This is a genomic window from Variovorax sp. DXTD-1 (assembly GCF_003984625.1).
Lineage (GTDB): Bacteria > Pseudomonadota > Gammaproteobacteria > Burkholderiales > Burkholderiaceae_C > Variovorax.
On record NZ_RWKH01000008.1, the window covers coordinates 1 to 114498 of the forward strand.

A 114498-nucleotide genomic window follows, 5' to 3' on the forward strand; every position below is an offset into this window, starting at 1 on the left:
TTGGTATTTGCGGTCGACCACCACCGTCGTTCCTCCGGGCGACGGGGGCGGCACCCCGCCGACCGAAGGCGGCGGCGCTGCCGCACCGAGCGGAGAGGGCCTTGCCGCCCCCGGACCTGTGTTCGGCATCATCGTGCCCACCTACCGCGCGGAAGCCTCGCTGTATGCAGCACTGCAGAGCCAACTGCGCCAGGGAAACCTCGCGATGATCGGCGACCTGCACAAGCGCATAGGCGACGACGATGCGAAAGGCGCCGCTGCAACTTCGACGAACCCGGCAGGCCCGGAGCGCCGCGCCTGGGCCCGCGTGCTCTCCACCGACATCGACATTCGCCAGGGCGGCACCGTCTCGCCTTCCAGCAAGGGCCGCCTCACGGGCTTCCAGGCCGGCACAGACCTGATGGCCGCAACCAACTGGCGTGCCGGCCTCTACGTGGGCCAGCTCGACGGCGACGGGCGAGTCAGCGGCTTTGCGAGCGGCCTGCAGAACCAGCATGTGGGCCGCAACGACTTGCGCAGCCAGTACTTCGGCATCTACGGCACCTACACCGGCAACGGCGGCTTCTATGCCGACGCGGTGGTGCAGTCGGGCCGCCACCGCTACACGGTCGAGCCGGTGCTGGGCGCGGGCGTCGAAGGCAAGGGCCGCAGCCTGCTGGGTTCCATCGAAGTGGGCAAGGCCTTTGCGCTGGGCGCCAGCGGCTGGAGCGTCGAGCCGCAGCTGCAACTGGTTCACCAGCACATGGACCTCGACAACTCGGTCATCTCCGGCGCGGTCGTGCAGCCCGAGGCCGACAGCGGCTGGATCGTGCGTGCGGGTGTGCGCGTCAAGGGCACGATTGCGACCGGCCTGGGCACGCTGCAGCCCTACGGGCGCTTCAACGTCTACCGGAGCTCGAGCGGCGCGGACGTCGCGCGCTTCGTCAACGGCGCGACCCGCACCGACATCGCATCGTCCACCGGCGGCACGAGCACCGAGCTGACCGGCGGCTTTACCCTGGCGCTCGGCAACAGGACGAGCGTCTACGGCGAAGTGGGCAAGCTCTGGGCCTCGGGCGGAGACACCAGGGTGAAGAGTTCCATCAATGCATCGGTGGGCGTGCGCGTGAAGTGGTAGGAGGGCACCGCCGCGTGCGCTGGCGCAGTGGCCGGAATCCGACTGCGCCAGCACACCGACGCGGTGTCTACCTACAACAAGGCCTGCATGAAAGAGCCACGTTCGGCGTGCAGGCGGGCGAGGGCGCGCCTGGCATCCAACATCGACATTGATTGGGCCCGGCCAATGTCCACCATGAACAAGCTCAAGCATCTACCCCGCCTTTTCAAGGAGGCGGCCATGGCCTGGATCGACGATTTCGCGCCCAGCATGGGCGCGGCGATCTCGTACTACACGATGTTCTCGCTGGCGCCGTTGCTCGTGATCGTGATCGCGTTGGCGGGTGCACTCTTCGGCACCGAGGCCGTGCAGGGCCAGATTGCCGCGCAGCTGTCGGGGTTGATCGGGCAGGAGGGCGCGCAGGCGGTGCAGGCCCTGGTCAAGAGTGCCAACGAGCCGTCTCGCGGATTGATTGCCGGCGCCATCAGCGTGGTGGTGCTGATCGTCGGCGCCACCACGGTGTTTGCCGAACTGCAGAGCGCGCTCGACCGCATCTGGCATGTGCCCCAACGCGCGAAGCCGAGCGGCGTGTGGGGCATTCTGCGTGCGCGGGTGCTGTCGTTCGGCCTGATTCTCGGGCTGGCCTTTCTGCTGATGGTGTCGCTGGTGGTCAGTGCCGTGCTGGCGGCGGTGGGCAACTGGAGCAGCGGGCTTTTTCCGGGTTGGGAGCTTTTGCTGCAGGTTGCCAATGCGCTGGTCACGCTGGGCATTCTTACGCTGCTGTTCGCAATGATCTTCAAGCTGATGCCGAGCACGCCCATCGCATGGCCCGACGTGTGGATTGGCGCGGTGGTAACGGCGGTTCTCTTCGAGGTCGGCAAGGTACTGATTGGCCTGTACCTCGGAAAAAGCAGCGTCAGCGAATCGTTTGCGGCCGCCGGCTCGCTGGTGGTGCTGTTGGCCTGGGTGTATTACGCCGCGCAGATATTTCTGCTGGGTGCGGAGTTCACCAAGGTCTATGCCAATGCCCATGGCTCGGTGGCCGCCTCCAGGGCGCAGGCTGCGACGGAGGCCGCGGCGGAGCAGGCCCGAATGGGCACGGACAGCGCTGCTGCACGGCAGCCCGGAACGGAGAAGCTCGAGGCGATCGAGAAGATGGAAAACGCGCAGCGGGCGCTCGAGGTGCGCACGAGGAAGGCCACTGCCAAGCTGCTGCAGCAGGCCATCGGCCTGTTTGCAATCAGCGTGACGACCACGCTGCTGGCGCGGCGGCGCAAGCAGCGCCGCCGCCATGCCGCACGCATGCAACGAGAAATTCGCCGCACGGGGTGAGGCGGGATCCGGCGCTCACCGAGCCAGCGTCAGCCCGAAGAAGGAATCGAGTATGTGGAAGTGATCGTCATGGAACTGGTCTTCCATGCCGGCCAGCCTTGCAATGGGCACCCACTCGGCGGATGACGCATCGTCGCCGGCCGTCAGCTCCGGTGGGCGGCGCGTGCCCAGGTCGAACCAGTGCGCGTGGGTGATGACGCGGCCCTTCTGGCTGCGGTCCGGGTTGTCGAACACCTGCACCGCCTTGAACGCGCCCTGAATGTCGCTGTCGAGCAGGCGCAGCCCGGTTTCCTCATCGAGCTCGCGCAGGGCCGACTGCCATACCGTTTCTCGCGGCTCGAGATAGCCGCCCGGCACCGCCAGCATGCCCTTGCCCGGCGACCGGCCACGCCGGATCAGCAGCACCTGGTCGCCGCACTGAACCACCGTGTCGACCGTGACGAAGATGACGGGGTAGGGCGTGCCCGCCCACATGGCCTTGTCCTGGCGCAGGCTCTCCCATTCTTGTGTCAGCGCGGCATAGTGCGGCAGGCTTGCCCAGGCGCGCAGAAACTGCAGCGTGCTCGCGGGTGCCTGGTTCACCAATGCAGCCAGAGCCGCTTCCAGCGAACCATCGGCGGCCGCTCCGAAGTACGCATCGCGCAATGCGCTGGCGTGAATTTCGCCCTGCAACCCGGTGTCGTCCAGCGTCCATTGCGGAAAGTCGCGCAGGTACACGCTGGTCGCGTCCTTCAGGTGGCCGACCAGCAGCACCGATGGTTGGCCGGGGTACATCTCGGCCACGCCCTGCTTCACCGCGGCCACCCAGCGCGCCTGGTCGTAGTAGTCGCGCACGGGCAAGAACTTCAGCCGCTCGCGGTCTGCTTGCGGGAGGGCGAGGCGAATCATTTCCGCCCGCTCTTCCCATGTGAAGGGATTGCGCGGCGTGCGGGCCTGGAAAGAGGAGCCCAACACCACCACGCATTCGGGCGCCGCGGCCAGCGCGCGCCTCAGCAGCGCGAGCTGCGCGTTGTGGAAGATCTGGAATCGCCCGATGTACACGGCGACGTCGTGGGCCTGGGGTGTGGCTGGTGGTTGGTTTGTCATCTGGGTTCTCAAGACAGTTTGGCTGCAATCGGCATCTGGCGCCCGGAGCCGAAGGCTCGCGCCCTGACCCGGACGATCGGCGGCGACTGCCGCCGCTTGTATTCATGGCGCGCGACCATGCCGCGGATGCGCTCCACAAGCGCTTCGCCGGAAGGCTGCACCCGCAGCGTGTCGACGAATTCGCGCGCCTCCTGGTACTCGCGCTGCGCGAGCCGAGGGCCTTCGATCAGCAGCTTGAGGATCTGGTCGAGCACGGGATAGGGCGGCAGGCTATCGACATCCTTCTGGCCCGGCGCCAGTTCGGCCGAGGGCTCCTTGTCGATGATGGCCTGGGGAATGATCTCGCGGCCCGCCGTTTCGTTCAAGTGCCGCGAGAGGGCGAAGACCTCGGTCTTGTAGAGATCGCCGATCAGGCCCAGGCCGCCGTTGGTGTCGCCGTAGAGCGTGCAATAGCCGACCGAGATCTCGGACTTGTTGCCCGTGGTCAGCAGCAGATGGCCGAAGCTGTTGGAGTACTCCATGAGAATGGTGCCCCGCACGCGCGCCTGAAGATTCTCCAGAGCCACGCCGCGCAGTTCGCCGCCCAATGCCGATTGGAAACCTTGCGTGAACTGCGACACGATGCCAGCAATGGCATGGTGCTTGAGCGGCACGCCCAGGTTGCGGCACAGGGCTTCGGAGTCGCTGACCGAACCTTCCGATGAAAAGCTCGACGGCATCGTGATGCCGACCACGTTCTCGGCCCCCAGCGCTTCGACCGCCAGCGCCAGTGTCAGCGCCGAATCGATGCCGCCCGACGAGCCGACAACGGCCTGGCGAAAACCGCAGCGCCGCGCATAGTCGCGCAGGCCCAGTACGATCTGCTGGCGGTAGAACTCCAGCGCAGGCAAGCCCTCCGGTGCCACCGGCTGCGGAGCCTTGCCGGCAGCCGTCAAGAAGCGGCCCTTGTCGAAACACAGCGTGCTCACATCCTCCGCAAAGCGGCGAGCCTCGTACACCACACCGGCCTGCGGCTCGACCGCGAAAGACGCCCCGTCGTACACGAGCTGGTCATGGCCTCCCACCTGGTTGACATAGAGGATCGGCAGGCCATTGCGGCGGCTCGCCGCGCCGAAGATCTGGTGCCGCTGCTCGCGCTTGCCGATGTTCGACGGGCTTGCGTTGATCGACACCACCAGGTCGGGCGCCGCATCGCGCATGCGTTCGAACGGATTCACGAGGTAGTCCTGCCCCTCGTCGTTCCAGCCGTCTTCGCAGATCAGCAGGCCCACCTGAAAGTCGCGGATGCGAAGCACGCGCGCCACGTCGGGCCCCGGTTCGAAGTGCCGGCGCTCGTCGAAGATGTTGTAGGTGGGCAGCAGCTGCTTGGCGTATTCGAGCAGCACTTCGCCCCCGCGGATGACGCGCAGCACGTTGCGGAGCTTCTTGCCTGCGCCTTCGCGCCGTGCCGGCAACCCGACGGCCCAGTGCAGCGCCGGCATCTGGCGGGATGCCGACAGCAGCTCCTGAAAAGCGGCTTCCACGCGGTCCATGAAGCCTTCTTCTTCCAGCAGGTCGGCCGGGTAGTAGGCGGTGAGCGACATCTCGGAAAACACGACCAGGTCGGCCTCTTCAGCCGACGCCTTGCGCGCAGCTTCGATCATTCGCGTGGCATTGCCGCGCAGGTCGCCGATGGTGTAGTTGAGTTGGGCGGCGGTGATTCGGAGCATGGCTCTCAACTTTCGATGTGGAACACCTGGCGCAGATAGGCCAGGAAGGTCTGGTCTTCGCACAGCGTCTTGCCCGGGCTGTCGGACAGCTTGGCAACGGGTTGGCCATTGCACCCGGTGAGCTTCATCACGATGTTCAGCGGCGTGAGGCCGACGTCGTTGGTCAAGTTGGTGCCTATGCCAAAGCCGGTCTGCGTGCGATCGGCGAAGGTGCGGTACAGGCGGATGGCCGTTTGCAGATCGAGGCCGTCGGAGAACACCAGCCGCTTGGTGTGCGCATCGATGCGCAGCCTGGTGTAGTGCGCCAGCGCCTTTTCGCCCCAAACGACCGGGTCGCCCGAGTCGTGGCGAAGGCCGTCGAACAGCTTGGCGAAGTAGAGATCGAAGTCGGCCAGAAAGGCATCCATGCCGACCACGTCGGTCAGCGCCACGCCCAGGTCGCCGCGGTACTCCTGCACCCAGCCTTCCAGCGCCGCATTTTGAAAGTCGCGCAGCCGCACGCCCAGTGCCTGGTAAGTCTGCAGGTATTCATGCGCCATGGTGCCGATGGGCACCAGCTCCAGCTCCTTGGCCAGTAGCACGTTGGAGGTGCCCTTGAAGTACATGGGCACCTCGCGCTTGAGCGTGCCGACCACCTCGCGCTGCCAGTCGCGCGAAAAGCGGCGGCGTACGCCGAAGTCGAAGAACTCGAAAGGATGCCGGGCCGCCGGCTCCTTCGCGAAGTTGCGCAGCAGTTCGATCTTGGCCTGCAGGCGCTCGCGGCCCTGCACCAACGCCGCCTCCGCATCGAAGCGGCGGAAGTACAGCTCGTTGACCATGGCGAGAACGAAGATCTCGAAACCCATGGTGTGAACTTGCGGCCCGACCGCCCGGATGCGCAGCGCATCGCCCTCGGCCGTGGCGGAAATGAATTCGCGCTGGAAGCTGAAGATGCGCAGGAAGTCGACGAAGTCGCTCTTGATGTAACGCAGGCTGCCCAGGTAGGCGAGTTCGCCGGGCGCAAAGCGCAGCGTGCAGAGGTGGTCGAGCTGCTGGTTGACGTCCGAGAGCAGTTCGGCGAGCGGATAGGCCGGCTGGTTGCGGCAGACGAAGGTGTACTCGGCCTGCGTTTGCGGGTGGCTGTGCAGCATGGCCTGCCACATGGTGAACTTGTACAGGTCGGTGTCCAGCAGGCTGTGGATGATGGGTTGCATGGTGCGGTCCTTCGCCGTTCTTTTCGGTCAGGTGTTTGCGGTCAGGTGTTGGCAGTCAGTATGGAAAGCATTTCGGCGCTGGTGCGAAGCTGCGCGCCGCGGTTGCTCATGTCTTGCAAGAACGCCTGGTGCTGCGCCTCGAAGCCGGCCACGGGGCTCATGCAGTCGGTGACCAGCACCAGCTTGGCAGGCCTGCCCGAAGGCAGGTTGGCGGCGATGTGCTCGGTGGTGGCCTTCACGCAATGGCTGCTGGCTTCGCCGGCAATCACGATCAGGTCGGCGCGGTCGAGTGATTCGACCAGCGGCATGTTGAGCAGGGTGGCGGGGTCGTCCGCATCCGGCACCTCGGCCTGGATGGCGCTGTAGTGCTCGGTCCAGGGGTTGCTGCCCTTGCCGACCTTTTCCACCACGCGCAACTGCCCATCCTCCCAGGCGTTGTAGGCGCCCTTGACGGCCGCGTGCACGTTGTGGCCCCAGCTGCCGATTTCGCAATGCACCGGCCAGACCATCAGCGTGTAGCGTCCCCGGCGCTCGAGCTCGTGGATGTAGGCCAGCGCCCGGGGCAGGGCAGCGGGGTCGCGCGGGCGGTAGTCGCCGGCATTGACCTGTGCCGCCGTGATCGACGTGAAAGGCGGCACACCGGCGCCATCGCGTGTCTGCCAGAACGTGGGATGCGCAATGTCGAACCTGTGGTGCGAATCCAGCGTGATGGTGATGCCGCCGATGCCGCCCGAACCTTCGCGGATGAGCTGAGCCACCCTCAGCATGTCGGAGTGGGCACCTGCGACCGGCAGCGCCGGTTGCAATTGCGCGCCGGTGGACGGATCAGCCGGAAGCCAGCTGGCCGGAAGGTCGCAGAAGTCGTTTTGCGGATCGATCAGGAGAAGTTGGATGTTCTGCTTCATAGTGTGTTCTTTGGTTGAGTTGTACTGTACAACTATATGGGTTGGATAGTACAACTTAGTGGGAAGAAGTCAAGCGCCGGGCTCCGAGGCGTCGCGCGGGCTGAACGTGCGCGGGAACAGCGCCGCCTGGGACCGGTCGCGCAGGCGGTAGCCCATGGCCGGCCGGCCGAAGGTGCCTTCCACGGTGCCGGCTTCTTCCATGAAGCCGGCGTCGAGCATCCGTTTGCGAAAGGCGCTCTTGTCGACGGGGCGGCCCAGTACGACTTCATAGGTGTGCTGCAGCTGCGGCAGCGTGAAGGGTTCGCTCAGGAGAAAGGCGGGCAGCGAGGTGTATTCGACCTTGCTGCGCAGGCGGGCGATGGCGGCCCCGAGGATTTCGGCGTGATCGAAGGCCAGGCGCTTGCGGGCGGCCTCGGTGGCCTCGATCCATTCCACCTGCGCGGCGTTTGCTCCTTTTTCGAGCACCAGGTCCTGGCTCGGCACGAGGGCGAAAAATGCATGCGTGGTCGACCAGCCTCGCGGGTCGCGGCTTGCGCCACCCCAACTGCCCAGTTGCTCCAGGTAAGGCGCGGAAACACCGGTCTTTTCCTGCAGCTTGCGCAGCGCGCACCCGAGCAGGCTGGCGTCCTTGTCGACGTCGATGAACCCTCCCGGCAGGGCCCAGCGACCCGGAAACGGCTCGTGGGCATCGCTGGGGCGGCGCATCAGCACGACTTTGAGTTCATCGTCCAGCACGGTGAAGATGACGACGTCGACGGTGACCAGCGGCCTCGCGAATTTCAACTCGGCCGGTGTGTTGGAAGGTTTCACGAGCGGGCCTCCTTTCTAGAGAGGTTGTACTGTACAACTCCAGTGGACCGACCGACAGGCCGGGTTAACCTCCGCGACCTATGGATTCCCTGATCGCCGCCTCCGCGCGGGCGCTTGCCGCGGGCGACGCGCTCGGTGCCCTCAAGCGGGTCGCCTTGCGCGACGACCCGCCTGCGTTGGCCCTGCGTGGCATTGCCATGGCGCAGCTTGGCGAGCATCCACGCGCGCGCGAGCTCCTGCGGCGGGCCGCCCGAGGCTTTGGCGCCCACGAGGAACTCGCGCGCGCCCGCTGCCTGGTTGCCGAGGCCGAGGTGGCGCTGGCGATGCGCGACCTCGGTGGATCGCCGCGCGCTCTTGCCGCTGCAGCCGCCACGCTCGACGCGCATGCCGACCATGGCAATGCGCTGCAGGCGCGGCTGATTGCGGCGCGCAAGTTCCTGCTGCTCGGCCGGCTCGACGAGGCGGCGGCCACGTTGGCGCCGCTCGATGCGCGCGGCCTGTCGCCGTCGCTGGCGGCGGTGGCCGAGCTCACCGCCGCCGAGCTGGCGCTGCGATCGCTGCGCACCGGCATGGCGCAGGCGGCGCTCGACCGCGCGCATGAGGCGGCCGAACGCGCGCGCGTGCCGGCGCTGCTCGCCGAGGTGGCGGAAGCGCGGGCCGCGCTCGATCGTCCCGCCGCGCGGCGCCGCTCCGCCGACGGCGAAGAGACGCTGCGCCTGCACGAGGTGGAAGCGCTCCTGGCCTCGGACGCGCTGGTGGTCGACGCATGCCGCCGCGGGGTCGGTGCGGGCGATGCATGGCGACCATTGGCGCGGCGCCCGGTGCTGTTCGCGTTGGCGCGCGCGCTGGCCGAGGCGTGGCCCGGCGATGTCGATCGCGAAGCGCTGATTGCCTACGCGTTCAACACCCGCCACCCCGACGAGACGCTGCGAGCGCGCCTGCGGGTCGAAGTCGGCAGGCTGCGCGCGCTCATTGCGCCGCTGGCGGGCATCGAGGCGACGGCGCGGGGTTTTGTTCTCAAGCCGCACGGCGGGCGCGAGGTTGCCGTGCTGGCGCCGCCCATCGATGGCGACCAGGCCTCGCTGCTGGCGCTGCTTTCCGACGGGGCGGCGTGGTCGACCTCGGCGCTGGCGCTGGCATTGGGAGCCAGCCAGCGCACCGTGCAGCGCGCACTCGCCGAGCTGGAGGCTGCCGGGCGCGTGCGAGCCATCGGGCGGGCGCGGGCGCAGCGCTGGCTTTCGCCGCCGCTGACCGGATTCACGACGATCTTGTTACTCCCCGCTGCGCTGCCGATTGAATAGAGTTGCCTCCAAGCCCCAGTCCGGGGCGCAAACAAGGAGCAGCAATGAGCACTGGCAGCAAGGCAGGCAAGGACCAGACCCCCGTCACGGCACGCGCAGCCGAAATCGTTCGCGAGTACGGCCCATTGGCCGGCGAGGCGAGCGTCGGCGGCGTGACCCACGACGGCCAACGCGTCTGGGCTGCCACACGCGACGGGTTGATCGCTTTCGATCCCGTGAGTGGCAAGACCACGCGCACGCTGGCTTGCGCCGGTGACGCCGGCACCGCCTTCGACGGCACTCACCTGTATCAGATTACCGAGGCGCGCATCGACAAGATCGACCCGGCAACGGGCACGGTGGTGGCGTCGATCCCCGCTCCGGGCAACGGCAGCGACTCGGGGCTCACCTGGGCCGAGGGCAGCCTGTGGGTGGGGCAGTACCGCGACCGCAAGATCCGCCAGATCGACCCGGCCACCGGCGCCGTGTTGCGCACCATCGAGTCCAACCGCTTCGTTACCGGCGTGACATGGGTCGACGGCGAGCTATGGCACGGCACCTGGGAGGGCGACGAGAGCGAGCTCCGCCGCATCAACCCCGAAAGCGGCGCCGTGCTCGAGCGGCTCGAAATGCCGCGCGGCACGGGCGTGAGCGGCCTTGAATCCGATGGGGGAGACCTCTTCTACTGCGGCGGCGGGGGCAGCGGAAAAGTCCGCGCCGTGCGGCGCCCGAAGGCAGCCGCCAGGGCGTGAGCGCATCCGCCCGCCAAACGATTCATCGAGCCAAGGAGCACATCGCCATGAACACCACTGTTGCCGGAACCGGCATTGCCGATCACCCCGTCGTTGCCAAGGACCGCTGGCTCGTCCAGCGCAAGGCGCTGCTGGCCCGCGAAAAGGAACTGACGCGCCTGCGCGACCAGATCGCCCGCGAGCGCCGCGCCCTGCCGTGGACCCGCGTCGAGAAGAACTACATCTTCGATACGCCCGACGGCTCGCGCGCGCTTGCCGACCTGTTCGAGGGCCGCCGCCAGTTGCTGGTGCAGCACTTCATGCTCGGCCCCGATTGGGAGCAGGGCTGCCCGAGCTGTTCCTACATGGCGGACCATGTCGACGGCATGAAGGTGCATCTCGAGCACCGCGACGTCACGATGCTGGCCGTGTCCCGCGCGCCGCTGGACCAGATCGAGCGCTTTCGCCGGCGCATGGGCTGGCAGTTCAAGTGGGTGTCGGCCTTCGGCAGCGATTTCAACTACGACTTCAGCGTGAGCTTCAAGTCGGAGGAATGGGCCGAGGGCCAGGGCGAGGTCTACTACAACTACAGCGTGCGGCTCTTCCCGGCGGAGGAGGCGCCCGGCATCAGCGTGTTCTACAAGAACGACGCGGGCGAGGTCTTCCACACCTATTCGACCTACGAGCGCGGTGTCGAAGTGATGATGGGCACGTACAACCTGCTCGACCTCACCCCCAAGGGCCGCGACGAGCACAACGCGGTCTACACCATGGACTGGGTGCGCCACCACGACCGCTACGAGCCCGCGCCGGCCACCAAACCGGCGGCCCATGCCTGTTGCCATCCGTCGAACTGACCGGCAACCGGGCTGAACGCGAAGGCACGCCGTGGAAAGCCTCTGGCCCTGGTTGGTGGTGGCGGGTCTCGGCGCTATTCACGGGCTGAACCCGGCCACCGGCTGGATGTGGGCCGCGGCCTGGGGCGTCCGGTCGAAAGATCGGGGCCAGGCGCTGCGGGCCCTGGTGCCCATTGCGGTCGGGCACGCCGCCTCCGTCGCGCTGGTGGCGGCCGCAGTGGCGTTCGGCGTGTCGATGGACCGGACGGTGATGCAAGTGGTGGCGGGCGGGCTGGTCGTCGTCTTCGTGGTGCTGCACCTCTCGGGCCGCACACCCAAGGCGGTGCGTGCGCCGGCGGGGCATGCCGGGCTGGCGCTCTGGTCTTTCATGATGGCCACCGCGCACGGCGCCGGGTTGATGCTGGTGCCGGCGCTGGTTCCGCTGTGCATGGGCGACACGCCGGCCCTGGACGTTGCCGCATCGGGCGCGCCGATGCTGGCGCTTGCGGCCGTCGGCGTTCACACGGCGGCCATGCTTGCCGTGACTGCGCTGGTCGCCAGCGGAGTGTGCCGGGGGCTGAAACTCATACTTTCGAACTCGTGAGGTGCTGCGAAACCAGCAACAAGGTACAGACTTGCGTATCTGGTTGCACATTGGCGGTGCCATGACAGCTGGTTGCAAGCTTGGCTCAGTGTTTTCCTCAGCGAACGATGGCCTGAAACTCGCTAGAGTGAAGGCGGCCGTTCAGGCTTTTGCGTCGCACACATCAAGGAAAATTTCATGAGCAAGAAAGTTGCATATGTCACCGGAGGCATGGGTGGCATCGGAACTGCCATCTGCCAACGCCTCTTCAAGGACGGCTTCACCGTCGTCGCAGGCTGCGGCCCCACGCGCGACCATGCCAAATGGCTGGCCGAGCAGAAAGCCCAGGGCTTCGAGTTCCACGCATCGGTCGGCAATGTCGGCGACTGGCAATCCACGGTCGAGGCGTTTTCCGCCGCCAAGGCCGCGCACGGCCCCATCGACGTGCTCGTCAATAACGCCGGCATTACCCGGGACCGCATGTTCCTGAAGATGACGCCGGAAGACTGGAGTGCGGTGATCGAGACCAACCTCAACAGCATGTTCAACGTCACCAAGCAGGTGGTGGGCGACATGGTCGAAAAGGGCTGGGGCCGCATCATCAACATCAGCTCGGTCAATGGTGCCAAGGGTCAGGCGGGGCAAACCAACTACTCGGCGGCCAAGGCCGGCATGCACGGCTTCACGATGGCGCTGGCGCAAGAGCTGGCGAGCAAGGGCGTCACGGTCAATACCGTGAGCCCGGGCTACATCGGCACCGACATGGTGAAAGCCATCCGCCAGGAAGTACTCGACAAGATCGTGGCCACCATTCCGGTCAAGCGCCTGGGCGAGCCGAGCGAAATTGCCTCCATCATCTCGTGGCTGGCCACGGACGAAGGCGGCTACTCCACCGGGGCCGATTTCTCGGTCAACGGCGGGCTTCACATGCACTGAGCATGCTGACCGGAACCTGATCGAGAAACCCGCTTCGGCGGGTTTTTTTGTTTCCAGCGATGTGGCTTCTACGAATGGAAAGCCGCGAGAACGGCCATAAAGTTTCGCACCCCTTGGAGGCACGACATGGCAGACACAACAATCACACCGACCCGGAAACTTCCTCTCTATCGCTCGCTTTACGTTCAGGTGATCACCGCGGTGGTCATCGGCGTGCTGCTCGGGCACTTCTATCCCGCCATCGGCGAAGCCATGAAGCCGCTCGGCGACGGCTTCATCAAGCTCATCAAGATGATCATCGCGCCGATCATCTTCTGCACGGTGGTGGTCGGCATTGCCGGCATGGAAGACATGAAGAAGGTGGGCAAGACCGGCGGCTTGGCGCTGCTCTACTTCGAGATCGTGAGCACCATCGCGCTCGTGGTCGGGCTGCTGTTGGTCAACGTGCTGAAGCCCGGCGCGGGCATGAACATCGACCCGGCCACGCTCGACACCAAGGCGATCGCCGCCTACACCGGCCCCGGCAAGATGACCGGCACGGTCGACTTTCTGCTCAACGTCATTCCCAGCACGGTGGTCGACGCCTTTGCCAAGGGCGAAATCCTGCAGGTGCTGCTCATCGCGGTGCTGTTCGGCTTTGCGCTGCACCGCTTCGGCGGGCGCGGCACGCTGGTGTTCGACGTGATCGAGAAGGGCTCGCACGTGCTCTTCGTGATCGTGGGCTACATCATGAAGCTCGCGCCCGTCGGCGCCTTTGGCGCCATGGCGTTCACCATCGGCAAGTACGGCCTGGGCAGCCTGTTCTCGCTCGGCAAGCTGATGGGCACGTTCTACCTGACCTGCCTGCTGTTCATCTTCGTGGTGCTGGGGCTCATTGCGCGCTTCCACGGCTTCAGCATCTGGAAGTTCATCAAGTACATCAAGGAAGAACTGCTGATCGTGCTGGGCACGTCGTCATCCGAATCGGTGCTGCCGCGCATGATGGAGAAGATGGAAAACCTGGGCGCGAAGAAGGCCTGCGTGGGCCTGGTGATTCCGACCGGCTATTCGTTCAACCTGGACGGTACTTCCATCTACCTGACGATGGCCGCGGTGTTCATTGCGCAAGCCACCAACACGCCGATGACGCTGACCCAGGAGATCACGCTGCTGGCCGTGCTGCTGTTGACGTCGAAGGGCGCGGCGGGCGTGACCGGGAGCGGCTTCATCGTGCTGGCCGCCACGCTGTCGGCCGTGGGCCACGTGCCGGTGGCGGGTCTTGCGCTCATCCTGGGCATCGACCGCTTCATGTCCGAGGCGCGAGCATTGACCAACCTGATCGGCAACGGCGTGGCCACCATCGTGGTGGCCAAGTGGACCAACGAACTCGACACCGAGCGGCTGAAGGCCGGGCTCAACAACGAGAGCTGGGTCGAGTCGCAGGAGCCTGAAGTGCTCGAAGGCGCGCGCGTGAGCAAGATGGCCGACTGAATGGCCTTGAAGGCCCGATGAAGGGCCGGGTGAAGTAAGAGGCCGCGCATCGTTCCTGCAAAATGCAACGATGCCCCACAGCGTTTCCCTCATCAACACCATTGCCGCCGGCCTGGGGCTGGCGCTCGTGTTCGGCTTTCTCGCAGTGCGCCTGCGGCTGCCCGCGCTGGTGGGCTACCTGCTGGCGGGCGTGATCATCGGGCCCTTCACGCCGGGCTTCGTGGCCGATGCGGGCATTGCGGCGCAGCTGGCCGAAATCGGCGTGATGCTGCTGATGTTCGGCGTGGGCCTGCATTTTTCACTCGACGATCTGCTGGCGGTGCGCAAGATCGCCTTGCCCGGAGCGCTGGCGCAGATTGCGGTGGCCACGCTGCTCGGCGGTGCGCTGGCGCTCTGGTGGGACTGGTCCTGGGGCGAGGCACTGGTCTTCGGGCTGGCGCTGTCGGTGGCAAGCACGGTCGTGCTGCTGCGGGCGCTCGAAAGCCTGGGCATTCTCGATTCGTTCACCGGCCGCATCGCCGTGGGCTGGCTGGTGGTCGAAGACCTGGCCATGGTGCTGGTTCTGGTGCTGATGCCGCCGCTTGCGGGAGCCTTGGGCGGCCATGCCGCCGATGCGGCAGGTTCCGCGGACCCGCTGTGGCAGACGCTCGGGCTCACGCTGCTGCAGGTGGGCGGCTTCGTGGCGCTCATGCTCGTGGTCGGAAGGCGAGCCTTTCCGTGGATTCTGTGGCAGGTCACGCGGACCGGATCGCGCGAGCTGTTCACGCTGTGCGTGATTGCGGCGGCCGTCAGCATCGCATTCGCATCGGCGGCGCTGTTCGGCGTGTCGTTTGCGCTGGGTGCATTCTTCGCGGGCATGGTCATGCGCGAATCGGAATTCAGCCACCGTGCGGCGCAGGAGTCGCTGCCGCTGCGCGATGCCTTCGCGGTGCTGTTCTTCGTGTCCGTGGGCATGCTGTTCGACCCCTCGGTGCTCATCGAGCGTCCGCTGCAGGTGCTGGCCGTGGTGGGCGTGATCGTGCTGGGCAAGTCGCTTGCCGCCTGCGCGCTGGTGCTGGCTTTCCGCTATCCGCTGGGTACGGCGCTTACGGTGAGCGCGAGCCTCGCGCAGATCGGGGAGTTCTCGTTCATCCTGGCGGGCCTTGGTGTATCGCTCGGCGTGCTGCCGGTCGAGGGCCAGAGCCTCATCCTTGCCGGTGCGCTGATTTCAATTGCCACCAATCCGCTGTGGTTCAGCCTGATCACGCCATTGCAGAAGTGGCTGCATGCCCGTTTGCCCGTGGCTCGCGGACTCGAATCGCGCGACCATCCGCTGGCCGAACTGCCGACCACCACCGAGGCCAGGTACCTCTCTAGGCAGGTGGTGCTGGTGGGCTACGGCCGCGTCGGGCGGCGCATTGCGGCCGAGCTGGAGGCGAACGACATCCCCTATGTGGTGGCCGAGCAGAACCGCGAGCTGGTCGAAAAGCTGCGCGAAGCCGGTGTTGCGGCGGTGTGGGGCGATGCAGCGGACCCCGCGGTGCTGATCCAGGCGCACATTGCGCGAGCCCGCGTGCTGGTGGTCGCAACGCCCGACGCCCTGAACGTGCGCCAGATGATGGAAACCGCGCACACGCTCAACCCCGGCATCGAAACCGTCATCCGCAGCCACAACGAAGACGAAGCACAACTGCTGACCCAGCAGACCGCCGCGACGGTCTTTCTTGGCGAACAGGAACTGGCTCAGGCAATGGCCCGCGACGTGGTCCGGCGGGCAGTGGCAGCGGCGTGAACCGCCGGCCACCGCAACGGTTCAGAGGTCTTCGATGACCAGCGTGCGGTAGCGCTGCGCGATCGAGTACGGCACGGCGCGCACCACCTCCATCAGGCGGTTCGCTTCCTCTTCGTTCTTCGTCTTGACGAGCAAGGCCGTGTGGCCTTCGCGCGCGAGCTTGGTGTAGGCGCGCACGGTGGCGGCGTCGGTACCCGCCGAAGGCAGCGGGTCGTCGGATTCCTTCACCGTCGGCGTGATCTCGTCGAGCACCGTTTGTGGCGGAATCAGGTATATCTCGTCGCCGCTCACGCCCTTTTGGAGCAGCTGATGGCCGACGCGGTTGGCGTCTTCCGCACTCGGAAACATCACCAGCGAGTAGCCGCTTGGGTAAAAGGCGCCGCCGATGGTTGCTCGCATGCGGGGTTCTAGGACGAAGTTCTTCATGGTGCTGCCTCCAGTGATGCAGTTCTTTGCTTTGCCCACCACGCTAGGCCTTCAGCAGACCGTGCGCTGTAGGCCTGCTCCCTATATTTCCGCAGGCTGGCACGGCAAAGCTTGGGCAATGCCCCGGCAGGCTCCTGTACACTGCGCCTCTCATGTCTTGCCGTCTTTTCCCCACTGCCGACTGCGTCGCCTCCATGGCCCGCATGATGCCGCCTGCCTTTGCGCGGGCGAATGGGGCATTGGTTGCACGAATGATTACCACCATTACCACCGCGGCCACCTGAGCACGCGCAGGTGGCCGTTTCGGCAGCCACCTGGTGTATCGCTCTTCTCTCCGAATGATTGAAACCCAGCTCTGGCAGCTGGGTTTTTGTTTTTTCATCCGGAGATTTCCATGTACCGCGATCCAGTCCAGTCACTCGAACCCTTGCCCAGCCGCAACGCGGCACCCCACGCACTGCGCGTGGGAATGATCGGCATCGGCACTGTCGGCTCGGGCACGTTTCGCGTGCTGGCCCGCAACCAGGCCGAGATTGCCGGCCGCGCCGGGCGGCCGATCGAGGTGGTGATGGTCGCGGCGCGCAACCTGGCGCGGGCCGCCGCCGTGGTGGGCGGGAACGTTCCGCTGACGCACGACCCGATGCGCGTTGCCACCCACCCCAACGTCGACGTGGTGGTCGAAGTGGCCGGCGGCACCGGCCCCGCACGCGACTGGGTGCTGGCCGCCATTGCCCACGGCAAGCATGTGGTCACCGCCAACAAGGCCTTGCTGGCGGTGCACGGCGCCGAAATCTTCGCGGCGGCCCGGCAGCATGGCGTGGCCGTCGCCTACGAAGGCGCGGTGGCGGTGAGCATTCCCATCGTCAAGGCGCTGCGCGAAGGGCTCACGGCCAACCGCATCGAATGGGTGGCGGGCATCATCAACGGCACCACCAACTTCATCCTCAGCAAGATGCGCGATGAAGGGCTGGACTTCGGCGCCGCGCTCGCACAGGCGCAGGCACTGGGCTATGCCGAGGCCGATCCGGCTTTCGACGTGGAGGGCATCGACGCCGGGCACAAGCTCACGCTGCTGGCCGCCAATGCGTTCGGCACGCCGGTGCGCTTCGACGATGTGCAGGTGGAAGGCATCACGGCGCTGCAGCGGCTGGATGTGGCCTGCGCCGAGCAGTTGGGCTACCGCATCAAGTTGCTGGGCGTGGCGCGGCGCCGGGAAGAGGGCGTGGAGCTGCGCGTCCAGCCCGCGCTGGTGCCCGCCGCGCACCTCATGGCGCATGTGAACGGGTCGATGAACGGCGTCATGATCAAGGGCGACGCGGCCGGCGTGACGATGTACTACGGCGCGGGCGCCGGCTCCGAGCAGACCGCGTCGGCGGTGATTGCCGACCTGGTCGATGTCGCACGCCTGGCGGGCACCAGCGCCGCGCAGCGCGTGCCGCACCTGGGTTTTCATGCGCACGCAATGAACACTCTGCCGGTGGTCTCTCGCGCCGACGTGTGTTCGTGCCACTACCTGCGAGTGCCCGTGCATGCCGCAAGCGGCATCGAGGCCGTAGCGGGCTGGGCTGCCGGCCGACAGCTGCCGGTGCGGCAAGTCACGCTTGCGGTTGGGCAGGCCGGCAGCGGCCCGCAGGTGCTCGTGCTGACGCAACCGGTGCGGCAAGCCGAGATGGAGCTGGCCCTGAACGCACTCCAGGCGCACCCGGCAGTGGCGGGAGCAATCACGGCGCTGCGGGTGGAGGAACTGGCGTGAGCCGCTTCGTTCTAACTGGGACAGAATGCGCCCGAACGCGGGCGCTTGCACCGCACACGCAATGGGAGCCGCAATGGATGTCTATGGGTTGGATGAGCTTCAAGCGCGCGAGGGAAACCGCGCGTGAAGCGCTGGTTCATGGCCATCGTTCTGGCTTGGGCAGCCCCCGTGTTTGCCCAACCGGCGGAGCAGCCCAAGCAAGTGGAGGGCGCGTCCTGCGAAGCGGAAGAAGCCGCGCTCGAGCGTGAGATGGACCTTGCGCGCTCCCGGGGCCAGATGCTGCGCCGGCGGCAGCTGGCCGAAACCCTGGCCGCGCTGCGAACGCGTTGCCACGGGTCGGAGCCTCAGCAGAGCCGCGCGGCCCGCATCGACAAGCTCGAGCAGGAGATCCGCGCGCTTCGCTCGGAACTCGAACGCGCCGAAGACCAATTGCGCGACCTGAGAAACCAGCGGCCATGACGGACTGTCCTGCCAGGCACCCAGCTGCTGCCTAGAGCCGCGGCAGCTGCATGCGCACTCGGCGCGCCGCTTCTTCCTCGCGCGCATCGTCCACTTCGCGCAGCACATTGCCCAGGTCGACAGGGCCGGTGTCGCGCACGTGCGTGCCGGTCAGCACCGATTCGACGCGCAGCAGGCCGCGCTCATACAGGTGCCAGATCTCGTCGCCATAGTGCGTGCCCAGCAGCTCCGGCGCAAACTGGCCGAAGAAGTTGCGCAGGTTCTCCACGTCGCGCAGCAGCATGCGCCTGGCGTGGTTGTTGCCCGCCGCGTCCACCGCCTGCGGCAGGTCGATGATCACCGGGCCGTCGGCCGACAGCAGCACGTTGAACTCCGACAAGTCGCCGTGCACCACGCCCGCGCACAGCATGCGCACCACCTCCTTCAGCAGGCTGCCGTGGTGCCGCACTGCTTCCTCAGGCGTAAAGGCCACGTCGTTGAGCCGCGGCGCCGCGTCGCCGTTGGCGTCGGTCACCAGTTCCATCAGCAGCACGCCTTCAAGAAAGTTGTAGGGCACTGGCACGCGCACGCCGGCTGCCGCCAGGCGGTAGAGCGCATCGACCTCGGCGCTTTGCCAGATGGCCTCGGTCACCTGCCGGCCGAAGCGCGTGCCCTTGGCCATGGCGCGCGTTTCGCGCGAATTGCGCACGCGGCGGTTCTCGGTGTAGTCGACGGCTTGGCGAAAGCTGCGCTTGTCGGCTTCCTTGTAGACCTTGGCGCACCGTGTTTCGTCGCCGCAGCGCACCACGTACACCATGGCTTCCTTGCCGCTCATCAGCTGGCGTACCACCGTGTCGATCAGTCCTTCGTCGACCAGCGACTGCAGTCGTGGCGGTGCTTTCATGGATGTTGCTCCCTCAGGGCCAGCGGGCGGGTCGAGAGGAAGGCCCTCAGGCTTTCCGGGCCGATCTGGTAGGCCGCATCATGCCTGTGCGCGGCAAAGCCGAGCCGGCGGTTGATGGCGAGCATGGGGGCGTTGACCTCGGCGTTGTGCGTCACGGCCATCAGGACGGCGGGATGGCGCTCGCGCACCAGCTGCAGCATGACAGCCTTCACGCCCTTGGCCAGGCCCTTCCCGCGCCAGAGGGGAGCCACGGCTGTGAGCCGCTGGAACATGCGGTCGGGGTACAGCTGGTTCCAGCTGGCGTCGCACACCGCGGCCACTTCGTCGCCGTCGAGCAGCAGCACGAGAAAATGCTCGCCGCCGCGCCGGTCGATCTCGGCATACCAGGCGCGAAAGTCCTCGAGCTCGTAGCGCATGGGCGGGCGCTCGAGCCGGGTGGTGGGGGCGTCGTTCAGCAGCGCGGACAACGGCGCGATCAGTGTCGCAAGGCGCTCGAAGGGCACGCGGCCGGCGTGAATTTCCAAGCGCAACCCGCGGCCCGCTGCGAGCGCATGGGCCCGCCAGCGAGCGAGTTCGGCGTCATCGAGATGGGCGAAGACCATGCGGTTCTCGATGCTGCGGTGCTTCTCGGCCGCACCGATGGCCGTGAGAAATGCGTGCCCCTCGGGAAGCGAGGCCTTGATGGTCGCCATTGTCTTGCCGCGCTCTTCCATGGTGGCAAGCAGCGCGCGCATCAGCATGGTGGCAATGCCTTGCCGCCGATGTGACGAAGCACGCCGCCCCACACGTCCACGAAGGGCGCATAAGCCTGGTAATCGGGCGTGCCTTCGCGGCGAAAGCTCATGTTGAGGCTGCCGACGATGCCGCCGCGGCCATCCAGCGCAAAAATGCGATGCACGACTTGCAGGGGCGTGTGCTGACGCACGTTCTGCATGTTGTCGGCGTCGCTCGGCCAGGGTTCGCCCGGAAAGTCCTGCTCGTTGCGAAGGCGCCAGTAGGCAAGAGCCTTCCTCCACTCTTCGGCGGATGCCTGCTGGGGATCGAAAACAGAAGTTGCGAAATGCCGCACGTCTGCGGCACGGGGTTCAAGCATGGTGAGCCTTGATGATTCTGGAAACGGGCAATCGCGGCCGGCACCTGCATGCCGACGGCGGCGTTTGAATCTCGGGCGGTTTGTCGCTGCGGCAGCAGTGCCGCAATGGTCGAACCGGCTGTGCCCGTTCAGGGCTCGCGCTACGGGAGAAAGCGCGTCAGCAGGCCATTGAAGATTCGACAAACCGGCCGGGAGTGGGGCGTTGAACAGCTGTGTCTTCCATCGCGCACCTCCGGTCTGGTTGTTTGTCGAAGCGTCGAATGTAGCGGCCTTGCTGCGCAATGTGAAGTGACTTGTGGCGCATCCGCACTGCTGAGCCATGCCAGCTTTCGGGCAGCCGCACTCGTCTGCAAGGACGATGCACCCGAAGGCTGGTCCGTCGAAAGCAGGCCCGGCTTTTTCTTTGGGCGCGCCAGCGGCGCAATGCTGAGCTAAGGTAGCCGGTCGGCTCAAGCCAGGATCTTTGAAAATGAACAACAGGGGCAAGCTCGCGGTATTCCTTCTCGCATGCGCAATGAGCCTGGCCGCACAGGCACAGGAGTGGCCGGCAAGGCCCGTGCGCGTGATCGTTCCCGCGCCGCCGGGCAGTTCGCTCGACCTGATCGCGCGCGCGCTGGCCGACCGGCTGCGAACCATGTGGAAGCAGCCCGTCGTGATCGAGACCAAACCCGGCGCGGGCGGCCTGATCGGCATGGACGCGGTGGCCAAGGCACCGCATGACGGGTACACGCTGGGCATCGGCTTCAACGGGCCGATTGCCTTCGGCCCCTACATGTACAGCCGCATGCCGTATGCACCCGCGCGCGACCTGGTGCCCATCGTGCTCACGACTTCGCAGCCCAACGTGCTGGCGGTGCAGGCCGGCAATCCCGCGAACACGTTGCCGGAGTTCGTGGCGTGGGCGAAGAAGCAGGGCAACGGGTTCAGCTATGCGTCGGTGGGGGCGGGGAGTTCGTCGCATCTCACGATGGAGCTGTTCCGCAGCACCGCGGGCATCGAAGCGGTGCATGTGCCTTATGCAGGCTCGCCGCCTGCCGGGCTTTCGGTGGCGGCGGGCGATACGCAGGCGCTGTTCACCGTGGCGCCGGCACTGCTGCCGCTCATCCAGGGCAAGCGCATCAAGCTGCTGGCGATCACCAGCGCAAAGCGCTCCGAGCTCATGAAAGACGTGCCCACGGTCGCCGAGTCCGGCTATCCCGGTTTCGAGGCGCTGGCCTGGAACGGGCTATTCACCGCAAGCGGCACGCCGCCGGAGGTGATTCGCCGCATCAACGCCGACGTGAACACTGTGCTGCAAGAGCCGGCCGTGCGCGAGTTGCTGGCCAACCAGGGGCTTGTGACGGGAGGCGGCTCGCCTGAAGAATTCAGGTCCTTCATCGACAGTGAGGGGCGCAAGTGGGGCGCCATCATCGGCAAGGTCGGCATCCGGCTCGAGCAATGATCCGAAATTTGGATCAATTGATCTGAATTTTCGATTTTACGGATGACGGCGGGCTGCCTAAAGTCCGCCTCGATGAACGCCACTGCCTCGCCCCCACTGCTGATCGGCTGCGCTGCAGGCTTTTCCGGCGACCGCACCGACGCGGCCGGGCCGGTGGTCGATACGCTGATCGCCCGGCTGCAAGGCGGCCCGGCGGAGCAACGCGCTTTCCTGATCTTCGAAACGCTGGCAGAGCGCACGCTCGCACTCGCCCAGCTGCGCCGACGCGACAACCCCGACGCCGGCTACGAGCCCTTGCTCGATGCCATGCTGCGGCCCGTGCTGGCCCGCTGCCTTGCGCACGGCATTCGCATCGTGAGCAACTTTGGCGCGGCCAACCCGCGCGCCGCGGCCCGTCACATCGCCCGGATGGCGCGAGAACTCGGCGCCGCTGCGCCGCGCATCGCGGTGGTGGAGGGTGACGATCTCTCCGGCCCCTCGAATCTTGCGCTGTTGCACGAAGCGCTTGGCGCGCAAATGGACGGCCTGCGCATCGTCAGTGCCAACGCCTATATCGGCGCCGAGCCGATTGCCGAAGCGCTCGACGCGGGTGCACAGATCGTGGTGTGCGGCCGCGTGGCCGATCCGTCGCTCACGGTAGGTCCGGCCATGTCGCACTTCGGCTGGCGCGCCGACGACTGGGACCGGCTGGGCCGAGCCACCATGGCCGGCCACTTGCTCGAATGCGGTGCGCAGGTCTGCGGCGGCTACTTTGCCGACCCTGGCTACAAGAACGTACCGGGCCTCGAAGACGTGGGCTTTCCGATTGCGGAGATCGATGCCCACGGCCACTGCACCATCGGCAAGGCCGACCGCACCGGCGGCCTCGTGAGCGAAGCCACGGTGAAGGAGCAGCTGCTGTACGAGGTGCACGACCCGAGCGCCTACCTCACGCCCGACGTGGTGGCCGACATTGCCGAAGCCGAGGTCGATCAGCTGCCGGGCAAGGCGAATCGCGTGGCGTTGTCGGGCGTGCGCGGCCATGCGCGGCCCAGCCACTACAAGGTCAATGTCTGCCATGAAGGCGGCTGGCTGGCCGAGGGCGAAATTTCCTATGCGGGACCGCGCGCCGAGGCGCGCGCGCGGCTCGCGGCGGACGTGCTGCGCAAGCGGCTCGACGGCCTTGCGCTGCGCGTGGACCTGATCGGTGCGCTGAGCATTCTTGGCGACGACGCCGGCCGCATGCTGGCCGATACGCCGGATGCCGGCCTGCGCGACGTGCGCCTGCGCGTTGCGGCCTCGCATACAGACCGTGCGCAGGCCGAGCGTCTCACGCGCGAAGTCATGGCGCTCTATACCTGCGGGCCGGCGGGCGGCGGCGGTGTGCGCACCGCGCTCACGCCGCGGCTCAATACCTTGTCGTGCCTGCTGCCGCGCGAAGCGGTGCCGGTGAGCTTCGAACTGCTCGGCGCGGAGGCCCTGGCATGAACACGGCGACAGACCTCATGGAAGTGCCGCTCTACCGCGCCGCCCACGGCCGTACCGGCGACAAGGGCGACCGCTCCAACATCAGCGTGATTGCCTGGCACCCGGACTTGTATCCGCTGCTGGCCGAACAGCTCACGCCTGAACGCGTGGCCGCGCAGTTTCGCCACCGCGCGCCAGCACGGGTGCAGCGCTTCCTGCTGCCCAGGCTGCACGCGATGAACTTCGTGCTCGATGCGGTACTCGACGGCGGCGTCAACGATGCGCTGAACCTCGACGCGCACGGCAAGGCGCTCTCGTTCCTGTTGCTGGACATGCCCATCCGCGTACCGCGCCCGCTTGTGCCGCTGCTGGCGGGGCCATAGCGGCAATCCGATTTCTTTTTCTCACCCATCCATCCGGAGACAAAACAATGAAACGACGTTCCCTCACCCTTTCGGCCGCCGCTCTGGCCCTGGTGCCGCTGCTGGGCCACGCGCAGCAGGCCTTTCCAGACAAGCCCATCACCTTCGTGGTGCCCTTTGCGGCCGGCACCGCCACCGACCAGATCGCACGCGCGCTGGGCAACAGCATCACGGCGGAAACAAAGCAGCCCGTGGTCATCGACAACAGGGCCGGTGCCAGCGGATTCATCGCCTCGCAGCAGGTGGCCAAGGCCGCGGCGGACGGCTACACGGTGCTGATCACCACCAACACCACGCACGCGGCCAACGAACACCTGTTCAAGAAGCTGCCGTACGACCCGGTGAAAGATTTTTCGCCCATCACCGCGCTGGGCAAGGGTGGGCAGATCATGGTGGTGAACCCCTCGTTCCCGGCCAAGAGCGTGGCCGAGTTCGTGGCGCTCGCGAAGAAGGAGCCCGGCAAGTACAGCTTTGGCAGCGGCAGTTCATCAAGCCGCATGGCGGGCGAGTTGCTGCAGCAGATGGCCGACATCAAGCTGCTTCACGTGCCCTACAAGAGCAACACGCTGGCCGTGACCGACCTGCTGGGCGGGCAGATTCACATGATGATCACCGACGCGGCCACCGGGCTGCCGCAGGTCAAGGGAGGCAAGCTGCGCGCGCTGGGTGTGTCGAGCGCCGCGCGCTCACCGCTGGCACCCGATGTACCCACCATTTCCGAAGCCGGCGTGAAGGGCTACGAGATGGGCTACTGGTTCGCGGCCTATGCGCCCGCCAAGACGCCACCGGCGGTGGTCAAGCGCCTCAACGAGCTACTGGTGAAGGCGGCGAAGAGCGAGTCTGCCAACACTGCGTTCTACGAACCCACGGGCACCGAGGTGTTCACCACCTCGGCTGAAGAGCTTGCCAAGTTCCAGACTGCGGAGTCGCAGAAGTGGGGCCGCATCGTGAAGGCGGCCGGCATCGAAGCCGAGTAGCCGGGGAAGGCGGCGTCCGCTGCTAACGCACGTTTGCGCTCTTCTTCGGATCAGTGTGCACCGCAAAGCCTGATTCACCCGGCGCGATCTCGTCGCGCAGCGTGAGCGCCGGAATGTCGTAGTCGCCGAAGTTCTGCGGACGGAACGGAATCGGGTCCGTCGTCCACAGCGTGTCGAGGCGGCGGCCGAGCTCTTCGGTAATTCGTTCGTAGGCGGCTGCATCGACCTTGCCGGTGCGATAGACCACATAGGGCGGCAGCACGTCGAACCCGGGGTAGTACAGCACCCCGTGATGGATGGGAAACAGCAGATCGTCCATTGGCCCGTTGATGCCTCTGGCGCTGTAGTGCGAAGCCCACCCGCCAGTGGTAACCACCAGCATCGCGCGCTTGCCGCTCATCACGCCCTGGCCGAAGCGGTCGCCCCAGTGCGAGTCGGAGTGCTCGCCCACGCCATAGGCAAACCCATAGGCGTAGACCCGGTCGATCCAGCCCTTGAGGATGGCCGGCATCGTGTACCACCACAGCGGAAACTGGAAGATCACGGCATCGGCCCACAGCAGCTTGGCCTGTTCCGCCGCGATCTCGTCGCGCTGGGTGCCGGCCTCGAAGGCGCGCAACGAGTCGGTCACGGGGTCGAAATGAGCGCCGGGCTCGATGTGCGAGAAGTCGTCCGCGTCGAGCGTTGCCTTCCATCGCATGGCGGAAAGATCGGACACGCGCACTTCGTGCCCGGATTGCACGAGGCGTTCCACCATGAATTGCTTGAGCGATCCGTTGAGCGAACGGGCTTCGGGGTGGGCATGAACAAGAAGAATTTTCACGGCTGCATGTTGCGTTGAATGACGATGCATGCAGGTTAGGTACAGCCGAGCTATATTGGAAATGAATATTCAAAATTCCAGGAATAGTATTGAACAATTTCAACCGGCTCGACCTCAACCTTCTGCTCACGCTCGATGTGCTGCTGGCAGAGCGCAGCGTCACCCGTGCAGCCGAGCGCCTTAACCTCTCACAGCCCTCGGTAAGCGTGCAGCTCGCCAAGCTGCGCGAGGTGTTCAACGACCCGCTGCTGGTGCCCGCGCAACGCGGCATGCGGCCCACCGCGCGTGCCGATGAATTGCGCGAGCCGCTGCGTGCAGCGCTGGAGTCGCTGGGCCGCGCCGTCGCGCCCACCGGGCCTTTCGACCCTGCCGAAGCCACCACCACCTGGCGCGTGGCCGCGGCCGACTATGCCGAGTCGGCCATTCTTCTGCCGGCGCTTGCCGGCCTGCGCGCCGCCGCGCCGAACACCCGCCTTGCCGTGGTGGAGGCGGTGCCCTCGCGCATGCCCCGGCAGCTGGAGCAGGGAGAGATCGACCTGTTCTTTCATACCAGCGTGGGTGCGCCCCCCGGGCTGCACCGGCGGGTGCTGTTCCACGAGCGCTATGTGCTTGCCGGGCGCACAGGCCATCCGCGCCTGAAGCGCCGGCCCACACTGGCGCAGTTCTGCGCGCTGGAGCACGTGGTGGTGTCGCAGGGCGGCGGCGGCTTCATCGGGCCCACGGACGAGGCGCTCGCGAAGAAAGGGCTCGAGCGCCGCGTGGCGTTGTCGGTGCCGCATTTCCTTTTCATGATGTCGGTGCTGGCCGCCACCGACATGGTTGCGATGCTGCCCGAGCGTCTGGCGCGCGGCGCGCCCGGGCTGCGGGTGGTGGAGGCGCCGCTGGAGGTGCCGGGCTACGAAATGGCGATGCTCTGGCATGAGCGACGGCACCGCGACCCGGCGCACCGATGGCTGCGGGAGCGGATTGCCGAAAGCCTGTGAACGGCAACCGCTTGCAGAAAAACTACTTTCGCAGAATTTCTCCATCGCCTTGCCTTTGGCGAGCTCATCGATCAGCTTGTCCAGATGCCGTACCTTCTGCATGAGCGGATCGTCGATGTCTTCCACGCGAACACCGCAGACCACGCCCTTGATGAGCGAGCTGTTCGGATGAATGGCCGGGGCTTGGGCAAAGAAGGTCTCGAAGTTGTTCGCCTGTTCGATTTGCCGCTGCAGCCCGTGCATGTCATAGCCCGTCAGCCAGCAAATGATCTGATCGACTTCTTCCTTCGTCCGTCCCTTGCGTTCCGCCTTTTGAACGTACAAGGGATAGACCTTCGCAAAGGCCATCGTGGAGAACGACTGCCGGGGTGCCATCGGTTTTCTCAACCCGGAATCTCGGGCTCGACCAGCTGGGCCAGTGCAACCAGGGACTCCTGCCAGCCTAGGTAGCACATTTCGGCAGGAATCACGTCGGGGATGCCTTCCTGCACGACGGAGATTTCCGTGCCGCAAGACACCCGTGTCAGCGTGACGGTGGTCTTCATGGTGCCCGGCAGGTTGGGGTCGTCGAAGACCGCATCGTAGGCAATGCGCTCGCCGGGCACGAGTTCGAGGTATTTGCCGCCGAACGAGTGGCTGTGGCCGGTGCCAAAGTTGGTGAACGACATGCGCCAGGCGCCGCCGACCACCGGCTCCATGCTGTGGACCTTGCCGGTAAAACCGAAGGGCGGCAGCCAGCGCTCGAAGGCGGCGGGCTCGGTAAAGGCGCGGTAGAGCCGGTCCGGCGGGGTGCGCAGTACGCGATGCAGACGAATGGTGTTGGTAGCCATGGATGTGTTCTCCTGAAATGCAGAGGATGTGCCGGTCAGATCACAGGCACGCTCGTTTCCTTCAGCACCCGCAGCACGAAGTGCGACTTGCTGTGGCGTATGCCCGGAATCTTGTAGAGCTTTTCGCGAAGCAGCCGCTCGTAGTCGCGGGTGTCGCGCACCGCGATGCGAATGTAGTAGTCGTAGTCGCCCGAGACAAGGTAGGCCTCCTGGATCTCGGGGATGGTGGCGAGCGTGCGGCCGAAGTCGTACAGGGTCTCGTCGGTGTGGCTCTCGAGCGTGACCTGCACGATGACCGAGTCGTGATAGCCGAGCTTGGCCGGGTCGACGTCGATGGTGTAGCGCTTGATCACGCCCGTGGCTTCGAGCTTCTTGATGCGCGTCCAGCAGCTGGTGGGCGACAGGCTGACCTCGTTGCCGATTTCCTGCAGTGTCTTGCGGGAGTCGAGCAGCAGCACGCGCAGGATCGCCAGATCGGTCTTGTCGAAAGATCCTTCTTCGGTATTGCCGGTTTGACGATTGTTTTTCATGAATTGAGCGGAATGAGCCAAAAGAAAGATGCAAATTCTGCATCAATGCCGGAAGAATCGACGGCATGCGACTGCTCGACCTTCCTTCCGCTTCTTCTCCACCCCTGCCGCCTGGCCCGGCGCCTCGCGTTCGCAACGGCGCCGAGGCCCTGCTCGACACGCTGGTCGAATGTGGCGTCGACACACTCTTTGGCTACCCCGGCGGCGCTGCGCTGCCGCTCTACGACGCGCTTCATGGCGAGCCGCGCCTGCGCCATGTGCTGGTGCGGCACGAGCAGGCGGCCGTGCATGCGGCTGAAGGCTATGCGCGCACCACGGGGCGCGTGGGCGTGGTGCTCGTCACTTCGGGGCCGGGCGTGGGCAACACCATCAGCGGCCTGCTCGACGCCATCAGCGATTCGGTTCCGCTGCTGTGCATCAGCGGACAGGTGGCAACCGGCGTGATCGGCACGCAGGCCTTCCAGGAGAGCGATGCGCTCGGCATGTCGCGGCCCGTGACCAAGTGGAACCAGCAGGTGCGCAAGGCCGACGACGCGCCGGCGCTGGTGCGGCGCGCACTCGAAATCGCGGCCTCGGGGCGGCCCGGGCCGGTGCTGCTCGACGTGCCCAAGGACGTTCAGCTTGCGCGATTGGGCCATGGCGCCGCGTCCACGCCGATGCGTGCTTTGCGCGCGGGGAGGGCGGCGCTGCCTCCACGCGCCATGCTGCAACGCGCGGCCGACCTGATCTCAACGGCGCGCCGGCCGGTGCTCTATGGCGGCGGCGGGTTGATCAACTCGGGTCCTGCCGCATGCGAGGCCTTCGCACAATTGGTGCACCGCCTGCACGCACCCTGCACGCTCACGCTGATGGGGCTCGGCGCCTATCCTGCGTCCGATCCCAAGTTCATCGGCATGCTGGGCATGCACGGCATGCTCGAGGCCAATCTTGCAATGCACGAGGCCGACCTGGTGGTGTGCGTGGGTGCGCGCTTCGACGACCGCGTGACCGGCAAGCTCGACGAGTTCTGCCCGCATGCGCGCAAGATCCATATCGACATCGACCCGGGCAGCATCAACAAGGTGGTGAAGGTCGACGTGCCGATGGTGGGCGATTGCGGATCAATCGTGGATGCCTTGCTTGCGCTGCTGCCGGCAGAAAGCTTTGCGCCCGAGCGGCTCGCGCCCTGGTGGCAACGCATCGAGCGCTGGCGTGCGGAAGATTGCCTCGGCTTCGAGCTGCGAAGCGATGCAATCTTGCCGCAGCAACTGATGGCGTCGCTGCAGCAGGCCATTGGCGGGCGCGATGCCATCGTGTCGACCGATGTGGGCCAGCACCAGATGTGGGCCGCGCAGTATCTGCGCTTCGAACAGCCGCGCCGCTGGCTTACCTCTGGCGGTGCCGGCACCATGGGCTACGGACTGCCGGCGGCCATTGGCGCGCAGGTGGCGCACCCGGAGGCACTGGTTGTTTGCGTGAGCGGCGATGCCTCGGTGCTCATGAACATCCAGGAGCTTTCAACGGCCGTGCAGCACCGCACGCCGGTGAAGCTGGTGCTGTGCAACAACGGCTACATGGGCATGGTGCGCCAGTGGCAGGAGCTCAACCACGGCAACCGGCTGAGCCACAGCTGGAACGAGGCGCTGCCCGATTTCGTGGCGCTCGCCAAGGCCTTCGGCTGGGGCGCGCGGCGGGTGTCGGACCCTGCCGAGCTCCAGTCCGCGCTGAATGAATGCCTTGAGAGCGACGGTCCATTCTTTCTCGACGTGCAGGTCGCGCCGCAGGAGAACTGCTTTCCGATGATGCCGGCGGGGCACGGGCATCACCGCGTCATGCTGGGTAAAGACCGCTGGTTCGAGGAGCGTTGAGCGGCGCCCAGGTCGGACCGAACCGCGGAGGGCCAACGCACGCTCTGCAGGTTGGTGGTGATCTGCGCAATTCGCGCGGGCGCCAGGCGTCCTGGCGCCAGCGGAACGTCGCGCGACACCAGCCAGTGGCCGAGCGCTTCGTCCGTCGTCGAAGTCTTCGGCGGCTGCCGACGCCGCCCGGTGTCCGCACAACTGCCGCCCGCATTGGGCGCATCGCCACGCATCGGCGCTCGCGAGCCAGCGTGCGTCGAACAGCCGGTGCGGATAGCGCGAGATGCCGACACCGGCATGCGAAGCTGATAATTCCAATCGTCATGAACAAGAGACCCAGGGAGATCGAATGCGCCTGATCAAAAAACTCAGCACTGGATGGTTGCTGGTTGCGTGTGCCACCTCCTTCAACAGCGATGCCATGCCGAGTGCCCCCAAGGCGGACATGGACGCCGTTGTAAAGAACGCAGCCGAAGACGCCATGCGGCAGCACGGCGTTCCCGGTTTGGCCATTGCGATTGCCGCCGGGGGCGAGCAGTGGTTCTACAGCTACGGTGTGGCTTCCAAGAAGACGGGGCAAAAAATCGCAGAAGACACGATCTTCGAAATCGGATCGGTCAGCAAGACATTCACCGCCACGTTGGCGACCTATGCCCAAGCCAAGGGCCAGCTTTCGCTCACTGACAGCCCGGGCAAGTACCTGCCTCAGCTTCGGGGCACCAACCTCGACAGGGTCACGCTGGTCAACCTGGGAACTCATACCGCAGGAGGCTTTCCCCTGCAGGTTCCGGACGCCATCGGGAACACGGGGCAGCTGATGGACTATTTCAAGGCCTGGCAGCCCGCGCATGTTGCAGGTACCGAGAGAAGCTATGCCAACCCCAGCATCGGAATGCTCGGCATGGCCGTTGCAAGAAGCATGCAGATGCCCTTTGAAGAAGCGATGGAGCAGCAGCTTTTTCGCAGGCTTGGCATGTTCGACAGCTTCATCAATGTGCCTGCGGGCAAGATGCCGCTTTATGCCCAGGGCTATAACAAGAACGACGAGCCGGTCAGGCTGAACCCCGGGGTGCTTGCATCCGAGGCTTACGGAGTGAAAACCAGCGCCAAAGACCTGATTCGTTTTGTCGAGGCAAACATGGGCTTGATATCAATAGAAGAAAAGCTACAGCGCGCGATCGCCGACACGCACACCGGTTACTACAAGCTGGGTGCGATGACGCAGGACCTCATCTGGGAGCAATACAGCTATCCGACCACATTGAACGCGCTGCTGGAGGGTAATTCCGCCAAGATGGCGTTGGAGAGCCATGGGGTTGTTGCGCTGAACCCGCCTCAGCCTCCGCAGAAGGAGGTGTGGATCAACAAGACCGGATCGACCAACGGGTTTGGTGCCTATGTGGCGTTTGTGCCCGCAAAGAAGATCGGTATCGTCGTGCTGGCCAACAAGATCTATCCCAACGAGTCGCGTGTTCGCTTGGCGCACCAAATTCTCGGGCAGCTGGATTGCCGCGCTCGAGCCAGGCAGTAAGGCGTCACCGACATGGACCAGATCGCGGCAATCAAGGCGTTTCAGACCGTTGTGACAGCAGGCGGCTTCTCGGCCGCCGCAAAGGTATTGCAGGTGTCGCACACCGTCGTATCGCGGCAGGTCACTCAGCTGGAGGCGCTGCTGGGCACTCAGCTGCTCAATCGCACGACGCGGCGCTTTGCCCTGACGGAGGCGGGGCAGACGTATCACGAATACAGCACGCGGATTCTCGAGCAGCTCGAGGAGGCCGCGCTGGCGGTGACGCGGCACCAGGTGCAACCGGTTGGCGTGCTGCGCATCAACGCTCCCATGTCGTTCGGCCTGCAGGAGCTCGCGCAGTGGTTGCCGGCCTTCATTGCCGCTTACCCCAAGGTGTCGGTCGATCTGGTGTGCAACGACCGTTTCGTCGATCTGATCGAAGAAGGCTTCGACGTCGGCTTGCGCCTGGCCTATGCGCTGCCGGACTCTACCTTGGTTACCAAGAGCTTGGCCAGTTGCGAAGAATGGTGGGTGGCGTCACCCGCCTATTTGAAGGCGCACGGAACACCCTTGGTGCCGGCCGATCTCGCACGGCACAACTGCCTGGTTTATTCGCTTGCGCAGAAATCCAGCCAACCCAGCTTCACCGGGCCGGACGGTCGCCCCCACACCGTCGCCATTGCCGGGAGCCTGCAGGCCAACAGCGGCATTGCGCTGCGCGCTGCGGCCCTCTCAGGGACGGGCATTGCCGCCTCGCCCGTGTTCTTGGTGCATGAAGACGTAAAACGGGGAGATCTGGTTCGCGTGCTGGCCGACTTCGAACAGCAGCCTTTGACGCTGCACGTGCAGTATCCGCAGAACCGCCACTTGTCACCCAAGGTGCGCGCCTTCGTCGACTTTGCGGCGAACCAGTATCGGGAGCCGCGCTGGTAGGCGGGCTCGCCGAGCCGGAAACTTGCCGGACCGATTTGGCTATTGCGCCTTGGTCGGGACCAGGTCGAAGTGATCGGCCTGGTACTGGAACAGCACGCAGTTGGCACCGGGCTCACAGCCGCTGCGGTGCGCAAGCTTGCCCGGAATGTAGTAGTACGAGCCGGCCGGGTACAGCACCTTCTTGCCGTCTTCGAAGATCGCATAGAAGACGCCGCTCAGTACCACGGTGGGCAGGCTTTGCGTATGGACGTGCGGCGGGTTGTTCTTGCCGGCAGGGAACTCCACAAAAGCCTCGTAAGGTCCGTTGCCGGTAATGCTGCCGCGCATGTCGGCAGCACGGATGCCGCCGGTGCCGGCGATCTCGCGCCACTTGATGTCCTTGGCCGGCATGGAGACGAGCGTCTCGGGTGCAGCGGTCGAGGCGGATGGAGTGGCCGGAGCGACCGGAGCGACCGGAGAGGTGGCCCATGCCGGTGCCGCTGTGGCCGCGATGGCGACGAGGCTCAGCTTGCCGAGCAGGCGCTTGATGGTGTTCTTCATGAGTGGCTCTTCTTTCGAGTGTTTGCCGGTGTTGCGGGCAGATTGATGGATAGGGTGCCGTGAGGAATCACGCTTGAATGGGCAAGCCCAGGACTTCCGAGGTGGTGCGCACTTCAGCCACCACGTCCGATACGCCGCGCAACGCAGCACGATGCAGGTCGCGGTGGCTCATCACGCTGCCGTCCTCCTGGTCCAGGTCGCGGGTGGCACATGCGTCGCTCACGATGATGCTGTGATAGCCGCGCGGTGCGGCGTCGAAAGCCGTGGCCGAAACGCACATGTGCGTCATCAAGCCTGTGATGATCAGCGTCTTGATGCCGCGTGCCTGCAACTGCGCCTGGAGCTCGGTGCCTGCGAAGGCGCTGGGCGTAGGTTTCTTCAGCACCACGTGGCGCGCCGAGGGCTGAATCTCCGGATGAATCTCGAAGAGCTTTCCACCCTCGGCGAATATGGGGCTGTCCGCCGGTGCCGCGTGCTGTGCGTGAAACACGGGCATGCCGTGCTTGTCGGCCAGTTCGATCAGGCGCTTGGCCTGGCGCAGCGCGGCCATGCCATCGGGGATCGGCATCTTGCCGTCGAAATATTCGTTCTGAAAGTCGATGGCAATCAGGGCCGTGGACGCTGCATCGATCTGCGTCGTGGCGCTTGCACCTGTGATGGTGCGAATGCTGGGGTGATTCATGAAGGCTTCCCTGTTGAATGTGAGGGTCCGTAGCGTAGGGACCATTCATCCAGGGCGATAGCCATCTGGCGGGACAAGACTTGTGCGCAAAGCGCACATCGAAAAATGTATTGGAGCGGCGTTCGTTCCCGTGCGCCGCTCCACCCGGCTGGGTCTTACCTCTGCACAGACCGCAGATAGATTTCGACGCGGCGGTTCTGTGTGCGGCCGTCTTCGGTCGCATTGCTCGCCACCGGCTGGGTCTGGCCACGGCCGTCTGCCGTGAGCCGCGCTCTTGCAATGCCGCGGTCGGCCAGATAAGCCTCCACGCTCTGCGCCCGACGCTGCGACAGCGCCATGTTGTGGTCCGCATTGCCGGTGCTGTCGGTATGTCCGACCACTTGCGCATTGACGCTCGGCTCCTGCGAAATGGTTTGCGCAACGCCGTCCAGCACGCTGCGGAACGAAGGCTTGATGCTGGCGCTGTCGGTATCGAAGGTCACCTGGCTTGGAATGTTGACCTTCAGCGATCCATCGGCCTGCTCGGTAATTTGCGTGCCCGTGCCGGCGGTCTGGCCCGAGAGCTTGTTCCGGATAGCCGTCCAGTTGTAGCCGACGCCTGCGCCCACCGCCGCGCCAACCGCAGCGCCGATGGCGGTGCTCTTCTTGTCGCGTCCGATGAGGTTGCCAACGCCCGCGCCAACGACTGCGCCCGTGCCCGTGCCTACGGCCGTATGGGTGCCTTGCTCGGTTGCGCAGCCTGCGGCGAGAGTGGCGATAAGGGCGAGCGAGAGGAGTTTGATTTTCATAGACCTTCCAGAATGTGTTTCAGTTGAGATTGCGCGTCGCCGAGTTGGATGCCGCCGATCGCAATCTGTTGATAAAACTCAAGGGAAGGCTCTGAGGACTACAGCTTTGAAAGGACCGCCGCTCACTTGCCGCCGTTTGCGGACTTAATTTGCATTTTTGGGCGGTTCATCGAGGCGTGCGCGATTTTGCATGTAGATCGTGCGCGATTTTTGCGGACTGAAAGTCCCGCCATCTTTAGATTCTCCAGTCAGGTCGGAATTCGTTAACGCATGCGAGCAATCGTCGGTTTGGCATGCGCGCCGACTCAACTGCTTCCTTTTGCGGGAAGCGTTTTGACTTGAGAGAGCCCATTTTGCAAATTGCTGTACTAGACCCGACACTTCGAACCAGAGAGTTGGCCCGCCGCGCCATCTGCAGGCTCGGCCATGTGCCGGCCACCTTTGCCAGCGTGGACGAATTGCAGGGGCACGCTGAAGAAGTCGAGAACTTCGGCCTGCTGCTGCTCGCCTGCCCGAGAGACCCCGCGGTATTCCAGCCGCTCATCAGCCAGGTACGCGAGATCCTGGGGCAGAAGGTGCCCTTGATACTCAGCGCGTGCAAGAGCCAGTTCCGGGTCATCTCGATCCTCCATGTGGACGCTATTTCCACCGTGGCGCATGCGCCATCTTCTTTCGAAGACACCTACCGCCTGCTGGAGGCTGAGCTGCTGCATCGCAGGGTTCCCATCGCGGAGCGCGTGCTCGAGTGGCAAGGCTTCCGCTTCATCCTCGACCAGGACAAGGCGGAGTTCGAAGGCACTCCCATCAAGCTGCGGCCCCGCGAGTTCGACCTTGCGGTGGCCTTCTTCCGCAACATCAACCGGCTTCTGACCCGGGAATGGCTATTTGCGAATGTGTGGGGAAAAAAAGAAGAAGAATGCAGCCCCGTTTCCCGGTCGCTGGACGTCAGCGTATCCGGCCTGCGCCGCAAGCTCGGCCTGCGCTTCAAGCTGCAGGCGATCTGGGGGCAGGGCTATCAACTGAGCGGAGCATCCGAATCTCTTGACGATCAGAGCCGGCGCGGTTTTCTGAGCCGAACGGCCGTTGCGGAGAGGGGCAGCGGCGGTAATGTTGCGGCGGTTCACCGCGAGACAGGTTTGTCGCTTCCTCCGGGCGAACGCACGGGCGCCTGAGGCCGGTCTGCGGCATCAGGCCGCATGATTCGTCGGCGCAGGAGGCGCGAATGCATGTTTTCCTGGCGTGCATCCGTACTGCTTGCGAAACACAAATCCGAAGTATGCGGGGTCGGAAAAGCCGCATCGGTACGCAACCTGCGCCACGGTCAGCGGCGGTGCCGAAGGTGCGCGCAGCATCTGCGCGGCCATTTCCAGCCGAACCTTCTGCACCGTGTCCCGAAACGTCATGCCTGTACCGGATTCGGCGAAGACCTTGTGAACATGCCGTACGGACGCATGCAGCTGGTCGGCAAGCCTGGTTGCGCTGATGTGCGGGTCTGCGTAGTTCTCGCGGATCCAGCGGCACATGTTTTCGTGGAGAGCGCGATTGCGCGTGGACGACCGGTCGCCGTGGATCGCCGGTCCGCCTTGAAGCAGCGCGAAAGAGAGCATCGACAAAACGTGCTCTCCCACCAGCTCCTGCTCGAACGAGCTTGCAATGCCTTGCAGATGGTTGAAGTCCAGCCCGCGCAGGTAAGCGGAGAGCACGCCCGACCAGCCTTCATGTCCCTTGAGGATCTTTGCCACCGGGCCCTCCATGCCGGGAACCCAGCGCGCGACCAATAAGTGCGGCAACCCGACGAACCACATGTCCGTGCAGGCGGGCGAGCGTAGTTTCAGGAAGCGAGCGGCATCGACCAGAACGATGTCGTTGGTCTCATTCGTCGTGAAAGTGTTGAGCTTCAGAACGAGATACAGCGGATGAGAGGTGGCGTCTTTCATGCGGCTGTGCATGGCGGTGCTCACATCCACCGCATTGCCGCGGAGCCACATGAAGGCAAGGTCGCCGACATCGACAGCCTTGAGTTCTTGCCAGAAACGCTCTTGCTTCAAACCCTTTCGCTTCGCGCTGGCCTCGTCGATCCAGAACGAGAACCTCTTGCCCGCGGCGACAGGACTGCCGGTGCGGCGCTGGACGGAATAGGGCAGAAGTGCCATGAATGAACGCATTTTGTGACATTTAACTTGCCGTTGCAATCAATTACGAGTCTGCTGCTCGGCCCTCTGGCAACCCGCAACTAGTTAACGATTCAGTTCGCAGTGTTCGCGAACGCATGCGAAACGTTAACAAACCCATGGCGGTATTCCTCTCAACCGCAAACAATCCGCCCGCTTTAACGCATAGCCAATTCACCACTTGAACGGCAACCAGTTATCTGGGTCGCCGTTTTTTTTGTTTCTTCCATTCAGGGATAAGAAAAAAATGAACATCGTCTACAGAAGCGTCTGGTGTGCCGCCACGAGCACGTGGGTTGCCGCCTCGGAGCTCACCAAGGGAAAGACCAAAAGCAGCCGAAGCCGCATCGTCACTGGGCTCGGGGCCGCTGCACTGCTTGCAGCCAGCAGCATGGCGAATGCCCAGAATGTCCCACAGTGGGACACGGCAACGAACGATGGTCGGGTCGGCACGGTCATTCAAAACAGCGGCGGCACCTCGACGCTCACCGTCAACACCACCGACATCGGCACCAACAACGGAGCGGGCTATACCTACAGTCCCACGATGCAGGACTACGCGAGCCACAACGCGCTTTCCGGCAACGCCGCCACCGATGCCGCTCTGCTTGCCCGGTCCACGCTTGCGCTCGGTTCGACCAGTGTGACCATCGCGGTACCGGACCCCATCACCGGGGCCGCGAGCACCGTCTCCGTTTACAACAGTTCCGGCTTCTCTCAGGGCACCTGGGCCACGGCCCGGTCGTGGAACAACAGCGTCGGCTACAGCGCAGCGGGCGATTCGCACTATGTCGATACCCGTATGGGCGCTGTCGGCCCAGCGGGCGGAACGCTCAAGATCAACATGGCGTCCGATGGAAGCAACCGCTATTTGCCGACGCATGCCAGCGACTGGTTCCACGCCGACGGCACCGGCTTGAACAGCGCGCGCCTCGAGTGGGTCGGCACGGACCCGATCAGCGTCGATCTCGGCAGCACCAATATCGGCCGCTATCCGGGCACGGAGCTGCCGGGCACGGCCGTTACTTTCGACCTTGCTTCCAGCACCAATGGCCTGACCATCGACGGGTACAGCGGTTCTTTCACGGCCTTTGACGGCAGCACGCGCAACGTGAGCGACCTGTCCGAGTTCAGAGCCTACAACGACTGGCTGGTGTCCGAGCTCCAGGCCGGCCGCCTCAAGATCGCCGACTACAACGCGCAACTGGCCAAGGGCTACAAGCAGGGCACCCAGACGACCGTGAGCGCGACTGTCTTCGGACCGGCACCAGACAGCGGCGACGAAGTTCTGACGCCCAAGGGCCGGGTCACCTGGATGCACGCCGACGGCAAGAATGGTTCCGTCTATGTCGCCAAGGAAGGGGTGATGTTCGTGCGCGGCGCCACCGCTGGCGTGCTCGCGGGCACCAACGGCGCTACCGTCACCAACGACGGCCGGGTCTCCACTGCGGGAGCCTATGGCGGTATCTCCGACAGCAAGGCCATGAGCCTGGAAACAGGCTCGCATGGCTTCAACAATGGCGTGATCAATGCCGGCTTCAACGGCAATGCGGGCAACCAATCCGTGACGAATCAGGGCGGTGGATGGGGTGTTTCTGCCGACGGTGCAGGCACCACCTTCGTCAACAGCAAGGATGGCATCATCAATGTGGCCCCGGGTGGCGGTCTCACCGACAGCTACGCTGTGGTTCTGGGAAATACTGCGACCGGACTCAATCAAGGCACCATCAACCTCGGCGTGTCATCGGAAGGCTACCGGGGATTGACCGACTGGGGCGTCAAGGTGCTGGGTGGCAGCGAGTTCGTCAATGACACCGGTGGCGCGATTTATTGGGGCCGTACACCGCAATACGCGCCGGGCGAAGCCACCACATCGGTGGCCACCAGCACGCGCGGCATCGTGACCTATGCCAGCGCGAACACCAATGTCGAGAACAAGGGAACGATCACCGTCGGCCCGCAAGCCGAGCGCGTCACGGCCATGCTCACCAACAGCGATGGCTACGGCGGCAGCATCCCGGTTCGCATGGTCAACAGCGGCACCATCACCCTCGAAGGCGGTGGCACGGCCGCCGCGCCGGCGCAGAACATCGCCATGGCGATCGAAAACGCGGGCGCCCCCGCCGGTGCGCTGGTCACCAACACCGGCACCATCAATTTGCAAGGACGCAATTCGGTCGGCCAGAAGATCACCGCCAACTACTACGATGCCAAGGCCAGCAACACCGGAACCATCAACGTGGCGGGCGGCATCGATGGCGTCGGCCTGCGCAACTACGGTGTCTGGGCCGAGGGCATGTCCGCGGTCGCGGCCGCCGATGTCGGCGGCAACATCAACCTGACGGGCGAGGGCGCCATTGCCGTGCATGCGCGCGGCAAGTCGGTGGTGAACGTTGCGAGTACGGCGGTGCCCACCTTTGCGAGCGGCACCAACCAGATCGGCTTCTACGTTCACGGCGCTGAAGCAAAAATCAACATCGCCGCGGTCGACATGGCCGTGACGACCGAGGATTCGACGCTGTTCCGCATGGCCGAGGGCGCCGATTTCAATGGCGCGGGGCTTACCTTGGCCGCCAACGGCAAGAGCAGCACCATTGCCGTCGTGTCCGGCGCGGGCAGCAGCGCCGCAACCGATGGTGCCGTTCTCAACGTGAACGGCACGGGTGCAAAGGCGGTGCTGGTCGAAGGCGGCGCCACGGGCGACATCAGCGCGGCCACCACCATCAACCTGAATGCGAACAACGCCATCGCCGGCATCGTCGACGGGCAGAAGCACGACATCAACGGCGTGGCCGACAGCGGCCCCAACGCCGCCACCCGGCTCGATGCCGCCACCAACCTGATTGCCACGGCTGCAACCACCGGTGTGACGGGCTACATCACCCGCAACCTGGGCCAGTTGGTCAACCAGGGCACCATCACGCTCAACGGCGCGGACAGCATCGGCATCGACGTGCAGCAGGGCGGCCGCCTGGCCAACAGCGGCCTGCTCACGGTCAATGCCGGCGTCGGCGTGCGCGCCACCGGTGCGGACACCCAGATCAGCCAGCTCGGCACGGTCGTGGTCAACGGCGGCCTTGCCGGCGTGCAACTGCGCGACGGTGCGGCGCTCACACTCGCCGGCACGGGCAACACCATCACCACCCAGGGTACCGCCAACGGCGTGCTGCTGGACACGGGCGCGGTGTCGCTGGACGCAAGCAATCTCGTCATTACGGCCAACGGCACCGGCGCGGGCATCGAGAACAAGGCGGAAATCGGCGCCGTCAAGCTGAACAACGTGACTGTCAACGCCGGCGATGGCGCAGCAATTCGAACCGCCACCAGCTTCGACCCGGCCTCGACCGCCACGCTGAACGTGTCGGGCAGCGGCACCGGCTTTGCGTTCCGCCAGTTCGACGGCAGCAATGCCAGCGGCGACCTGAACATCGGCCCGAACTACCAGATCAACGTGCTCGCGGGCTCCAACGGCGGCACCGGCGTAACGGCGCAAACCACCGGCAACGTGACGACCGGCGGCACCATCGACGTGCAGAGCGTTGCGGGCGGCGCCGCCGTGGTGGCGCATGAAGCCGCCACCATCAGCAACACCGGCACGCTGAGGTCGGTGAGCACCGTGGCGCCTGTCATCGACGGAACCGGCACGGGCAAGACCATTGCCAACACGGGCACCGTGCAAGCGGCCAGCAACACGGCCGTGGCCATTCAGGCCAGTGCCAATGCCGACACCGTGAACCTCACGGCAGGCGCCGTGACCGGCGCCGTCAACACCGGCGAAGGCAGCGACAAGTTCAACTGGACCGCGGGCACGCTCGACGGTGAAGTGAACATGGGCAACGGCGCGGGCAACGCGGCGCTGGTGGGCGCGGTGGATCTTTCCACCACCCGCCACATCGTCACGGGCAGCGGTGCGGGCAATACGCTCGAGTTCCGCGGCACCAACGGCGCCGCCGCCAAGGTGGGCAGCTTCGCGGCCGACGACCTTGCACGCGGCACCAACATCGGCACCGGCTGGAACACGCTGGCCGCCACGCAAGCCGCCGACGTGCGCATCGTCGACACGCTGCAACTGGCCGGTGCCGACAGCGAAATCAAGGTTGCGAGCGGTGCCACGCTGCGCGTGGGCGGTTCGGGCGCCACGGCCGGCAGCATCAACAACCACGACGTGGTCACCTCCGACGCCGGCGGTGCTGGTACGCTGGTGTTCGACAACCTCGACACGCAAGGCTACAGCGGCGTGATCAGCGGCGCGGGCAACTTCACGCGCGCCGCGGGCGGCACCACCGTTTTCACGGGCGACAACACCTACACCGGCACCACCACCATCGACGCGACCGGCACCCTGCAATTGGGTGAGGGCGCGGGCGGTGGTGCTACCGGCAGCCTCTCGCCCTCGACCGCCATCGTCGACAACGGCGCACTGGTCGTGAACCGCAACAACGCGGTCGCACTCGACAACGTGATCAGCGGCAGCGGCAGCTTCACCCAGCAGGGCACGGGCGTGACCACCCTCGGCGGCAACAACAGCTACGCGGGCGCCACCGAAGTCACGGCCGGCACGCTGCGCGTGAACGGCAACCAGTCGGCCGCCACCGGCCAGACCACGGTGCACAGCGGTGCCACGCTCGGCGGAACCGGCGTCATCGGCGGCAATGTCGCGATCAACGACGGCGCCACGCTGTCGCCGGGCAGCAGCCCCGGCACGCTCACCATCAACGGCAACCTGGGCCTCGCGCCCACGGCCAACCTGGCCTGGGAGTACGGGCAGGCCAATGTGCCGGGCGGCGCCTACAACGACCTGGTCCAGGTCGGCGGCGACCTTACGCTCGACGGCACCATCAACGTGGCCCAGTCCACGGGCGGTACCTTCGGGCCCGGCGTGTATCGCGTGTTCGACTACGGCGGTAGCCTGACCGACAACACGTTGGAAATCGGCACGCTCCCCGCGGGCAATACGGCCGGCAAGGTACTGGTGCAAACCTCGGTGGCCAACCAGGTCAACCTCGTCAACAGCAACGGCGTGAACCTGAGCGTGTGGGATGGTCCCGGTAACCCGAACAACAGCAAGATCGAAGGCGGCACGGGCGTCTGGCAGGCCGGCACCGGCAACAGCAACTGGACGCAGTTTGCCGATGGCGCCACCACGGTGGACGGCCAGGTCAACGCACCGTTCGCGAACAACTCTTTTGCTGTCTTCACCGGCACGGGCGGCACGGTCACGGTCGACAACGGCGCCGCCACCGGCGGCCAGGTACAGATCGCTGGCATGCAGTTCCTGGTCGACGGCTACACGGTTCAGGGCGATGCGCTGCGCATCGGCAACGCGGCCACCACGCCCACGCTGATCCGCGTGGGTGCGAGCGGCGCAGGCGACGCAGCGTTGACCGCCACGGTCAACTCGGTCATCGAAGGCACGGGCGGCATCGAGAAGACCGACGGCGGGAAGCTGATTCTGGGCGGTGCCAACACCTACACGGGCGGCACCACCGTGAGCGGCGGCACGCTGCAAATTTCGAAGGACGCCAACCTGGGCGCCGCGGGCACGGGCCTCACGCTCAACAGCGGCACGCTGCAGCTCGGCGCCGATGTGGCAACCGCGCGCAACGTGGCGCTGACCAGCGCCGGCGGCACCGTCGACGTGAACGGCTTCCGCGGTACGCTGAACGGCGCGGTGAGCGGCAGCGGCATGCTGAAGGTGGTCGACAGCGACACTGCCAAGGCAGGGACGCTCAACCTGACGCAGGCGAACAGCTATACCGGCGGCACGGTCATCAACGGTTCCGCCCACGCGGATGGAAAGCTGACGACCGTCATGGCCTCGACCACCGGCGCGCTGGGCACCGGCCCGGTCCTGGTGCAGCAAGGCACGCTGCTCTTCGACGGTCCGGGTGTCAGCGCAGGCAACCTGGCGATCACGGCCGACGCCGGCGACGGCGCTGGGGCGATCATCGGCTTCATGGACCAAACCAGCGCCGGCAACGCGACCATCAGCAGTTCGAAGAACTCGACTGTGCTGTTCTATCCCGGCTCGACGGCGGCCGATGCAACGCTGGCCAACAGCGGCGGAACCGTGCTGTTTTCCGACAGCAGTGCCGGCAATGCCAGGATCGACAACAGCAATGCGGGCATGGTGGAGTTTGGCGGCAGCAGCACTGCCGACAAGTCGGTCATCACCAACGCGAGCGGCAGCACGGTCACGTTCGGCCAGACCGCCAGCGGCGGTACCGCCCACATCACCAACAACGGCACCGTTTCTTTTGCCGACACGGCCAGCGCGGAGAACGCCACCATCGTTCACAACGCCGGGGGCCTGGTGGACATTTCCGGCACCACGACGGGGACCGCCATCGGTTCCCTGTCGGGAGCGGGCAATGTCAGCCTGGGTGCGCGGCAGCTGACGCTCGGCAACCTGAACCGGAACGACAGCCTGAGCGGCGTCATTTCGGACGGCGGTGGCCTCAAGGGCGGCACCGGCGGCTCGCTGGTCAAGGTGGGCAGCGGCACTCTCACGCTCAGCGGCCAGAACAACTACACCGGCACCACCACGGTGGCCGCGGGCACCTTGCTCGCAGGCGCTGCCAACACCCTGAGCGCCGCATCGGCGCACACGGTGAACGCGGGCGCCACGCTCGACACTGCCGGCCACAACCAGACCGTGGCTGCACTCACCAACGCGGGCACCGTGTCGCTGCGCGGCGCCACCGCCGGCAACACGCTGACGGTGAAGGGCGAATACGTCGGCAACGGCGGTACGCTGGCGCTGAACACCGTGCTGAACGCCACCGGACCGTCCGACCGCCTGGTGCTCGATGGCGCCGCGGCCAAGGCCTCCGGCAACACCCATGTCGCCATCACGAACCTGGGCGGCCTGGGCGCGCAAACCACCGGCAACGGCATCGAGGTGGTCACGGCGCAAAACGGCGCGACCAGCACCAGAACGGCGTTTGCGTTGAATGGCGAGCATGTGGACGCGGGCGCCTTCCAGTACCGCCTTTATGCTGGCGACACCGCCGGCAGCGGGGACAGCTGGTATCTGCGCACCGATGCGCCGGCTGCGCCTAAGCAACCGGCCTACCGCGAAGAAGTGCCGCTGCACGCCGCGCTGCCAAACGTCGTTCGCCAGGCCGACCTGGCCATGCTCTCCACGCTGCACCGCCGCGTGGGCGACGAGAACCGGCCAATCACGGTTGGCGCCGACGGCAAGCCGGCCCAGCAAGGTTGGGGCGGTGACAACCGGCGCGCCTGGGGCCGTGTCATCGGCGGCGACATCGACGTGCGGCAGAAGGGCGAAGCCGGTGTCGACAGCCACGCCAGCATGGGCGGCTTCCAGACCGGTGTCGACCTGTACGGCGACAGCAGCTGGAGCGCCGGTATCTACACGGGCATGCTGCGCACGGATGGCACTGTTCGCGGGAACGTGGGCGGTGAATACGGTTTGGCCGGACGCATGAGGCTCAGCAGCCAGTATCTCGGCGCTTACGGCACATACCTGAAGGACGGCTTCTACACCGACCTGGTGCTGCAGTACGGCATGCACGACGTGGTGAGCATGGCGTCGCGCAGCTCTACCCTGGGCGATGCGAGCAGCCTCACGGCATCCATCGAAGCGGGCAAGAGCTTTGCGTTGGGCGAGGGCTGGGCTGTCGAGCCGCAGGCGCAGTTGATCTACAACCGCATGAAGTTCGACACCGTCGACGTTTCGGGCGCCAGCATCCGCCAGGACGCTGCCAACCAGGTGATCGGCCGCCTCGGCGTCCGCATTGCCGGCGACGTGCAGACCTCACTGGGCCGCTTGCAGCCTTACGGCCGAATCAACCTGTGGCATGGCTTCTCGGGCAAGGACACCACGACCTTCGTCGGACCGGCGGGCTCCACGGCCATCGGCACGAAGATCGGCTACACCTCGACCGAACTGGCGGCCGGCTTTACGCTGCGGCTCACACCCACCACGAGCGTCTACGGCGAAGTGGGCAAGCTGTTCAAGGTTGGCGGCGGCAACAGCGTGAAGTCGTCGGTGCAAGGTTCCGTGGGCGTCAAGCTGAACTTCTAACGACCTTCAGGCTGAGCTACAGTCGTCATCGCCCGGCCGATTTATCGGCCGGGCGATTGCATTGCTGCGACGCAATCCATGCGGCATGGCACAAACGAAACGACCAACCACGGGAGTAAAAATGAAACTGGCAAAAAAGCTGCTGCTCGGCGCAGCGATAGTCGCGGGATGCATGGGACCTGCGTCGGCCCAGGAAGCGGACCCGACCAACATGGTTCGCGGCGGCTTGCAGGTGATTCAAATGGTGGACCAGGGCAAGGTCGGCGAGCTTTGGGATGGCGCGACACCCGCCGCCAAGAAGCGCGTCACGCGTTCCGATTTCATCAAGCAGGTGAGCCAGTCGCGCTCGCCCCTCGGCGCGGCCCAGCAGCGCGCCTGGGTTGCCGTCAACCGGCAGACCGTCGCCAACGAGGACGCCGAACTGGCCGGCCAGTATGTCAACGTTGAGTACGAAACCCGGTTCGCGAATGCCGCCAATCGCGTTGTGCGCGAGATGACGACTTTTCGCCTCGACCCCGACGGCAGCTGGCGCTTGAGCGGCTACGTGCTGCGCTGACTCCATAACTTCTTGAGGGCGCGCTTTGCGGCGCGTTCTCTTCACCGAATCGTGGCACGCGGCGGCCGCCTCGTCTTGCCAGAACACTCCCGCATGCGCTGAAAGGCAGGCGGGAGTTCGTACCCCTGCAAGCGTCAATCCTGCAGCAGACGAATACTAAGGTTTTCGTCGATCCCTCGGTCTAATTCGCGACCCGTGCCCCATGAGCCGAACGTCTGCGCAAAGCAGTCGGTGCATTCGTGAAGTTCTCTTCGCGTGTGCGCAATCTTCATATTTTTGGTTCGCTTTTTTGGCTTCTTGAATCGGAGTCGCTTCCTTAACGTCCTGCATCTGCCCGCGTCGATTCCGACGTGCGCGCAGCGCGCCAGGCACGAGCTGCTCTACCTGGTTTTCTCGTTCGCAGAGGGCCGCTTTTTCCGCGCGTCGCGTTGCGCAGCAAGGCGCTGCCACGGGCGAAGACATCACTCGGCTCAGCATCCAACTTAAAAAACCTTTACTTAATGCCGGATCGCCTCCCGCTCGTGCAACGTTTCGATACCGAGCATTTGCCCATCAAAGATCGCTTCGCTTACTGGGCCGACGAGTTCGGCGGGAGCGTCGGCTACATTGCACTCGACAGCCCCGAACGAGCCGATTTCCATCAGTGGCTCAGCATCGTCGACATTGCCTCGCTGAGGCTTGCGCGCTTGCACGGAAGCCCTGTTTCATCAACGGCCGAGCCTGGCCAGGTCAAGGACGTGGACCTGCATCCGTTCCAGCTCATGCTGAAGGTCGACCAGGGGCCTTCCAGCATCAGGCAAGACACCGAAGCCATCGTTGAAACGGGCGATCTCGTCCTGATCGATTCGCTGCAAAAGATGCAGATGCAGGCACATGGTGCCGCCAACTCGCTATTGATCGGCTTGCCAAAATTGCTGGTGGCCCGGTGGCTGCCCGATGCGGAAGACGCCGTGGCGCAGCGGCTGGACGGCGCCAAAGGCTGGTCGAGCCTATTGGCTGCTTACCTGAACGCCATGAGCATCGACCATGCACAGGCAATCGGCAGCCCTTTCGAGCAGGAACTCGTCGGTGAACATATCTTGTCCATGCTTTCGTTCGCGCTTTCGCAGAACGGCTTGACCCGCGACAGGGAAACAGTGTCCTCGCGCGATCGGGCGCTTCATCTGCGCATGTACAACTGGATTCGCGACAACTACGCAGACCCGGAGGTCAGTGCCTCGAAGCTGGCCGCACGTTTTCATGTGTCCGTACGCTACGTGCACAAGGTGTTTGCCAGTGCAGGCCGCGGTATCACTTTTCTGGACGTGCTGCAGCACGAGCGGCTGGAGGCCGCGGTGCGCATGCTGCGAACCGCCTCTGTTTCCCACACGTTCGTGGCGCAGATCGCATACCGGTGCGGGTTTTCCGACCCCGCCTATTTCGGACTGGTTTTTCGAAAGAAATACGGCTGCTCGCCGCGCGCCTTTGCGTCGAGCAAGGGACGCTCAGGTGTCCAACCGACCGGTCAGGCTCCAAAACTCGAAGAAAATCAATTGCCGCCAGGGGGCGAAGCTGGAAAAGCGTGAGACGCTTTTCTAGGGACCTCTGAAAATGTGAATTAATTCACATTTTTGGAAAAAATAAAGTAAGAGAATTGGCCGCGACACCCTGCGGCCCCCGGCTGTCTCGGCCGTGATCGGTGGCTCGCATTCGCCGGCAGCGAATTGGCCCCCACTCCCCGTACTCCCTTGGACAACCCCAGCGCGCAACGCGTTGGTACTTTGGTTGTATCAATAGCTATTTATAAATCAAAAGCTTTCGGTTTATGTGCTGCCGAGGGCGTCTTTTCCTGCGGGCGCCTACCGGCGCGTTCACCGATACGGCGCTGCTGGGCACGACTTTCATGCATCAATTGTTAATTAATTTTGTGCATTGGTTCCCGTCCGTGCGCGATCTTCATAGTTGTTGTGCCCATATTTGATACCAACAGCGAACGGTAGTAACTAAAGTGCGATCTCGGCTTTGGAGTTTTTTGGACAAATGTCAACTTCATTGTCAACTGCGTGATTGCAGTGACAAGGCATTTGGGAATTTCCAAAACCTATTTGTGAAGTTCAACGGGGCATGGGTCGTTAATTAACGAGGAGAGATGTAATGAATAAGTCATATCGAAGTATCTGGAATGAAGCGCTAGGCGCTTGGGTGGCGGCGTCTGAACTCACGAGCGGGCGTGGCAAGAAGAGTTCGTCGCGCGTGCTGGCGGTGGCTGCCATGGCGTTCGTGGCTGCCGGGCAGGTAGCCGCTGGGGCTTTGGACGGCGGCACAGCCGGCGTCGATCAGCTTGCCTATGGCCCCGGCGCCGATACGACGGCAGTTGCATCAGGTAGCAACGCGATCGCCATCGGCAACGGCGTCGTCGTGGGCGACTCGACCGCTACCGATGCCATCGCCATCGGTACCCAGATCCGCAACAACGGCCAGTCAGCGATCCTGATGGGCAACAATTTCGTCGCGCTCGACAGCAATTCCGACCGGTCTGTCGTCTTTGCGCCCGACGGCCTGAGCTACGGCGGTACGGCCGGCGCCTATGCCCAACCTGTCACCAACTCGGCCGACACGTTCTTCTACGGCAGCGCCCGTGCGTTGAACAAGGTCACCAACAGCCCAGGCGCCGTTGCCATCAGCGGCTCGGTAATCAACGGAATAGATGGCGTTGCCATCGGCACCAAATCCGTGTCGGGGTCCGAGTCAGTCGCTCTCGGCAGTGGCGCAAGTGCAGCAAATTCTGCTGGTGTCGCCATCGGTAGACAAGCGTTCGCCTTGGGTCAAGCCATTTCGATTGGCAATGGCGCTGGCGCCGGCACGACGGTGTTCAACAATCTGGCCGTGGGCGTCGGCGCCGGCGCGAATTCAGCTTCAACTACAAGCACTGCTGTCGGCACTGCCGCGGGTGTGGGCGGCACCGGCTTCGGCGCCCTGGCGGTGGGTTACCAGGCGGGACAGAACGTATCGGGCGGCCTTAATTCTGCCTTCGGCACCACTGCCGGGTCGAAGGTCACCGGCAATAACAACCTGGCGCTGGGTTACAACGCCGGCAGAGATATCACTGCCAACAATACGGTCAGCATCGGCAATACCGCCGCGGCAAAGGCCAACGATGCCATCGCCATCGGCTTGAACGCGCAGGCCAATGGCATGCAATCCATCAGTATCGGCACCGGCAATATCGTCAACGGCAACAACTCGGGTGCCTTCGGCGATCCGAGCATCATCAACGGTGCCAACTCGTACTCGGTCGGTAACAACAACACGCTCGCGACCAACGACACCTTCGTGCTGGGCAACAACGTGACGGCCACCACCGCCAACGGGTTGGTGCTGGGCAGCAACTCGGCGTCGACGCGTGGCGCCATTGCCGCTGTTGCGAATCCGCTGCTGATGGCGGGCCAACCGAGCACGGGCAACAACAACCCGGCCACCATCACCAGTGTGGGTGAGGTGTCTGTTGGTGCTGCGGGCGCCGAGCGCCAGATCACCAACGTGGCTGGCGGCACGCTGGACACCGATGCGGTCAATGTCGGGCAGATCAAGCCGCTGGTGGCGGCGGTCACCGGGGCCGGCATCAAGTACTTCCATGCCAACTCGACGGCGCCGGATTCGCTGGCAACAGGCGTCAACAGTGTGGCGATTGGGCCGAACTCCGTGGCCAGCAATACCGATAGCTTTGCCGCAGGCAATGGTGCCCAGGCAACAGGGACGCGCTCGATTGCCATCGGTCTTGACGCACAGGCAACTGCTTCGCCCACACCGGGCCCGCAGGAAAACAATATCGCCATTGGCGTATCTTCCCGCGCAATGCTGCAGGGCGCGACAGCCGTCGGTAATAGCGCGCAGGCCCTCGGGGTCAACTCTTCGGCTTACGGCAATGGTGCCCGGGCTGTCGGGACTTCCGACAGCGCGTTCGGCACCGGCGCGCTGGCGTCGGGCGGCTCGGCCGCCGCATACGGTTCGGGCGCTCAGGCCAACGCACGCATCAGCACTTCAGTTGGCTTCAGCTCCCGGGCCAATGGGGATGCTTCCACTGCCGTGGGCGCGGATGCTATCGCAACCGGCAATTCTTCCCTGGCGCTGGGCCTTGCAAGCAGGGCCAACAATGCGAACGACGTGGCTTTGGGATCGAGCTCGGCCACTGCAGCCGCGGTAGGCACCACCGGCGCCACCATTGCCGGCACCGCGTACACCTTCGCCGGTACCGCGCCAACCAGCACGGTCAGCGTGGGCGCGTTCGGTAACGAACGCACCATCACCAACGTCGCCGCGGGCCGCATCAGCGGCACCAGCACCGATGCGATCAATGGGTCGCAGCTGTTCGCTACCAACACGGCAATCAACAGCCTCTCTACCACCGTTACGGCAAACAAGACCAAGTACTTCAGCGTCAACTCGACCGGCGGCACCAACGAGGACAACCTCGGCGCCACCGGGCCGGACTCCATTGCGATCGGCAAGGACGCGGGGACGACCGGCGCACAGGGCCACAACATCGCCATTGGCGACGGCAGCAAGGTGGTGGCGGGTGCCGGCTACGCCATGGCACTGGGCAGCGGGGCGCAGGCCATCGGCGCACAGGGTATTGCACTTGGCAAGGGCGCGACCACGGGCAACTCGGCGGTGTTCCCGTCGGGTTTCCAGGCCGTCGCCATCGGCAGCGGCGCCCATAGCGAGAAAGGTCAGAGCGTCGCGATCGGTGCTGAAGCGAATTCGATGGGCACTGGCGATATCGCCATCGGTCAGAAGGCAACGGTGACCGGCGACTATGGGTTGGCTCTGGGTAACGGCGCAACCAGCAGCGCTGACGACGCCATTGCCATGGGACGCGGGAGCATCGCCAGTGCCGCACGGGGCACGGCGTTTGGCTATCAGTCGCTCGTCACGGCGGTCGATGGCGTGGCGTTGGGCAGTGAATCGGTGGCGAGTACGGCAGCAGGCATTGCCGGCTACGTTCCTCCGCCGGCCGACCCGACACAAGCCGCAGCCATCAACGCCACCACCAGCACGCGCGGTGCAGTGTCGGTAGGCGATGCCGCCAACGGCATCTTCCGCCAGATCAATGGCGTAGCCGCCGGCACTGCAGATAGCGATGCGGTGAACGTGGCGCAGCTGCGCGCGGTCAACGGCAACGCGGTTGCGGCAGCCAGCAAGTGGATCATCGGCTCGCCGACGACCTACGTGGCGCCGACCTCTTCAGGCACGGACAGCACGGCGGTGGGCTCGGGTGCCTCGGTCAGCGCGAATAACAGTGTGGCGGTGGGCACGGGGGCATCGGCCACCACCGCCAACAGCGTGGCGCTGGGCAACAACTCGACCACCGGCACGGCCGTGGCGACGCCCAGTGTGACCATCCGCGGCGAAACCTACAACTTTGCCGGCGCAGCGCCGGCGGGCGTGGTGAGCGTGGGCAGCGCGGGGCAGGAGCGGCAGATCACCAACGTGGCAGCGGGCCAGATCAGCGCCACGAGCACGGACGCCATCAACGGCAGCCAGCTCTACGCGACCAACCAGGCCATCAACAACATCGTGATCGGCGGTACCGGCATCAAGTACTTCCACGCCAACTCGGTGGCGGCGGACTCGCAAGCCGCAGGCGCGGAAAGCGTGGCCATCGGGCCGCAGGCCGTGTCGCAAGGCGCGGGGTCGATCGCGGTGGGCAACAGTTCGGTGGCCACGGCCGCCAACGGCGTGGCGCTGGGTGCGGGTTCCACGGCCGACCGCGCGGGCATGGCAGGCGGCACGGAGCTGTTCTCCAACACGGCGGTGGGCTCCACGCAGGGCGCGGTGTCGGTGGGCAGCGCGGGCAACGAGCGCCAGATCACCAATGTGGCGGGCGGCACGCAAGCGACCGACGCGGTGAACGTGCGCCAGCTGCAGGCGGTGAAGGCGGGCAGCGTGCAATACAACACCAACGCCGACGGCTCGGTGGACTACAACAACGTGACGCTGGGCAACAACACGGGCCCGACGACGATCCACAACGTGGCGCCGGGCGTGGCCGGCAACGATGCGGTCAACGTCAATCAACTGAACAGCGGCATCGCTGGCGCCAATGCCTACACCGATTCGCGCGTCAACCAGCTGCGCGGCGACATCCGGGGCGCAGCGAAGGACGCGAGCGCCGGCACGGCGGGCGCAATGGCCATGGCGGGCATGCCGCAGGCCTACATCCCGGGCAAGAGTATGTTGGCCGCGGGCGTGGCGGGCTACGACGGCCAGGCCGCGCTGGCCATCGGTGTCTCCAAGCTGTCGGACAACGGCCGCTGGATCGTCAAGTTCAGCGGCTCGGCCAACTCGCGCGGCAAGGTCGGCGTGTCGGCCGGTGCCGGCTTCCATTGGTAAGCCGAGTGCACAAGAAAAGAGGAACAACATCATGACGAAAACGCAATTCCATCGCTTCTCGGCCATCGCAGCGGGGGCTGCGGCCCTGCTGGTGCTCCAGGCCTGCGGCACATCTTCCGTGAGCAAGGGCATCGACGACGAAGGCAAGGCCACGGAAGTGGTCTTCCCCAACATCGACAACGACGCCTGGCTGAAGGAGGGCACGTTCCCCAACCTGGCCAACCTGCGCGCGGTGGCGCCTGGCGTTACCAAGGACCAGCTGTACGACCTGCTCGGCCGCCCGCATTTCCGCGAAGGCATGGCGGGCCCGCGCGAGTGGGACTACATCTTTCACTTCCGCAAGGCCGGCGGCGGGGTCTCCACCTGCCAGTACAAGGCGATCTTCGACAAGGACTACAAGGCGCAGACATTCCATTGGCTGCCCGCCGGTTGCGGCGACGTGCTGGCGCAGCCGGTGGCTGCGGTGGCACCTGTGCCGGTGCCGCCTCCGGTGCTGCGCAAGGTGACCCTCGGCGCCGACGGTCTTTTTCGCTTCGACGGTGGCGGCGCGGCCGACCTGATGCCGGAGGGCCGGCGCAAGATCGAGGCGCTGGCGCGCGACATCAAGGGCAACGTCAAGTCCTTGAACGCGATCAGCGTCACGGGCCATACGGACCGCCTGGGCAGCGATTCGTACAACGATGCGCTGTCGCTGGCGCGGGCCAACACGGTTCGCGAGCTGCTGGTGCAGCAGGGCATCGACGGCCGGGCGATTCGCACGCAGGGCATGGGCAAGCGCCAACCGGTGGCCGAATGCCCGGGCACGCGCAAGACCCCGGAGCTGGTGAGCTGCCTGCAGCCCAACCGGCGCGTGGACATCGAGGTGGCCGGGGAACAGTAAGCCGTGTTGCGCGAAGGTGATGGTGGATCCCGAATTGCCATCGTGGATGCCACCGCTAAAACCCGCGAGCGCGTGCGTCGCGCCGTTCGCAGGCTCGGGCACACGCCCGTCACCTTTGGCGACGTGCGCGAGTTGCTGCATGAATGCGGCAACTCGGCGGCGCCTTTCGGCGCCGTGCTGCTGATGTGCCCGGAAGACCCGCGCAAGGCGAGACTGCTCGTTGCGCAGTTGCGAAAGAGCCTGGGGACCTACGTTCCCTTGGTTCTGAGCACATCCAAGCGCCAGGTTCGGCTTCTGTCCGATGTGTATTCAGGTGCTTTCCATCGCGTGGTGGTAGCCCCCAGCACGTTCGAAGGTGCATACGCAATGCTGGAGTCGTTCTTTGGCCAGCACCAGATGCCGGTGCCGGAACGCGTGATCGGGTGGGGCGCCTACCGCTTCGTCTTGCCCTTGGGCCAGGCGGCCGTGGCGGGCGACGAGGTCAAGCTGCGGCCCATCGAGTTCGACCTGGCGATGGAACTCTTCCGAAACATCGACAGGCCGCTGACCCGGGAGTGGCTCTGGTCCACGGTGTGGGAAAAGGGGTTCGACCTCCAGTCGAGATCGCTCGATACCAACATGTCGTGCCTTCGCCGAAAGCTCGGCTTGCACACGGGCAAGCATGGTTTGAGTTTGCAGTCGATCTGGGGCACGGGCTACCAGTTGAGCCAGGCCGCCAGGGCGCTATAGCAACCGGGGCGGGCCGGTTGCGGGCAAATATGAAAAGAAGGGAGCAAATATGCTGAAAGCCGGAGAAGAGAAATTCAGCCGCCCGATGGATCTGCCGATCCTGATCGGCGAGGAGTGCAAATATGTTCCGGTGATTGCCGCGTTCCGGACCATGCCGAGCGAGCACATCGACAACTGGCTCGTTTGCAACGGAAAGCCGCGCAGCGACCGCGACCTGGCGGCCGAAGTCCTGCTTGAAGTCCGGGGCCTGCCCAGTGCCGACGGCCGCCTGCAAGGGCGCCACTACAGCGTGCTCCAGGTGCTTGAATTCGAGCGTGCCGCAGCGCTGGTCGTTTCGCTGTTCCTGGCCGAACTGCCACGTTCCGAAGGATTGCCAAGGGCCGAATCCGAACGGTTTCGCAGCCGTTCGAGCCGGCGCTACCGCGCGAGTTTTCGCTGAGCGTTCTTGAAGCGCGTCTGTAGCGGCCAGTGTGCGAAATGACCGGTTCGGGCGTCTTTCAATTCGCATGCGGTACGCGTTTTTCTTCGGGAAGCGTTGCTTTCCAGATCGAACGCCCATCCAAACGACGCACCATGAAAAGTCTGGTCCACACCTCAAGAACCGCTCGCCGGCAAAAGCCTGCTGAAACCCGCTCTCTATGGGCCAGGATCTCGCGCAGCCTTGCACGGCTCGACGGAACCCGACGCGCGAATGAAGAGCGCGTGCTCGAGCAAATGCGGCAGCTGGAGCGGTTGGACCGGATGGACTTCGACCAGCGCGTGCGCGAAACGGGGGAATGGTGAACCGATTTTCATCGCTCTGGCGCGGGGGAATTGACGCGCATTCCTTCTTTCGCGCGTGGCGAACAACCCTTGCGGGGGTGATCGTCGGTTTTCTGATTGGTCAGGCCATGGCGTTGACCTGGCTTGCCACGTCGCCGGCATCGCGAAATGCCGCGGCACAGCAATGCGACAACTCGGCTTCGCGAGAGTCGAAAAGCAGCTGCTGAAGCCTCCAGCGGCTGACAAGGCCTGCACGGCCGGGATTGCAAACTGTTAACAGTTGCCAAATAATCCTGCACACCCAGGCCATCATGGACAAAAAATCCTCCACCACCCTGCGCATCGACACCGATGCGCTGTCGGCGCGCGACAAGTTTGCGTTCTGGGCTGAGGAAATGGGCACCAAGCGCGGCTTCACACGCTATGACAGCCCGGAACGCGACACCTTCCGCCAGGAACTCTCTGTCGTCGATGCGAGCGGCCTGACTTTCATGCGAGCCCTTGGAAGCCCGCTCGACGTCTATCGCGGCGAGCCCAGCCGCATACAGGAAGCCGCCGACTATCCCTTTCACCTTCTGGTGAAGCTGAACAACGGGTTTACCACCTGCGAGCAGCAAGGCCGCAGCGCCACTATCGGTGTCAACGACATGTTGATCATCGACTCCAACGAACCCATGCGGCTGTGTTCGCATCACGGCACCGACGCCTGGATCATCGGATTGTCGCAATCGCTCGTGGCGCGCTGGCTGCCCGACGCAAGCAATGCCGCGGCCGTGGCGCTCAAGGGCGACAAAGGGTGGACGAGCGTCCTGGCAAGTTACCTGCGCGCCATGAGCCTGGAGCATCTGAATGCCGCGGCCAGCCCGTTCGAGCGCGAACTGGTCGGCGAGCACGTGTTGTCGATGCTCTCGATGGCGCTTTCGCAGAACAAGATTGTGCACGACGCAGAAGCGGTGTCTGCGCGCGATCGTGCATTGCACGCCCGAATGCGCATGTGGATTCGCGATCACTATGCCGACCCGGAGGTCAGCGCGGCCAAGCTCGCCGCCGACTTCAACGTCTCGGTGCGCTACGTGCACAAGGCCTTCGCAAGCGCCGGGCGCGGCATGACCTTTCTGGATGCGGTACTGCACGAACGCATGGAGGCCGCCATGCGGATGCTGCGCACCTCCAGCATCTCGAACACCCAGATCTCGCAGGTCGCCTACAGTTGCGGTTTCACCGATCCTGCCTACTTCGGGCTGGTGTTTCGCAAGCACAGGGGATGCTCGCCCGGTGCGTTCGCGAAGATGCATGGCCTGACCCTCGAGCCGCTTTCGCCGGCCGACGCCACCACGCCGGCGGGCCTTGTGCTTCTTCGGTAGCCGTGCCGCCGTAATGCGGCAGTGGCCGACGGCAAGTCGCGAAACGCGGAGGCGAAGTTCAACCGGACAGCACGCCGTCTCGAACGAACATGCAACCAGTCTGGTGGTCGACTGTCTGATCGATGGCATCATTCCCAGGAACATGGACGACTGGAGCTGAACTTGCCCGCCTTCGCGCTTCTCGACGATTGCGGCTCCACACCCGAGCGGCCCACCAGCCGGCTGCACACCGGGTTCGTCCGCGAACACCGGTGCACAGACGCGGCCCCGCTCGACGAGGTGTGGGTGCAGGTCGATCGCGATTTGCGCCAAGGCCTGTACGCGGTGCTGCTGGCCGACTACGAATGGGGCGCCAAGCTGCTGCATGCGGGGCAGGCACGGCTTGCACCGAGCGACGCTTCGGCATTGCGCGTACTGATGTTCCGCGAATGCGCCCGGCTCTCGGCCGACGAGGCGGGCGCCTGGCTGGCAAGGCTCGAACAGCGCGAGGCCGGCGAGTCGCAAGCACCCGGCCAGCCGCAGCCCGCCGGCGTGATGGACCTGCAACCCGGCATCGACGAAGCAGCCTTCACCGGGGCCATCGCGCGCATTCACGAGGCCATTGCCGCGGGCGAGACCTACCAGGTCAACTTCACCTACCGGCTGCATGGCCGAAGCTACGGCTCGCCCGTGGCCTTGTACAGGCGGCTGCGCGAGCGGCAGCCCGTGGCCTACGGTGCGCTGATCGCCTTGCCTGAGGGCACCGACAAGGCCGGCGAGAGCGATGCGACCCACGTGCTCTCCTGCTCGCCCGAACTCTTCCTGCGCCATGACTCGGGCGTGCTCACCGCGCGCCCCATGAAAGGCACCGCCGCGCGTGCCGATGCGCCCGAAGGCGACAGCGAAATGGCGCGCCTGCTCTCGGTCGACACCAAGAACCGCGCCGAGAACGTGATGATCGTCGACTTGCTGCGCAACGACATCGGCCGCGTCGCGGAGGTCGGTTCGGTCAAGGTGCCCACGCTCTTTGCCGTCGAACACTACGCCACGGTGTTCCAGATGACATCGACCGTGCAGGCCAGGCTGCGCGCGAACGTCGGCATGCCCGAGCTGTTGCGTGCGGTGTTTCCCTGCGGCTCCATCACCGGCGCGCCCAAGCACCGCACCATGGAGTGGATTGCGGAGCTCGAGAGCACGCCCCGCGGTCTTTACTGCGGCGCCATCGGCTGGATCGATGCGCCGGCGCAGGGCGCGTCGATCGGCAACTTCTGCCTGTCGGTGGCCATTCGCACGCTCACGCTCGGCGAGGAAGCCGAAGGCCTGCGGCCGCTGCGCCTGGGCGTCGGGGCGGGCATCGTGCAAGACAGCATCGCGGCCGACGAGTTCGAAGAGTGCTTGCTCAAGGCGCGCTTTCTTACCGCACTCGACCCCGGCTTCGAGCTCTTCGAAACCATGCTGGTCACGCCGGGCGAAGGCATCCGCTACCTGGACCGTCATCTGGGGCGGCTGGCGGGCAGTGCACGCGCGCTGGGCTTCAAGTTCAGCCGCGATGCCGCCATGGAGGCGCTGCGCGATGCGCTTCCCATGCTTTCGCCGAGCCAGCCTTCACGCCTGCGCCTGGCGCTCGCGCACGACGGGCGCATCGGCATCACGCACTCGCCATTGCCGCCTTTGCCTCCCGGTGCGGTAAAGCTCGTTATCGCCGACCAACGCCTGCCGAATGCCAACCCGCTGGGCGCCTTCAAGACCACCGTGCGCCAGCACTACGACGCCGGCGTGCGCGCCGCCGAACGCGCCGGTGCCTTCGACAGCCTGTTCTTCACCGAAGACGGCCGGCTCGTCGAAGGTGGGCGCAGCACGCTCTTCGCTCGCATCGACGGACGCTGGTGGACGCCGCCCGTTTCGGATGGTGCGCTACCCGGCGTGATGCGTGGCGTGCTCATCGAAGACTCCATATGGGCGGCCGCGGAACGCAGCCTGTACCTGCAAGACCTGCAGGCGGCGCAGAAGCTCGTGGTGTGCAACGCCCTGCGCGGCGTGCTGCCGGCGCAGCTGCTCATGCAAGCCGAGCGCCAGCCGCGCGAGGCTTCGACCGCCTGACCCAGCAGGGCTGGGCGGATTTGCACGCGAAAGTAGGCCTCGGAATTCGAAGCCGAGATCGGGCCTCGGGTTCCCGGCCCCGATGCATCTGAATGAGTGGCTTGCGCTGCGCGGCACGCGGCTCTTGCAATCCGGCTGCCGGTTCTCGAGCGCAGTTGAGCCGACGCTAGACCTGAATCAACCCCCACCGCAGCGCCACCCACGTCAGCTCCGCCTGGTTGGTCGCCCCCAGCTTCTGCTTCACGCGGTACAGGTGCGAGCCCACTGTGCTGAGCGAAAGGTTCAGCGTGCTTGCAATCTGCGCCACCGTCATGCCGCGCGCGAGCTGGATGAAGACCGAGAACTCGCGTTCACTGAGCAGGTCGGCGGGGTTGGCCTCACCCTCTATCTGCGCCGTGGCCAATGCTTGCGCGGTGTTGGCGTCGATGTAGCGCTCGCCGCGCGCCACGGCCTTCACGGCGGCAATCAGCGCTTCGGGCGCGCTGCGCTTGGCGAGATAGCCCAGGGCGCCCGCGCGCAGCACGCGGCGCGGATGAATCGTGTCCTCGTGCGCCGAGAGCGCGAGCACACGCGCCTTCGGGTCGTGGGCCAGCAGGCGCCGCAAGGCTTCGAGGCCGCCCATGCCGGGCATCGAAAGGTCCATCACCACCAGGTCGGGCCGCACCTGCGGGTAGTCCTGGCAGGCCTGCTCGCCGGTGTCGGCTTCGGCCGCCACTTCGATCTGCGCGTCCGCCAGCAGCATGCGAAAGCCCATGCGCACCAGTGCATGGTCGTCCACCAGCATCACTCGAATCGGCTTGGTCGCCTGAACTGCCTGGGTCATGTGTTCGTGTTCTCCGCTTCGCCTGCCCGCAGGGGCAGCCGCACCGTCAATCGGGCGCCGCTCGACACGGCGGGTTCGAGGCGCAGTTCGCCGCCCAGGCTGTCGATGCGCTCGGCGAGCCATCGCAGGCCATAGTGCCCGGTGCTGGTTTCCCTTGCAGCCTCAGGGCCGGGCAGGCCACGCCCGTCGTCGGTGAGCGTGAGCTTGACCGATTGCTCTTCGCCCTGCAACGCAAGCATGATGCGATGCGCTTCGCCGTGGCGCAGGGCGTTGGTAATGCCTTCCTGCGCGGCGCGGTACAGCACCAGCGCGGTGTCGGTGTCGAGCCGCAGGCGGTTGAGCTCCAGCTCCTGATGCCATTCGACCTGCACGTCGCCGTGGCTGTTGCGCGTGCGCTCCACCAGGTCTTCGAGCGCGGCCACCAGGCCGAACTTGTCGAGCACCAAGGGTGTGAGGCGCGGGATCATGCCGTGCATGGCGGTGTAGAGCCGGCCCGATTCCTCGGCGATCAGCCGTGCGGCCTGCTCGGCCTGTGGGTCGAGCGCCTGAACGCGCTGTGCAATCGAAAGCGCCATGCTGCGCATTGCGGTGACCGATTGCCCCAGTTCGTCGTGCAGCTCACGCGCGATGAGGCGGCGCTCCTGCTCGATCTTCTGGTCGACCCAGCGGCCGAGCTCCCGGCTTTCGGAAAGGCGGCTTTCGGCCCGCACGGCCCGCCGCTCGGTTTCGATGTGCTGCTGCAGCATGCCGACCATGCGGTTGAACGCAGCGCCAATGGCCGCGGCTTCGGTGCCGGGCAGGGCGCGCAGCGCGACGTCGAAGCGCCCGCTCTCGAGCTGGTTGAGGGCATGGACGATGTCCGCGAACGGCCGGGTCGCGCGGCCCACGAGCCAGAACACGCCTGCGTTGACGACCGCCAGCAGGCCCAGCGCGCTGAGCATCAGCAGCACGAAATCATCCCAGGCATCGAGCACCGCACGCGAGGCGTTCGAAATCACCATCAGCCGCCCGCCCGGAAAGGCGATGGAGAGTTGCGAGGGCGGCGGCGAGACAAGGCCGGCAAACCAGTCCGGCGCGTCGCGGCCGGCCTTGTAGACCGAGGTCGGCGAGCTGTACAGCACGCGGTCGTCGTTGTCGAGCAGCGTGATGTCGTTGGACCGAACGCGCCCCACACCCTGCAGAAACGACAGCATGGCCGGCGTGCCCTGCGCCGCGTAGAGCCAGGCAGTGCGGTTGAGCAGCTGCGCTGCCACGCGATTGGCGGCCACCACTTCTTCATGCACCGACTCGCGCATGGCGCGCACCTGCAGTGCGAGCATGGCCGCAACGAACAGCAGCGTGAGCAGGCTGACGATCAGGTTGATTTTCAGGCGCAGCGTCATGGCACGGGGCTGTCGCCGAAGTGGCCATGCAGCGCATAGCTGTCGAGCGCGGCGACCATGGTCGAAGCCATCGCCGGATGTGAAGGATCGTGGCCCGCGCCGTCGACCCAACGCAGCTGGCCGTGCGTAATGCGCTCGTGCACCGCCAGCGCGCCTTCGGGGCGGCAGATGCGGTCGTCGCGCGAATGGAGCAACAGGGTAGGCACCTGGGGGAGCGCGTCAAGCCGTTCGAGAAGGGGAGGCGAATCGAGCCAGCAGCGATGCAGCAGGTAGTGGCTCTGCACGCGGTAGCGGTCTACCAGCGCGTCGAGCGTCTGGCGGTCGGGTTGCACGTCGGTATTCGAAACGGGTTCGCCGCCAGCCAACGTTCTTTCCCATTGCCACCAGGCAAGGGCGAGCCGCCGCGGCAGGACCGCATCGCTGTCAGCGGGCGGCTCTTGAAGGCCGGCAGCCAGATACCCCAGCATGTCGTGGCGTTGGTCAGTCGGCACCACAGATGCAAACCGTGCCCATGCGGCAGGCGCGCAGCCCGCGGTGTCCTGGAAGAAATCCTCGATGTATTCGGCGCTCGGCAGAAACACCGCGCGCAGCAGCAAAGCCGCGACTGCCTGTGGCTCGAACGCCGCATGCGCGAGCGCCAGCGTGGCGCCCCACGAACCACCGACAACCAGCCACCGTGGCACTTCGAGCCGTTCGCGCACAAGGCGCAAATCCGCAAGCAGATCCTCCGTGCGGTTGTGGGCCGTCGCACCACGCGGGCGGCTCAAGCCCGCACCGCGCTGGTCGATGCTTATCACCCGATACCGCGCGGGGTCGAAGAAGCGGCGCAGCAGCGGCGAGCTGCCCGAGCCCGGTCCGCCATGCAGCACCACGGCGCAGAGGCCGGCCGGATCACCACTTTCTTCTACATGCAGCACGTGGCCGTGCGGCGCCTCCATTGCGTGGGTGCGCCAAGGCTGGGTTTCTGGGTACAGGCCGGTAGAAAGCACGAGGGCCATGGTACGCGGTGGCCCGTGGCCGCTATTCATGAAAATCATGAAGTCCCATTCATGATTTCACGGCTAGGTTGCGGCGGTGCATCGGTTCAATATGCGTTCTGGAGCGCTCGAAGTTCCCGCAGTCGCCAAGTGGCGCTGTGCAACCTTTTCAGGAGACTCTATGAAATGGGAAACCCCGACGGCAACTGATCTTCGCTTCGGCTTCGAGATCACGATGTACGTCAGCGCACGCTGATTGCGCGCTTCTTCACAACCTGCCTCGGCACGCCAGGGCGGGTTGTTTCGAACCCCTTCTTTCTTATTCGATGCGCATTACCGTTCTGGGCTCCGCGGGCGGCGGCGGCTTTCCGCAATGGAACTGCAACTGCCCCAACTGTGCGGGTGTGCGTGCCGGCACCGTGCGCGCCAAGCCGCGCACGCAGTCGTCGATCTTCGTGCGACCCGACCATGGCGAAGACGGCGTGCTGTTCAACGCATCGCCCGACATCCTCGAGCAGATCCGCGGCAGCCCGGTGCTGCAACCGGCACGCGCATTGCGTGACACCGCCATTGCCGGCGTGGTGCTGATCGACGGACAGGTCGACCACGCCACGGGCCTCTTCATGCTGCGCGAGCGTGCCTCGCCGCTGCCGCTGTGGTGCACCGACTCCGTCGCGGAAGACCTGAGTCAGGGCAATCCCGTGTTGCGCGTGCTGTCGCACTATTGCGGCGTGGCGCGCCACCCGATTGCGCTAGACGGCAATGCCTTCGAGGTGCCCGGCGTGCCCGACCTGAGTTTTCGTGCGATGCCGCTCACCGGCAAGGCCGCGCCGTATTCACCGCACCGCGAACAGCAGGTGGCGGGCGACAACATCGGCCTGACCCTGTTCGACCGCAGGAGCGGCAAGAGCCTGTTCTATGCGCCGGGCCTGGGCGCAATCACGCCGCCCGTGTTCGAGGCCATGGCAACGGCCGATGCGGTCATGGTCGACGGCACCTTCTGGACCGACGACGAAATGGTTCGCCTGGGCGTCAGCGGCAAGCGCGCGCGCGAGATCGGCCATCTGCCGCAGTCGGGCGAGGGCGGAATGATCGAATGGCTGACGCGGCTGCCCGCGGCCACGCGTCGCATGCTCATTCACATCAACAACACCAACCCCATCCTCGACGAAGACTCCGACGAGCACGCACTGCTGCGGCGCGCGGGCATCGAGCCCTGCGAGGATGGGATGACGATTCAACTCTGAAGCCAAGCGCCGGGCCCATCACCGTGCATGCCGACAGAATCCAGGATCCGTTTCGACCGGCCAAGGACGGCGAAAAGAACGCGCCGGCATGGACGCGCGAAGAATTCGAAGCCAAGCTGCGCGAGCGCGGCCGCAGCTATCACATCCACCACCCGTTCAACGTCATGCTGAACAGCGGCCGGGCCACGCCGGAGCAGATCCGCGGCTGGGTGGCCAACCGCTTCTACTACCAGATCGCGATTCCCATCAAGGACGCGGCGGTGCTCTCGAATTGCCCCGACCCGCAGGTGCGCCGCGGCTGGGTGCAGCGCATTCTCGACCACGACGGATTCGAGCTTGGCGGCATCAAGGACGCAGGCGGCGTGGAAGCCTGGCTGCGGCTGGCCGAAGCCGTGGGCCTGTCGCGCGAAGAAGTGCTCGACCTGCGCCACGTGGTGCCCGCGATGCGCTTCGCGGTCGATGCCTACGTGAACTTCGCGCGCCGCGCGCCGTGGCAGGAGGCGGTGTGCTCTTCGCTCACCGAGCTGTTCGCGCCAGAAATTCACAAGCAGCGGCTGGCCACCTGGCCCGAGCACTATGCGTGGATCGAGCCGGCCGGTCTCGACTATTTCCGCAACCGCGTGAGCCAGGCGCGGCGCGACGTGGAGCAGGGCTTGGCCATCACGCTGGAGCACTTCGACACCCGCGCGCTGCAGGAGCGCGCGCTGGAGGTGCTGCAGTTCAAGCTCGACATCCTGTGGGCGATGAACGACGCCATGGCGACGCGCTACGGCATAGACGGCGCATGAGCGGCACATGACCGCGAACAAGACCATGCTCACCGCCGAAAGCAAACCCCGCGTCGGCCCCGGCTTTCGCCTGCAATGGGAACCGGCGCAAGACTGCCACGTGCTACTGTATCCCGAAGGCATGGTGCGGCTCAACGGCAGCGCGGGCGAGATCATGAAGCGCTGCGACGGCGAGCGCAGCGTCGCAGCCATCGTGGCCGACCTGGAGCAGGCCTTCGACACCACCGGGCTCGAGCCCGAGGTGCGCGGCTTCGTCGAGATGGCGGCGCAGCAGAACTGGCTGCGCTGGGAACCTGCATCATGACGAACGCGGCATCCCGTCCCGGACCGCCGCTCTGGCTGCTGGCCGAGCTGACCTACCGTTGCCCGCTGCATTGCGTGTTCTGCTTCAACCCGGTCGACTTTGCGCAGCAGGAGAACGAACTCGGCACGGAGGATTGGCTGCGCGTGCTGCGCGAAGGCCGCGAACTCGGCGCCGTGCAGTGCGGCCTCTCGGGCGGCGAGCCGCTGCTGCGCGACGATCTCGAAATCATCATCGCCGAGGCCGCGCGCCTGGGCTACTACACCAACCTGCTGACGTCTGGCGTCGGCCTCACGGCGCAGCGCGCCGCCGCGCTCAAGGCCGCGGGCCTGGACCACGTGCAGCTGTCGTTCCAGGATTCCACGCGCGAGATGAACGACTTTCTCTCGCACACCAAGACCTTCGAGCTCAAGAACCGGGTGGCGAAGATCATCAAGGACCAGGGCTGGCCGATGGTGCTGAACGTGGTGATCCACCGCATGAACATCGACCACATCGACCGCATCATCGAGATGGCGCACGAGATGGGCGCCGAGTACCTGGAGCTTGCCAATACGCAGTACTACTCGTGGGCCTTCGTCAACCGCGACCAGTTGCTGCCCACGCACGAGCAGCTGCGCCATGCGGAGGAGGTGACCGATGCCTCGCGCAAGCGGCTTGGCGAGCGCATGCGCATCTTCTTCGTGGCGCCCGACTACCACGAAGGCAAGGCCAAGAAATGCGTCAACGGCTGGGGCAGCATGTTTCTTACCGTGGCGCCGGATGGCACCGCGCTGCCTTGCCACACCGCCAAGATGCTGCCGGGCCTGGAGTTTCCGAACGTGAAGGCGCAGGGCCTGCGCGACATCTGGTTCGACTCCGAAGGCTTCAACCGCTACCGCGGCACCGGCTGGATGAAGGAGCCCTGTGCAAGCTGCGACCAGCGCGAGCAGGACCTGGGCGGCTGCCGCTGCCAGGCCTACCTGCTGGCGCAGGATGCGGCCGCGGCCGACCCGGTGTGCGCGAAGAGCCCGGACCACCCCCGCGTGGTCGAGGCGGTGGAGCGTGCGGCCGCGCGCGACCCTTCCGCGCCGGTCGAGCATCCGCTGGTGTTTCGCGATCCGGCCAATTCGCGCCGGCTTTCCACCGCACTCGTCACGCCGGAGGCGTGAGGCCGCGCGGCCAAAACGCTCGGCTGCTTTCTTGTTTCGCGCGCATGCGCCGCAGCCGGCGTTTTGAAGAACTGCTGTAGCGCCTGTGCCTTGCCAAGGCCGGCATGAATGCGCTCCCGGGTCGCCTCTTCGAGCTGCGCACCGCCGCCTGAGACGATCAGGATCGAGCTGGCGGCGCTATAGGGCGGCTGCTATCGGAAGCGCGCAAAGCCCGACGCATCGTCGCCATTGGCCGCGTGCAGCTGCTCGTACCAGCGGGTGGTGTCGTCCGACGAGAACACCGCATCGCTGGTGCCGTGATAGACCATGAGCTTGCCGCCGCGATCGCGCAGCGCCGACAGGTTGGCCGGGTTCGGCGGCGTCATGAACGACATCGCCGATTCGGTGTAGACCGCATTGCTCGCGAAGATGGTCGGCGCATCGGCGTCCATGCTGAACCCGAGCGCGAAATCGATACCGAAGGGGCGGCTCGGCGCCAGTGGCGGCGTGCTGAACACGAAGCCGACCGCGGCGGTGTCGAGGTTCTGCGAGTTGGAGAACTCCCATTGGCGCCAGTCGGCCCCCTTGATGCCGGCGTCGAACGGAAAGCTGCTGTAGAGCGCGGTGCCCGCGCTGTTTCGCGCGCCGGCAAAGATGTTGCCGAGCACGTCCTTCTGCGTGGCCGTGAGGCAGCTGCCGTTGCGCGTGCCGCTGCAGGTGGGCACGTCCCTGGCAAGGTCGAAGGCCTGCGTGCACGCCTGCACATCCGCAACGATGCCGTCGGCCGCGCCGTCCAGCGCGTCGCAGCGCCCAAGCACCGCGTCGGCCACGGTGCTCATTTCCGCGGGCGTGAATGCGGTCTGCAGGTCCGGCTTGCCGGCCGGTGTGTTGGCGGTGGTGACCCGGGCGTATTGCTGCACGCCGTAAAGCTGGGCCACCGCAGCCTTCGGCAGGTTGAAGCCGGGGTTGCCGGCCAGGATGCCGTCGTACTGGCCGGCAAACCTTGCCGCGGCCACCATCGCATGGTGGCCGCCGTTCGAGCAGCCGCCGAAGTAGGAGCGGTCGGGCTCGCGGCCGTAGGCCTTGGCGATGAGGTTCTTGGCCATGGGCGTGAGCTGTGCAACGGCGTTGTAGCCGTAGTCGAGCCGCGCCTGCGGGTCGATGCCGAAGGTCGGGTTCTGCGCGCCCGAGTGCCCCGCGTCGGAACTGATGACCGCGAACCCCATGTGCAGCGCCGTGGTGGTGGGCGCACCGCCGCCCACGCTGCCCGTGGCCCGCGCCACGTTGCCGTCGAGCCCGCCGTTGGCCTGGTAGAAGAAGCGGCCGTTCCAGTTGAAGGGCAGGCGCATCTCGAAGCCGATGGCGTAGGTCTTGCCGTCGACGCTGCTGGTGCGCTGGTTCATCTGGCCCTGCACCAGGCAGTGCTCGGGCGCGGGCGTGCTCGCGCCGGCCACGGTGAGCGCACCCGCGGCCACGGTGCTCACGCTGGTGTACACGGTGCTGCCGAACGCCGCCTTGCCGGCGAGATCGGTGCACGACTGAAGCGTGCCCGGGCGCGCTTCCGATGGCGTTGAGCCGCCGGGGGAGGGCGCCGGCGGAACGAACGGGAAGCCACCCCCGCCGCCCCCGCCACCGCCTCCGCCGCACGCCGCCAGCAGGGACGCCGCGGCAAGAGCCGCCCATGCCGGGCGGTACGAAGAGAACACGGATTGAACCATCGCTGTCTCCTTTCGCCGGGGCGGCCCGGCTCATCAATAAAGTTATTTCACGTAATCAATATAGTTTTGATCAATAACTAAAAAATAGAGCAAACCCTTGAGGCGAAATCGGTCATGGCAGACTTCAGGACATTCCCAACCTTCCTGGCGGCGTTGCCGCGGCGAAAGAACACCGATGCTTGAACTCCTGACGGATCCCCAGGTCTGGATTGCCTTTGCCACCTTGACTGCGCTCGAGCTCGTGCTGGGCATCGACAACATCATCTTCATCTCCATTCTGGTCGACAAACTTCCGCCCGAAAGGCGCGAGTTCGCACGGCGGGTGGGGCTGTTCATGGCCATGTTCATGCGCATCGGGCTGCTGCTGGTGCTTGCCTGGATCGTGGGCCTGGTCAATCCCCTTTTCTCGGTGCTGGGCAAGGGCATTTCGGGGCGCGACCTGATCCTGATCCTGGGCGGGCTGTTCCTGATCTGGAAGAGCACGAGCGAGGTTCACCAGTCGCTCGAGGGCGGGCACGAGCAGAAGTCCAGCGCGGTGAAGGCCACCTTCGCGGCGGTCATCCTGCAGATCATGATCATCGACCTGGTGTTCTCGCTCGACTCCATCATCACCGCGGTGGGCATGGTGGACGACGTGCGGGTGATGATCGCCGCGGTGATCGTGTCCGTGCTGCTCATGATGCTGTTCGCCAGCCCCATCGGCCGCTTCGTATCGAACCACCCCACCATCAAGATGCTGGCGCTGTCCTTCCTGGTGGTGGTGGGCGTTGTTCTCGTCGCTGAAGGTTTCGGGCACCACGTGCCCAAGGGCTACGTGTACTTCGCAATGGCTTTCTCGCTGGCCGTGGAAATGCTCAACATCAGGCTGCGCAAGAAGTCGGAGAAGGCGGTGGAGCTGCGTCCACCGCACATGCCCGGCGACTGAGGCGCAAGCGCCCAAGGCCTAGGCTGTTCCCGCTTCGGGCAGCAGCTGGGGGTTGTAGACGGCCTCCCACAGGTGGCCGTCGGGGTCGGTGAAATAGCCCGCGTAGCCGCCATAGAAAGTGTCGGCCGCGGCTTTCACCACGGTGGCGCCGGCCTTTGCGGCCTGCTGCATCACTGCATCGACTTCGGCCTTGGACAAGACGTTGTGCCCAAGGGTGAATTCAAGCGGCCCGCCCACCCGCAGCGGCAGGCCCGTATCGGCCGCCATGCTCGAGCGCGGCCACAGCGCGAGCCTGAGCCCGTGCTGCAGGTCGAAGAACGCGACGGCGCCGTTCTCGAACTCCGTGCCGATGACGCCGTCCGTGGAAAACCCCAGCCCGTCGCGATAGAACGCCACGGCTCTTTCCAGGTCTTCGACGCCCAGGGTGATGACGGTGATTCTTGGCTGCATGGACCGCCTCGCTACTCCAGCGTGAAGCCGATCTTCAGCGTGACCTGCCAGTGCGCGATCTTGCCGTCCACCACGTGGCCGCGCGTCTCGGTCACGGTGAGCCACTGGATGTTGCGCACCGTCTGGTGCGCCTTGGTGATGGCGGTCTGCACCGCTTCCTCGATGCTGACGGGGGACGAGCCGGTGAGCTCCAGCGACTTGTAAACGTGATTCGACATGTCTCTGCTCCTGATAGTGGTGGAAACATCGTAGTCACCGCCGGCTGCAAGGGCAAACGAAGGAGTCGTTGTTTCGACATGCGCGAATCGTCGCTGGAGGCGCGGGCCTAGTCCGCGTACACGCCGGCCGCCTTGATGATGGGCGTCCACTTGGCGATTTCATCCGCCACGAACTTCCTGTGGCCTTCGGGCTCGATGCGTCCGTCGGTGGCGACCACCGCGCCCAGCGCTTCTTCGCGCTTGATGAAGTCCGCATCGCGCAATGCGGCCTTCATGGCCTCGTTGAGCTTCTTCAGCACCGGTGCCGGCGTGCCCTTGGGGGCATACAGGCCGTGCCAGATGGTGACCTGGAAGTTCTTCAAGCCCGACTCGTCCAGCGTGGGCAGGTCTTTCAGCAGCGGCGTTGTCAGCCGCTTGGGCGTGGTGACCGCGTAGGCCTTGACCTTCCTGGCTTCGATCTGCGGCGAGGTGTTGGTGGTCTGGTCGCACAACAGATCGATCTGGCCGCCGATCAAATCCGTAATCGCCGGCGCGGTGCCCTTGTAAGGCACGGGCGTCATGTCGGTCCTGGTGGCGCTCTGGTAGAGCAGGCCGCACAGGTGCGAGGCCGAGCCCACGCCGGCATTGCCGATGTTGATCTTGCCCTTGTTGGCCGCAATCCAGGCGGTCAGTTCCTTGTAGTTGCCGGCCTCGATGGCGGGTTTTGAGATGAGCGTCATCGGCACGTCGTTGACGATGCCGAGGTACTCGAAATCGCTCTCGACCTTGAACGGCAGGTTGCGCACCAGCGTCGGCACGGTGGCCATTGCAATGTGGTTCAGCAGCAGGGTGTAGCCGTCGGGCTTGGCGCGCACCACCTTGGCCGCACCGATGGAGCTGCCGGCGCCGGGCACGTTGTCGATGATCACGCTCACACCGCCCAGAGACTTGCGCAGCGCTTCGGCCAGGTCGCGCGCCACGCGATCGGTCGGGCCGCCGGCCGCAAAGGGCACGACGATGGTCACCGGCTTTCCCGCGGGAAAGTCTTGCGCATGCGCGCCCATCGCCAAGGCCAGCGCCGCAACGGCGAACAGTTTTTTCATGGGAGTCTCCGTCAAGTAAAAAAATGGAAATCAGGGGGCTCGCACCGGTACGCGGCTCTCGAGCGTGGGCGGCTGCCAATCGGGCTTGATGTGGCAGCCGTTCTTGCCGTCTGTGTCGTAGCGCGGCGCCAGCGATGCGCAGCGCTGCGCAAGGCTTTGCGGCGTGGGCTTTTCGCCCTTGTCGATCCAATCGAGCAGGGCGGCGAAGAGCGCGGGGTATTCCGAATCGCTCAGGTAGCTGTGCTCGCGCTCCGCGCTGAAGCTCTGCACCAGCTGGCCGCCGGTGCCGGCCGCGTCGCGGATGCGGCGGTAGGCGCTTTCGAGCTCGACGAAAGCAGTCGGGTCGTCGATGGCATGCAGCGCCAGCGTGGGCAGCGCGGTGCGCCCGGTCGGCTGGCTGTCGGCCGCCAGGGCGCCCTTGGCCTGCGGATCGGCGGCGTAGCGCAGCACGCCCGCATTGAGTGCCGCATCGTCGGCCGAGCCCTGGTAAACCACGCCGATGTTGCCGAACGGATTGCGGCCGGCCAGGCGCTTTTGCACCAGGTCCTGGAACAGCCAGGTGGCCCAGTTCAGGTGGCCCAGCAGCGAGCGCTCCTCGATCTTCACGACCGAGAGAATGGTTTTGAGCCGCGCGGCCTGCTCGGGCGTGCGCTGCGCGGCGGGCATGCCGATGCCGGTGCATTCCTTGACGCGCGCGGCCAGCTCGGCGCGTGTGAGTTTCGAATCAGCGGGCAGGCCCATCCACAGCGGGTATTGCGGCTCATCGGCGCGCGGATGGTTGCGGCACACGTATTGGTAGACCACGCGCAAGTCGAGCCGGAAGTCATAGGCGCTGTTGCCGCCGCCGAGCACGCCGCTGGTGAGCAGAAGTCCGTCGTACGGCGACTTTGCATTGCCGACAGGCGCGTAGAGCTCGGCCGCCTTTGCCGCCACGCCGGCGCCGTAGCTCTGGCCATGCAGCAGCGTGCGCTGGGGCTGGCCGAAGTGGCGCACGAAGATCTGGCGCAGCCGCTCGGTGTCTTCGGCCGCCATCGTCACGCCGTAGCCGCCGCGGCGGTAGGTGGAGCCGGCCCATGCGTAGCCGGCCTTCACGGTGATGGCCCAGCGCTTCAGGTCTTCCTGGCTGCGCTCGAGCTTGGGCGGTCCGGTCTCGGGGCCGCCGTGGGCATGCATCACGAGCACGCCGCGGTTCCAGTCTTTGGGAATCGCGATCCAGTAGAAAGAACCGCTGCCGTCTTCGCCTGTGTAGCAGCGTGCGGCCTCAGGCACGGGTGCGGGGCAGGGCGTTGATGCAGGTGCCTGCTTGGATGCGGGCGAGGCCGCTTGCGCGGAGAGCGGCAGCGCGGTGCCCAGCAGCGCGAAAGCGGCCAGCGTGGAAAGTTGTTTTTTCAATGTCGTACTCCGAGTTCCAGCGCCGCGTTCGTTCCTGCCGTGGAAACGAATCCGAGGACGCCGCTGTTGAAGATGAAATTGCCCGGCCGGCCCGCATCGGCCTGCACCGCGCCGAGCACCGGTGTGTCGTAGCTGAGGGATGCAGAGGTGCCGCCCAGGTTGAAGCTGCTGCCCGCTACGGTGGCCTCGCGGTTCTGGCCCGTTACGGCGACCATGGCGTAGCTGCCGTCCGCCGTGCCGGGCGTCAGCGTCTGCTGCAGGCCGAACATGCGCAGGCCGGCGTTGGCGGCCGACTCGCGCACGAGGTGCAGCGGCACCGCGGCGCCGTTCACGAGCCCGATCACCATCGACCCCGTGAGCGTGCCGCCGGTGGTCACGGCGCCGCCGGTGGGCGAGGTGGTGCGCAGGTCGAAGGCTCCGCGCGCGGTGTTGTAGGTGATGTAGCCCTTCTCCGTTTGCGTGCATGTGGCGTCGTAGGTCATGAAACTGCCCGTCACCGCATCGCGGCAATACTGGAAAGTGCCCGCATTGCGCAGCCGCACCGAAGACGCATGCGCCACCGCAGTGCCAGTGCCCTGCTGAACGCCTACCGCGTTGAAGATGTTGGCCACCGGATTGAACACCGCCGGTGCCGCCGTGTTCTCGAAGGTGTTCTGGAACGCAATGAGCGGTGCAAAGCCGCCGCCGCTCGGCGCATTCACTCCCCCCAGCAGCACGCCGCCTGGCGCAAAGCTGAAGACAGCCGCGCTTTCGCCGCTCGCATAGCTGCAGCTGCCCTGCGCCACCAGCGAGCCGCTGCGCTGCGTTCCGGCCGCGCGCTGCACGCTGGCATCGATGGTCACGGTGTAGGCCATGGTGGCCGGATCGATGTCGATGCGCACTTCTTCGCCGAAGCTGTTGCCGCCCTTGTAGCTCGTCGGGGCAGCCGGCAGGTTGGGGCAGGCCAGCGGATCGCCGACCTCGGTCACGCAGCTGTAGTTGACCGCCGCATCAAGGCTGCCGCTGCCGCGGTACTTCGGCCATGCCGGAAACTGGCACAGCGGGCGCGTGCGGCCGTAAGTGCCGGCCACGGCATCGACCGCCACGCCGGTGGCAGGCGCCAGGCCTCCCTCGACCCAGCCCTCGAGCGCAGCGAGCGAGTCCCAGTTGGGAATGAAGCTGCCCGTGCCATGGCCCATGCCGGGCACGGTGTAGAAACGCACATGCTCGTCCACGGCGGCCCCGCCCACGGTGGCGATGAGCTGCTTGTAGTAGTCGATGGTCGAGTTGGGGCTGATCACCTCGTCGGCCAGGCCGTGCAGCATGATGACCCGGCCGCCGCGCGCGAAGAAGGGCGCGAGGTTGGGGTTGGTGGCATCGGTAAGCGCCGACACCTCGCTCACGCGAGCGGCGAAAGCGCCGGGGTCCAGCGGATCGAAGCCCAGCGAATCGAAGCTGTCGATGCGCGTGACGAAGTACTTCACCCACTGGTCGCCCGTGACGTACATGTTGGCGTCGGCCGACGTGGCGGGATCGCCCGGCACCTTGCGCGTGCCCAGGTCGCGCGTGGTGTAGGGGCCCGCCACCAAGGTGCCTTCAAGGATGTTGTAGCCGCCTGCACGCTTTACGCCGTTGGCCAGCGAGTAGGTGCTGAACTCCAGCGGCGATTCGATGGTGCGCACGGTGGCAAGCTGCGCGTCCGAAAGGCAGCTGTCGCCGGCGTCGGTGCCGCCGCTGCAGCGCAGCGACGCGAGGATCTGCGCGTTCAGCAGCCGGCAGCTCTCCACGTTGCTCACGATGTTGTCGGCCGCGCCGTCGAGCTTGTCGCAGGCCTGCATGGCCGCCTTTTGCACCAGCAGCGTCTTGGCCACGTTCATCCAGCCGGCGCCGCCGTTGTTGTACAGCGCGCGGCCCACCGCCACGTTCGACAGCCGCGTACCGGTGTAGTTGAGCGCGGGCTCGTTGGCAATCACGCCGTCGTAGTCCTGCGGCCAACGCTGGATGTAGCTGAGCGCATCGCGCCCACCGGTTGAGGTGCCGAGAAAGTAGGCATAGGCGGGCTTGATGCCATAGCGCGCGAGCACCAGCGCCTGCGCCACGTCGCGCGTTTTCTTGAGCGAGTTGCCGCCGTAGTTGGCAAGCTGCTCGTCGTTGGCGGCAAAGCGCCCGTCGGTGATGCTGCTCGACTGGTGGCCCGAATCGTCGCCGTAGGTTGCATACCCCAGCGCAAGCGGCGCGGGCTTGCCCGCGGGGCCGAAGCGGATGACCTCGGTGCCGTCGATCAGCACGCCGTCGAAGCCGCCGCCGCCGAAGTGAATGGTCTTGCGATTCCACTTTTCGGGCAGGTTGACCGCGAAGTTGATGGCCTGCGAAGCAGGGTCCATCGGCTGGATGGTGCCGCGGACGCGGCAGTAGTCGCCGAGCCGGTTGCCGGCGTCGCCCGCCGCCACCGGCACGGCGCTGGTCACGGTGGCGCCCTGCGTGGGCAGGCTGATGAGCGAGGCAGGCAGGCTCTTGCCGGCGAGATCCATGCAGGCGACCACCGGCTGCACGGGCGGGGGCGGCGGGTTGTCGGGCGGATCGGTGTCGGGCGTGCCGCCGTTTGACGGCGGCGGGGGCGATGCGATCGGAAAGAACCCGACACCAGCGTTACCACCGCCGCCGCCACCGCAGGCGGCGAGAACCAGCGTAATGCCGGTCACGGCAACGAACGAACGACAGGCGCGAAAGGGCGCGTTAAACAATGCAGAAAAGCGCGAGTTGCGCATGGACTTGTCTCCGGAATGCGGCCTCGGTGGGCCGCTTTTTTGAATGAGCGGCCGGACGATAGGTGCACGGTGACCTAGGGTCAAATAAAATAAAGAGGCACTTTTGATATGAAAAAAATATGGAGATAAGACCGCTTCGCTACTTCGTGGCCGTTGCCGAGACCGGCCACATGACGCGAGCCGCCGAGCAACTGGGCATCCAGCAGCCGCCGTTGAGCCAGGCCATCAAGGCGCTCGAACGCGAGCTGGGTGTGCTGTTGTTCCGGCGGCATCCGCGCGGCGTGGCGCTCACCGATGCGGGCCGGCTGTTCCAGGTGGAGGCGCTGCGCATGCTGCAGGACATGGCGGCCATGAAGCAGCGCATGGCGCGCGTGGCGAAGGGGCAGGCAGGCACGCTGGCGGTCGGCTTCACCAGCTCGGCCGCAGCGCACCGCTTCGTGCCTGAAGCACTGCGCGCTTTTCGCCGTGCGCATCCGGACGTGGAGCTTCAGCTGCGCGAGGACAACGCAGCCGAGCTCACCGAGGCACTGGACGCCGGCCGCCTGCACTGCGGGCTGCTGCGCGTGCCGGTGGCGCGGCCCGAAGGCCTGCGCTTCGAAACGCTGCTGCGCGAACCCGTGCTGGTGGCAATGCCGAGCGACCACCGCTTTGCCCTTGCGCGAAGCAAGGCTTCGCGGCCGCTGCCGCTTGCGAAGCTGTGCGAGGACGGCATCATCCTCGTGCGCCGTCCGGGCGCGCCGGGCCTCTACGCCGAGTTGCTTGCCATGTGCCATGCCAAGGGCCTGCGCCCGCGCGTGGTGGCCGAGGTGGACCGCATGATGACCAACCTGAATCTCGTGGCCGCGGGTGTCGGCCTGTCGGTGGTGCCGGCTTCGATGACCGGCGTGCATGCGCATGCGATTGCCTACACCCGGCTTGCCGACGGCGGCCAGCTCGACGCGCCGCTCACGCTGGTATCGCGCGTGGAAGAAGACAACCTGCCCGCGCAGCACTTTGCCGCGCTGCTGCGCAGGCACGCGAGCGAGAACCCCGGGTCATGAGTTTTTCACCGCGCCGCCGTCGACTGCTGCGTGACACTGGCATTGCGCTTGCCGCCGCCTGCGCCATGCCGCAGTTGCTGCAGGCTGCGCCGCCGACTCAATGGCCGAACAGGCCGATTCGTTTGATCGTGGTCTACCCACCGGGCGGCGTGAGCGACGGCATGGCCCGCGTGCTCGCCGAGCCGCTGGCCCAATTGCTCGGCGTTCCGGTGCTCGTCGAAAACCGTGCCGGCGCGGGCGGCAGCATCGGCATGGATGCGCTGGCGCGAGCCACGCCCGACGGCTGCACGCTCGCGTTTTCGGCCATCAGCCCGATCACGCTGCATCCGCTGGTTGCGCGTGTGCCCTACGACGCGTTGCGCGCGTTCGCGCCGGTGGCGAGCGTGATGCGCACGCCGGTGCTGGTGGTCGGCACGCCGGCCTTTGCGGGCCGCGGCTTCCAGGAGCTGATTGCGCTTGCGCGCAGCCGGCCCGGCGCAGTGCGGTGGGCCACCTCGGGCGTGGCCACCATCGGCCACATGGTGCTGGCGCAAGTGCGCATGCAAAGCCGCACCGCCATCACGCACATTCCCTACGCGGGCGGTGGCCCGCAGCTCAACGATGCACTCGGCGGGCAGTTCGAGGTGCTGTCGACCAACGTCGCCGCGCAGCAGCTGCAGTACATAGCGGAAGGGCGGCTGCAGGCACTCGCTGTCGGTGCGCCGTCGCGCATCGAGGCCTTGCCCGCGGTGCCGACGCTTGCCGAACTGGGCTACGAGCGGGCCAATCGCGATTCGCTCTTCGGCATCTTCGCACCCGCCCGCACGCCCGTGGCTGTGCTGCAGCGGCTCAATGCGCAGATCAACCGGGTGCTGAGCAGCGATGCCGTGCGCGCGCGGCTGCGCGGTGCGTACAACCTGCCGGTGGGCGGCGCCATTGAAGACCTTGCGCAAGAGATTGCCGTCGACCGCCGGCGCAACCGCGAGCTGGTGTCCGGAGACCGATCGCAGTTCGACTAACCGCGCATTCTTTATCGGTTGGCTTCCGGCTGACACACGCATAGGTACAAACCTACGCAGAAAACCAAAGTCTTCACCTTCAATGTCGCCGACGTCGAAAGGAGATTGAGGCGTGCCGTGCGTCTCGTCCTCGGCGGATCAGGAGACAGCCATGCGCACGCAGAACGAGAAGAAGAACGACCAGGCAAGCCAGGCCGCCGATGACGGCGGCGGCACAGATCCCCAGCAAGCCCTGACCGGCACCACCCGACGCTCGCTCATACGCAACGCCGTACTGTTCGCGATGTTCTCGGCCAGCGGGGTGAGCCTCACAGGTTGCGGTGGCGGTGGCGGTGGTGGGGGAGGCGGCGGAGGCATAGGAGGGGGCATTGGAGGAGGCGGCGGCAGCCCGCCCGTGAGCACCGGCCCGGTGTTCAAGCACGGCGTTGCCAGCGGCGACCCGTTGTCGGACCGGGTGATCCTCTGGACCCGCGTGACGGCGCCCGCACCGGGCACCCTGAACGTCGAATGGCAACTTTCGAGCGACGAGCGTTTTGGCGTGATCGTTGCGCGCGGCACGGTGAGCACCGGCCCCGAGCGCGACTACACCGTGAAGGTGGACGCCACGGGGCTCCAGCCGGCCAGCACCTATTTCTACCGCTTCGTGATGGGCAGCGAGGCCTCGCCCATCGGCCGCACCAAGACGCTGCCGGTGGGCGGCGTTTCGCAGGTGCGGCTGGCGGTGGTGTCGTGCTCCAACTTTCCGAGCGGGTATTTCAATGTGTATGCCGACATTGCCAAGCGCACCGACATCGACGTGGTCCTGCACCTGGGCGACTACATCTACGAGTACGGACGCGTGGGCTATGCGTCGCAGTTGGCCATTGCCATCGACCGCGTATCGACACCCGACCATGAGATTCTGACGCTTGCGGACTACCGCGAGCGCCATGCGCAATACCGCACCGACAGCGACCTGCGTGCGCTGCATGCGCGGTTTCCCATGATTGCCGTGTGGGACGACCATGACCTGGCCGACAACGCATGGGCGGGCGGCGCCGCCAACCACGACGACGCGAGCGAGGGCAGCTTTGCGGCGCGGCGCGCGGCCGCCGTGCAGGCCTACCACGAGTGGCTGCCGACGCGGCTGCCCGACCCGGCCAACCCGCTGCTGATCTACCGCTCGTTCGACTTCGGCACGCTGGCTTCGCTGCACATGCTCGACACCCGGCTGATCGGCCGCGAGCGGCAGCTCACGCTCGACCAATATCTGGCCGGCGAAGCGGCCGCGACCACGCGCCAGTTGCTGGGGCAGCCGCAGGTGGATTGGCTCTCCGCGCGCATGGCCGCATCGGCCGGTACCTGGCAGGTGCTGGGCCAGCAGGTGCTCATGATGCGCATGACCATTCCCCTGAGCATTGCGACCGACTTCAGCCCCGAGACGCTGGGCGCCTACGTGGCCGCGCAGGCGCTGCCGGACGCCGCCCGCAGCGACAGCCAGCGGGCCTTGCTCGCGCAGCAGAAGGTGCCCTACAACATGGACGCATGGGACGGCTACCCGGCCGCGCGCGACACCGTGCTTGCCATGGCGCGCAACCAGGGCAAGAACCTCGTCTCGCTGGCCGGGGACACGCACAACGCCTGGGCCGGCAACCTCACCGATGTGTCGGGGCAGCGGGTGGGGGTGGAGTTCGGAACCTCGTCGGTGTCGTCGCCCGGCTTCGAGCGTGCGGTTCCGCTGATTGCCAACGACCTCCTGGCCGACGGCTTCCTGCGGATGGTGGACGACCTGCGCTACGCCGAAACCAGCAAGCGCGGCTATGCCGTGCTGACGCTGACACCCAGCGAAGCGCGCTGCGAATACGTCGAGGTCAGCACGGTGCTGAGCCGCGACTACTCGGTCAGAACGGCCGCCACGCTGCGCGCGCTGCCAGGCACCGGCAACTTGCAGGTGCTTGCGGCCTGAGGGTGGCTGGGGCCGACGCGGCGTGTGGTTGCTGACGTTGCTGCACGCAAGCGTGCGCGGGGATGGGCCACGCGCCCGAAGCGACGCCAGGCATCACATGAGCCGGAATCCACGGGTGAATTGCATTGATGTTCTCGCGAACCTGGGCGCATTTCCCATCTTTGCGATCTCGGCTAGGCCGTCTTCAGTGATGCGAAGCACCGTGGCGACGCGGGACGAAGCGTAGCGCCCGGTGGGGCTGAGCGGCCCGATGTCCGCCTCTATCAATCCGGTGGCTACAAGCACCGAGACATGGCGGAGCTCCTCCGGAACCGCCACCCGGACCGGAAGCTGCACATGATGCAGCCGCATCAAGAATAAAAGCGCCATGCGATTCTCCGGTTGCCCGTCCGATCTGGATCCGTCGGTCAAAAGAATCACAAGTTAGCGGCGGTTTTTCGAAGTGCCATTGCCGCAATGGCGTGTCGTGATGTAGGTCTTAAGCTCTCAATTTACTTGAGAGCCATCTGGCCGCGCTGCGATCCGAGGAGAAGCTATGCCGATGAATTTCCTTGCGCATCACGTCCCAAGGGCGGGCGGAACTCAGCCGGTCGCGAGAGGCGCAACGCTGAAGCGCTGTTCACCTGGGTGCAGCCGGGCGTCCGTTCTGCTGCGCCGGCGCAAAGGCCACTTTGACGTGTCTTCTTGGAGGTGGCTCTCCTACGTGGGTGCCTTGCGTCACCTCCCGAACCTCATTGCGCATGAGGATGGATTCAAAATGACAACCTGCGTCAACACCGCAGCGAACCAAAGACCGCCGGCACATGATCACCCTTCACCACTGCGTCAGCGCACGCTCGTTCCGGCCTTTGTGGACGCTTGAAGAAATCGGGCTCTCCTACGAGCTCAAGATGCTGCCGTTTCCGCCGCGCGTGCTGTCGCGGCCGTATCTCGAGGTCAACCCGCTCGGCACGGTGCCGATGCTGTCCGACGGCGCCATGCGAATGACCGAGTCGGCCGCCATCTGCCAATACCTGGCCGCGCGGTTCTCGGCGGGCCAGCTGGATGTGGGTAGCGGCGAGCCGGACTTCGGGCCGTACCTCAACTACCTTCATTTCGGCGAGGCGACCTTGACCTTTCCGCAGACGCTCGTGCTGCGGTATGCGCACTTCGAGCCGGCGGAGCGAAAGCAGCCGCAGGTGGCCGACGACTATGCCAAGTGGTTCCTGGCGCGGCTGCGAGCGCTGGAGCCGCTGCTCGCCGCGCGGGAGTACCTTTGCGCAGGCCGCTTTACCGCGGCGGACGTGTCGGTCGGCTATGCATTGCTGCTGGCCGAGCACCTGGGCCTGGCCGAGCGCTTCACGCCCTCGGTGGCGGCTTACTGGGAGCGTCTGCAGGCGCGGCCGGGCTTCAAGGCCGCGATGGCTGCGCAAGCGGGTGCCGCCAAGGCGCAGGGCGTTTCCCTGACGCCCGCACCCGACATCAGGACCGATCGTCCCTGATGGGCGGCCGGCATGCCGCCGGTGCCTGGGCGTTGCTGCTCAGATGAACGGCACGCCGCCCGTCACCGGGATGGTCGCGCCCGAGATGTAGCTTGCCTGGTCGCTGGCGAGCAGCACATACACCGCCTGCAACTCGGCCGGTTGGCCCGGCCGCTTCATCGGGGTCTGCTTGCCGAACTCCTTCACCTTCTCGGGTGGCATGGTCGAGGGAATGAGCGGCGTCCAGAACGGCCCCGGGGCCACACAGTTCACACGGATGCCTTTCTCCGCGAGAAGTTGCGCCATGCCGCCCGACATGTTCTGGATCGCGCCCTTGGTGGCCGCGTAGGCGACGAGCGTGGCGTTGGGCTTGTCGGCGTTGACCGACGTGGTGCTGATGATCGAGGCACCCGGCTGCATTCGCGCCGCCGCGGCGCGGCACAGGAAGAAGTTGGCGTAGACGTTGGTCCGGAAGGTGCGGTCGAACTCCTCGGGCGAGATCTCGTCGAGCGACTTGTGGCTCATCTGGAAGGCCGCGTTGTTGACGAGCACGTCGAGCCTGCCGAAGGTGTCGAACGCGCGGTCCACGAGGCTGCGGCAATGCGCCTCTTCGCAGATGTCACCGGGCACCGCAACGCAGCGGCGGCCCGCGCGCTCGATCCATTGGCGCGTAACCTGGGCGTCTTCCTCTTCCTCGGCGAGGTAGGAAATGAGCACATCGGCGCCTTCGCGTGCAAAGGCGATGGCCACTGCGCGGCCGATGCCGCTGTCGCCACCGGTAATGAGCGCGGCCTTGCCCTGGAGCTTGCCGCTGCCGACGTACGACTGTTCGCCGAAATCGGGCAGCGGCGACATCTTCGATTCGAGCCCCGGAGGTTGCTGGGCGGGTGTGGAAAAAGGCGGCTGCGGGCCGGCTTGGCGAGGGTCTTCTGTCATGGCGTTGCTGGAGAGATTGGTGGACGAAAGGCGGAACTCTGCTGCCTGAGCGGTGGGGGAAACGGCTCAAGCTTCAGCCTTTGAATTGCGACGTGCGCGCGAGGCTTGCGCATCCGCACGTCGGACAAGACCCACGGCACTCTTCCGCGGCTTCGATTCAGGCCAAAGGCAACCTGCTGGCCGTTCGGCAGGGCGCAGCGCAGGCCTTTCATGCCCGCGTGCCCGGCATGCATGCCCTGCTGACGTTGATGCGGGGGATGGCGCCTGCGGATTGAAGCGGGCGTGAGAAACTACCGCCTGGATGCAGCCGATGTCCACGCCGATGGTGGCAGGACCGGCGCCTTGCTCGGCAACGCTTGCCGATGGTAGGTCTAAGTTGTTGAATCTAAAAGAAAAAATCGTCTCCGTCGCACCCATGATGGACTGGACCGACCGCCACTGTCGGTACTTCCATCGCCTGATGTCGCGCCACGCGCTGCTCTATACCGAAATGGTGACCACGGGCGCGCTGGTGCATGGCGACGTTCCCCGCCATCTGCGCTTCAACGCCGAAGAACATCCGGTGGCCCTGCAGCTAGGCGGCAGCGAGCCGGCCGACCTGGCGCACTGCGCCAAGCTGGGCGAAGAGTGGGGTTACGACGAGATCAACCTCAATTGCGGCTGCCCCAGCGAGCGCGTGCAGCGCGGAGCCTTCGGCGCCTGCCTGATGGCGGAGCCGCAACTGGTGGCCGACTGCGTGAAGGCGATGGTCGACGTGGCGAGCGTGCCGGTCACAGTCAAGCACCGCATCGGTATCGACAAGATCGAAAGCTATGAGTTCGTGCGCGACTTTGTCGGCACCGTGAGCGAGGCCGGCTGCGGCACGTTCATCGTTCATGCGCGCAATGCGTGGCTGAAGGGGCTGAGCCCGAAGCAGAACCGCGAGATTCCGCCGCTGCGCTATGAACTGGTGCACCGGCTCAAGCATGACTTTCCGGAGCTGAGCTTTTCGATCAACGGGGGCATTTCGGCCAATGCCCAGGTGCACGAGCACTTGCGGCTGCTCGACGGCGTGATGGTGGGGCGTGAGGCTTATCACAACCCCTGGTGGCTAGCCGAATGGGACGCCGAGTTCTTCGGCGCCGGGCCGCAGCCGCTGACGCGTGAAGAGGTGGAGTCGCTCATGTGCGACTACATGGTTCGCGAGGCGGCGGAACACGGCACGCAGTGGTCGTCGATTGCCCGGCACATGCTGGGCTTACGGAACGGCCTGCCGGGTGCGCGCCGCTGGCGCCAGGTCTGGAGCGACCACCGGCTCAAGACGCGCTCGCCGCGCGAGGTGATGGCGCTGGCGCACGAGCCCGTGGCGCAGGTTGCCTAGCTGAAGCGTGCCTTGAGTGAAGCGGGCACTGCGGCGCGGAGCCGCTTGCGGAAAGGGATTCGCCCCTCAGCAACGGTGAGTGTTCCAAAATGATAATGATTGCCTGAGGACTGAAACTTTTCAACTTTTCTGCTAAAGAATCAAGAAACGCTAATAAATAAGGGGTTTCGATTCATGAATGAAGCGGGGAGCAAAGAAGAAGTCAGCGCACTGGGCCGGGGTCTGGCCCTGCTCAAGGTCATCGGGATGTCGGCGGCGCCGATGAGCAATCGGGAACTGGCCGACACCACGGGCCTTCCCAAGGCCACGGTGTCGCGCCTTACGGCCACGTTGGTGAATGCGGGGTATCTGCGGCAGTCGCAGGACAGCGAGCGCTTCAGCCTGGGCCCGGCGCTGCTCGACATGAGCAGCCGCTATCTCCGTCATTTCGACCTGCGCACGGTGGCCAGGCCCCACCTGGCGGAGTTGTCCGAATTTGCGGGCGCGAGCGTTCATGTGGCGGTGCGCGACGATCTCGACATGCTCGTCATCGACTCGCTGCGCCCGCGGTCGGCGCTGATCAGCTCGCGGCTGGACGTCGGCACCCGCATGAGCATCGTCACTTCGGCAGCGGGCCGTGCTTCCCTTGCGGCGCTGCCCGAGGCCGAGCGGGCGGCGGTGCTCGAAAAGATCCAGCAGGAAAGCGGCGAGAGCTGGGCCTCCATCGAACCCCGCCTGATGGCGGGGCTCGACGAATACGCCCGCCTGGGCTACTGCAGCTCGTTCGGCGAATGGCATCCGCACATTCACGCGCTTGGCTTTGCGCTGCAAGGGCCGCACGGTGAACGCTATGGCGTGAGCTGCGGCGGCCCGGCCTACTTGCTGCCGAAAGACATGATGCTCTCGCGCGTTGCGCCGCGCCTGCTCGAGGTCGCCAGCCGCATCTCGGCCGAAACCGGCGTCATCGGCTCGGACTGATCGACCCGGCGGCCGCCTGGGCGGGGCCTAGACGGCCGCTTCCAGGCCGTTCCTGAAGTGCTCTCGCATGCGCGCCATGGCCGCCGTGGCGTCGCGCGCCTCGATGGCCGCCATCATCGAGCGGTGCTCGGCCAGCGATTCGGCAATGCGGCCTTCCTTGAGCAGCGAGTTGTGGCGGTTGAGCTTCATCACCTTGCGCAGGTCGGCCACCATCTGGTCGCGCCACTTGTTGTTGGCAATGGCCAGCAGGCGCATGTGAAAGCGCTCGTTCAGCGCAAAGAAGTGCTCTCGGTTTTCCTTGCCTGGCGCGCCGGCGGCCTCCAGCTCGGCGTGCAGCGCCTTCAGTTCGGCGCGCTGGGCATCGGTGGCGCGCTCGGCCACCACGCCGGCCGCGTCGCTCTCCAGCAGGGAGAGCAGGTGGTACACATCCGCCAGGTCTTGCTCCGACACCTCGGTCACGTAGGCGCCGCGCCGCACTTTCATGGTGACCAGGCCTTCGGCCGCCAGCACCTTCAGGGCTTCGCGCAGCGGCGTGCGGCTGATGCCGTATTCCTCGGCCAGCTTGAGTTCGTCGATCCAGCTGCCGGGCTCGAGCTCGCGGCGGAAGATCCGCTGGCGCAGCAGCTCGGCCACCTCTTCATAGAGGGCGCGCGGGGTAAGGGTGACGGCGGACATGGGCCGGACTGTACCGCAAAAACGTGTTTGAATTAATAATTATGATTCGGTTAGACTCGCTGCGGCTTGCAAATTCCTTGCAGGCGAATTTGCGACTACCCTGCAAGACACTGCAAAACGGCCCCTCATGAGCAGCACACCCGAACCCACCTTCAAGCCTGCCAACCTCGACGACTGGGCCAAGGCCGCCGCCAAGTCGGCGCCGGGTGGCGACCTGAATGCGCTCAACTGGCTCACGCCGGATGGCATTACCGTAAAGCCGCTCTATACCGCGGCCGATCTGCAGGGCCTGAAGTACACCGACACGCTCCCGGGCTTTGAGCCCTACCTGCGCGGCCCGCAGGCCACCATGTACGCGGTGCGCCCGTGGACCATCCGTCAGTACGCGGGCTTTTCGACGGCCGAGGAGTCGAACGCCTTCTACCGCAAGGCACTGGCAGCGGGCGGGCAGGGCGTGAGCGTGGCTTTCGACCTGGCGACCCACCGCGGCTACGACAGCGATCACCCGCGCGTGACGGGCGATGTGGGCAAGGCCGGCGTGGCCATCGATTCGGTCGAGGACATGAAGATCCTGTTCGACCAGATTCCGCTCGACAAGGTCTCTGTGTCCATGACGATGAACGGCGCCGTGCTGCCGGTGCTGGCGGGCTACGTGGTTGCGGCCGAAGAGCAGGGCGTGGCCCAAGACCAGCTGAGCGGAACCATCCAGAACGACATCCTCAAGGAGTTCATGGTCCGCAACACGTACATCTTTCCGCCCGCGCCGAGCATGCGGATCATCGGCGACATCATCGAGTACACGGCGCAGAAAATGCCCAAGTTCAACTCGATCTCTATCAGCGGGTATCACATGCAGGAGGCCGGCGCCAACCAGGCGCTGGAGCTTGCGTTCACGCTGGCCGACGGCAAGGAATACGTGAAGACTGCGTTGGCCAAGGGCCTGGACGTCGACGGCTTTGCCGGGCGCCTGAGCTTCTTCTGGGCCATTGGCATGAACTTCTACCTCGAAGTGGCCAAGATGCGCGCGGCACGCCTTTTGTGGTGCCGCATCATGAAGGAGTTCAACCCCAAGAACCCCAAGAGCCTGATGCTGCGCACCCACTGCCAGACCTCGGGCTGGTCGCTCACCGAGCAGGACCCGTACAACAACGTGGTGCGCACCACCATCGAGGCGATGGCCGCGGTATTCGGCGGCACGCAAAGCCTGCACACGAACGCGCTCGACGAAGCCATTGCGCTGCCCACGGAGTTCAGCGCCCGCATCGCGCGCAACACGCAGCTCATCATCCAGGAAGAAACGCACATCACCAATGTGATCGACCCCTGGGCCGGCAGCTACATGATGGAGAAGCTCACGCAGGACATGGCCGATGCCGCCTGGGCCATCATCGAAGAAGTCGAAGCCATGGGCGGCATGACCAAGGCGGTGGACAGCGGCTGGGCCAAGCTCAAGATCGAAGCGGCCGCCGCCGAGAAGCAGGCGCGCATCGACTCGGGCAAGGACGTGATCGTGGGCGTCAACAAGTACAAGCTCAAGACCGAAGACGCCATCGACAGCCTTTCGATCGACAACGTGAAGGTGCGCGAGCAGCAGGTGGCCCGCCTGCAGAAGATCCGTGCCTCGCGCGACACCGCCAAGGTGCAGGCTGCGCTGGATGCGCTGACCGAGGCCGCCGAGAACGGCACCGGCAACCTGCTCGCACTCAGCATCGACGCCGTGCGCCTGCGCGCCACGGTGGGCGAGATTTCCGACGCGCTTGAAAAATCATTCGGCCGCCATCGGGCCGACACGCAAAAGGTGACCGGTGTGTACGCTGCTGCCTATGACTCCGCCGAGGGCTGGGAAGCCCTCAAGACCGAGATCAACGCCTTCGCCGAAGAGCAGGGGCGCCGTCCGCGCGTGATGATCTCCAAGCTGGGGCAAGACGGGCACGACCGCGGCGCCAAGGTGGTGGCCACGGCCTTTGCCGACCTGGGGTTCGACGTGGACATGGGGCCGCTGTTCCAGACGCCCGAGGAGTGCGCGCGCCAGGCGATTGAGAACGACGTGCATGCCGTGGGCGTGAGCACCCTCGCGGCCGGCCACAAGACGTTGGTGCCCGCCATCATCAACGAGCTGAAGAAGCAGGGCGCTCATGAAATCATCGTGTTCGTCGGCGGTGTGATTCCGCGGCAGGACTACGACTTTCTGTATGAGGCCGGCGTCAAGGGCATCTACGGCCCGGGTACGCCGATTCCCGCCAGCGCGAAAGACGTGCTGGAGCAGATTCGCGCAGCCGTCTCGGCCTGATCGGGACGCGAGACGTGGGCGATCTTTTGTCGCGGCTGTCGCTGCAGCCCGTTGATTCCAGCGATTTCGAAGCCATGCTGGCCTTGCGCGTCGATGCGATGCGCCCCAGCCTGGAGCGCGTCGGGCGCTTCGACCCCGCGCGCTCACGCGAGCGGCTGCAGGCCGGGTTCGTCGTGCCCTACATGCATCACATCGTGCTCGACGGTGACCTGCGCATCGGCTTTGTCACGCTCAAGCCCGAAGACCCCGATGCGCTGCGGCTCGACCATTTGTACCTGCGCACCGGCTTCCAGGGCCTGGGCATCGGCGAATGGGTACTGCAATGGGCCAAGTCGCAGGCGCGCGAACAAGGGATGGACATCAAGCTCACCGCGCTGGTGCAGAGCGACGCCAACCGCTTCTATGTGCGGCACGGCTTCGTGCTCGAAGGCGAAGAGGGCGTCGACCTGCACTACCGCTGGCGCGTGGCCTCGGAGGATGCGTGCTGAAACAGGCCGGGGCACTTGAACGCGCCATTGCCGAGCCGGAGGGCATGGCACAGCGCCGCGCCATTGCCAAGGCCATTACGCTGCTCGAATCCACCCGCGCCGACCACCGCGCGCAAGCCGATGAATTGCTCACCGCATTGCTGCCGCGCACCGGCAATTCTTTTCGCCTCGGCATCTCCGGCGTGCCGGGTGTCGGCAAGTCGACCTTCATTGAAACGCTGGGCCTGCTGCTGATCGGCAAGGGCCACCGCGTGGCGGTGCTCACCATCGATCCTTCGTCGACCGTGTCGGGCGGCTCCATCCTTGGCGACAAGACGCGCATGGAGCGCCTCTCGGTGCATGACCGCGCCTACATCCGTCCGAGCCCGTCGAGCGGCACGCTGGGCGGCGTGGCCGAGAAAACGCGCGAAGCCATGCTGGTGTGCGAAGCCGCCGGCTACGACATCGTCATTGTCGAGACCGTGGGCGTGGGCCAGAGCGAAACCGCCGTGGCCGGCATGACCGACATGTTCGTGCTGATGCAGCTGCCCAACGCGGGCGACGACCTGCAGGCCATCAAGAAGGGCGTGATGGAGCTGGCTGACCTGGTCGTCATCAACAAGGCCGACATCGACAAGGACGCTGCCACGCGTGCACAGGCGCAGATCACCTCGGCGTTGCGCCTGTTCGGCCACCAGGGCAACCCGGACCATGCGCATGCGGTGCACGATGCGCACAGCGGCGCGGAAGTGCGCTTCTGGCTGCCCAAGGTGCTGCAGCTGAGCGCCCTTGCCGGTACCGGTGTCGATGCATTTTGGGAAGCGGTGCAGCAGTTCAAGCAACTGCAAACCGCCAACGGCAAGCTCGCCAAGCGGCGCGAGAAGCAGGCCACGGCGTGGATGTGGGAGCGCATCGACGCGGGGCTCAAGCAGGCATTCAGGCAACACGCGCAGGTGCGCGAACTGCTGCCGCAACTCACGCAACAGGTGGCACAGGGCTCGCTGCCCGCATCGACCGCGGCGCGCCAGCTGCTTGCGGCAGCGGCCATTACCGCCAGGCCATGACGACACACGAAATTCAGGACCACAGCTTCGGAAGCACACCATGCAAGAACTGATCGAACAACTCGAAAAGCGCCGCGCGCAGGCGCGCCGTGGCGGCGGGCAGAAGCGCATCGACGCGCAGCACGCCAAGGGCAAGCTCACCGCGCGTGAGCGCATCGAGCTGCTGCTGGACGACAACACCTTTGAAGAGTGGGACATGTTCGTCGAGCACCGCTCGGTCGACTTCGGCATGGCCGAGCAGAAGGTTCCGGGCGACGGCGTTGTCACCGGCTACGGCATGATCAACGGTCGCCTGGTGTTCGTGTACAGCCAGGACTTCACCGTCTTCGGCGGCGCGCTGAGCGAAGCGCATGCCGAGAAGATCTGCAAGGTGATGGACCAGGCCATGAAGGTCGGCGCACCCGTCATTGGCTTGAACGACTCCGGTGGCGCGCGCATCCAGGAAGGCGTGGCCTCGCTCGGCGGCTATGCCGACGTGTTCCAGCGCAACGTGATGGCCTCGGGCGTGGTGCCGCAGATCAGCATGATCATGGGCCCGTGCGCGGGTGGCGCGGTGTATTCGCCCGCCATGACCGACTTCATCTTCATGGTGAAGGACTCGAGCTACATGTTCGTCACCGGGCCCGATGTGGTGAAGACCGTGACGCACGAGGCCGTGACGGCCGAAGAACTCGGCGGCGCCGTCACCCACACCACGCGCAGCGGCGTGGCAGACATGGCGTTCGAGAACGATGTCGAGGCGCTCATGATGCTGCGCCGCCTGTACAACTACCTGCCGCTCAATAACCGCGAGAAGCCGCCCGTGCGCCTGGGCAACAACGGCCAGGGCGACCCGGCCGACCGGCCCGACTACTCGCTCGACACGCTGGTGCCCGACAACCCGAACAAGCCCTACGACATGAAGGAGCTGATCCTCAAGGTGGTCGATGACGGCGACTTCTTCGAACTGCAGCCCGACTACGCGAAGAACATCGTGATCGGCTTTGCGCGCATGGAAGGGCAGACGGTCGGCATCGTGGCCAACCAGCCGCTGGTGCTCGCGGGCTGCCTCGACATCAAGAGCAGCATCAAGGCCGCGCGCTTCGTACGCTTTTGCGATGCGTTCAACATTCCCGTGGTTACCTTCGTCGATGTGCCTGGCTTCATGCCCGGCACGGGGCAGGAGTACGGCGGAATCATCAAGCACGGCGCCAAGCTGCTCTACGCGTATGCGGAGTGCACGGTGCCGAAGATCACTGTCATCACGCGCAAGGCCTATGGCGGCGCGTACGACGTGATGGCTTCCAAGCACCTGCGCGGCGACGTCAACCTGGCCTGGCCACGCGCCGAGATCGCGGTGATGGGCGCCAAGGGGGCGGTGGAAATCATCTTCCGCGAAGACAAGAACGACCCCGAGAAGCTCGCCGCACGCGAGGCCGAATACAAGGCGCGCTTCGCCAATCCGTATGTGGCGGGTGCGCGCGGCTACATCGACGATGTGATCCTGCCGCACGAAACGCGCAAGCGCATCTGCCGCTCGCTGGTGATGCTGCGTGAGAAGAAGCTCGAGAACCCGTGGCGCAAGCACGGGAATATTCCTCTCTGAAGACGCAGGACGACAACATGTTCAAGAAAATCCTGATCGCCAACCGCGGCGAAATCGCGTGCCGCGTGATCCAGACCGCGAAGAAGATGGGCATCCTCACGGTCGCCGTGTACTCCGATGCCGACAAGGAGGCCCGTCACGTCGAGTTGGCCGACGAGGCCGTGCACATCGGTGCTGCGCCCAGCCGCGAGAGCTACCTGCAGGCCGACCGCATCATCGCGGCCTGCAAGCAGACCGGCGCCGAGGCGGTGCATCCGGGCTACGGTTTCCTGTCGGAGAACGAAGCCTTTGCGCGCAAAGTCGAGGAAGAGGGCATTGCCTTCATCGGCCCGAAGCACTATTCGATTGCCGCCATGGGCGACAAGATCGCTTCGAAGAAGCTCGCGAATGAAGCCAAGGTCAACACCATTCCCGGCTGGAACGACGCCATCGAAACGGCCGAGCGCGCCGTCGAGATTGCCAAGGACATCGGCTACCCGGTGATGATCAAGGCGTCGGCCGGCGGCGGGGGCAAGGGGCTGCGCGTGGCCTTCGACGACAAGGAAGCCTTCGAAGGCTTTACCTCGTGCCGCAACGAGGCGCTGAGCAGCTTCGGCGATGACCGCGTGTTCATCGAGAAATTCGTCGAGGAGCCGCGCCACATCGAGATCCAGGTGCTGGGCGATTCGCATGGCAACGTCATCTACCTGAACGAGCGCGAATGCTCGATCCAGCGCAGGCACCAGAAGGTGATCGAAGAGGCACCTTCCCCCTTCATCAGCGATGCCACGCGCAAGGCGATGGGCGAGCAGGCGGTGCAGCTGGCCAAGGCGGTGAAGTACCAGAGCGCGGGCACGGTGGAATTCGTGGTCGGCAAGGATCAGAGCTTCTATTTTCTTGAGATGAACACGCGGCTGCAGGTGGAGCATCCGGTGACCGAATGCATCACCGGGCTCGACCTGGTCGAACTGATGATCCGCGTGGCGGCCGGCGAAGCGCTGCCGCTGACGCAGGCCGAGGTGAAGCGCAACGGCTGGTCCATCGAGTGCCGCATCAACGCCGAAGATCCGTTCCGCAACTTCCTGCCTTCGACAGGCCGCCTGGTGAAGTTCCAGCCGCCGGCCGAGACCATGTTCGCGAGCGACACCGAGCGCCTGAACGGCGTGCGAGTGGACACGGGCGTGTACGAAGGCGGTGAGATCCCGATGTATTACGACTCGATGATCGCCAAGCTGATCGTGCACGGCAAGGACCGGCAGCATGCAATTGCGCGCATGCGCGAGGCGCTCAACGGCTTCGTGATTCGCGGCATCAGCAGCAACATTCCGTTCCAGGCGGCGCTGCTTGCGCACCCCAGGTTCGTGGCGGGCGATTTCAACACCGGCTTCATTGCCGAGCACTACGGCAAGGGCTTTCATGCGGAAGACGTGCCGCACGCAGACCCCTCGTTTCTTGTCGCGCTTGCGGCCTATGTGCATCGCCGCTACCGCGCGCGTGCCTCGGGCATCAGCGGCCAGCTCGAAGGCCACGGCGTGAAGGTGGGCGAGCAGTTCGTGGTGGTGGAGCTGGGGCCGGAGGGCAAACATGTGCACCACCCGGTGTCGGTGACCGACTTTCATGGCAAGACCGGCGCCAGCGTCGTCGCCGTGGGCGACAAGAACTACAAGATCGACAGCGGCTTTGCGCTCGGCGCAATTCGCGTGCAGGGCATGGTGAACGACCGGCCTTTCACCGCGCAGGTCGAACGCGGGGCGGGCAAGAATCCGCTGGCACTGCGGGTGTCTCACGATGGCACGCAGATCGAGGCCATGGTGCTGTCGCCGCTCGGTGCGCGCCTGCTCGAACTGATGCCGTACAAGGCACCGCCGGACCTGAGCAAGTTCCTGATGTCGCCGATGCCGGGCTTGCTGGTCGAGGTGTCGGTGCAGCCGGGCCAGCAGGTGCGTGCCGGCGAGAAGCTGGCCGTGATCGAGGCCATGAAAATGGAAAACGTATTGTTTGCCACGCAGGACGGTGTGGTCGGCAAGATTTCGGCCAAAAAGGGCGATTCGCTCGCGGTCGATCAAATCATTCTGGAGTTCAACTGATGGGTGCCAACGACTTGCAACAGACGATCACGCTACACCGCCCCACCAAGGCCGCGGAGCCGCAGGGGCCTTGGTCTGTCGAGGCGATCCAGGCGCTGCTCGACAAGCCGCTGATGGAGCTGCTGTTCGAAGCACAGACCGTGCACCGCCAGCACTTCCCGGAAGGCGACATCGAGCTCGCGACCTTGCTTTCGGTCAAGACCGGCGGCTGCCCAGAGAACTGCGGCTATTGCCCGCAGTCGGCCGAGTTCGACACGGGCGTGAAGGCGCAGAAGCTCATGGAAGTCGACGAGGTGGTGCGCGCCGCGCAGGCCGCCAAGGACGCCGGTGCCACGCGGTTCTGCATGGGTGCCGCATGGCGCGCGCCGAAGGACCGCGACGTGGAGAAGGTGGCCGTGCTGGTCGAGGCCGTGAAGGGCCTGGGCATGCAGACCTGCGCCACGCTCGGCATGCTGGAGCCGCATCACGCGCACCAGCTCAAGGCCGCGGGCCTCGACTACTACAACCACAATCTCGACACCGCGCCCGAGTACTACACCGACATCGTCGACACGCGCACCTACCAGGACCGGCTCGACACGCTGGCCCATGTGCGCAGCGCCGGCATCAGCGTGTGCTGCGGCGGCATCGTCGGCATGGGCGAGCAGCCGGTGCACCGGGCCGGGCTGATCGCGCAACTGGCCAACCTGAATCCGTATCCGGAATCGGTGCCGATCAACAGCCTGGTGCGCGTACCGGGCACGCCGCTGGCCGATTCCGAGCCGGTCGATCCCTTCGACTTCGTGCGCATGATCGCGGTGGCGCGCATCACGATGCCGACCGCGCGGGTGCGGCTTTCGGCAGGCCGTCAGCAGATGGGTGACGCGGTGCAGGCACTGTGCTTCATGGCAGGCGCCAACTCGATCTTCTATGGCGACAAGCTGCTGGTGACCGGCAACCCCGACGTGGAGGCCGACGTGCAGCTGCTGCGCAAGCTGGGCCTGCAGTCGCGCCGGACCACGACCACTGAAAAGGTAGAGGTCTGCGCATGACAACCACGGCTTCCGCGCGTCCCTTCAAGGTGCTGGGCATCCAGCAGATCGCCATCGGCGGGCCCGACAAGATGCGGCTGCAGAAGCTGTGGGTCGACATGCTGGGGCTCGAGGTCACGGGCACCTTCAAGAGCGAGCGCGAGAACGTTGACGAGGACATCTGCGCCATGGGCAGCGGGCCGTTCAAGGTCGAGGTCGACCTGATGCAGCCGCTCGACCCTGAAAAGAAACCGGCGGTTCACACCACGCCCCTCAACCATGTGGGCCTGTGGATCGACGACCTGCCCAAGGCTGTCGAATGGCTCACCGCGCAGGGTGTGCGTTTTGCGCCCGGCGGCATTCGCCAGGGCGCGGCCGGCTTCGACATCTGCTTTCTGCATCCGAAGGCGAACGACGAGTTTCCGATTGCGGGCGAGGGCGTGCTGATCGAGATGGTGCAGGCGCCGCCCGAGGTGGTGACTGCATTCAACGCGCTGGCCGCTACGCGTTAAGCACCTTCTTGATCGGCGGCTTCACGTCCGAGCGCTGAGGCGGCAGCATCGGCTGGTGCTCGCGGGCCGGGTTCAGGATGATGGACGTTGCCGTTTCGGTGAGGATGCAGAACTTGGTGACCACCGCATCGAGGTGGCTCACGTCGATGACTGCGATCTCCAGAATCCAGCTGTCGTCGCCGGTCACGTTGTAGGCATTGACGCATTCGGGCGTCAGCTGAACCAGTTCGACCACACGCGCGTAGTCGGCCCGCCCCACGCGGATGATCGCGCGGATGCCGTAGCCGAGCTTGCCGAGATTGACCGTGGCGCGGTAGCCGCTGATCACGCCCGCGGCTTCGAGTTTTTTCACGCGCTCGGTCACGGCCGGCTGGCTCAGGTGTACGCGGCGCCCGAGCTCGGCCATGGTGAGCCGCGCGTCGCCCTGCAGTTCGGCCAGGATGCGGGTGTCGTGAGCGTCCAGCGTGGGGTTGAAGGCGAAGTCCATGGAACTCCTTTAAATCGACGGTGCAAGACAGAGAGAACCATGAGTTGTGCATGGCTGCGAAGGGTTTGCTTTCATACCATGGATGGCGTTCCAATACCAACAAGACAGACCTCGCATGCCGACTCTTGCATCTCCCTCCCAAGCCGAATCCGGTCCCGCACGCAGCACGCTGCCGCCGCTCCTGTGGCTTTGCCTCGCCGCCACCTGGGTGGTGTGGGGCTCGACCTATCTCGCAATCAAGTACGCGCTGATCAGCTTTCCGCCGTTCCTGCAGATGGGGTCACGCTTCCTGTTTGCGGGCGTGGTGCTCGCGGTGTGGATGCGCTGGCGAGGCGCGGCCTGGCCTTCGGCGCTGCAATGGCGCAATGCGCTTGTCGTGGGGGCGCTGATGCTGGGCGGCGGCATGGGCGGCACGGCGCATGCCGAGGTATCGATCGGCTCGGGCCTGGTGGTGGCCTTCATCGCGGTGGTGCCGCTGCTGATTGCGCTGCTCAACCTCATCTGGGGCGTGAAGCCGACGCGGCTCGAGGCCACGGGCATTGCGCTCGGGCTTGTCGGCGTGCTGATGCTCACGCAGGGCAGCGGCTTCCAGTCATCGCCCGCGGGGCTGCTGGCCATTTCCGTGGCCTGCATCTGCTGGTCGATGGGCAGCGTGCTGAGCCAGCGCAGCCTGCCGCTCGCGCCCGGCGCGATGGGGTTTGCGAGCGAGATGATCTGTGGCGGGGTGGTTCTGATGGTGCTTGCGGCGGTGTCTCGCGAGAGCCTGGTATGGCCGCCGGAGCCGGAGGCCGTTTGGGCCTGGCTGTACCTCGTGGTTTTCGGTTCGCTGATTGCGTTCAACGCCTACATGGTGCTGCTCGCGAGGGCACCGGCCGCGCTGGCGGCGAGCTACACCTTCGTCAATCCGGTGATTGCAATGCTGCTGGGCGTGTGGATCGCCAACGAAACCGTAACGCGCTTCGAGTGGTATGCCGTGGCCGTCATCCTGGCCGGCGTGCTGCTGTTGCTCTTCAAGCGCCCGCAGAAGGGCTGAGCCCGCGCCTGCTTCAGGTGCCCGGACGGCGCCAGAAGGCCAGCGTGGCCGCCAGCAACCACATGCCGGCCGCGCAACTGCGGTTCAGCACCTTGAGACCGCGCCGCGAGAGCCAGCGCACGGCTTGCGTGCCGGCGGCCGCATAGGCCAGCATCACGCAGGTATCGAGCGCCACGAAGATCGAACCCAGCAGCAGGTACTGCGTGCCTTGCGGCTTGGTGATGTCGATGAACTGCGGCAGAAAGGCCGCGAAGAACAACACCGTCTTGGGGTTCGACAGCGCAACGAGCAGGCTGCGCGCAAGCGCGATGCGGCCGTGCGGGCGAACCTCGATGGCGGACTTGGCCAGCGCCTCGCCCAGGTCGGTAGCGTCGCTGCGCCACAGCTTGATGCCGAGCCACACCAGGTAGGCGACGCCCGCCACGCGAATCGCGTTGAAGAGCAGTTCCGACGCGGCCAGCAGCGAGCCGAGTCCGAGCGCGACCACCGCAATCAACGTGATGCTGCCGAGCGACGCGCCCGCAATGCCCCAGCTCGCGCGGCGCATGCCGCCGTCGATGCCGTTGGAGAGCGCCAGCAGCATCGTGGGGCCGGGAATGATGGCCAACGCGAGCGAGGCGACCACATAGATCAGCAGGGTGTCGAGTGTCATGGTTTGGCGGCGGGTGGGCGTTGCGAAGCGGCTCGGGCGCGTGCCAGTGCGGCTTCGATGATGGACCGCTTGCGCGTGTCGGCGGCCTGCGGTTCGGCGATGGCGGGTGCCGGTTCTTCGATTCGCTTGGCGAGCCGGCGATGCTCGCCGTGCAGCTGGTAGCGGCGCAGCGCCGCCTCGGCCTGTGCCTGCGACCATGCGGCCCACCCGGTGCGGCCGGGCGTCTCGACCTCGAGCGAGATGCAGTCGACGGGGCAGACCGGAATGCAGAGTTCGCAGCCCGTGCAATGCGCCTCGATCACGGTGTGCATGCGCTTGTTGATGCCCACGATGGCATCGGTAGGGCAGGCGTCGAGGCAGAGCGTGCAGCCGATGCACCAGGCCTCGTCGATCACCGCCATGGCGCGCGGGCCTTCGGTGCCGAACTGCGGATCGAGCGGCAGCGGTTCACGGCCCGTGAGCTGGGCCAGCCTGGCAATGCCTTCCGCGCCGCCAGGCGGGCACTGGTTGATGCCGGCTTGGCCATCGGCCACGGCCTGCGCATAGCCGGCGCAATCAGGGTAGCCGCAACGCGTGCACTGCGTTTGCGGCAGTGCGTCGTGAATGCGCGCGGCCAGCCCGTTCACTTCCTGCGTGCCGCGGGCTTCTTCACGGCGGCAACGGCCACCGCTTTCTTGGCTGCGACATTCTTCTTGGCGGCCACGGCCACCGTCTTCCGCCCGGGCTTGATGCGGTCTTCGGCCGGCAGGCTCTCGCGTGCGCCGGCGCGCCGCTGGGGCTGGTCGTGGGCTGCGATGAACTTCTGCATCTTGGGGTAGACCAGTTCGCGCCAGCGGCGGCCGCTGAAGATGCCGTAGTGGCCCGCACCCTTGACTTCGTAGTGTTCACGCTGCGCATCGTCGATGCCGGTGCACAGGCTGTGCGCGGCCTCGGTCTGGCCCGAACCCGAAATGTCGTCGAGCTCGCCCTCGACAGTGAGCAGCGCGGTGGAATGAATGTCTTGCGGGCGCACGCGCTCGACCTGCCCCTTGGGGTTCTTCACGTCCCAGGTGCCGTTCACGAGCTCGAACTGCTGGAACACGGTGCGAATGGTGTCCAGATAGTAATCGGCGTCCATGTCCAGTACGGCGTTGTACTCGTCATAGAACTTGCGATGGGCTTCGGCGCTGGCGTCGTCGCCCTTGATCAGGTCCTTGAAGTAGTCGTAATGGCTGCTGGCATGGCGGTCGGGGTTCATCGCCACGAAGCCCGTGTGCTGCAGGAAGCCCGGGTACACGCGACGGCCCTCGCCCGGGAAGCCCTGCGGCACCCGGTAGATCACGTTGTTCTCGAACCACTCGTAGCTCTTGTTCATCGCCAGGTTGTTCACCGCGGTAGGCGACTTGCGGGCGTCGATGGGGCCGCCCATCATGGTCATGGTGAGCGGTAGCGGCTCGCCGCGGCTTGCCATGAGCGACACGGCCGCCAGCACCGGCACCGTCGGCTGGCACACGCTCACCACGTGGCAGTTGCCGTACTCGGCCTGCAGGCGGCGGATGAATTCCTGCACGTAGTTGACGTAGTCGTCCAGATGGAACTCGCCTTGCGAGAGCGGCACGAGGCGCGCGTTCTTCCAGTCGGTGATGTAGACCTTGTGGTCCTGCAGCATGGTGCGAACCGTGTCGCGCAGCAGCGTGGCGTAGTGGCCCGACAGCGGTGCCACGATCAGCACCACGGGCTGGCTCTTGAGTGTCTTGAGGGTGTGCGGCTCGTCGGTAAAGCGCTTGAAGCGGCGCAGCTCGCAGAACGGCTTGTCGAGCTCGACGACCTCCTGGATCACGACGTCGTCGCCGTCGACCTTCACCGACTTGATGTTGAACTCAGGCTTTTCGTAGTCCTTGCCCAGGCGATAGAGCAGGTCGTAGCCGGCAGCCATGCGCTGCGCCATGGGCAACTGGCCCCACACCGCGCCTTGGCCGTAAAGCTTGGACGCCGCTTGCGCGAAGTCCGAGAACGGTTCCATCAAGGAACGCTGGGCTTCGTAGAGTTGATAAAGCATCGCTGGTCTTGGAGTGAAATGTTGCGGTGCAATATATCAGCGCAGTCAGGGCGATGCAGGAGGCCAAACCCTACGTCTGCCACAGTGCGAGGGTCTTCCGTGAAGGAGTGTGAAGGAATCGCCCGAAACGGATTCCTTCACACTTTGCTGTCACCTAGATGACTTTGGCGATCGACGCGCAGACGTAGTCGATGTTCTTGCTGTTGAGCGCGGCCACGCACATGCGGCCGGTGTCGGTGCCGTACACGCCGAACTCGCTGCGCAGGCGCACCATCTGGTCCTTGCTGAGGCCCGAGTAGCTGAACATGCCGATCTGCTTGGTGATGAAGCTCATGTCTTCCTTCACGCCGGCCGCCTTGAGGCCGTCGACCAGCTTCTGGCGCATGGCCTTGATGCGCACGCGCATTTCGCCGAGTTCCTTTTCCCACAGGGCGCGCAGTTCGGGGTTGCCGAGCACCGCGGCCACCACGGCGCCGCCGTGGATGGGCGGGTTGCTGTAGTTGGTGCGAATGGCGATCTTGAGCTGCGAGAGCACGCGGCCGGCTTCTTCCTTGTTTTCGCACAGCACCGAGAGGGCGCCCACGCGTTCGCCATACAGGCTGAAGCTCTTGGAGAAAGAGGTCGAGACGAAGAAGGTCAAGCCCGCGTCGACGAACTTGGCGACAGCGGCGCCGTCTTCCTTCAGGCCGTAGCCGAAGCCCTGGTAGGCCATGTCGAGGAAGGGCACGAGGCCCTTGGCCTTGACGGCGGCAACCACCTGGTCCCACTGCTCGGGCGTGATGTCGTAGCCGGTCGGGTTGTGGCAGCAGGCGTGCAGCACGACCACGGTGCCGGCGGGCGCTGCGTTCAGGGCGGCCAGCATGCCGTCGAAGTTGACGCCGCGCTTGGCGGAGTCGTAGTAGGGATAGCTTTCGACCACGAAACCGGCATTGGTGAACAGCGCGCGGTGGTTTTCCCAGCTCGGGTCGCTGATCAGCACCTTGGCATTGGGGTTGAGCTTCTTGAGAAAGTCGGCGCCGACCTTCAGGCCGCCGGTGCCGCCGATGCCCTGCACCGTGGCCACGCGGCCTGACTGCACCGGCTCGCTGTCGGCGCCGAAGACCAGGCCCTTGACGGCGTTGTCGTATGCCACGATGCCGTCGATCGGCAGGTAGCCGCGCGCGGTGGGGGCTTTCATCATGTTCTGTTCGGCGGCCTGCACGCACTGGAGCAGGGGCAGCTTGCCGTTGTCGTCGTAATAGACGCCGACGCCGAGGTTGACCTTGTTGGGGTTGGTGTCGGCTGCAAATTGCTCGTTGAGGCCGAGGATCGGGTCGCGCGGTGCCATTTCGACCGCGGTGAACATAGACATGGAAAGGTCCTTTGGGATGAAAGCTTCGCTGGCAACCGGACTTGCGCTACGCTTTCCGGTTGCCTTGAATTTTACCGGCGCCATCGCCACCTGTCGGGAACAGCCATGCCAGAGAACAACGAAGCCATAGCAGACCTGAAGAAACTGGACCCGATCGGTCCGGCCAAGCAGGGCGAATTCATCAAGTACCCCGATTCGCCCTTCGAGCTTTTCCAGCCGTATCCGCCGGCCGGAGACCAGCCGAAGGCCATCGACGGGTTGGTGGAGGGCGTGCTCGACGGTGAGGTGTTCCAGACGCTGCTGGGCGTGACGGGCTCGGGCAAGACCTTCACCATGGCCAACGTGATTGCGCGGCTGGGCCGCCCGGCCATCGTTTTTGCGCCCAACAAGACGCTGGCGGCGCAGCTCTACAGCGAGTTTCGCGAGTTCTTTCCCAAGAACGCGGTCGAGTATTTCGTGAGCTACTACGACTACTACCAGCCCGAGGCCTACGTGCCCCAGCGCGACCTGTTCATCGAGAAGGACTCGTCGATCAACGAGCACATCGAGCAGATGCGCCTTTCGGCCACCAAGAGCGTGCTGGAGCGGCGCGACACGGTCATTGTGGCCACGGTGAGCGCCATTTACGGCATCGGCACGCCCGAGGACTACACGCAGATGCGTTTCATCATGCGGGTGGGCGACAAGATCGGCCAGCGCGACGTGATCGGGCGGCTGATTCGCATGCAGTACACACGCAACGAGCAGGACTTTTCACGCGGCACCTTCCGCGTGCGCGGCGACACCATCGACGTGTTTCCGGCGGAGCACAGCGAGCTGGCGATCCGCATCGAGCTGTTCGATGACGAGATCGAGTCGCTGCAGCTCTTCGATCCGCTCACGGGCCGGATTCGCCAGAAGATTCCGCGCTTCACGGTGTACCCGTCGAGCCACTACGTGACGCCGCGCGACAAGGTGCTGGGCGCGGTGGAAACCATCAAGATCGAGTTGGCCGAGCGGCTCAAGGAATTCGTCAGCCAGGGCAAGCTGGTCGAGGCGCAACGGCTGGAGCAGCGTACCCGCTTCGACCTGGAAATGCTGGCCGAAATCGGCCACTGCAAGGGCATCGAGAACTACACACGCCACCTTTCGGGCGCCGCGCCGGGCGAACCGCCTGCGACGCTTACCGACTACCTGCCGAAGGACGCGCTGATGTTCCTCGACGAGAGCCACCAGATGGTCGGCCAGCTCAGCGCCATGTACAACGGCGACCGGGCGCGCAAGACGACGCTGGTCGAATACGGCTTTCGGCTGCCGAGCGCGCTGGACAACCGGCCGCTCAAGCTGGAGGAGTTCGAGACGCGCATGCGCCAGTGCATCTTCGTTTCGGCCACGCCTGCGCAGTACGAAAAGGACCATGCCGGCAACGTGGTCGAGCAGCTGGTCCGGCCGACCGGGCTGATCGACCCCGAGGTCGAGGTGCGCCCCGCCACGCACCAGGTGGACGACGTGCTGGGCGAGATCCGCATCCGCGTCGAGAAAAACGAGCGCGTGCTCATCACCACGCTGACCAAGCGCATGGCCGAACAGCTGACCGACTACCTGGGCGACAACGGCGTGAAGGTGCGCTACCTCCACAGCGATGTGGACACGGTCGAGCGGGTCGAAATTTTGCGCGACCTGCGGCTGGGCACCTTTGACGTGCTGGTGGGCATCAACCTGCTGCGAGAGGGCCTGGACATTCCGGAGGTGTCGCTCGTCGCCATTCTGGATGCCGACAAGGAAGGCTTCTTGCGGGCCGAACGTTCGCTGATCCAGACCATCGGCCGCGCGGCCCGGAACCTGAACGGCAAGGCCATTCTGTATGCCGACCGGATGACCGAGTCGATGAAGAAGGCCATCGGCGAAACCGAGCGCCGCCGTACCCGGCAGATTGCCCACAACGAGGCCAACGGCATTACCCCGCGCAGCATCGTCAAGCAGGTGCGCGACCTGATTGACGGCGTCTACAGCGAAAAGACGGGCAAGGAAATGGCCAAGCTCGACCTGGAACGCGCCAAGGTCGAGGACATGAGCGAGAAAGACATTGCCCGGGAGATCAAGCGGCTGGAAAAGCTCATGATGGAGCACGCCCGCAACCTCGAATTCGAGAAGGCGGCACGGGTGCGCGACCAGCTGGCGCTGCTGCGGGAGCAGGCTTTTGGCGCCTCCGGCGGGGACAACATCGCGATTCTGCCGTCGTAGGACGAAGCTCCGGTTTCTTCAAGCGGTTTCCGCTGGGGTTTACCCGAGCAAACTCCAGGACCTTCTGCTATACTTGACCGAAATACTCAACAACAAAAAAAGAACTTCGCGATGAAGGACCGATCCCACTGGCTGGTTCACCAGCGTCAGGGGTCGGGCAGGGCGGAGACGAAGTCACCGCGGCCCCGGGCCACGGTGTCATTTCAACGGTAAGCACTTGAAGGAGCTTGCGATGCGTCTCACTACCAAAGGCCGTTTTGCGGTCACAGCAATGATCGATCTGGCGCTGCGTCAGAACACCGGTCCGGTCACGCTGGCTGCGATCAGCCAGCGGCAGCAGATTTCATTGTCGTATCTCGAGCAGCTGTTCGGCAAACTGCGCCGTCACGAGTTGGTCGAGTCGACCCGCGGCCCCGGCGGCGGCTACAGCCTCGGCCGCAAGGCTGCGGATATCACCGTCGCAGACATCATTGTTTCCGTCGATGAGCCCATCGATGCCACGCAGTGCGGCGGCAAGGAAAACTGCCTCGGGGAAGCCGGCCGCTGCATGACGCATGAGCTCTGGGCCTCGCTGAACCAGCGCATGGTCGAGTTTCTCGATTCGGTCACGCTGCAAAAGCTGGTCGACGACCAGATCGCCAAGGGCGTGCAGATCGAGAACAAGCCGGTCGTCAAGCGCGCCATTTCCGCGCAGCCAGTGGTCAAGCCGATTCGCGTGAACGCGCCGAACTCGGTCTTTGCCCTCGGCAACGTGTTCGCGAAGTCCTGATGTCCTGAGTCGTGGCGCGCCCGCGGGCGCCGCCACCAGAAGCGCAGATCAAAGAAACAACCCCCACGCCAGCCCGAGCCAGCCATGGACGTAACTCCTCATTTCCCGATCTATCTCGATTACGGCGCCACCACGCCGGCCGACCCGCGCGTGGTCGACGCCATGATTCCCTGGTTGCGCGAGCACTTCGGCAACCCGGCATCGCGCAGCCACGCATGGGGCTGGGAGGCCGAAGAGGCGGTCGAGAAAGCGCGCGGTCAAGTGGCCGACCTGATCAACGCCGACCCGCGTGAAATCGTCTGGACCTCGGGCGCCACCGAGTCGATCAACCTTGCGCTCAAGGGCGCTGCCCAGTTCTACAAGGGCAAGGGCAAGCACCTGATCACCCTGAAGACCGAGCACAAGGCCGTGCTCGACACCATGCGCGAACTCGAGCGCCAGGGCTTCGAAGTGACCTACCTCGATGTCGAGGAAAACGGCCTCGTCGACCTTGAGAAGTTCAAGGCCGCGATCCGTCCCGACACCATTCTGGCCAGCGTGCTGTTCGTGAACAACGAAATCGGCGTCATCCAGGACGTGGTCGCGCTGGGCAATGCCTGCCGTGAAAAGGGCGTGATTTTTCACGTCGACTCGGCCCAGGCCACCGGCAAGGTCGACATCGACATCACGAAGTTGCCCATCGACCTGATGAGCCTCGCTTCGCACAAGACCTATGGCCCGAAGGGCATCGGCGCGCTGTACGTGCGCCGCAAGCCACGCATCCGCCTCGAAGCGCAGATGCATGGCGGTGGCCACGAGCGCGGCATGCGTTCGGGTACCTTGCCTACGCACCAGATCGTGGGCATGGGCGAGGCCTACCGCATTGCCAAGCTCGAAATGAAGGACGACATCGCCCATGCGCGCCGCCTGCAGAAGCGTCTGCTCGACGGCCTGAAAGACGTAGAGCAGGTGTTCATCAACGGCGACCTCGAGCAGCGTGTGCCGCACAACCTGAACATGAGCTTCAACTACGTCGAAGGCGAGTCGCTGATCATGGGCATCAAGGGCCTGGCGGTGTCGTCGGGTTCGGCCTGCACTTCGGCCAGCCTGGAGCCCAGCTATGTGCTGCGCGCCCTCGGCCGCAGCGACGAGCTGGCCCACAGCAGCCTGCGCATGACCATCGGCCGTTTCACGACCGAAGAAGAAATCGACTACGCCATCTCGACCATCAAGCACAACGTCGCCAAGCTGCGCGAGCTGAGCCCCCTGTGGGAGATGTTCCAGGATGGCGTCGACATCAGCACGATCCAGTGGTCGGCCCACTGACGCCGGACCGCACCAGGCTCCACGATTGAACAAAGTTTGAGAGGTACACCATGGCATATTCTTCCAAGGTCATCGACCACTACGAAAATCCCCGCAACGTCGGCTCCTTCGAAAAGGGCGACGACTCGGTAGGCACCGGCATGGTCGGCGCACCGGCCTGCGGCGACGTCATGAAGCTGCAGATCAAGGTCAACCCCGAAACCGGCGTGATCGAAGACGCACGCTTCAAGACCTACGGCTGCGGTTCGGCCATTGCCTCGTCGTCGCTCGTGACCGAATGGGTCAAGGGCAAGACGCTCGACGAAGCGGCAGCCCTCAAGAACGCGCAGATCGCCGAAGAACTGGCCCTGCCTCCGGTCAAGATCCACTGCTCGATCCTGGCTGAAGACGCCATCAAGGCTGCCGTGAGCGACTACAAGGCCAAGCACGGCGTCAAGACGGCGCAAGCCGAGCCGGCAGTCCACTGACATGGCTGTCACGCTGACTGAAGCCGCTGCGCGCCACGTGACCCGCTACCTCGGCAAGCGGGGCAAGGGCGTGGGCGTGCGGCTGGGCGTGAAGACCACCGGATGCTCGGGCCTGGCCTACAAGCTCGAGTATGTGGACGAGTTCACGCCCGAAGACCTGGTGTTCGAAGGCCACGGCGTGAAGGTGCTGGTCGACCCGAAGAGCCTGGCCTACATCGACGGCACGCAGCTCGACTTCGTGCGCGAGGGCTTGAACGAAGGCTTCAAGTTCATCAACCCGAACGAGCGCGACCGTTGCGGCTGCGGGGAAAGTTTTCGCATCTGATGCGCCGTCGCTGACCGCGACAACAGCCGCCACCATGTCATGTGCTGGCGGTTTTTTATTGCCATGAACCTGAACGACACCGACTTTCAATTGTTCGCCGTTCCCGCGACTTTCGCGCAGGACCGCACCGCGCTCGACGCACGCTGGAAAGAGCTGCAGCGCGAGGCCCACCCGGACCGCTTCGCCGCGCAGGGTGCCGCGGCGCAGCGCGTGGCCATGCAGTGGTCGGTGCGCATCAACGAGGCCTACCAGCGGCTGAAAGACCCGATTCGTCGCGCCAGCTACATCTGCGAACTCAACGGTGCGCCGCTGAACGCCGAGAACAACACGGCCATGCCGCCCGATTTCTTGATGCAGCAGATGGAATGGCGCGAGGCACTCGACGACGCCGGCGATATCGCCGCGGTCGAGACGCTGCAGGCCGAGGTCGAAGCGGGCCGCGCGCGGGCGCTGTCGTCGCTCGACTGGCTGATCGACGAGAAGGGCGACTATCCCGCCGCCGCGCAGCAGGTAAGAGCCCTCATGTTCATTGAGCGTTTCGGACAGGACGTCGAAGCCAAATTCGATCAGTTGGGACAATAGGCCCCTATATATGGCTCTTCTACAGATTTCAGAACCCGGCCAGGCGCCCGACCCGCATCAGCGCCGCATTGCCGTGGGCATCGACCTCGGCACCACGCATTCGCTGGTGGCCGCGGTGCGCAATGGCGTGGCCGAATGCCTCCCGGACGACCAAGGCCGCGTGCTGCTGCCTTCGGTGGTGCGCTACCTCGATGGCGACCGCCGGCAGATCGGCTTCGATGCCGTCTCGGCGCGCGGGCAAGACCCGGCCAACACCATCACCTCGGTCAAGCGTCTGATGGGCCGGGGGCTGGCCGACATCTCCAACCGCGAATCGATGTCGTACCGCATCGACAGCAGCGACGGTGGCATGGTGAAGGTGAAGACGCTCGCGGGCGAAAAATCGCCGGTCGAAATCAGCGCGGAGATTCTGGCGACGCTGCGCTACCGCGCCGAAGACACCTTCGACGACGAGCTCTATGGCGCGGTCATCACCGTGCCGGCATATTTCGACGAAGGCCAGCGACAGGCCACCAAGGATGCCGCGCAGTTGGCTGGCCTCAATGTGCTGCGCCTGATCAGCGAACCGACGGCTGCCGCCATTGCGTACGGTCTCGACAACGCGAGCGAAGGTGTCTACGCGGTGTACGACCTGGGCGGCGGTACCTTCGACATCTCGATCCTGCGGCTCACGCAGGGTGTGTTCGAAGTGATCGCCACCGGCGGAGACTCGGCGCTCGGCGGCGATGACTACGATCACGCGCTTGCCGAATTCGTGCTCGCGCAGACCGGCGCGCAAGCCAAGAGCGACGGCGACAAGGCCGCGTTGCTGGTCGCTGCCCGTGCCGCGAAAGAAGCTCTGACGGACTCCGAATCGACCGCCTTCCGCGCGGAGGTTGCAGGCCATGCGATTCAATTCGAGGTGACCCGCGCGCAGTTCGACACCGCCACGAAGCCGCTTACCGACCGCACCATTGCCGCTGTGCGCAAAGCGCTGCGGGACGCAAAGCTCAAGCCCGATGAGCTGCAGGGCATCGTGCTGGTGGGCGGCTCGACCCGCATGCTGCAGATCCGCCGCGCCGTCGCCGATTTCTTCGGTCGCGAGCCGCTCGTCAACCTGAACCCCGACGAAGTCGTGGCGCTCGGCGCCGCAATTCAGGCCAATCAACTGGCCGGCAACAACGGCGCGGGCGATCTGCTGCTGCTCGACGTGATTCCGCTCTCGCTGGGCATCGAAACCATGGGCGGCCTGGTCGAGCGCATCGTGCCGCGCAACCAGACCATCCCCACCGCGATGGCGCAGGACTTCACCACCTATCAAGACGGCCAGACGGCTCTTGCATTGCACGTGGTGCAGGGCGAGCGCGACTTGGTCGCGGATTGCCGCAGCCTCGCACGCTTTACGCTGCGCGGCATTCCGCCGATGGCCGCGGGTGCGGCGCGCATCCGCGTGACCTTCACGGTCGATGCCGATGGACTGCTGAGCGTCAGTGCCAAGGAGCAGGGCAGCGGCGTCGAGGCCAGCGTCACTGTCAAGCCGTCGTACGGGCTTTCGGACGACCAGATCGCGACCATGCTGCAGGAGAGCTTTTCCACCGCGCAGCAGGACATGCAGGCGCGTGCACTGGTCGAGGCGCGCGTCGATGCCGAGCGCATGCTGCTGGCCACGCAGAGCGCACTCGATGCCGACGGCGATCTGTTGACCGAAGATGAGCGTGCCGCCATCGATGCTTCGATGGCAAAGCTGCGCGAAGCCGCCACGGGCACCGACGCCGCCACGATAGAAGCCGCCACCAAGGCGCTGGCGAACGACACTGAGGCCTTCGCCGCCCAGCGCATGAACGCGGGCATTGCGCGCGCCTTGTCGGGCCGCAAGGTCGAATCCCTCTAAGAACAACATGCCCACCATCAAGATATTTCCGCATCCCGAGTACTGCCCGCAGGGTGCAGAAATCACGGCGCCGGCCGGTACCTCCATATGCGAGGCGCTGCTCGACAATCACATCAACATCGAGCACGCGTGCGAGATGAGCTGCGCCTGCACCACCTGCCACGTCATCGTGCGCCAGGGCTTCAATTCGCTGAACGAAGCCGAAGAGGGCGAGGAAGACCTGCTCGACCGCGCGTGGGGACTGGAGCCACAATCGCGTCTCAGCTGCCAGGCCATCCTGGCGCAGGAAGACGTGACGGTCGAGATTCCCAAATACTCGATCAACCACGCCAAAGAGAACCATTGAAGAAGGCACCGAATGTCGCGCCAGATCGTCCTCGACACTGAAACCACCGGCCTTTCCGCCGAGAACGGCGACCGCATCATCGAGCTCGGCTGCGTGGAGCTGTTTGCGCGCAAGCTTACGGGCAACGACCTGCACATCTACTTCAACCCCGAGCGCGAAAGCCATGAAGACGCGCTCAAGGTGCACGGCCTGACGACCGACTTTCTGCGCGACAAGCCGAAGTTCGCCACGCTGGCCAACGACATCGTCGAGTATTTGCGCGGTGCCGAGCTGATCATTCACAACGCAGCCTTCGACGTCGGCTTTCTCAACAAGGAACTCGAGCTGGCCGGCCTGCCGCCGCTGCGCACCTTTGTCGGGGAAGTGACCGACACGCTGGCCATGGCCAAGCAGGTCTACCCGGGCAAGCGCAATTCGCTCGATGCGCTGTGCGACCGCTTCGGCGTTGACCGCTCGAACCGCACCTTTCACGGCGCCAAGCTCGACGCGCAGCTGCTGGCCGACGTGTACATCAACCTCACGCGCGGCCAGGACGCGCTGCTGATCGACGTGTCGTCCAACGAACCGGCGCAGGGCACCACCGTGGTTGCCATCGACCTGAGCCAGTTCGACTTGCCGGTGATCATGGCGGCCGAGCAGGAGCTTGCGGCGCACGAGGCCGTGTTGTCGCAACTCGACAAATCCAGCAACGGACGCACGCTGTTTCGGCAAAACGCCTGAAATGCTGTGGCATAATCGAAGGCTTCGCGCAACGCGATTAATTCAACGGCACCGAAACACGGCGCCAGAGAATTGACAGGGCGGTTAGCTCAGGGGTAGAGCACAGCATTCACACTGCTGGGGTCGGAGGTTCGAAGCCTCCACCGCCCACCAAATTCCCCAAAACAAATCAGCGACTTGGATTGTGTCCAAGTCGCTTTTTGTTTTGCGCGCCGCTTTTTGGCCCGCCGCACGCAACTGTCGACTCGTGCTGACGCCAGCTCCCGCTTCGCGCCGGCTCAATTCCGTGGCGGAGCGCGTACACCCAGCGGGAAGGAGACCTATCATGGCCACTCACCCCGACATTCCGCCCGACCTGCCCGTGGAACCCGACGAAGGGCCGAGCACGCCGCCGGACGACCCGACCGATCCCGAGCCGCCTCCCACCACCTCGTGAATCCGGCGCGCGAGCCGCGATAAGCTCACGCCATGGATGAACTTGATTGCGCCGTCATCGGCGGGGGTGTGGTGGGCCTGGCCGTGGCGCGCGCGCTGGCGCTCGCGGGCCGGGAAGTGGTGGTGCTCGAGGCCGAAGGTGCCATTGGCACCGGAACCAGTTCTCGCAACAGCGAGGTGATTCATGCGGGCATCTACTACCCGCAGGGCTCGCTCAAGGCTCGCCTGTGCGTCGAGGGCAAGCAGGCACTTTATGAATACGCCGCGGAGCGCGGCTTGCCGCACAAGCGCTGCGGCAAGCTCATCGTGGCGACCTCGCCCGAGCAGGTGGCGCAACTCGAAGTCATTCGCGCCAAGGCCGCGGCCAATGGTGTCGACGACCTCGTGTTGCTGACCGCCGAGCAGGCCATGGCGATGGAGCCGCAACTGCATTGCGTGGCCGCCTTGCACTCGCCGAGCACCGGCATTGTCGACAGCCACGCGCTGATGCTGAGCCTGCTCGGCGACCTGGAGAACGCAGGCGGAATGCTGGCGCTGAAATCGCCCATTGCACGCGCGGAATGTGGCGCGGACGCTATCGTGCTGGTAGCGGAGGACGGCACGGCGTTGCGCTGCAACACCGTCATCAATGCGGCGGGGCTCAACGCGCCCGAGCTGGCCAGGCGGTTCGAAGGCCTGCCTGCGGCGGCCGTACCGAGGGCGTACTTTGCAAAGGGCAACTACTTCACCCTGTCCGGGCGCGCGCCTTTCACCCGGTTGATCTACCCGGTGCCCGAGCCCGGCGGCCTGGGGGTGCACTTGACGCTCGACCTGGGCGGGCAGGCCAAGTTCGGGCCCGATGTGCAATGGGTCGAGTCGGCCGACGATCTGGTGGTGGACCCGGCGCGCGGCGACGGCTTCTACGCCGAGGTGCGCAAATACTGGCCCGCGCTGCCCGACGGGGGATTGATCCCTGGCTATGCGGGCATGCGCCCCAAGATCTCGGGGCCGGACGAGCCGGCGCGCGACTTCATGATTGAGGGACCGGAATCGCACGGAGTGAGGGGACTGGTCAACCTCTTCGGTATCGAATCGCCGGGGCTCACGAGCAGCCTTTCCATTGGAGGCTACGTGGCTCGCTTGCTTGAAAGCGCTTGATGGATGCTGCGCAACCCCTTTCGTGTGCAGAAGTCTGAAGAACTGCCGCGCATGAGGGGCTTTTGTGCCTGTAACATGACACCACGCCATTTGCTGGCGTGAAGCCGCCGGCGCGGTGCCGGTGTCATCACGGAGGAAAGATTCCAATGAGTGCATCCAACAACATCGAGGCAGCAGCCGAAGACATCGCGAGCGACGTGCGCGGCGTGCTGGCCAGCAAGGACCTGGATTCGGTTCCCCACATCAAGGCGCTGCGCCAGCGCATCGACACCAAGCTTGCCATTGCACGCGAGCTTGCGGCGGAGAAGAGCAAGATCGCAGCCCAAAAGGCTCGCGAGGCGGCCAACACCGCCAACGCCTACGCCCACGACGAACCGTGGCAGATTGCCGGCGCAGCCTTGGCAGTCGGTGTGCTGGTGGGTTTGCTGCTTGGCCGCCGCTGACCTGATCGCACACCGCCGCGTCGTCCTTCGCCGAGCAGGAGCCGGCGCATGAGGTTGCTGTCCCTGTTCGGGCTCAATGCCCGTTTGCGGCGGCTTCGCATTGCCGCGGCCGAAGGCGCGCTGGCCGCCGAAGACCGCGTGCAGCTCCTGCGCATGGCGTGGGAGGACGAGAAGCAGCGCCTCAAGCTGATGCTCGTGCTGGTGGTGGCCGTGCTCGGGCTGACCACGGTGGCGGTGGCGTTGCTGTCGATGGCGGTGGTGGTGCACTTCTGGGACACGCCGCATCGCGTTGCGGCTGCGTGGGCGGTGGCGGGTGTCTGGGTCGTGCTCTGGCTGGGCGCTGCGCTGGGGCTGTTTCTGACGCTTCGCAATGCCTCGAACAGCTTCATGCCGGCGCGCCATGAATTCGAACGCGACTGGACCTGGGTCCAGGACCGTTTCGGGCTCGGCAAGGACCCTGACCAGGACGAAGAGGCGCCGCGTCCCCCGCGGCCCGCCACGCGTGAAGAACTGCTGGCGCGCATGGACCGCCAGCGCGAACGCATTGCGACCATGCAGGGCGGTCCGCGCAAGCCGCAGCCTGCCGGTGCGGCGGCCGCTCCTGAAGCGCCTCCAGCGGACGAAACGGCATCCGCCGCTGCGCTGCGCATTGCGCGGGAGCATCCTTTGGCCACTGGCGTCGTCGCTGCGGTGGCCCTGGTGGTGATTCGGCCCAAGCGGCTCTTGCGCTGGGCAGCGGTCGTTGCACCGGTGCTCTGGCGTATGCGATGAAAACCGGCGCTGAAAACCAGCGCTGAAAAAGCGCGAAGGCTCAGGCAGCGCTGCGCGCTTGCAGCAATGCCTGAGCCGCTTCGCGCACGAGAGCCGGGCCCCGGTAGATGAGGCCGGTGTAGATCTGCACCACGTCGGCGCCCGCGGCGATCTTGGCCTTGGCATCGGCCGCACTCAGGATGCCGCCCACCCCGATGATCGGAAAGCCTGCTCCCAGCGCTGCGCGCAACTGGGCGATCACGCGGTTGCTCGCCTCGCGCACGGGGGCACCCGAAAGCCCGCCGGCTTCGTCGGCATGCGGCAGGCCCGCGACCGCGTCGCGCGCGAGGGTGGTGTTGGTGGCAATCACGCCGTCCATGCCGTGGCGCTGCAGCGTGGCAGCGATGACCGAGACCTGGCTTTCGTCGAGATCGGGCGCGATCTTCACGAACAGCGGAACGCGCCTGCCGCCGCGGTCGGCAAGCACCTGGCGCCGCTCGGCGATGGCACCCAGCAGTGCGTCGAGCGCTTCGTCGCTCTGCAGCGTGCGCAGATTGGCCGTGTTGGGGCTCGAGATATTGATGGTCACGTAGTCGGCATGCGCATACACGCCGTCCAGGCAAGCCACATAGTCGTCCACCGCCCGCTCAATGGGGGTGCTGGCGTTCTTGCCGATGTTGAGGCCGAGCAGCATCGGCTTCTTGCCCGTGTTGCTGCTGCTCTTGCGGAAGCGCGCTTTCTGCACGTTGGCGAGAAAGGCATCGAGCCCTTCATTGTTGAACCCGAGCCGGTTGATCAGCGCATCGCGCTGCGGCAAGCGGAACATGCGCGGCTTGGGGTTGCCCGGCTGCGCCTTTGGCGTGACGGTGCCGACCTCGACAAAGCCAAAGCCCATGGCCGCGAAAGCGTCGATGCAGCGGGCGTTCTTGTCGAGCCCCGCCGCCAGGCCGACGCGATTCGGAAATTCCAGCCCGGCCAGCGTGATCGGATCGTTGACGCGCGCAGCAGCGTAGGCGCAGGCCAGCCGCGTGTTCTGCGTGCGGGCCAGGCCGTCGAGGGTGAGTTCGTGGGCATGCTCCGGGTCGAAGCCGAACAGAAAGGGCCGGGCCAGGCCGTAGAGCGAAGAGGGGAGCAGGGGCATCGGATAATTCTCGACTTCAATGAGCCAAGGATTCTCCGCGATGACTGCACCCGTTTCTCCTTCTTCCGCTCCCGGCGCCGGCGCCTCCAGCGCAATCTCCCAGGACGAGCTCAAGGCCCAGGTCGGCCGGGCTGCGCTGGCCTATGTGGTGAAGGGCGAAATCGTCGGCGTGGGCACCGGCTCGACCGTGAACAAGTTCATCGACGCCCTCGCCACGATCAAGGACGAGATCAAGGGCGCGGTGTCGAGCTCGGTCGCCTCGACGGAACGCCTGCGCGCCCTGGGCATTCCGGTGTTCGATAGCAACGAGGTCGAGGAGCTCAGCGTCTACATCGACGGTGCGGACGAGATCGATCATCGCGGCTTCATGGTGAAGGGCGGCGGTGCGGCGCTCACGCGCGAAAAGATCGTGGCGGCGCAGTCGCGGCGCTTTGTGTGCATTGCCGACGCATCCAAGTTGGTCGATACGCTCGGCGCATTTCCGCTGCCGGTGGAGGTGATTCCGATGGCGGCGCGCCGGGTCATGCGGCAGTTCGAAGCCATGGGCGGCATTGCGCAGGTGCGCGAAAAAGACGGCGTGGCGCTGGTGACCGACAACGGGCAGCACATTGTCGACGTCACCGGGCTGCGGATCAGCGACCCGCTTGCCTTCGAAACCGAGGTGAGCCAGTGGCCGGGCGTGGTCACCGTCGGTGTGTTCGCTCACCAGAAGGCCGACGTGTGCCTGCTGGCCACGCCTTCGGGCGTGCAAACGATGACGTTCGAGTGAAGAGAAAAGCAGCTGCCGGCTTCAACCGGCGGCCCGCTCAGGAACCGCTCAGAACTTGATGCCTGCCGGGTTGCTGGGAGTCGGCCCGCTGGGAGCGGGCGCAGGCTGCTGCGGAGCAGGCGCGGCGGGCGCGGGTTCGCGCGCCACGGGTGCCGCCTGCACGGCAACCAGCGGTCGGGCCGGCGGATTGCGGTAAGTCGCCGGCAGGCTGTTGCTCTTCGGATAGCCTGCGGCATCGAGGTACTGCGACCATTCGGTGTCGGAAAAGCCCTTGAGCTGCTGCGAACCGATCGTCAGCAGCGGCAGCGAGGCCTGGCTGCTCATCCGCTGCAGCGCCTCGACGTCCTGGTTGCTCTTGATGGTGCGCTCTTCGAAAGGAATGCCGCGCGTGGTGAGCAGCGAGCGGGCGGCACCGCACGGCGCGCATTCTTCACCGGTGTACAGCGTTACGGGGTAGCGCAGTGCCACCTGGCGCAGTTCATACGGCAGGCCGGCATTGGCCGGCGGCGTGATGCCGGCTTGCGGCCCCGCGGCGGGCTCGGTGCTGGCGGTGGGGGCCCGGTCCGAGAACGTGACCTTGCCGTTCTTGTCGACGTTGCGATAGACCGGCTGGGCCATGGCGCCCGCTGCAACAAGCAGCAGCGCGAAGCCGGACAGGCAATGCAAGGAGGTTTTCTTTTGGATCGAATGCATTGCCTGAGTATCGCAAGCTTCAGGCCCGCTTCAATCGGGCTGGGCCTGCGCCATGCCCTGGTGTCGCAGCAGCGCATCAAGCTGCGGCTCGCGGCCGCGGAAAGCCTTGAACGAATCCATGGCACTGCGGCTTCCGCCCGCTTCGAGGATGGCCTGGCGGTACCTGCGGCCGGTTTCGATGTTCGGCTGGCCGTCGGCGCCCACGGTTTCCTCGAAAGCGGCGTAGGCGTCGGCGCTCAGCACTTCGGCCCACTTGTAGCTGTAGTAGCCGGCAGCGTAGCCGCCCGAGAAGATGTGGCTGAAAGTGTTGGGCGTGCGGCTGAAAGGCGGCGCAGGCATCACGGCCACTTCGGCGCGCACCATGCCCAGCAGCGCGAGTACGCCGCCCGGCTGCGCGTTGGCGGCCTGGTACTCGGTGTGCAGCAGCATGTCGAACAGCGAGAACTCGATCTGGCGCAAGGTCTGCAGGCCGCTCTGGAAGTTCTTGGCGGCGGTCATCTTGTCGAACAGCGCACGCGGCAGCGGCTCGCCGGTATCGACGTGGGCGGTCATGTGCCTGAGCACGTCCCATTCCCAGCAGAAGTTTTCCATGAACTGGCTCGGCAGCTCGACGGCGTCCCATTCGACGCCGCTGATGCCCGACACGTCGCGCTCGTTCACCTGCGTGAGCATGTGATGCAAGCCGTGGCCGAATTCGTGGAAGAGGGTGGTCACGTCGTCGTGCGTGAGCAGCGGCGGCTTGCCGTCAACACCGCTCGCAAAGTTGCACACCAGCTGCGCCACCGGCGTTTGCAGGGTGCCGTCGTCGGGCCGCAGCCAGCGTGCGCGCACGTCGTCCATCCAGGCGCCGCCGCGCTTGGCGGCACGGGCGGAGGGATCGAGATAGAACTGGCCGACCTTCTGCACGCCGTTGGCCGTCTGGCGTTCGATGCGATAGAACTCCACGCTCGGGTGCCAGGTGGGGGCGTTGTCGCGCCGGATGGAAACCTCGAACAGCGTTTCGACGATCTTGAAGAGGCCGGCCATCACCTTGGGTGCCGGGAAGTACTGCTTGACCTCCTGCTCGCTGAACGCATAGCGCGCTTCCTTCAGCTTTTCGCCGATGTAGCTCCAGTCCCAGGCTTGCGGATCGGCAATGTTCAACTGCTCCGATGCGAACACGCGCAGGTCGGCCAGGTCGCGCTCGCCATACGGCTTGGCCTTGGCCGCCAGGTCGCGCAGGAACTTGACCACCTGCTCGGGCGATTCGGCCATCTTGGGCACGACCGAGAGTTCGCCGAAATTCCTGTAGCCGAGCAGCCTGGCTTCTTCTTCGCGCAGCGCGAGGATCTCGTTGATGAGCGCGGTGTTGTCGAAGGCCGCATCGCCCAACTCGCTGGCGCGCGTGACATACGCGCGGTAGAGCGTTTCGCGCAGCGCACTGCTCTTGGCGAACTGCATCACAGGCAGGTAGCAGGGCATCTTGAGCGTGAGCTTGTAGCCCTGCTTGCCCTCGGCTTCGGCGGCCGCGCGGGCGGCGCCAATCACGTCTTCAGGCACGCCCTCGAGTTCGCCAAGCGCCACGTAGTATGAGAAAGCGTCGGTGGCGTCGAGCGCGTTTTCGCTGAATTTCTGGCTCAGCTCGGCCTGGCGTTCCTGGATATCGGCAAAGCGCTTCTTCGCATCGCCCTGGAGTTCCGCGCCGCCGAGTACGAAGTTGCGCACGGCATTGCGGTGCGCCTGGCGCTGCTCGGGGTTGAGCGTGGCCGTGTCGATGGCCTTGTACTTGGCGTACAGGCGCTCGTCGGAGCCCAGCCGGGTCCAGAACGCGGTGACGCGGGGCATGGCCTCGTTGTAGGCGGCGCGCAGCTCCGGCGTATCGGCCACGGCGTTGAGGTGGCCCACGGCTCCCCAGGCGCGGCTGAAGCGTTCGGAGGCGACGTCGAGCACCTTGGAAACCGCATTCCAGTCGGCCGGAAAGTCAGCCGCCGTGACGGTCTGCAGCGCCGCCTCGGCATCGGCCAGCAAGATGTCGACCGCGGGCGCGACGTGCTCGGGCTTGATGCGGTCGAACAGCGGGAGATCGGCGAAGTCGAGGAGGGGGTTGGTCATGGAAATCACTTTGCGGCGCGTTCCGCAGCTTCAAGGGTGTTGGCGAGCAGCATTGCGCGCGTCATGGGTCCGACACCGCCGGGCACGGGGGTGATCCAGCTGGCCACTTCCTTGACGCTGTCGAAATCGGCGTCGCCGGCCAGCTTGCCGTCTTCCTTGCGGTTCATGCCCACGTCGATCACCACGGCGCCCGGCTTCACCATGTCGGCCGTCAGCAGGTTGCGCTTGCCCACGGCAGCGACGATCACGTCGGCCTGCCGGGTGATGGCGGCCAGGTCTTGCGTGGCGCTGTGGCAGATGGTGACGGTGGCGTTCTTGGCCAGCAGCATCATGGCCATCGGCTTGCCGACGATGTTGCTGCGGCCGATGACCACCGCGTGCTTGCCGCGCAGGTCGTAGCCGATGGATTCGAGCATCTTCATGCAGCCGTGCGGCGTGCAGGGCCAGAAGCCCGGCTGGCCGACCATCAGCGCGCCGGCGCTGGCCACATGGAAGCCGTCGATGTCCTTGGCCGGAGAGATGGCTTCGATGACGCGGTGGCTGTCCATGTGCTTGGGCAGCGGCAGCTGCACCAGGATGCCGTGCACCTGGGGGTCGTCGTTGAGCGCCTCGATGCGCGCCAGCAGTTCGGGCTCGGTCATGCTGGCGGAATGGCGCTCGAGATGCGCGGTGAGCCCGGTCTGGCTGCTGTCGTTGACTTTGTGCTTCACGTAGACCTGGCTCGCCGGATCTTCACCCACCAGGATGATGGTCAGCGTGGGTTCCACGCCGCGCGCCTTCAGTGCGGCAATGCGGCCGGCCACATCGGCGCGGATTTTCTGGGCCAGCGCATTGCCATCGATCAATTGAGCGGTCATCGGTTTCGATTTTCCAAGTAAAAACGCCCGCTTGCGCAGGCGTGGGGAACATTCGTCGCTATCGGGGAGATAGCTGGTTTTCAGGCCTTGGCTGCGGGCGCCGCCTGCCCGAGCGCGATCTTGAGCAGATCGGCCACGGTGTTGGCGTTGAGCTTTTCCATGATGTTGGCGCGGTGCGCCTCGACCGTCTTGATGCTGATGCCCAGGTCGTCCGCAATCTGCTTGTTCAGGCGGCCGGCGACGATACGTTCGAGCACCTGGGCTTCGCGGCCGGTGAGCTTGGACAGCAGCGCGTCGCGGCTGGCCGACTGCTGGTGCTGGGTGAAAGCGCCGCGCGCGTGCTCGAGCATGCGCTCGACCAGCGTGACGAGCTCTTCGTCGTTGAAAGGCTTCTGGATGAAATCCATGGCGCCCTTCTTCATGCTGTCGACCGCCATCGGCACGTCACCGTGGCCGGTGATCACCACGATGGGCAGCGGGGAGCGCCGCTCGATCAGCCGGTCTTGCAGTTCGAGCCCCGTCATGCCGGCCATGCGGATGTCGACGATCAGACAGGCGACTTCGCGCGGGTCGTATCGGGAAAGAAAAGACTCGGCTGAATCGAAGCAGCGAACCCTGTAGTCCTTGCCCTCGAGCAGCCATTGCAGCGAATCTCGTACGGCCTCGTCGTCATCGACGACATAGACAGTGCCCTTCTTCGGAATCAAACTCATGCAGGTACCTTTGCCTCGTCGCTTGCTACGGAACTGGGAGCGTCCAACACCGGAATCCAGAAGGAAAAGCGGCATCCGATCACATCCGGGCCATTGTAGATGTTCTCCGCCTGCATCCGTCCACGGTGCGACTCGACGATGGTGCGGCAGAGATTCAGCCCGATGCCCATGCCTTCGGGCTTGGTGGAGAAGAAGGCCTCGTAGAGCCGGTCCATCACCTCGGGCGCCAGACCCTTGCCGGTGTCCTGCACCGAGAACTCGATGGCGTTGTGGCCTTCGATCACCTTGGGCAGCACGCGCAGCTCCACGCTCCGGCGGGCAAGGGGGCGCTCTGCAATGTCGATGGCCTCGGCGGCATTCTTCAGCAGGTTGACCATGACCTGCTCGATCAGGATGGGGTCCACGCGCACCACCGGCAGCCGCGCCGCCACGTAGTGGTTGAGCCGCACATTGCGCCGCCGCAGCTCGATGCCCGCCAGTTCGACCGCCTCGCTCACCATGGTGGCCACGTCGGCGGGCGTGCGGTTGGGCTCGCTGCGCTTCACGAAGGAGCGGATGCGCTGGATGATCTGGCCCGCGCGCTGCGCCTGCTTGGAGGTTTTTTCCAGCGCCGCAAGCAGCGCCTCGGTGTCGATCGACTGCCCCTTGATGCGGGACATCATCCCGTTGCAGTAGTTGGTGATGGCTGTGAGCGGCTG

At 65.5% G+C, this 114498-nt stretch carries 104 protein-coding genes, 1 tRNA gene and 1 pseudogene (1 of these 106 only partly in view); 65 read left to right on the plus strand and 41 right to left on the minus strand.

The genetic code is table 11. The annotated features are described in order from the left end of the window. Nucleotides 1-1117: autotransporter outer membrane beta-barrel domain-containing protein (locus tag EJI00_RS09205; protein WP_126747169.1), on the plus strand; the 1117-nt coding region annotated here is incomplete at its 5' end. A 165-nt stretch (nt 1118-1282) separates the two neighbouring features. After that, nucleotides 1283-2428: a YihY/virulence factor BrkB family protein gene (locus EJI00_RS09210; protein ID WP_260590616.1), complete on the plus strand. Its 1146-nt coding sequence runs from the start codon at nt 1283-1285 to the stop codon at nt 2426-2428. A gap of 15 nt (nt 2429-2443) precedes the next feature. Here the strand turns inward: EJI00_RS09210 and EJI00_RS09215 are convergent, their stop codons facing one another. From EJI00_RS09215 to EJI00_RS09235, 5 genes are all read right to left on the minus strand, one after another. Then, nucleotides 2444-3514, minus strand: a complete 1071-nt coding sequence (locus EJI00_RS09215; protein WP_126747170.1) for an NUDIX domain-containing protein — start codon at nt 3512-3514, stop codon at nt 2444-2446. An 8-nt stretch (nt 3515-3522) separates the two neighbouring features. Beyond that, a complete protein-coding gene (locus tag EJI00_RS09220) occupies nt 3523-5223 on the minus strand; it encodes an NAD+ synthase (protein ID WP_126747171.1) in 1701 nt (566 codons plus the stop codon). A gap of 5 nt (nt 5224-5228) precedes the next feature. Further along, the gene (pncB, locus tag EJI00_RS09225; protein ID WP_126747172.1) at nt 5229-6416 is read right to left on the minus strand and encodes a nicotinate phosphoribosyltransferase; all 1188 of its coding nucleotides are present in this window, start codon (nt 6414-6416) and stop codon (nt 5229-5231) included. Nucleotides 6417-6457: 41 nt separating this feature from the next. Further along, on the minus strand, nt 6458-7321 hold the full coding sequence (locus tag EJI00_RS09230; RefSeq protein ID WP_126747173.1) for a cysteine hydrolase family protein: 864 nt from the start codon (nt 7319-7321) through the stop codon (nt 6458-6460). A 69-nt stretch (nt 7322-7390) separates the two neighbouring features. After that, nucleotides 7391-8131: an NUDIX hydrolase gene (locus EJI00_RS09235; protein WP_126747174.1), complete on the minus strand. Its 741-nt coding sequence runs from the start codon at nt 8129-8131 to the stop codon at nt 7391-7393. 80 nt (nt 8132-8211) lie between these two features. Between EJI00_RS09235 and EJI00_RS09240 the strand changes: the two genes are divergently transcribed. The 7 genes from EJI00_RS09240 to ybaL all read left to right on the plus strand — a co-directional run bounded on the left by EJI00_RS09240 (nt 8212) and on the right by ybaL (nt 15738). Continuing rightward, nucleotides 8212-9432: a helix-turn-helix domain-containing protein gene (locus EJI00_RS09240; RefSeq protein WP_126747175.1), complete on the plus strand. Its 1221-nt coding sequence runs from the start codon at nt 8212-8214 to the stop codon at nt 9430-9432. 44 nt (nt 9433-9476) lie between these two features. Then, a complete protein-coding gene (locus EJI00_RS09245; RefSeq protein ID WP_126747176.1) occupies nt 9477-10163 on the plus strand; it encodes a hypothetical protein in 687 nt (228 codons plus the stop codon). A gap of 47 nt (nt 10164-10210) precedes the next feature. Then, nucleotides 10211-10999: a DUF899 domain-containing protein gene (locus EJI00_RS09250; RefSeq protein WP_126747177.1), complete on the plus strand. Its 789-nt coding sequence runs from the start codon at nt 10211-10213 to the stop codon at nt 10997-10999. 31 nt (nt 11000-11030) lie between these two features. After that, on the plus strand, nt 11031-11582 hold the full coding sequence (locus tag EJI00_RS09255) for a hypothetical protein (RefSeq protein ID WP_126747178.1): 552 nt from the start codon (nt 11031-11033) through the stop codon (nt 11580-11582). A gap of 177 nt (nt 11583-11759) precedes the next feature. Next, entirely contained in the window at nt 11760-12497 is a 738-nt protein-coding gene (phbB, locus tag EJI00_RS09260; RefSeq protein ID WP_126747179.1) for an acetoacetyl-CoA reductase, read from the plus strand. 126 nt (nt 12498-12623) lie between these two features. Then, nucleotides 12624-13967, plus strand: a complete 1344-nt coding sequence (locus tag EJI00_RS09265; RefSeq protein WP_126747180.1) for a dicarboxylate/amino acid:cation symporter — start codon at nt 12624-12626, stop codon at nt 13965-13967. Between the two features lie 70 nt (nt 13968-14037). After that, a complete protein-coding gene (gene ybaL, locus EJI00_RS09270; RefSeq protein WP_126747181.1) occupies nt 14038-15738 on the plus strand; it encodes a YbaL family putative K(+) efflux transporter in 1701 nt (566 codons plus the stop codon). Nucleotides 15739-15759: 21 nt separating this feature from the next. On the opposite strand, the gene EJI00_RS09275 is transcribed toward ybaL, so the two are convergent. Then, nucleotides 15760-16164: a hypothetical protein gene (locus EJI00_RS09275; protein WP_126747182.1), complete on the minus strand. Its 405-nt coding sequence runs from the start codon at nt 16162-16164 to the stop codon at nt 15760-15762. A 394-nt stretch (nt 16165-16558) separates the two neighbouring features. Here EJI00_RS09275 and EJI00_RS09280 point away from each other — a divergent pair, with 394 nt between their 5' ends. Together EJI00_RS09280 and EJI00_RS09285 are read left to right on the plus strand one after the other, a co-directional pair. Beyond that, nucleotides 16559-17917, plus strand: a complete 1359-nt coding sequence (locus tag EJI00_RS09280) for a homoserine dehydrogenase (protein WP_126747183.1) — start codon at nt 16559-16561, stop codon at nt 17915-17917. 123 nt (nt 17918-18040) lie between these two features. After that, nucleotides 18041-18376 carry a DUF1090 family protein gene (locus tag EJI00_RS09285; protein WP_260590618.1) on the plus strand — a complete coding sequence of 112 codons (336 nt, stop codon included), beginning with the start codon at nt 18041-18043 and terminating at the stop codon, nt 18374-18376. Between the two features lie 31 nt (nt 18377-18407). Here EJI00_RS09285 and EJI00_RS09290 read toward each other — a convergent pair whose 3' ends face one another. From EJI00_RS09290 to EJI00_RS25380, 3 genes are read right to left on the minus strand one after another with little or no spacing between them, the layout of a single operon-like run. Then, nucleotides 18408-19259 carry a PA4780 family RIO1-like protein kinase gene (locus EJI00_RS09290; protein ID WP_126747184.1) on the minus strand — a complete coding sequence of 284 codons (852 nt, stop codon included), beginning with the start codon at nt 19257-19259 and terminating at the stop codon, nt 18408-18410. Then, a complete protein-coding gene (locus EJI00_RS09295; protein WP_260590620.1) occupies nt 19256-19999 on the minus strand; it encodes a GNAT family N-acetyltransferase in 744 nt (247 codons plus the stop codon). The genes EJI00_RS09290 and EJI00_RS09295 overlap by 4 nt, the downstream gene beginning before the upstream one ends. Continuing rightward, on the minus strand, nt 19993-20352 hold the full coding sequence (locus tag EJI00_RS25380; RefSeq protein WP_260590622.1) for a hypothetical protein: 360 nt from the start codon (nt 20350-20352) through the stop codon (nt 19993-19995). Before EJI00_RS25380 ends, EJI00_RS09295 begins: the two co-directional genes overlap by 7 nt. A 469-nt stretch (nt 20353-20821) precedes the next feature. On the opposite strand from EJI00_RS25380, the gene EJI00_RS09300 reads away from it, so the two are divergent. The 4 genes from EJI00_RS09300 to EJI00_RS09315 all read left to right on the plus strand — a co-directional run bounded on the left by EJI00_RS09300 (nt 20822) and on the right by EJI00_RS09315 (nt 24638). Beyond that, a complete protein-coding gene (locus EJI00_RS09300) occupies nt 20822-21793 on the plus strand; it encodes a Bug family tripartite tricarboxylate transporter substrate binding protein (RefSeq protein WP_126747185.1) in 972 nt (323 codons plus the stop codon). A gap of 72 nt (nt 21794-21865) precedes the next feature. Continuing rightward, nucleotides 21866-23260: an acyclic terpene utilization AtuA family protein gene (locus tag EJI00_RS09305; RefSeq protein ID WP_126747186.1), complete on the plus strand. Its 1395-nt coding sequence runs from the start codon at nt 21866-21868 to the stop codon at nt 23258-23260. Further along, nucleotides 23257-23622: a hypothetical protein gene (locus tag EJI00_RS09310; RefSeq protein ID WP_126747187.1), complete on the plus strand. Its 366-nt coding sequence runs from the start codon at nt 23257-23259 to the stop codon at nt 23620-23622. The genes EJI00_RS09305 and EJI00_RS09310 overlap by 4 nt, the downstream gene beginning before the upstream one ends. Before the next feature lie 47 nt (nt 23623-23669). Continuing rightward, nucleotides 23670-24638: a Bug family tripartite tricarboxylate transporter substrate binding protein gene (locus EJI00_RS09315; protein ID WP_126747188.1), complete on the plus strand. Its 969-nt coding sequence runs from the start codon at nt 23670-23672 to the stop codon at nt 24636-24638. Between the two features lie 22 nt (nt 24639-24660). Here the strand turns inward: EJI00_RS09315 and EJI00_RS09320 are convergent, their stop codons facing one another. After that, on the minus strand, nt 24661-25461 hold the full coding sequence (locus EJI00_RS09320; protein ID WP_126747189.1) for an NAD(P)H-dependent oxidoreductase: 801 nt from the start codon (nt 25459-25461) through the stop codon (nt 24661-24663). 89 nt (nt 25462-25550) lie between these two features. On the opposite strand from EJI00_RS09320, the gene EJI00_RS09325 reads away from it, so the two are divergent. Then, on the plus strand, nt 25551-26444 hold the full coding sequence (locus EJI00_RS09325) for a LysR family transcriptional regulator (protein WP_126747190.1): 894 nt from the start codon (nt 25551-25553) through the stop codon (nt 26442-26444). Between the two features lie 45 nt (nt 26445-26489). Here the strand turns inward: EJI00_RS09325 and EJI00_RS09330 are convergent. The 3 genes and pseudogenes from EJI00_RS09330 to EJI00_RS09340 form a co-directional block, all read right to left on the minus strand. Beyond that, nucleotides 26490-26819 (minus strand): annotated as a pseudogene (locus EJI00_RS09330) (DUF2200 domain-containing protein); the annotation flags it as partial. A gap of 8 nt (nt 26820-26827) precedes the next feature. Further along, nucleotides 26828-27274 (minus strand): SRPBCC family protein, encoded by a 447-nt coding sequence (locus EJI00_RS09335; RefSeq protein WP_126747191.1) that lies wholly within the window; start codon nt 27272-27274, stop codon nt 26828-26830. A gap of 35 nt (nt 27275-27309) precedes the next feature. Further along, nucleotides 27310-27804: an Lrp/AsnC family transcriptional regulator gene (locus tag EJI00_RS09340; protein ID WP_185868099.1), complete on the minus strand. Its 495-nt coding sequence runs from the start codon at nt 27802-27804 to the stop codon at nt 27310-27312. A gap of 65 nt (nt 27805-27869) precedes the next feature. Between EJI00_RS09340 and ilvB the strand changes: the two genes are divergently transcribed. The 3 genes from ilvB to EJI00_RS09360 all read left to right on the plus strand — a co-directional run bounded on the left by ilvB (nt 27870) and on the right by EJI00_RS09360 (nt 32085). After that, on the plus strand, nt 27870-29651 hold the full coding sequence (gene ilvB, locus EJI00_RS09345) for a biosynthetic-type acetolactate synthase large subunit (RefSeq protein ID WP_126747192.1): 1782 nt from the start codon (nt 27870-27872) through the stop codon (nt 29649-29651). Between the two features lie 340 nt (nt 29652-29991). Then, on the plus strand, nt 29992-31173 hold the full coding sequence (gene ampC, locus EJI00_RS09355) for a class C beta-lactamase (protein WP_126747193.1): 1182 nt from the start codon (nt 29992-29994) through the stop codon (nt 31171-31173). A gap of 12 nt (nt 31174-31185) precedes the next feature. Beyond that, the gene (locus EJI00_RS09360) at nt 31186-32085 is read left to right on the plus strand and encodes a LysR family transcriptional regulator (RefSeq protein WP_126747194.1); all 900 of its coding nucleotides are present in this window, start codon (nt 31186-31188) and stop codon (nt 32083-32085) included. Between the two features lie 39 nt (nt 32086-32124). Here the strand turns inward: EJI00_RS09360 and EJI00_RS09365 are convergent, their stop codons facing one another. The 3 genes from EJI00_RS09365 to EJI00_RS09375 form a co-directional block, all read right to left on the minus strand. Continuing rightward, entirely contained in the window at nt 32125-32625 is a 501-nt protein-coding gene (locus EJI00_RS09365) for a cupin domain-containing protein (RefSeq protein ID WP_126747195.1), read from the minus strand. A gap of 67 nt (nt 32626-32692) precedes the next feature. Beyond that, on the minus strand, nt 32693-33307 hold the full coding sequence (locus tag EJI00_RS09370) for a cysteine hydrolase family protein (RefSeq protein ID WP_126747196.1): 615 nt from the start codon (nt 33305-33307) through the stop codon (nt 32693-32695). A 155-nt stretch (nt 33308-33462) separates the two neighbouring features. Beyond that, a complete protein-coding gene (locus EJI00_RS09375) occupies nt 33463-34095 on the minus strand; it encodes an OmpA family protein (RefSeq protein WP_126747197.1) in 633 nt (210 codons plus the stop codon). Nucleotides 34096-34490: 395 nt separating this feature from the next. On the opposite strand from EJI00_RS09375, the gene EJI00_RS09380 reads away from it, so the two are divergent. Beyond that, on the plus strand, nt 34491-35267 hold the full coding sequence (locus EJI00_RS09380) for a winged helix-turn-helix domain-containing protein (RefSeq protein ID WP_221885035.1): 777 nt from the start codon (nt 34491-34493) through the stop codon (nt 35265-35267). Between the two features lie 15 nt (nt 35268-35282). On the opposite strand, the gene EJI00_RS09385 is transcribed toward EJI00_RS09380, so the two are convergent. Continuing rightward, nucleotides 35283-36248 (minus strand): AraC family transcriptional regulator, encoded by a 966-nt coding sequence (locus tag EJI00_RS09385; protein ID WP_185868100.1) that lies wholly within the window; start codon nt 36246-36248, stop codon nt 35283-35285. Between the two features lie 265 nt (nt 36249-36513). On the opposite strand from EJI00_RS09385, the gene EJI00_RS09390 reads away from it, so the two are divergent. The 8 genes from EJI00_RS09390 to EJI00_RS09425 all read left to right on the plus strand — a co-directional run bounded on the left by EJI00_RS09390 (nt 36514) and on the right by EJI00_RS09425 (nt 53636). Then, the gene (locus EJI00_RS09390) at nt 36514-44316 is read left to right on the plus strand and encodes an autotransporter outer membrane beta-barrel domain-containing protein (protein ID WP_126747200.1); all 7803 of its coding nucleotides are present in this window, start codon (nt 36514-36516) and stop codon (nt 44314-44316) included. A gap of 85 nt (nt 44317-44401) precedes the next feature. Further along, nucleotides 44402-44872 carry a DUF4019 domain-containing protein gene (locus EJI00_RS09395; RefSeq protein ID WP_260590626.1) on the plus strand — a complete coding sequence of 157 codons (471 nt, stop codon included), beginning with the start codon at nt 44402-44404 and terminating at the stop codon, nt 44870-44872. Nucleotides 44873-45393: 521 nt separating this feature from the next. Further along, on the plus strand, nt 45394-46437 hold the full coding sequence (locus EJI00_RS09400; RefSeq protein WP_185868101.1) for an AraC family transcriptional regulator: 1044 nt from the start codon (nt 45394-45396) through the stop codon (nt 46435-46437). A 568-nt stretch (nt 46438-47005) separates the two neighbouring features. Beyond that, on the plus strand, nt 47006-51244 hold the full coding sequence (locus tag EJI00_RS09405) for a YadA-like family protein (protein WP_126747203.1): 4239 nt from the start codon (nt 47006-47008) through the stop codon (nt 51242-51244). Between the two features lie 31 nt (nt 51245-51275). Beyond that, nucleotides 51276-52124, plus strand: coding sequence for an OmpA family protein (locus EJI00_RS09410; RefSeq protein ID WP_126747204.1), 849 nt, complete (start codon nt 51276-51278; stop codon nt 52122-52124). Between the two features lie 3 nt (nt 52125-52127). Further along, nucleotides 52128-52853, plus strand: coding sequence for a helix-turn-helix domain-containing protein (locus EJI00_RS09415; protein WP_126747205.1), 726 nt, complete (start codon nt 52128-52130; stop codon nt 52851-52853). Nucleotides 52854-52902: 49 nt separating this feature from the next. Further along, entirely contained in the window at nt 52903-53292 is a 390-nt protein-coding gene (locus tag EJI00_RS09420; RefSeq protein WP_126747206.1) for a hypothetical protein, read from the plus strand. Nucleotides 53293-53330: 38 nt separating this feature from the next. Next, nucleotides 53331-53636 carry a hypothetical protein gene (locus EJI00_RS09425; protein ID WP_126747207.1) on the plus strand — a complete coding sequence of 102 codons (306 nt, stop codon included), beginning with the start codon at nt 53331-53333 and terminating at the stop codon, nt 53634-53636. 100 nt (nt 53637-53736) lie between these two features. On the opposite strand, the gene EJI00_RS09430 is transcribed toward EJI00_RS09425, so the two are convergent. Next, complete coding sequence (locus EJI00_RS09430) at nt 53737-53928, minus strand: hypothetical protein (RefSeq protein ID WP_126747208.1); 192 nt, start codon at nt 53926-53928, stop codon at nt 53737-53739. Between EJI00_RS09430 and EJI00_RS09435 the strand changes: the two genes are divergently transcribed. After that, nucleotides 53927-54979, plus strand: coding sequence for an AraC family transcriptional regulator (locus tag EJI00_RS09435; protein WP_126747209.1), 1053 nt, complete (start codon nt 53927-53929; stop codon nt 54977-54979). The genes EJI00_RS09430 and EJI00_RS09435 overlap by 2 nt on opposite strands. Before the next feature lie 162 nt (nt 54980-55141). Further along, a complete protein-coding gene (pabB, locus tag EJI00_RS09440) occupies nt 55142-57058 on the plus strand; it encodes an aminodeoxychorismate synthase component I (protein ID WP_126747210.1) in 1917 nt (638 codons plus the stop codon). 166 nt (nt 57059-57224) lie between these two features. Here the strand turns inward: pabB and EJI00_RS09445 are convergent, their stop codons facing one another. From EJI00_RS09445 to EJI00_RS09455, 3 genes are read right to left on the minus strand one after another with little or no spacing between them, the layout of a single operon-like run. Continuing rightward, nucleotides 57225-57881: a response regulator transcription factor gene (locus tag EJI00_RS09445; protein WP_126747211.1), complete on the minus strand. Its 657-nt coding sequence runs from the start codon at nt 57879-57881 to the stop codon at nt 57225-57227. Continuing rightward, nucleotides 57878-59263 (minus strand): histidine kinase, encoded by a 1386-nt coding sequence (locus tag EJI00_RS09450; protein WP_126747212.1) that lies wholly within the window; start codon nt 59261-59263, stop codon nt 57878-57880. Before EJI00_RS09450 ends, EJI00_RS09445 begins: the two co-directional genes overlap by 4 nt. Next, complete coding sequence (locus EJI00_RS09455) at nt 59260-60300, minus strand: alpha/beta fold hydrolase (protein ID WP_126747213.1); 1041 nt, start codon at nt 60298-60300, stop codon at nt 59260-59262. Before EJI00_RS09455 ends, EJI00_RS09450 begins: the two co-directional genes overlap by 4 nt. Before the next feature lie 121 nt (nt 60301-60421). Here EJI00_RS09455 and pqqA point away from each other — a divergent pair, with 121 nt between their 5' ends. The 5 genes from pqqA to pqqE all read left to right on the plus strand — a co-directional run bounded on the left by pqqA (nt 60422) and on the right by pqqE (nt 63727). Next, a complete protein-coding gene (pqqA, locus tag EJI00_RS09460) occupies nt 60422-60496 on the plus strand; it encodes a pyrroloquinoline quinone precursor peptide PqqA (protein WP_010100094.1) in 75 nt (24 codons plus the stop codon). Between the two features lie 70 nt (nt 60497-60566). Next, complete coding sequence (gene pqqB, locus EJI00_RS09465; protein ID WP_126747214.1) at nt 60567-61487, plus strand: pyrroloquinoline quinone biosynthesis protein PqqB; 921 nt, start codon at nt 60567-60569, stop codon at nt 61485-61487. A gap of 23 nt (nt 61488-61510) precedes the next feature. Continuing rightward, nucleotides 61511-62275 (plus strand): pyrroloquinoline-quinone synthase PqqC, encoded by a 765-nt coding sequence (pqqC, locus tag EJI00_RS09470; protein WP_221885036.1) that lies wholly within the window; start codon nt 61511-61513, stop codon nt 62273-62275. Nucleotides 62276-62282: 7 nt separating this feature from the next. Then, nucleotides 62283-62579, plus strand: a complete 297-nt coding sequence (gene pqqD, locus EJI00_RS09475) for a pyrroloquinoline quinone biosynthesis peptide chaperone PqqD (RefSeq protein WP_126747215.1) — start codon at nt 62283-62285, stop codon at nt 62577-62579. After that, the gene (gene pqqE, locus EJI00_RS09480) at nt 62576-63727 is read left to right on the plus strand and encodes a pyrroloquinoline quinone biosynthesis protein PqqE (protein ID WP_126747216.1); all 1152 of its coding nucleotides are present in this window, start codon (nt 62576-62578) and stop codon (nt 63725-63727) included. The genes pqqD and pqqE overlap by 4 nt, the downstream gene beginning before the upstream one ends. A gap of 191 nt (nt 63728-63918) precedes the next feature. On the opposite strand, the gene EJI00_RS09485 is transcribed toward pqqE, so the two are convergent. After that, nucleotides 63919-65424 (minus strand): tannase/feruloyl esterase family alpha/beta hydrolase, encoded by a 1506-nt coding sequence (locus EJI00_RS09485; RefSeq protein ID WP_260590628.1) that lies wholly within the window; start codon nt 65422-65424, stop codon nt 63919-63921. 175 nt (nt 65425-65599) lie between these two features. On the opposite strand from EJI00_RS09485, the gene EJI00_RS09490 reads away from it, so the two are divergent. Continuing rightward, a complete protein-coding gene (locus tag EJI00_RS09490) occupies nt 65600-66349 on the plus strand; it encodes a TerC family protein (protein WP_126747217.1) in 750 nt (249 codons plus the stop codon). 18 nt (nt 66350-66367) lie between these two features. Here EJI00_RS09490 and EJI00_RS09495 read toward each other — a convergent pair whose 3' ends face one another. From EJI00_RS09495 to EJI00_RS09515, 5 genes are all read right to left on the minus strand, one after another. Beyond that, entirely contained in the window at nt 66368-66799 is a 432-nt protein-coding gene (locus tag EJI00_RS09495) for a VOC family protein (protein WP_126747218.1), read from the minus strand. A gap of 11 nt (nt 66800-66810) precedes the next feature. Continuing rightward, on the minus strand, nt 66811-67017 hold the full coding sequence (locus EJI00_RS09500; protein ID WP_126747219.1) for a dodecin: 207 nt from the start codon (nt 67015-67017) through the stop codon (nt 66811-66813). Between the two features lie 107 nt (nt 67018-67124). Then, nucleotides 67125-68099 (minus strand): tripartite tricarboxylate transporter substrate-binding protein, encoded by a 975-nt coding sequence (locus EJI00_RS09505; protein WP_126747220.1) that lies wholly within the window; start codon nt 68097-68099, stop codon nt 67125-67127. 30 nt (nt 68100-68129) lie between these two features. Next, a complete protein-coding gene (locus EJI00_RS09510) occupies nt 68130-69491 on the minus strand; it encodes a hypothetical protein (protein ID WP_126747221.1) in 1362 nt (453 codons plus the stop codon). Continuing rightward, nucleotides 69488-72238 (minus strand): tannase/feruloyl esterase family alpha/beta hydrolase, encoded by a 2751-nt coding sequence (locus EJI00_RS09515; protein ID WP_126747222.1) that lies wholly within the window; start codon nt 72236-72238, stop codon nt 69488-69490. The genes EJI00_RS09510 and EJI00_RS09515 overlap by 4 nt, the downstream gene beginning before the upstream one ends. A gap of 119 nt (nt 72239-72357) precedes the next feature. Here EJI00_RS09515 and EJI00_RS09520 point away from each other — a divergent pair, with 119 nt between their 5' ends. The 3 genes from EJI00_RS09520 to EJI00_RS09530 all read left to right on the plus strand — a co-directional run bounded on the left by EJI00_RS09520 (nt 72358) and on the right by EJI00_RS09530 (nt 76221). Then, nucleotides 72358-73278, plus strand: a complete 921-nt coding sequence (locus tag EJI00_RS09520) for a LysR substrate-binding domain-containing protein (protein WP_126747223.1) — start codon at nt 72358-72360, stop codon at nt 73276-73278. Continuing rightward, a complete protein-coding gene (locus EJI00_RS09525) occupies nt 73275-74276 on the plus strand; it encodes a Bug family tripartite tricarboxylate transporter substrate binding protein (RefSeq protein ID WP_126747224.1) in 1002 nt (333 codons plus the stop codon). Before EJI00_RS09520 ends, EJI00_RS09525 begins: the two co-directional genes overlap by 4 nt. A 151-nt stretch (nt 74277-74427) precedes the next feature. Further along, a complete protein-coding gene (locus EJI00_RS09530) occupies nt 74428-76221 on the plus strand; it encodes an alkaline phosphatase D family protein (RefSeq protein ID WP_126747225.1) in 1794 nt (597 codons plus the stop codon). Nucleotides 76222-76314: 93 nt separating this feature from the next. On the opposite strand, the gene EJI00_RS09535 is transcribed toward EJI00_RS09530, so the two are convergent. Further along, nucleotides 76315-76590 carry a hypothetical protein gene (locus EJI00_RS09535; protein WP_126747226.1) on the minus strand — a complete coding sequence of 92 codons (276 nt, stop codon included), beginning with the start codon at nt 76588-76590 and terminating at the stop codon, nt 76315-76317. Nucleotides 76591-77024: 434 nt separating this feature from the next. Between EJI00_RS09535 and EJI00_RS09540 the strand changes: the two genes are divergently transcribed. Further along, entirely contained in the window at nt 77025-77702 is a 678-nt protein-coding gene (locus EJI00_RS09540; RefSeq protein ID WP_126747227.1) for a glutathione S-transferase family protein, read from the plus strand. A gap of 39 nt (nt 77703-77741) precedes the next feature. On the opposite strand, the gene EJI00_RS09545 is transcribed toward EJI00_RS09540, so the two are convergent. Further along, complete coding sequence (locus EJI00_RS09545; RefSeq protein ID WP_126747228.1) at nt 77742-78617, minus strand: SDR family oxidoreductase; 876 nt, start codon at nt 78615-78617, stop codon at nt 77742-77744. Between the two features lie 310 nt (nt 78618-78927). Here EJI00_RS09545 and dusA point away from each other — a divergent pair, with 310 nt between their 5' ends. Both dusA and EJI00_RS09555 read left to right on the plus strand, forming a co-directional pair. Next, nucleotides 78928-79977 (plus strand): tRNA dihydrouridine(20/20a) synthase DusA, encoded by a 1050-nt coding sequence (gene dusA, locus EJI00_RS09550; RefSeq protein WP_409514013.1) that lies wholly within the window; start codon nt 78928-78930, stop codon nt 79975-79977. Nucleotides 79978-80151: 174 nt separating this feature from the next. After that, nucleotides 80152-80934 (plus strand): IclR family transcriptional regulator, encoded by a 783-nt coding sequence (locus EJI00_RS09555; RefSeq protein WP_126747229.1) that lies wholly within the window; start codon nt 80152-80154, stop codon nt 80932-80934. A gap of 27 nt (nt 80935-80961) precedes the next feature. On the opposite strand, the gene EJI00_RS09560 is transcribed toward EJI00_RS09555, so the two are convergent. Then, nucleotides 80962-81609, minus strand: a complete 648-nt coding sequence (locus EJI00_RS09560; RefSeq protein ID WP_126747230.1) for a GntR family transcriptional regulator — start codon at nt 81607-81609, stop codon at nt 80962-80964. A gap of 127 nt (nt 81610-81736) precedes the next feature. Here EJI00_RS09560 and scpA point away from each other — a divergent pair, with 127 nt between their 5' ends. From scpA to EJI00_RS09595, 7 genes are read left to right on the plus strand one after another with little or no spacing between them, the layout of a single operon-like run. Continuing rightward, nucleotides 81737-83899 carry a methylmalonyl-CoA mutase gene (scpA, locus tag EJI00_RS09565; protein ID WP_126747231.1) on the plus strand — a complete coding sequence of 721 codons (2163 nt, stop codon included), beginning with the start codon at nt 81737-81739 and terminating at the stop codon, nt 83897-83899. Nucleotides 83900-83913: 14 nt separating this feature from the next. Beyond that, entirely contained in the window at nt 83914-84387 is a 474-nt protein-coding gene (locus tag EJI00_RS09570; RefSeq protein ID WP_126747232.1) for a GNAT family N-acetyltransferase, read from the plus strand. After that, the gene (meaB, locus tag EJI00_RS09575; protein WP_260590630.1) at nt 84381-85430 is read left to right on the plus strand and encodes a methylmalonyl Co-A mutase-associated GTPase MeaB; all 1050 of its coding nucleotides are present in this window, start codon (nt 84381-84383) and stop codon (nt 85428-85430) included. Before EJI00_RS09570 ends, meaB begins: the two co-directional genes overlap by 7 nt. 40 nt (nt 85431-85470) lie before the next feature. After that, nucleotides 85471-87015 carry an acyl-CoA carboxylase subunit beta gene (locus EJI00_RS09580; RefSeq protein ID WP_126747233.1) on the plus strand — a complete coding sequence of 515 codons (1545 nt, stop codon included), beginning with the start codon at nt 85471-85473 and terminating at the stop codon, nt 87013-87015. 17 nt (nt 87016-87032) lie between these two features. Next, a complete protein-coding gene (locus tag EJI00_RS09585; protein ID WP_126747234.1) occupies nt 87033-89081 on the plus strand; it encodes an acetyl/propionyl/methylcrotonyl-CoA carboxylase subunit alpha in 2049 nt (682 codons plus the stop codon). Then, the gene (bioB, locus tag EJI00_RS09590) at nt 89081-90112 is read left to right on the plus strand and encodes a biotin synthase BioB (RefSeq protein WP_126747235.1); all 1032 of its coding nucleotides are present in this window, start codon (nt 89081-89083) and stop codon (nt 90110-90112) included. Before EJI00_RS09585 ends, bioB begins: the two co-directional genes overlap by 1 nt. After that, nucleotides 90109-90603, plus strand: a complete 495-nt coding sequence (locus EJI00_RS09595) for a VOC family protein (protein ID WP_126747236.1) — start codon at nt 90109-90111, stop codon at nt 90601-90603. Before bioB ends, EJI00_RS09595 begins: the two co-directional genes overlap by 4 nt. Here EJI00_RS09595 and EJI00_RS09600 read toward each other — a convergent pair. Beyond that, nucleotides 90593-91090, minus strand: coding sequence for an Lrp/AsnC family transcriptional regulator (locus EJI00_RS09600; RefSeq protein WP_126747237.1), 498 nt, complete (start codon nt 91088-91090; stop codon nt 90593-90595). The two genes, EJI00_RS09595 and EJI00_RS09600, sit on opposite strands and share 11 nt — an antisense overlap. A gap of 115 nt (nt 91091-91205) precedes the next feature. Between EJI00_RS09600 and yedA the strand changes: the two genes are divergently transcribed. After that, nucleotides 91206-92123 (plus strand): drug/metabolite exporter YedA, encoded by a 918-nt coding sequence (yedA, locus tag EJI00_RS09605; RefSeq protein ID WP_126747238.1) that lies wholly within the window; start codon nt 91206-91208, stop codon nt 92121-92123. A 13-nt stretch (nt 92124-92136) separates the two neighbouring features. Here yedA and EJI00_RS09610 read toward each other — a convergent pair whose 3' ends face one another. From EJI00_RS09610 to EJI00_RS09625, 4 genes are all read right to left on the minus strand, one after another. Next, on the minus strand, nt 92137-92775 hold the full coding sequence (locus tag EJI00_RS09610; protein WP_126747239.1) for a LysE family translocator: 639 nt from the start codon (nt 92773-92775) through the stop codon (nt 92137-92139). Further along, the gene (locus EJI00_RS09615) at nt 92772-93401 is read right to left on the minus strand and encodes an RnfABCDGE type electron transport complex subunit B (protein ID WP_126747240.1); all 630 of its coding nucleotides are present in this window, start codon (nt 93399-93401) and stop codon (nt 92772-92774) included. Before EJI00_RS09615 ends, EJI00_RS09610 begins: the two co-directional genes overlap by 4 nt. Beyond that, on the minus strand, nt 93398-94813 hold the full coding sequence (locus tag EJI00_RS09620; RefSeq protein ID WP_126747241.1) for a polyhydroxyalkanoate depolymerase: 1416 nt from the start codon (nt 94811-94813) through the stop codon (nt 93398-93400). The genes EJI00_RS09615 and EJI00_RS09620 overlap by 4 nt, the downstream gene beginning before the upstream one ends. Before the next feature lie 154 nt (nt 94814-94967). After that, on the minus strand, nt 94968-96164 hold the full coding sequence (locus EJI00_RS09625; RefSeq protein WP_126747242.1) for an amino acid aminotransferase: 1197 nt from the start codon (nt 96162-96164) through the stop codon (nt 94968-94970). Between the two features lie 105 nt (nt 96165-96269). Here EJI00_RS09625 and uvrB point away from each other — a divergent pair, with 105 nt between their 5' ends. The 14 genes from uvrB (at nt 96270) to EJI00_RS09695 (ending at nt 107557) form a co-directional block, all read left to right on the plus strand. Then, nucleotides 96270-98387, plus strand: a complete 2118-nt coding sequence (uvrB, locus tag EJI00_RS09630) for an excinuclease ABC subunit UvrB (protein WP_260590631.1) — start codon at nt 96270-96272, stop codon at nt 98385-98387. 232 nt (nt 98388-98619) lie between these two features. Then, nucleotides 98620-99156: a Fe-S cluster assembly transcriptional regulator IscR gene (iscR, locus tag EJI00_RS09635; RefSeq protein WP_093237517.1), complete on the plus strand. Its 537-nt coding sequence runs from the start codon at nt 98620-98622 to the stop codon at nt 99154-99156. Between the two features lie 84 nt (nt 99157-99240). Further along, entirely contained in the window at nt 99241-100461 is a 1221-nt protein-coding gene (locus tag EJI00_RS09640; RefSeq protein WP_126747243.1) for an IscS subfamily cysteine desulfurase, read from the plus strand. 50 nt (nt 100462-100511) lie between these two features. Further along, nucleotides 100512-100928, plus strand: coding sequence for a Fe-S cluster assembly scaffold IscU (gene iscU / locus EJI00_RS09645; protein ID WP_126747244.1), 417 nt, complete (start codon nt 100512-100514; stop codon nt 100926-100928). A gap of 1 nt (nt 100929) precedes the next feature. After that, the gene (iscA, locus tag EJI00_RS09650) at nt 100930-101253 is read left to right on the plus strand and encodes an iron-sulfur cluster assembly protein IscA (RefSeq protein ID WP_126747245.1); all 324 of its coding nucleotides are present in this window, start codon (nt 100930-100932) and stop codon (nt 101251-101253) included. A gap of 63 nt (nt 101254-101316) precedes the next feature. Next, complete coding sequence (gene hscB, locus EJI00_RS09655; RefSeq protein WP_126747246.1) at nt 101317-101835, plus strand: Fe-S protein assembly co-chaperone HscB; 519 nt, start codon at nt 101317-101319, stop codon at nt 101833-101835. A 10-nt stretch (nt 101836-101845) separates the two neighbouring features. Then, complete coding sequence (gene hscA / locus EJI00_RS09660) at nt 101846-103705, plus strand: Fe-S protein assembly chaperone HscA (RefSeq protein ID WP_126747247.1); 1860 nt, start codon at nt 101846-101848, stop codon at nt 103703-103705. A gap of 7 nt (nt 103706-103712) precedes the next feature. Beyond that, on the plus strand, nt 103713-104051 hold the full coding sequence (fdx, locus tag EJI00_RS09665; RefSeq protein WP_126747248.1) for an ISC system 2Fe-2S type ferredoxin: 339 nt from the start codon (nt 103713-103715) through the stop codon (nt 104049-104051). 12 nt (nt 104052-104063) lie between these two features. Beyond that, complete coding sequence (dnaQ, locus tag EJI00_RS09670) at nt 104064-104771, plus strand: DNA polymerase III subunit epsilon (RefSeq protein ID WP_126747249.1); 708 nt, start codon at nt 104064-104066, stop codon at nt 104769-104771. Between the two features lie 78 nt (nt 104772-104849). Beyond that, nucleotides 104850-104924 (plus strand) — tRNA-Val (locus tag EJI00_RS09675). A 172-nt stretch (nt 104925-105096) separates the two neighbouring features. Beyond that, entirely contained in the window at nt 105097-105207 is a 111-nt protein-coding gene (locus tag EJI00_RS09680) for a stereocilin (RefSeq protein ID WP_082517415.1), read from the plus strand. Nucleotides 105208-105239: 32 nt separating this feature from the next. Further along, the gene (locus EJI00_RS09685) at nt 105240-106343 is read left to right on the plus strand and encodes an NAD(P)/FAD-dependent oxidoreductase (protein WP_126747250.1); all 1104 of its coding nucleotides are present in this window, start codon (nt 105240-105242) and stop codon (nt 106341-106343) included. 146 nt (nt 106344-106489) lie between these two features. Further along, nucleotides 106490-106786 (plus strand): glycine zipper domain-containing protein, encoded by a 297-nt coding sequence (locus tag EJI00_RS09690; RefSeq protein WP_126747251.1) that lies wholly within the window; start codon nt 106490-106492, stop codon nt 106784-106786. 48 nt (nt 106787-106834) lie between these two features. Further along, on the plus strand, nt 106835-107557 hold the full coding sequence (locus EJI00_RS09695; RefSeq protein WP_126747252.1) for a phage holin family protein: 723 nt from the start codon (nt 106835-106837) through the stop codon (nt 107555-107557). 40 nt (nt 107558-107597) lie between these two features. Here EJI00_RS09695 and EJI00_RS09700 read toward each other — a convergent pair whose 3' ends face one another. Then, entirely contained in the window at nt 107598-108677 is a 1080-nt protein-coding gene (locus tag EJI00_RS09700; protein WP_126747253.1) for a quinone-dependent dihydroorotate dehydrogenase, read from the minus strand. A gap of 40 nt (nt 108678-108717) precedes the next feature. Here EJI00_RS09700 and rpiA point away from each other — a divergent pair, with 40 nt between their 5' ends. Then, nucleotides 108718-109446: a ribose-5-phosphate isomerase RpiA gene (gene rpiA / locus EJI00_RS09705; RefSeq protein ID WP_126747254.1), complete on the plus strand. Its 729-nt coding sequence runs from the start codon at nt 108718-108720 to the stop codon at nt 109444-109446. Between the two features lie 48 nt (nt 109447-109494). Here rpiA and EJI00_RS09710 read toward each other — a convergent pair whose 3' ends face one another. The 5 genes from EJI00_RS09710 to EJI00_RS09730 form a co-directional block, all read right to left on the minus strand. Then, on the minus strand, nt 109495-110139 hold the full coding sequence (locus EJI00_RS09710) for a glutaredoxin family protein (RefSeq protein ID WP_126747255.1): 645 nt from the start codon (nt 110137-110139) through the stop codon (nt 109495-109497). A 30-nt stretch (nt 110140-110169) separates the two neighbouring features. Continuing rightward, entirely contained in the window at nt 110170-112230 is a 2061-nt protein-coding gene (locus EJI00_RS09715; protein ID WP_126747256.1) for a M3 family metallopeptidase, read from the minus strand. A 5-nt stretch (nt 112231-112235) separates the two neighbouring features. Then, nucleotides 112236-113087 carry a bifunctional methylenetetrahydrofolate dehydrogenase/methenyltetrahydrofolate cyclohydrolase FolD gene (folD, locus tag EJI00_RS09720; RefSeq protein WP_126747257.1) on the minus strand — a complete coding sequence of 284 codons (852 nt, stop codon included), beginning with the start codon at nt 113085-113087 and terminating at the stop codon, nt 112236-112238. Nucleotides 113088-113167: 80 nt separating this feature from the next. Beyond that, a complete protein-coding gene (locus EJI00_RS09725; protein ID WP_012747279.1) occupies nt 113168-113800 on the minus strand; it encodes a response regulator transcription factor in 633 nt (210 codons plus the stop codon). Next, nucleotides 113797-114498 carry the 3' portion of a PAS domain S-box protein gene (locus tag EJI00_RS09730; protein ID WP_126747258.1) on the minus strand. 1839 nt of this gene lie beyond the right edge of the window, so only the last 702 of its 2541 coding nucleotides appear in the window; its start codon lies beyond the right edge, outside the window; the stop codon is at nt 113797-113799. The genes EJI00_RS09725 and EJI00_RS09730 overlap by 4 nt, the downstream gene beginning before the upstream one ends.

Coding starts and splice junctions, on each gene's coding strand:
- EJI00_RS09600 (WP_126747237.1), bottom strand. CDS start 91,090: ATGGACTTCGCCTTCAACCCCACGCTGGACGCTCACGACACCCGCATC.
- ampC (WP_126747193.1), top strand. CDS start 29,992: ATGCGCCTGATCAAAAAACTCAGCACTGGATGGTTGCTGGTTGCGTGT.
- EJI00_RS09405 (WP_126747203.1), top strand. CDS start 47,006: ATGAATAAGTCATATCGAAGTATCTGGAATGAAGCGCTAGGCGCTTGG.
- EJI00_RS09445 (WP_126747211.1), bottom strand. CDS start 57,881: ATGACCCAGGCAGTTCAGGCGACCAAGCCGATTCGAGTGATGCTGGTG.
- EJI00_RS09540 (WP_126747227.1), top strand. CDS start 77,025: ATGATCACCCTTCACCACTGCGTCAGCGCACGCTCGTTCCGGCCTTTG.
- EJI00_RS09240 (WP_126747175.1), top strand. CDS start 8,212: ATGGATTCCCTGATCGCCGCCTCCGCGCGGGCGCTTGCCGCGGGCGAC.
- EJI00_RS09485 (WP_260590628.1), bottom strand. CDS start 65,424: ATGGTTCAATCCGTGTTCTCTTCGTACCGCCCGGCATGGGCGGCTCTT.
- bioB (WP_126747235.1), top strand. CDS start 89,081: ATGGGTGCCAACGACTTGCAACAGACGATCACGCTACACCGCCCCACC.
- dnaQ (WP_126747249.1), top strand. CDS start 104,064: ATGTCGCGCCAGATCGTCCTCGACACTGAAACCACCGGCCTTTCCGCC.
- EJI00_RS09360 (WP_126747194.1), top strand. CDS start 31,186: ATGGACCAGATCGCGGCAATCAAGGCGTTTCAGACCGTTGTGACAGCA.
- EJI00_RS09585 (WP_126747234.1), top strand. CDS start 87,033: ATGTTCAAGAAAATCCTGATCGCCAACCGCGGCGAAATCGCGTGCCGC.
- hscA (WP_126747247.1), top strand. CDS start 101,846: ATGGCTCTTCTACAGATTTCAGAACCCGGCCAGGCGCCCGACCCGCAT.
- EJI00_RS09515 (WP_126747222.1), bottom strand. CDS start 72,238: ATGCGCAACTCGCGCTTTTCTGCATTGTTTAACGCGCCCTTTCGCGCC.
- EJI00_RS09390 (WP_126747200.1), top strand. CDS start 36,514: ATGAACATCGTCTACAGAAGCGTCTGGTGTGCCGCCACGAGCACGTGG.
- EJI00_RS09430 (WP_126747208.1), bottom strand. CDS start 53,928: ATGATGGCCTGGGTGTGCAGGATTATTTGGCAACTGTTAACAGTTTGC.
- EJI00_RS25380 (WP_260590622.1), bottom strand. CDS start 20,352: ATGCTTGAACCCCGTGCCGCAGACGTGCGGCATTTCGCAACTTCTGTT.
- EJI00_RS09215 (WP_126747170.1), bottom strand. CDS start 3,514: ATGACAAACCAACCACCAGCCACACCCCAGGCCCACGACGTCGCCGTG.
- EJI00_RS09560 (WP_126747230.1), bottom strand. CDS start 81,609: ATGTCCGCCGTCACCCTTACCCCGCGCGCCCTCTATGAAGAGGTGGCC.
- ilvB (WP_126747192.1), top strand. CDS start 27,870: ATGCGACTGCTCGACCTTCCTTCCGCTTCTTCTCCACCCCTGCCGCCT.
- EJI00_RS09625 (WP_126747242.1), bottom strand. CDS start 96,164: ATGTCTATGTTCACCGCGGTCGAAATGGCACCGCGCGACCCGATCCTC.
- EJI00_RS09305 (WP_126747186.1), top strand. CDS start 21,866: ATGAACGCCACTGCCTCGCCCCCACTGCTGATCGGCTGCGCTGCAGGC.
- iscR (WP_093237517.1), top strand. CDS start 98,620: ATGCGTCTCACTACCAAAGGCCGTTTTGCGGTCACAGCAATGATCGAT.
- EJI00_RS09220 (WP_126747171.1), bottom strand. CDS start 5,223: ATGCTCCGAATCACCGCCGCCCAACTCAACTACACCATCGGCGACCTG.
- pncB (WP_126747172.1), bottom strand. CDS start 6,416: ATGCAACCCATCATCCACAGCCTGCTGGACACCGACCTGTACAAGTTC.
- EJI00_RS09245 (WP_126747176.1), top strand. CDS start 9,477: ATGAGCACTGGCAGCAAGGCAGGCAAGGACCAGACCCCCGTCACGGCA.
- EJI00_RS09525 (WP_126747224.1), top strand. CDS start 73,275: ATGAGTTTTTCACCGCGCCGCCGTCGACTGCTGCGTGACACTGGCATT.
- EJI00_RS09315 (WP_126747188.1), top strand. CDS start 23,670: ATGAAACGACGTTCCCTCACCCTTTCGGCCGCCGCTCTGGCCCTGGTG.
- iscU (WP_126747244.1), top strand. CDS start 100,512: ATGGCATATTCTTCCAAGGTCATCGACCACTACGAAAATCCCCGCAAC.
- rpiA (WP_126747254.1), top strand. CDS start 108,718: ATGACTGCACCCGTTTCTCCTTCTTCCGCTCCCGGCGCCGGCGCCTCC.
- EJI00_RS09620 (WP_126747241.1), bottom strand. CDS start 94,813: ATGCTTTATCAACTCTACGAAGCCCAGCGTTCCTTGATGGAACCGTTC.
- EJI00_RS09455 (WP_126747213.1), bottom strand. CDS start 60,300: ATGATTTTCATGAATAGCGGCCACGGGCCACCGCGTACCATGGCCCTC.
- EJI00_RS09490 (WP_126747217.1), top strand. CDS start 65,600: ATGCTTGAACTCCTGACGGATCCCCAGGTCTGGATTGCCTTTGCCACC.
- EJI00_RS09595 (WP_126747236.1), top strand. CDS start 90,109: ATGACAACCACGGCTTCCGCGCGTCCCTTCAAGGTGCTGGGCATCCAG.
- EJI00_RS09725 (WP_012747279.1), bottom strand. CDS start 113,800: ATGAGTTTGATTCCGAAGAAGGGCACTGTCTATGTCGTCGATGACGAC.
- uvrB (WP_260590631.1), top strand. CDS start 96,270: ATGCCAGAGAACAACGAAGCCATAGCAGACCTGAAGAAACTGGACCCG.
- EJI00_RS09495 (WP_126747218.1), bottom strand. CDS start 66,799: ATGCAGCCAAGAATCACCGTCATCACCCTGGGCGTCGAAGACCTGGAA.
- EJI00_RS09265 (WP_126747180.1), top strand. CDS start 12,624: ATGGCAGACACAACAATCACACCGACCCGGAAACTTCCTCTCTATCGC.
- iscA (WP_126747245.1), top strand. CDS start 100,930: ATGGCTGTCACGCTGACTGAAGCCGCTGCGCGCCACGTGACCCGCTAC.
- EJI00_RS09640 (WP_126747243.1), top strand. CDS start 99,241: ATGGACGTAACTCCTCATTTCCCGATCTATCTCGATTACGGCGCCACC.
- dusA (WP_409514013.1), top strand. CDS start 78,928: ATGTCCACGCCGATGGTGGCAGGACCGGCGCCTTGCTCGGCAACGCTT.
- EJI00_RS09700 (WP_126747253.1), bottom strand. CDS start 108,677: ATGCCCCTGCTCCCCTCTTCGCTCTACGGCCTGGCCCGGCCCTTTCTG.
- EJI00_RS09210 (WP_260590616.1), top strand. CDS start 1,283: ATGTCCACCATGAACAAGCTCAAGCATCTACCCCGCCTTTTCAAGGAG.
- EJI00_RS09280 (WP_126747183.1), top strand. CDS start 16,559: ATGTACCGCGATCCAGTCCAGTCACTCGAACCCTTGCCCAGCCGCAAC.
- EJI00_RS09410 (WP_126747204.1), top strand. CDS start 51,276: ATGACGAAAACGCAATTCCATCGCTTCTCGGCCATCGCAGCGGGGGCT.
- EJI00_RS09425 (WP_126747207.1), top strand. CDS start 53,331: ATGACCGGTTCGGGCGTCTTTCAATTCGCATGCGGTACGCGTTTTTCT.
- EJI00_RS09505 (WP_126747220.1), bottom strand. CDS start 68,099: ATGAAAAAACTGTTCGCCGTTGCGGCGCTGGCCTTGGCGATGGGCGCG.
- phbB (WP_126747179.1), top strand. CDS start 11,760: ATGAGCAAGAAAGTTGCATATGTCACCGGAGGCATGGGTGGCATCGGA.
- EJI00_RS09230 (WP_126747173.1), bottom strand. CDS start 7,321: ATGAAGCAGAACATCCAACTTCTCCTGATCGATCCGCAAAACGACTTC.
- EJI00_RS09385 (WP_185868100.1), bottom strand. CDS start 36,248: ATGGCACTTCTGCCCTATTCCGTCCAGCGCCGCACCGGCAGTCCTGTC.
- EJI00_RS09680 (WP_082517415.1), top strand. CDS start 105,097: ATGGCCACTCACCCCGACATTCCGCCCGACCTGCCCGTGGAACCCGAC.
- yedA (WP_126747238.1), top strand. CDS start 91,206: ATGCCGACTCTTGCATCTCCCTCCCAAGCCGAATCCGGTCCCGCACGC.
- hscB (WP_126747246.1), top strand. CDS start 101,317: ATGAACCTGAACGACACCGACTTTCAATTGTTCGCCGTTCCCGCGACT.
- EJI00_RS09580 (WP_126747233.1), top strand. CDS start 85,471: ATGCAAGAACTGATCGAACAACTCGAAAAGCGCCGCGCGCAGGCGCGC.
- folD (WP_126747257.1), bottom strand. CDS start 113,087: ATGACCGCTCAATTGATCGATGGCAATGCGCTGGCCCAGAAAATCCGC.
- fdx (WP_126747248.1), top strand. CDS start 103,713: ATGCCCACCATCAAGATATTTCCGCATCCCGAGTACTGCCCGCAGGGT.
- EJI00_RS09250 (WP_126747177.1), top strand. CDS start 10,211: ATGAACACCACTGTTGCCGGAACCGGCATTGCCGATCACCCCGTCGTT.
- EJI00_RS09395 (WP_260590626.1), top strand. CDS start 44,402: ATGGCACAAACGAAACGACCAACCACGGGAGTAAAAATGAAACTGGCA.
- EJI00_RS09435 (WP_126747209.1), top strand. CDS start 53,927: ATGGACAAAAAATCCTCCACCACCCTGCGCATCGACACCGATGCGCTG.
- EJI00_RS09695 (WP_126747252.1), top strand. CDS start 106,835: ATGAGGTTGCTGTCCCTGTTCGGGCTCAATGCCCGTTTGCGGCGGCTT.
- EJI00_RS09310 (WP_126747187.1), top strand. CDS start 23,257: ATGAACACGGCGACAGACCTCATGGAAGTGCCGCTCTACCGCGCCGCC.
- pqqD (WP_126747215.1), top strand. CDS start 62,283: ATGACCGCGAACAAGACCATGCTCACCGCCGAAAGCAAACCCCGCGTC.
- EJI00_RS09450 (WP_126747212.1), bottom strand. CDS start 59,263: ATGACGCTGCGCCTGAAAATCAACCTGATCGTCAGCCTGCTCACGCTG.
- pqqE (WP_126747216.1), top strand. CDS start 62,576: ATGACGAACGCGGCATCCCGTCCCGGACCGCCGCTCTGGCTGCTGGCC.
- EJI00_RS09690 (WP_126747251.1), top strand. CDS start 106,490: ATGAGTGCATCCAACAACATCGAGGCAGCAGCCGAAGACATCGCGAGC.
- EJI00_RS09375 (WP_126747197.1), bottom strand. CDS start 34,095: ATGAAAATCAAACTCCTCTCGCTCGCCCTTATCGCCACTCTCGCCGCA.
- EJI00_RS09610 (WP_126747239.1), bottom strand. CDS start 92,775: ATGACACTCGACACCCTGCTGATCTATGTGGTCGCCTCGCTCGCGTTG.
- EJI00_RS09520 (WP_126747223.1), top strand. CDS start 72,358: ATGGAGATAAGACCGCTTCGCTACTTCGTGGCCGTTGCCGAGACCGGC.
- scpA (WP_126747231.1), top strand. CDS start 81,737: ATGAGCAGCACACCCGAACCCACCTTCAAGCCTGCCAACCTCGACGAC.
- EJI00_RS09530 (WP_126747225.1), top strand. CDS start 74,428: ATGCGCACGCAGAACGAGAAGAAGAACGACCAGGCAAGCCAGGCCGCC.
- EJI00_RS09365 (WP_126747195.1), bottom strand. CDS start 32,625: ATGAAGAACACCATCAAGCGCCTGCTCGGCAAGCTGAGCCTCGTCGCC.
- EJI00_RS09290 (WP_126747184.1), bottom strand. CDS start 19,259: ATGAAAGCACCGCCACGACTGCAGTCGCTGGTCGACGAAGGACTGATC.
- EJI00_RS09370 (WP_126747196.1), bottom strand. CDS start 33,307: ATGAATCACCCCAGCATTCGCACCATCACAGGTGCAAGCGCCACGACG.
- EJI00_RS09555 (WP_126747229.1), top strand. CDS start 80,152: ATGAATGAAGCGGGGAGCAAAGAAGAAGTCAGCGCACTGGGCCGGGGT.
- ybaL (WP_126747181.1), top strand. CDS start 14,038: ATGCCCCACAGCGTTTCCCTCATCAACACCATTGCCGCCGGCCTGGGG.
- EJI00_RS09275 (WP_126747182.1), bottom strand. CDS start 16,164: ATGAAGAACTTCGTCCTAGAACCCCGCATGCGAGCAACCATCGGCGGC.
- EJI00_RS09710 (WP_126747255.1), bottom strand. CDS start 110,139: ATGCATTCGATCCAAAAGAAAACCTCCTTGCATTGCCTGTCCGGCTTC.
- EJI00_RS09295 (WP_260590620.1), bottom strand. CDS start 19,999: ATGCTGATGCGCGCGCTGCTTGCCACCATGGAAGAGCGCGGCAAGACA.
- pqqB (WP_126747214.1), top strand. CDS start 60,567: ATGCGCATTACCGTTCTGGGCTCCGCGGGCGGCGGCGGCTTTCCGCAA.
- EJI00_RS09685 (WP_126747250.1), top strand. CDS start 105,240: ATGGATGAACTTGATTGCGCCGTCATCGGCGGGGGTGTGGTGGGCCTG.
- EJI00_RS09500 (WP_126747219.1), bottom strand. CDS start 67,017: ATGTCGAATCACGTTTACAAGTCGCTGGAGCTCACCGGCTCGTCCCCC.
- EJI00_RS09420 (WP_126747206.1), top strand. CDS start 52,903: ATGCTGAAAGCCGGAGAAGAGAAATTCAGCCGCCCGATGGATCTGCCG.
- EJI00_RS09340 (WP_185868099.1), bottom strand. CDS start 27,804: ATGAAAAACAATCGTCAAACCGGCAATACCGAAGAAGGATCTTTCGAC.
- EJI00_RS09545 (WP_126747228.1), bottom strand. CDS start 78,617: ATGACAGAAGACCCTCGCCAAGCCGGCCCGCAGCCGCCTTTTTCCACA.
- EJI00_RS09335 (WP_126747191.1), bottom strand. CDS start 27,274: ATGGCTACCAACACCATTCGTCTGCATCGCGTACTGCGCACCCCGCCG.
- EJI00_RS09715 (WP_126747256.1), bottom strand. CDS start 112,230: ATGACCAACCCCCTCCTCGACTTCGCCGATCTCCCGCTGTTCGACCGC.
- EJI00_RS09535 (WP_126747226.1), bottom strand. CDS start 76,590: ATGGCGCTTTTATTCTTGATGCGGCTGCATCATGTGCAGCTTCCGGTC.
- EJI00_RS09300 (WP_126747185.1), top strand. CDS start 20,822: ATGAACAACAGGGGCAAGCTCGCGGTATTCCTTCTCGCATGCGCAATG.